This window comes from Ancylobacter sp. (assembly GCF_965229075.1).
Taxonomy (GTDB): Bacteria; Pseudomonadota; Alphaproteobacteria; order Rhizobiales; family Xanthobacteraceae; genus Ancylobacter.
Window position 1 is genome coordinate 2,865,637 of sequence record NZ_CBDDIO010000002.1, and the last position, 108,423, is coordinate 2,974,059.

The following is a 108,423-nucleotide window of genomic DNA, read 5'->3' on the forward strand; positions in this document are numbered from 1 at the left end:
GCCACCCGGGCGGCATTGCTGGACATCTTTTTCTCTCCCTTGGTCGGCGCTGATGCGCGCGCCTCTTCACGGCTGCGAGCGGGCGGCTGGTGACGACCCGCTTCCACGCCCCATCTTGCATAAATGAATTATGAATGCAAAATGCGTTTCAGTCCATGGCGGCGCGCCGGCGTCGCGAAAAAGGACATGAGGGAGCGAGACCATCATGGCGGCACGGCTGACGCCCGGACTGGAGCGGCGTCTGAAGGCGGAAGTTTCGGGAGATGTGTGGTTCGACCGCTTCAACCGCGGGCGCTACGCCACTGATGCGTCGTTCTACCAGATCATGCCGCTGGGCGTCGTCGTGCCGCGCACGACGGAGGAGGCGGAACGCGCCATTGCACTCGCACGCGCCGAGGGTATTCCTGTCACGCCGCGCGGCGGCGGCACCTCGCAATGCGGCCAGACGATCAACGATTCGCTCGTCATCGACGGGTCGAAGCATCTCAACCGCATTCTCGAACTCGATGTGGCGAACCAGCGCTGCGTGGTCGAGCCGGGCATCGTGCTCGACGACCTCAACCGGGCGCTGAAGCAGCACGGGCTGTGGTTTCCGGTGGACGTGTCCACCGCGTCGCGCGCTACCATTGGCGGCATGGCCGGCAACAACAGCTGCGGCGGGCGCTCGCTGCGCTACGGCACGATGCGCGACAATGTGCTGTCCATCGACGCCATGCTGGCGGATGGGGCCAAGGCGCATTTCGGGCCGGTGGACCACAACCTCTCCACCCTGCCGCCGGACGCGCCGCTGGCGCCGCTCGCCCGCGACCTGTTCGACCTCGGCGCGCGCGAGGCGGACGAGGTGGCGGCGCGGTTCCCCGCCGTGCAGCGGCGCGTCGGCGGCTATAATCTCGACGCGCTGGTGCCGAAGCCAAGCGGCGCCAACCTCGCCCATATCCTTGTCGGCTCCGAGGGCACGCTTGCCTATTCCACGCGGATCGAGCTGAAGCTGTGGCCGCTGATCGGCAAGAAGGTGATCGGGGCCTGCCATTTCGGCAGCTTCTACCAGGCGATGGACGCCGCCCAGCATCTGGTGAAGCTGAAGCCCATCGCGGTCGAGCTGGTGGATTCGACGCTGCTGGCGCTCGCCAGCGAAATCCCGATGTTCCAGGCGACGCTGAAGCAGTTCGTGCGCGGCGCGCCGGACGCCATCCTTTTGGTCGAGTTTGCCGAGGACGAGGCGGAGAATGAGCGCCGGCTGAGGCTGCTGGACGATACGATGGGCGATCTCGGCTTCGGCTGGGACCGGGACGGCGCGCGCTGGGGCGGCGTCGTGCCGGTGCGCGAGGCCGGTCTGCAGGCGGCGATTGCCGATGTGCGCACCTCCGGCCTCAACATCATGATGTCGATGAAGCAGGCAGGCAAACCCGTTTCTTTCGTCGAGGACTGCGCCGTGCCGTTGCCGCACCTCGCCGACTACACGGCGCGGCTGACGCAAGTGTTCGAGAAGAACGGCACCAAGGGCACCTGGTACGCTCACGCCTCCGAGGGATGCCTGCATGTGCGCCCGGTGCTCAATCTGCGGCTGGAGAAGGATGTGAAGGCGATGCGCGCCATCGCCGAGGAAGCCTTCGCCATGGTGCGCGAGTACAAGGGCTCGCATTCCGGCGAGCATGGCGACGGCATCGTGCGCTCGGAATTCCACGAGACCATGTTCGGCACCCGGCTGGTCCGTGCCTTCGAGGAGGTGAAGGACCGTTTCGACCCGAACGGGCTCTACAATCCCGGCAAGATCGTCCGCGCGCCGAAATTCGACGACCGCAGCCTGTTCCGCTACGCCCCGGACTACAAGGTGGCGCCGATGACTGCGGCGCTCGACTGGTCCGGTTATTCCGGCGAGGGCGGCGGGCTGCAGGGCGCCATCGAGATGTGCAACAACAACGGTGCCTGCCGCAAGGCGGTGGGCGGCGTGATGTGCCCGAGCTACCGCGTCACCCGCGACGAAAAGGATGTAACGCGCGGGCGCGCCAACACGCTGCGCCTCGCCCTTTCCGGCCGTCTCGGTCCCGACGCGCTGGCCTCGGACGAGATGATGGAGACGCTGAAGCTCTGCGTCTCCTGCAAGGGTTGCCGGCGCGAATGCCCGACCGGCGTCCACATGGCCAAGATGAAGATCGAGGCATTGGCGGCGCGGGCGAAGGCGAAGGGCATCGGCCTGCACCAGCGGCTCGTCGCCTATCTGCCGCACTATGCCGGCCTCGCCGCGCGCGTGCCGTGGCTGCTCAACCTGCGCGACCGGCTGCCGGGGGCGGCGAAACTGTCGGAGCGCATCGCCCAGTTCAGCGCCCGCCGCACGCTGCCGCGCTGGCGCGCGGATGCCTTCCGCGAGGACGCCGTGGCCTTCGGGCCGGAGGGCGGGCGCGAGGTGGTGCTGTTCGCCGACACCTTCAACCGCTGGTTCGAGAAGGAGAACATCGTCGCCGCGCTCGACGTGCTGACCGCGGCGGGCTACCGCGTGCACATGCCGCGCCCGGTGGACGGGCAGAAGCGCGCGCTGTGCTGCGGGCGCACCTTCCTCTCCGCCGGGCTCGTGGACCAGGCGAAAGCCGAGGCGCAGCGGGTGGTCGCCACCTACGCCCCCTTCGTGGTGCGCGGCGTGCCGGTGGTGGGGCTGGAGCCGAGTTGCCTGCTCGCCTTCCGCGACGAACTCCCGTCGATGCTGCCGGGGGAGGGGACGCAGACGCTTTCCGCCCATGCGCTGCTGATCGAGGAATTCATCGCCCGCGAGATCGACGCCGGCCGCTTCGACCTGCCGCTCGCGCCGCTGGCGGAGAAGGCGCTGCTGCACGGCCATTGCCACCAGAAGAGCTTCGGCGCGATGGGCGCGGTGGAGAAGGCGCTGCGGCTGGTGCCGGGGCTGCAGGTCGAGACGGTGGAGTCGAGCTGCTGCGGCATGGCGGGCGCGTTCGGCTATCACAGCGAGACCATCGATACGTCGCTCGCCATGGCTGAGCTCTCGCTGCTGCCGGCGGTGCGCAAGGCGGAGGCGGGAACGCTCATCGTCGCCGACGGCACATCCTGCCGCCACCAGATCCATGACGGTGCCTCGCGCGAGGCGGTGCATGTGGTGCAGGTGCTCGCGCAAAGCCTTGCGGCGGCACGGGCGGGAACGCCGGCGCGCCAACTGGAGGCAGCGGAGTAGCCACCCACTGCGCCGGCCTGTCGTTTTCAAAGCCCCCGCGCCCCGGCGCGGGGGCTTTTTCATGGCCACGGCCATCCCGGCGCGTTGGGCAAAGAAAAACCTCCCCGGTGGGCACCGGGGAGGTTGGGGTATTCAGCGCAATCGGCGGTCAGTTGGTCGGCATGACGCCGATCGAGGGGTCGCCATAGAACCACTGTGTCGGCGCCAGGGCGAACCACGGCACATAGGTGCAGATCATCAGCACCACGAGCAGCACGAACAGGAACCCCAGATTGGCCTTGGTCGTCTGCCAGATATCCGATTTGGCGATCGAGCAGGCGGCGATAAGCACCGAGGCGACCGGCGGCGTCTGTTGGCCGATGGCGAGATTGAGCGTCAGCACCAGCCCAAAATGCACCGGGTCGATGCCGACCTGCTGGATCAGCGGCAGGACGATGGGCACGGTCAGGATGATCGCCGCGGCCGAGTGCAGGAACATCCCGAGGATAAGGAACAGGATGTTGAGCAGCAGCAGCACGAGATAGGGGTTGGTGGTGAAATCGGCGATGGAGCTGGCCAGCGCCTGCGGCACCCGGCTCTCGGTCAGGAACACGCCCACCAGCGCCGAAGAGGCGACCAGGAGCATTACCACCGCCGTCTGCAGCGCGCCGTCGACGAGGGCGCGGTAAAGCGCCGTCAGGCTCAGCTCGCGGTAGACCACGATCGAGATGAACAGCGCCGCGACCACCGCAACCGCCGCGCCCTCGGTAGCGGTGACGAAGCCGCCGAAGATGCCGCCGAGGATGATGACCGGCAGCATCAGCGCCCACAGGGCTTCGCGGAACGCCGTCACCAGCCGACTCCAGGCGAAGCGCTGCTCGACGGGGAAGTCGTTCTTTACCGCATAATACCAGCTCGCCAAAGCGAGACCGGCGCCGCCGAGCAGGCCGGGCAGCAGGCCGGAGATGAACATCTTCACCACGGAGACCTGCGCCATCACCGCGTAGAGGATCATCGGGATGGAGGGGGGCAGGATGATCGCCAGGCTGGCCGAGGAAGACGAGATCGCGGCCGCGAACTCCTTGCTGTAGCCCCGGCTCTTCATCGCCGGGATCAGCAGTGAGCCGAGCGCGGCGACACCCGCGACGGCCGAGCCGGAAATCTCGGCGAAGAACATGGACGAGCCGATCGTCACCATGGCGAGGCCGCCACGGATGAAGCCTAGCATCGCCGAGGCGAGATTGATCAGCCGCCGCGAGATCGACGACGAATTCATGATGCCGCCCGCCAGGATGAATAGCGGGATGGCCAGCAGCGGGAAGTTGGTGGCGCCCTCGAACATGACCAGCGCCACATTCGGCAGCATGTCGGCGCCCTGGGTGGCCCATATGGCGACCACCGCCACCATGCCGAGAGCGACGGCGATCGGAACGTTCAGCAGCACCATGCCGAACAGGCCGAGGAACATCAGGCCCATCGTGCTGGTCATCGGGGGGTGCCTCCGCTTGCCGGGGTCTCTTGGACGGTGTCGAGCGCTTCCTTCAGTTCGTGATCCTCGAAGCCGGCACCGCGCGCCGCCGCCAGGACCTCGGGAAAGCGCATCAGCTCGGCGATGATGAACAGCACCGCCGTGATCGGGATCACCGACTGGGTGACGACCAGCGACACGTTCGGCAGGGAGACCAGCGTGCTGCCCTGGAGGATGTCGAGCACCTCAAGGCCGGTAACGGTGAGGATGACGAAGAACACCAGCACGATGATCTCCGCCACGACGGTGCTGGCGACGCGCAGCGAGGGCGGGAAGGCGTTGACGATGCCGGGAAAGCCGATATGGGCGCCGCGCAGCGCGGCCAGGGCGCTGCCGTAATAGGTGAGCCAACACAGTCCGATCGAGGCAATCTCGTCATACCAGACCAGCGAGAGGCCGACGGCGCGGAACACGAAGCCGATGACGATGATCCCGGTGAGGGCCGCCATCAGCAGCGCAGCGATGACTTCCAAGATCCGGTCGTAGGATCTTCTTATTGCGAGCATGGGTCCTATTCCACGGGCGCGGGCGCTCGGCCGCGCATTCATTAGTGAGCGGGGGGGCTTTTCCGTCAGGTCCGGCGGGGGTGGGCCGGCGACCTTGAGGTGCGCCGGCCGGAAGGGGGCTCAGGAGCCCTTGCCGAGGGCGAGGGAGTCGTCGACCAGCTTCTGGCCACCCGGCACTTCCTTCGCGAACTCCTCATAGACCGGCTTCGACGCCTCGATGAAGGCGGCCTTGTCGACCTCGTTCACCTGCATACCGGCTTCCTTGAGCTTGCCGAGCAGTTCGTCATCGAGCTTGGCCGCGATTTCAAGCGCGACGGGCTGCATCTCGACGGCGGTTTCGGCGAGCGCCTTCTGCACGTCCGGCGGCAGCTTGGACCAGCTGCGCCCGGCGGTGACATAGGCCGGCGTGTAGACGTGGCCGGTCAGCGACAGGTACTTCTGCACTTCCTGGAAGCGTGAGGGGTAGATCTGAGCCAGCGGGTTTTCCTGGCCGTCCATAACCCCGGTCTGCAGCGCGACGAAGACTTCCGACAGCGCCATCGGGCTCGGCGTGGCGCCATAGGCCTGGAACATGCGCACGCGCCACACGCCCTGCGGCACGCGCAGCTTGATGCCCTTGAGGTCCTCGGGCTTGTTGATCGGCCGGGTGTTGTTCGTGACGTGGCGGATGCCGTTCTCCCACACGCCGATGATCTCGTAGCCTTTTTCCTTGGCGATCGGGACCAGGACGGGGGTGATGACGGCGTCGCGGATCTTCGCCGCGTGATCGCGGTCCTTGACCAGATAGGGCATCTCGAAGACGCCGAACTCCGGTGCGACCGTCGTCATCACGGTCGAGGGGAGGGCGAGGTCGACGGTGCCGAGCTTGAGCTTCTTCAGCAGTTCGGTGTCGCCGCCGAGCTGGCTGGAGCCGTAGACGGCGACATGGGCCTTGTCGCCGAGCTTGGCGTTGGCGCGCTTGGCGAATTCCTGCGAGGTCTGGTCGAACAGCGAACCAGGCTCGCCCACATGGCCCAGCTTGATCTCGATGGGCGCGGCCGCCGCCGTGGCGGCAAGCAAGAGTGTGCCGGCAATCGCCGACACGATTCGCGTGATGCGGATCATGGCATGCTCCTTTGGGTTTCCTCGTGCCCGGTTTTCCGGTGCTTTTCTGTTGTGCGGAATGGCCAGGGGCCGGCGCCGGATGGCGTCGGCTATCCCTAGCAAAACCGAACTATGAATTATGAATGCAAAAATTAGCCGCCATGGCAAGGCGAGACTTGACGGTCCGGCCGCGAAAGGCACAGTCGGGCGCCGAAAAACACACCCAATGCAGGGGAAACGCATGTCCGATCTCACCCTCGACGCCGCCCAGACCATCCTCTCCACCGCGCTCGGCCATTGCCGCGCCAGCAATTTCAAGCCGATGGCCGTGGTCGTGCTCGACGCACGCGGCGCCGTGAAGGTGTCGGCGGCGGAGGACGGCACCAGCCTCAAGCGCTTCGAGGTTGCCCATGGCAAGGCCTATGGCGCGCTGGCGCTCGGCATGGGCTCGCGCTCGATCTTCAAGCGGGCGAAGGAGCAGGCCTTCTTCGTCGCCTCGGTGACGGACGTGGTGGGCGGCGCGCTGGTGCCGGTGCCCGGCGGCGTGCTGATCCGCGATGCGGCCGGCGCGGTGATCGGCGCGGTCGGCATTTCCGGCGACACCTCAGAGAATGACGAAGCGGCGGCGAGCGCCGGCATTGCGGCGGCGGGTTTTGTCGCCGACCCCGGCGCGGACTGACCCTCGCTCACGATCTTGATACCGCCAGTTGAGGGCGCGCGGGAACTCCGCGCGCCCTCGGGCGTTTGGGCTTCTGGAATGCCGTGTCTGACTATTCTGAACGCAGGTTCAGAAATCTGAAATCTTGCTGCAGATTTCGTTCAGGGAGCATTCATGGAACAGCCGTTACATCCTGTGTAATGGTTGTAATTCGGAGGAAGCTACTATGAAGAAGCTCTCTATTGCTATCGCGACGGCGGCGATGGTCATCACCTCAAGCGTGATGCCGGCGATGTCCGCACCCTTTATCCCGCAGCCGGTGGCCCAGTCGACCTCGAATATCGAGCCGGTGCAGTACCGTCCGGGCTATCGCCAGGGCAACCGGCAGGGCTATCGCCAGGGTTACCGCCAGGGGCAGCGTCAGGGGTATCGCCAGGGCGCGCGCCGCGGTTACTGGAACAGCGGTCGCAACCACTATTACAATGGCTATCGCGGCTACAATTACTACCGCCCCGGCTATCGCCAGTATAATGGCTGGTGGTTCCCGGCCGGTGCCTTCGCGGCCGGCGCGATCATCGGCGGTGCCCTGGGCGCGGCCGCGAACCAGCCGACCTATTCCGGCGGCGGCAATGCCCATGTCCAGTGGTGCGCCAGCCAGTACCGCTCGTACCGCGCTTCGGACAACACGTTCCAGCCTTATAACGGCCCGCGCCAGCAGTGCGTCTCGCCCTACTGAGCCACGCTGGCACCAAAACGAAAAGCCCGGCTTCGGCCGGGCTTTTTTGTGGGATTGATGGCCCGTCCGTCAATGGCCCGAGAGGAAGGTTTCCATCGCCACACCGCGGCAGGCGTGGAACATGCCGATAAAGACCCCCTCGCGGGCGGAGAGATCGGTTCGACCCCACTCGGCATAGGTGACCCGGCGCTCGGGGGAGGGGACGGCGCGCAGAGCGGCGGGCAACGTTTGGGCTAGGCAGGAAAGGACCAGAGCGCGAACTGCTTCCAGTCCGCATTGGCGACCGGCGGCGTTCAGCGATTCCGGGCGGATCTCCTGGACCCGCCGTGCCGCTCCGTCGAGCAAAAACGTCTGCTCCTTATTCGGTGCACCACTTTCTTCAAGAAGGCGCCGCAGCTTGACCTGCACGGCGCTCACGCTGGCTTGGCCGCAAGCCGCTGGCGTCGCCGCGCAGTTCAGGGCCGTCCCGAGGATCGAGCAGAACAGGAAAAACCGTATCGCGAACGGCGGCATCGTCGGGTCGTCTCCCGGGAGGCGCCATTCGGCAGCCAGCGCGAGGCTCACCTGATTTTTGTGGTAGCGGGAGAGGGACTTGAACCCCCGACCCCAGGATTATGATTCCCGTGCTCTAACCAGCTGAGCTACCCCGCCACAGCGAACCGGCGAACCGATGCGCGAAGTGGCGCGATATAAGGAAGCGGGCCGGACGGTGTCAAGGCGGGAAAGCGCATTGCCCCCGACAGTGTCACCAGTGTGCGGCGGCGGGCCGGCTCTCCAGCACTTCCGCAAGGCGACGCCGGGTCGCCGGGGAGGTGTCCGGCGGCAGGGCAGAGACGGGGAAGAAGCCGATTTCGGCGATTTCGCGGTTCGGCCGCCACTCGGCGCGGCGCTCGAAACGCTCGACAATATAAACCGCGACATGGTCGCGCGCGCCGAGGTGGCGGTTGAGCAGCAGGCCATGGAGACGGGGCGCGGCGGTGACGGTGATCGCCGCTTCTTCCAGCAGTTCCCGCACTACGGCATCGGCGGCACTTTCGCCGCGATCGACGCCGCCGCCCGGCAGGTGCCAGCCCGGCACATAGGTGTGGCGCAGTAGAAGAAAGGCGCCGTCTTCGTCCCTCACCACGGCGCGCACACCGAGGGTGACGCTGCGGGTCAGGCGGGTCCAGCGGTGGGCGAGCCGGACGAAAAGCCGTTGGAAGGGCGTCATTCGCGTGGGCGGACTGCCGAAAGCGTGACCGTCGGCGCTTTCCTTTCCCTGCTCCGGGCTGATAAGGATGCCCGCGTGTTTGTTCTCGCCCATGTCACCGACGCCCATCTGGGACCGCTGCCGCGCGCTCGCTTCGCCGAGCTGGCGGGAAAGCGGGCGCTTGGCGTGCTCAACTGGCGGCGCGGCCGCCAGCACCGTTTTTCCGTCGCCACGATCGACCTGCTGGTCGACGACATCAAGGCGATGGCGCCCGATCATATCGCGGTGACCGGCGATCTCGTGAATGTCGGCCTCGCGGCCGAATTCGCCACCGGGCTGAACTTCCTCAAATCGCTGGGTGACGGCCTCGATGTGACGGTCGTGCCCGGCAATCACGACGCCTATGTCCGCTCCACCGCTCACCATTCGCTCCTCAACTGGGGCGACTATATGCGTGGTGACGGGGCGAATGGCGATGTGACCGATGAAAGCGCCTTTCCCTTCGTGCGCCGGCGCGGCGAGGTGGCGCTGATCGGCGTGTCTTCCGCGATTCCCACCCGTCCCTTCATGGCGACCGGCAAGGTGGGCCGGGCGCAGTGCGAGCGGCTGGGGGCGGTGCTGGACCAGCTTGGCGCCGAGGGGCTGTTCCGGGTGGTGATGATCCACCATCCGCCCGCCGGCCTGCGCGCCGGGCACAAGCGGCTGATCGACGAGGAGCGCGTGCGCGAGGTTCTCGCCCGCTACGGGGCCGAGCTCGTCATTTGCGGCCATGACCATGTGCCGATGGTGGAGATGATTCCCGGCCCGCATTCGGGCCTGATTCCGGTCGTCGAGGCGCCGTCCTTCGCCGCCGGTCCGGAGGACCGCCACTGGCCGGGCGGCTACCACCTCTACCGCATCGAGCGCGTGTCGGACGGCGGCTTTCCCTGGCGCTGCACGCTGGAGGCGCGCGGCTTCCAGCAGGGCGAGACCACCGTGGCCTCGCGCGGGACACGGGTGATCACGGAAGCGATAAGCGGGCGGTGATCTCGGGGTAGAGGCTCGTCAGCGCGAACATGACCAGCGCGCCGAGAACAAGGCCCAGCAGGAAGGGCAGGGCGCGTCCGCCACCTTCGGCCCGTGGGGCTGGCGCAGCTTCCGGAGGCACGGGCACGGAATGGTGCGGCGCCGGGTGCGGTTCGACCGCCGCGATCTCCGGCGGAGCGCCGACGCTGACCATCGCCTGCTCGCGGGCGATCAGCCGGCGGGCAATGTAGCGCGTCACCGCGTCGACGATGTCATTGGCATTGGCGCTCTCGGCCAGCACGTGGCGGCCTGAGCGCGTATCCTGCAGGAAGCGGTAGGTGCGCCGGTCGCGCGCCAGCGTCACATGCGCGACCATGTCGATGAACAGACGCGGGATTTCGCCCGGCATCAGGCCGCGGTCGAACAGGTCGACATGCTCGAGCGGGACCTGGGCGAAGACCGGATCGAGCAGTTCGTTCAGCATGGACAGGCGGGCGAGGGTGGCGTCGCGCAGCTCGACGATGACGCCGGAACGCTCCGCCGCCTCCATCCGCGCGGCGCGGATGGCGTCGCGCAGCGAGAGGCCGGGCGTCTCGCCCCGCAGGCGCTCGTCGTCCATCGCGCTTTCGTCCCCGTTTCCCGTGCGCCCCATCATGGCGACATCGGGTTAATGGGCCGTTGGCGGGGGCGCCGCCACGTGCGGCCGCGGCCTCAGTACAGCGTGGCGCGGTAGCGCTCCAGCATCTCCGCCTGCGTTTCGGCGCTGGCCATGCCGAGCTGGTCGCGCATCATCTCGCCCATGCTGGGCAGGCGGTCGCGCGGCAGGAAGCTGTCCGGGTTCCACGCACCCGACCGCATGAAGGCCTTGGCGCAGTGCAGGTAGACCTCTTCCACCGCGATACGCAGCACCGTCGTCGGCGCCTTGCCGTTGACGATGAAACGCCCCAGCAGATCCGCATCGTCGCGGATCTCGGCGCGGCCATTCACCCGCAGCGTCTCGTCGACGCCGGGAATGAGAAAGAGCAGCCCCACTGCCGGGTTGGCGATGAGATTGGTGAGCGTGTCCAGCCGGTTATTGCCCGGCCGGTCCGGCAGCAGCAGGGTGGAGGGGTCCTCGACCACGACGAAGCCGGGCGCGTCGCCGCGCGGGGTGACATCGGCGCGGCCATCCGCGCCCATGGACGACAACATGACCAGCGGCGAAAAGCCGATGAAGTTGCGCGCGTGCGGATCAATGGCCGGCAGCACCTTGCGGCGGCTGCGCTCGCGCACCTCGCCATAGAGCGCACGGAGGTCCTCAAGGCGTGTGAGGGCGGCCATGATCTGTCCTTTCAGTTCTTCACCACAAGCTGCACCCGGTCGGCGCAGAAGCGGGCACGCGAATATTGGATTGGGCGGCGCTGGGCGTCGCCATTGATGGCATCCAGTACCATGACGGTGCGCCCGGCGGGGAGGGCGAGCAGGCGGCAATCCTCCTCATCGGCGGGGCGGGCGGTGATGCGAGTTTCCAGCCGGCGATAATCGCCGAGGCCGAGCGTCTCCAACGCCCGCGTCACCGAGCCGGTGGCGGCGACCAGGAGATCGAGATCGCGGCAGAGGTCGGCCTCGTACCAGTGCGAGGCGACGGTGATCGGCACGCCGTCGGCCTCGCGGATCATGTCCACCCGCAACACCTCGGCGCCGGGGGCGAGCCCCAGAGCCTGCGCGATCTCGGCGGAGGCCGGCTCGACGCGCGAGCCGATGAGCCGGCCGCCGGGGGCGCGGCCTTCGCGCGAGACGATCTCGGAAAAGCGGGTACGCGGGCCGATGGGGTAGCGGATCGGCGGTTCCTTGACGAAGGTGCCGCGCCCTGGCGTCGCCTCGATCAGTCGCCGCTCTGTGAGGTGGGCCAGCGCCCGGCGCAGCGTGTGGCGATTGACGCCAAAGCGTTCCGCCAGATCGTTTTCCGTCGGCAGGCGGGCGCCAGAGGCGATGCGGCCTTCGACGATGTCGGTCTCGATCCGCTCAGCGATCTGCTTCCACAGTGCGACGCCCGTGCCGCGCGCCACGTCTTCCGCCGGGGAGGGGGGCGTCGTCACGGCGCTGTCGTTTGTCGGGTCCATATTTCTACCGCGCTGCAAAAACTGCCCTTGCCTATTTGTATAGATGAATATACAAATCCGCCGAAATGTAAACGGCCTTGACGTCAGGTCAGCGGATTTTTCCCATGCAGCCTTCCCCTTCAAAATCCAATGATGGCGCGGCTTCCCGCTCGCCGCGGCAGGACGCGATGGCGTTGATGGCGCGGGCCGAGGCGGGCGAGCTTGAGGCCGTTCTGGCCGGTTTCGCCCCGCTGCCGGCGGCCTCCGATCTCAAGCCGCCCGAGGTCGGGCTGGTGATGCTGCGCGGCCGCACCGGCGGCGACGGCGCCCCGTTCAATCTCGGCGAGGCGACGGTTTCCCGGGCGGCGGTGCGGCTGGAAGGGGGCGCCAGCGGCTTCGCCTATCGCCTCGGGCGCGATGTGAAGGCGGCCCGCGCGGCCGCTATCCTCGACGCGCTGTGGCAGGACGGTGCCCGTCGGGCCGAGGTCGAGGCCGCGCTGGCGCCGGTGCGGGCGCGGCTGGCGGCGGAAGCGGCGCAGGTGCGGGCCGAGACGGCGGCCACCAAGGTCGATTTCTTCACCCTGGTGCGCGGGGAAGATTGATATGTCTCAGACACTTATGGCCACGGGCTTTGCCGATCCCGTCTTCGACCAGCAGGCGACCTTCCGCGCCGCCATGTGGGCGCTGTCGCGCCCCGGGCGGGTGGAGCCGATCCGCGCCGGGCTCACCCCGCCAGCGCCGCTCAATGCGGAAGCGGCGGCGCTGGCGCTGGCGCTGTGCGACTATGAGACCCCGCTCTGGCTCGACCCCGTGCTCGCGGGCACGCCGGCCGTGGCCGATTTCCTGCGCTTCCACACCGGCGCGCCGATCGTCGCGGAGGCGCGCGAGGCGCGCTTCGCGCTGATCGCCGAACCCGCTGAAATGCCTGACTTTTACGACTTCGCGCAAGGCTCGCCCGAGTTCCCCGACGCCTCCGCAACGCTGATCCTGCAGGTCGACTCCTTCACCGCCGGGCTGGTGCTGGAAGGGCCGGGAATCAATGGCCGGACCGCTTTCGGCGCGGCGCCTTTGCCGGCGGACTTTATCGAGCGGATGGCGGCGAATCGGGCGGGCTTTCCGCTTGGGGTCGACCTTCTGCTGGCGGGGGCTGGCGGGGTTGCCGGCCTGCCGCGTTCCGTCACCGTGAAGGAGGGTTGAGCCATGTATGTGGCGGCCAAAGGCGGCGAAAAAGCCATCCGCAACGCGCACGCGCTTCTCGCTAAGCGTCGGCGCGGCAAAAGGAATTTGCCCTCCGTCAGCCTCGCCCAGATCGCGCAGCAATTGACGCTGGCGGTGGACCGGGTGATGGCGGAGGGGTCGCTTTACGATGTGGAACTGGCGGCGCTGGCGGTGAAGCAGGCGCGCGGCGATCTGATCGAGGCGATCTTCCTCATCCGCGCCTTCCGCACCACCCTGCCGCGCTTCGGCTACGCACAAGCCCTTGATACGTCTGAGATGCTCGTGCGCCGGCGGGTGTCGGCGACCTATAAAGACCTGCCGGGCGGCCAGCTTCTCGGTCCCACCTTCGACTATACTCACCGGCTTCTGGATACCTCTCTCGGCGTGACCGATGAGTCCGGTGAGGTGGACGATGAGACCGATCCGGCCGATCCGGCCGCCGACGCCCCCGTCGCCATGCCGCGCGTCACCGATCTGCTCGGGCAGGAGGGGCTGATCGAGGCCGCCCCCGCCGATGAGGGCGCCGAACCCTTCGACATCACCCGCGCGCCGGTCTCCTTCCCCGTCGACCGTCCCACCCGGCTGCAGACGCTGGCGCGCGGCGATGAGGGCTATCTGCTCGCGCTCGGCTATTCCACCCAGCGTGGCTATGCCCGCTCGCACCCCTTTGTCGGCGAGATCCGCTTCGGCGATGTCGAGGTGATCTTCGAGGCGCCGGAACTCGGCTTCGAACTCTCGCTCGGCACCGTGCAGGTGACAGAGTGCCAGAGCGTGAACCAGTTCAAGGGCTCGGCGACCACGCCGCCGCAGTTCACCCGCGGCTACGGGCTGGTGTTCGGGCAATGCGAGCGCAAGGCGCTGTCCATGGCGCTGGTGGAGCGGGCGCTGCGCTGGAAGGAACTGGGCGAGGAGCCGGGCGCCCCGGCGCAGGACGAGGAATTCGTGCTCTCGCATTGCGACAATGTGCAGGCGACCGGCTTCGTCGAGCATCTCAAGCTGCCGCATTACGTCGACTTCCAGGCGGAACTCGACCTCGTGCGCCGCATGCGCGCCGAGCAGGCGGCCGAGCGGCCGGCGGACGGGATCAAGGAGGCGGCGGAATGAACGCCCACGCGACCGGGGCCATGCCCGAAATCACCTATAATTTCGCCTATCTCGACGAACAGACGAAGCGGATGATCCGCCGGGCGATCCTCAAGGCGATCGCCGTGCCGGGCTATCAGGTGCCGTTCGCCGCCCGCGAAATGCCGATGCCCTATGGCTGGGGCACGGGCGGTGTGCAGGTCACCGCCGCCGTGCTCGGGCCGGACGATGTTCTGAAAGTCATCGACCAGGGCGCCGACGACACCACCAATGCCGTGGCCATTCGCGGCTTCTTCGAGAAGACGGCGCGGGTCGCCACCACCACCTCGGCACGCGAGGCGACGGTCATCCAGACCCGCCACCGCATTCCCGAAACGCCGCTGGCCGAGCACCAGATCCTCGTCTATCAGGTGCCGATTCCCGAGCCGCTGCGCTTTCTGGAGCCGCGCGAGACCGAGACGCGGCAGCTGCACGCGCTGGCGGAATATGGCCTCATGCATGTGAAGCTGTATGAGGACATCGCCCGCCACGGCCATATCGCCACCACCTATGCCTACCCGGTGGAGGTGGCGGGGCGCTATGTGATGGACCCGTCCCCCATCCCGAAATTCGACAACCCCAAGCTCGACGATTGCCCGGCGCTGCAATTGTTCGGTGCCGGGCGCGAGAAGCGCATCTACGCCATTCCGCCTTACACAAAGGTGCGCTCGCTCGATTTCGAGGACCATCCCTTCCGGGTGCAGCGCTTCGCCCAGCCCTGCGCGCTGTGCGCGGCCACGGGCGTCTATCTCGACGAGGTGATCCTCGACGACAGGGGCGGGCGGATGTTCGTCTGCTCCGACACCGATTACTGCAACGGGCGGCAGGAAGCGGGCCATCGCGGCGAGATGGCCGGGGAGTCGGGCCGCGCTTCCCCCTCACCCCAGCCCTCTCCCCCGCGGGGAGAGGGAGCAGACGGCGCACTTAACCTCTCCCCGACGGGGAGAGGTCGGCCCGAAGGGCCGGGTGAGGGGACTTCGGGCGTGCCTGCCACGCCGTCTTCCCGGCCGGAATCGCGCGGCCGGGAGGAAGGGCATCGGGGGAAGAAGTCGACCCCGGTGGGAGAGGGGGCATGAGGGCGCTCTCCACCGACCATCCTTCGAGGCCGGGCTTTGCCCGGCACCTCAGGATGACGGCGTACCCGTCATCCGGGGATGACGGAAGCTCTCCGTCTTCGGGGGATGCTGTCCCGCCAACCGAACAACGTCATCCTGAGGTGCGAGCGCAGCGAGCCTCGAAGGATGCAGCCTTGCCGCGCGCTCTCCGCGAAGGGTGACCAGCCATGACCGAACAGCCGCTCCTCATCGCCGAGGGTCTTTCCAAGAATTACGGCGCCCGCCTCGGCTGCCGCGACGTGTCGCTGGAGGTCTATCCCGGCGAAGTGCTGGCCGTGGTCGGGGAATCCGGCTCGGGCAAGTCGACCCTGCTCGGCCTGCTCTCCACCGAGCTGGAAGCCAGCGCCGGAAGCGTCTCCTACCGGCTGCGTGACGGGCGGATGGCCGACCTCGCCAGCCTCGGCGCCGCCGAGAAGCGGCTGTTGATGCGCACCGATTGGGGCTTCGTGCGGCAGAACCCGGCGGACGGGCTGCGCATGGCGGTCTCCGCCGGCGGCAATGTCGGCGAGCGGCTGATGGCGGTCGGCTGGCGGCACTATGGCAACATCCGCAATGAGGCGATCGACTGGCTGGCCAAGGTCGAAATCGCCGCTGACCGGGTGGATGACGACCCGCGCGCCTTTTCCGGCGGCATGCGCCAGCGGCTGCAGATCGCCCGCAACCTCGTCACCCGCCCGCGCCTCGTGTTCATGGACGAGCCGACCGGCGGGCTCGATGTCTCGGTGCAGGCGCGGCTGCTCGACCTCATCCGCCAGCTGGTGGCGGAGCTGGGGCTGGCGGTGATCATCGTTACCCACGACCTCGCCGTCGCCCGGCTGCTCTCGCACCGCATGGTGGTGATGCGGCACGGGCGGGTGATCGAGACCGGCATCACCGACCAGGTGCTGGACGACCCGCGCGAGCCGTACACGCAGCTGCTCGTCTCTTCGGTGCTGGCGGCGTGAGCATGGCGACCCCCTCTTCACCGTCATCCCGGACGGCGCGGCACGCGCCGAGCCGGGATCGTCTGCCGACGGGAGCGCGCGGTCGGCCCGCGATCCCGGCTCTCCGCTTCGCTTCGGCCGGGATGACAAGGAAGACACGACATGGCGACTGACCCCATCCTTTCCGTTTCCGGCGTCGCCAAGACCTTCATCCTGCATCTGCGCGAAGGGGCCAGGCTGCCGGTCGTGAACGGCGCCGGCTTCGAGCTCTATGCCGGCGAGTGCGTGGCGCTGGGCGGGCCTTCGGGCGCGGGCAAAAGCTCGCTGCTGAAGATGGTCTACGGCAATTACCGCGTCGATGCGGGCGCGATCCGCGTGCGCGATGGCGATGAGGTGGTGGATGTCGCCACCGCGCCGCCCCGCCGGCTGATAAAACTGCGCGACACCACCATGGGCTATGTCAGCCAGTTCCTGCGGGTGATCCCCCGCGTCGGCGCCCGCGACGTGGTGGCCGAGCCGCTGATCCATGACGGCGTGGCGCCCGAGGAGGCGGTGGCGCGGGCGGGGGAGCTGCTGGCGCGGCTGAACCTGCCGGAGCGGCTGTGGAGCCTGCCGCCCGCCACCTTCTCCGGCGGTGAGCAGCAGCGGGTGAACATCGCCCGCGGCCTCATCGCCTATCGCCCGCTGCTGTTGATGGACGAGCCGACGGCGTCGCTGGACGCGGCCAACCGCGCCGTGGTGGTGCAGCTGATCGAGGAGAAGAAGCGGGCCGGCGTCGCCATTCTCGGCATTTTCCACGATGCGGAAGTGCGCGAGGCGGTGTGCGACCGGGTGATCGACGTGACCAGCTTCGGCCAGATGGCGGCGTGAGCGGCGCAGGCGTGACGGGCGCGGGCGTGACGGGCGGCAGCGTGAGGGAATGATGAACGAGACGGTCTATGCCAACGCCCTGCTGGTGCTGGAAGACGAGGTGCGCCCCGGCCATCTCGTGGTGCGCGACGGGATCATCACTGAGATCGGCGAGGGCACGGCGCCGCGCGGGGCCGTCGACATGGGCGGCGACCATGTGCTGCCCGGCTTTGTCGAACTGCACACCGACCATGTGGAGGGCCATCTCTACCCACGCCCGCGCGTGACCTGGAACGCCTTCGCCGCCGTGACCGCCTATGACGCGCAGATCGCCGCTTCCGGCATCACCACCGTGTTCGACTCGCTGCGCGTCTGGCCGGACAAGCGCGCCGCCGGCATGGATGGCGACGCGGCGCTGCTCGCCGCCACGGTGCGCGAGGCGGGTGCCGCCGGCGTGCTGCGGGCGGAACATTTCGTGCATCTGCGCTGCGAGGTGACCGCCGACGGCGTGGTGGAGGAAGCGGGCGCGCTGCTCGACGATGCCGGCGTGCGGCTGATCTCGCTGATGGATCACACGCCGGGGCAGCGCCAGTTCATGACCGAGGCGCAGTTCCGCAGCTATTACAAGAAGAAGAGCGGCATGAGCGACGCCGAGCTGGACCTCATCGTTTCCGAGCGGCAGGAGGCGCATGCCCGCTACGCCCGGCCCAACCGCGCCCGGCTGGTGGAGATGGCGCGCGCGCAGGGCATCGTGCTGGCGAGCCATGACGACGCCACCGACGACCATGTCACGGAGGCGATCGGGGATGGGGTAGCCATCGCCGAATTCCCCACCACCGACCGCGCGGCGGACGCCTCGCACAAGGCCGGCATCCGCGTGCTGATGGGCGCGCCCAATATCGTGCGCGGCGGCTCGCACACCGGCAATGTCGCCGCCGAGAGCCTGGCGCGGCGCGGCGTGCTCGACATTCTCTCCTCCGACTATGTGCCCGGCAGCCTGCTGCTGGCGGCGTTCGAGCTGCCGGCGCGCACGGAAGGCGTCATCACCCTGCCGCAGGCGGTGGCGATGGTGAGCGCCAACCCGGCGCAAGCGGCGGGGCTGAAGGATCGCGGCCGGCTGGCGCCGGGGCTGCGGGCGGATTTCATCCGCGTCTCGGCGGCCGGGGCCGGCCCGGCGGCGCGGGCGGTGTGGCGGCAGGGGGAGCGCGTGGCGTGAACGGCGAGGCGGTGGTGGCGCAGGCTTTGGACGCGGGCGAAAAGCTCGGCCCCGGCCTGCTGGTGCTGGTGGTCGGCCCCTCGGGCGCCGGCAAGGACACGCTGCTCGCCTATGCCCGCGCGCGGCTGGCCGAGCGCACCGACCTCCGCTTCGCCCGCCGGCGCATCACCCGGCCGGCGGATGCCACCGAGAACCATATCCCGCTGGACGAGCGCGATTTCGCCCAAGGGGTCGCGCTCGGCAGCTTCCCGCTCTACTGGCGGGCCAACGGGCTCAGCTACGCCTTAGGGGCGGAGGTGGCGGAGGATATTCTCGCCGGCTGCACCGTCGTCGCCAATGGCTCGCGCGCGGCGGTGAGCGAGGCGCGGCGCCGCTTCGCCCGGGTGAAGACGGTGCATGTCACCGCACCGGTGGAGATGCTGGCCGCGCGCATCGCCGCAAGGGGACGCGAGAGCGCGCAGGACGTGCTGGCCCGGCTGAAGCGCGAGCCTGCGCTCGACGCCCCGCCGGACCTCACCGTGCTGAATGTCGGGACGGTGGAGACCGCCGGCGCGGCGCTGGCGGATTTTCTCGGCGGGCTCGGCTGAGGGGGCGACTAGACGTCGGGTGCGAGCACGGTCGGCAGAGGATTGGTGCGCTCGCCCCTGCGGTGGCGGCGCTTGAACTTGCTCTGATACTCCCGCCGCTGTTTCGTGATCTCGTAGAGAACGATGCCGGAACTCGTTCCCAGGTTCAGGCTCTCGATCATGCCGAACATCGGAACGGAGACGCACATCGCGCTGCGCGCGACGGCCAGATCGCTGATGCCCGTCGCTTCACTGCCGAACCAGACGGCGAGTTTCGTGTGCGCCGTGTAATCGCCCTCGTGGAGAAAAAGGCTTGTCTTCCCCTTCACGTGCGGCGAGGTCACGATCGAGACGAAACCCTTCTTTTCCAGATGGTCGAAGCACTCCTCCGTGCTGTCGAAACGCTTGACGAAGGTCCACTTCACCGCCGAGACCGACGTGCTGGATATCGCGCGCCGTTCGCGCAGCTCCTGCCAGTCGTCCGGCAACGAACGACGCGGGTCGACGACATAGACCTTCTCGACGCCCAGTGCGTTGACGTTGCGGATGACGGTGCCGATGTTCTTTATGTCGGATGGATTTTCCAGGACGGCGATCAGATTCTTGCAGCGAAACGGCTTGATGGCCTCGGCGCGCTTGCGGACTGATGGCCTCGACTGAGCTTTTTCTTCCATGGCGACCTTGGAGCGAGTTCGGTTCGTCTCTGACGTGCGCTGTCTGCCGCGCAACGCTACCATAGGCCATGATCCGCGCGTCGCTCGTCGATTTTCTCAACACCGGCTGCCTCGGGCCTGTCCGGCCGGGCGTTTCGATGGAGGAGATCGTCGCCCTACTGGGGGAGCCGATCGAGACGATCGGTGAGCCGGCGCCGCATGCGACGCAGCGTCCCTATTGGGGCTACGGCGATCTTGAAATCAGCTTAGCGCAGCCAGAGGGAGCGGCGCCCTTTGTCGAGTTCCTGCAGATCGACAGGCCGGAGCGCCTGCGCGGGGCGGCGCGGCGCGTGGCGCCGCGTCTCATGCTCGACCTTCACGAGTTCAATGCACGCTCACGTCCCTCCGCGTTCATTCGTGCGGTGGATGAGATCGACCGGGTGAGCGTGTGTCTGGTCGACATCGCCCAGTATCCCGCCGTGACGGTGTATGTCGGGGAAGAAATTGAGATCAATTTCGACCTTGGCGCCGAAGATCCTGTCGAGACCTTGCCGCCGCTTGCCAGCTATGTACGCCAGCTAGATGAGGAGGCGAGGTGGCAGGACCTCTATGCCTATGATCCCCGCTGCCGAACCAGCCGGCGCGCGCGGGAAGAGACCTGGCCGGGCCGCTATGCACCGTTCATGCTGACGGGGCGCGATTATCTCGCGGCGCTGGAGGGCTGAGGCCGAGGGGGTGAAGCCGGCTTCCGGGCTTCCGGGGGGACGGCGTCGGCGGCAGCACCGGGATATGTCCGGCGCCGTCGCCGCTTTACTGCCGGTATTGCTGGATGCGCGTGGTGCGCAGGCCGGCGAGGCCGTGGCGGTCGATGGAGGCCTGCCAGGACAAGAACTCTTCCGTGGTCAACGTATAGCGGCTGCAGGCTTCCTCCAGGCTGAGGAGCCCGCCGCGGACGGCGGCAACAACTTCCGCCTTGCGGCGGATGACCCAGCGCCGGGTGTTCGGCGGGGGCAGATCGGCAATGGTCAACGGACTTCCGTCCGGCCCGATTACATACTTCACCCTCGGGCGATAGGGTTCTGTCATGTTTCACTCACTCAATACACACGACCAATGAAAGTGAGCATAGCGATGGAGATTTAAATATTCTCCTAAGCGAATCACCACCCCGTGAGCGCTAAGTGATTGCTGCTTCGTTAATAGTTGCGAAGGAGTTTGTTTACTTTTCGTGCCGCAACGGCAACGCTTCCGGTGTCTGCGCCAGGGCAAAATGTTACCGCAGGCGCCCGGGCGCGCCGCGCAGGGTTCATGAAATCGCCGAGGTGCCCTATATAGTGCGTCGCACGCGTCCTTTTTTCTCCCGGTTTCCGCCCCGCCATGATCCGTCTCGACGACACCGACCGAGCCCCCAGCCAGACGCGCGTCGTGGTCGCGATGTCGGGCGGCGTGGATTCCTCCGTCGTCGCCGCGCTTTACGCGCAGGCGGGCTATGATGTGGTGGGGGTGACGCTGCAGCTCTACGACCATGGCGAGGCGATGCACCACCGCCCCGGTGCCTGCTGCGCCGGGCAGGACATCTATGACGCGCGCACCGTGGCCGAGAAGCTCGGCATTCCGCATTATGTGCTCGACTATGAAAGCCGCTTCCGCCACGCGGTGATCGAGCGCTTCGCCGACGCCTATGCGGCCGGCGAGACGCCCATTCCCTGCGTCGACTGCAACCGCACGGTGAAGTTCCGCGACCTCTTGGAGACCGCGCGCGACCTCGGCGCCGACATTCTCGCCACCGGCCATTATGTCGCCAGCCGGACGATGGAAGGCGGGCGGCGCGGCCTGTTCCGCCCGCTGGATGAGAACCGCGACCAGAGCTATTTCCTCTACGCCACCACGCAGGCGCAGATCGACATGCTGCGCTTTCCGCTCGGCGAGACGACCAAGCCGGAAGTGCGTGCGCTGGCCGAGAGTTTTGGGCTGAAGGTGGCGGACAAGCCGGACAGCCAGGACATCTGCTTCGTGCCCAATGGCCATTACACCGCCATTGTCGAGAAGCTGCGCCCGGAGGCGGCCGAGCCGGGCGAGATCGTGCATCTCGACGGGCGGGTGCTGGGCCGGCATGCCGGGGTGATGCGCTTCACCATCGGCCAGCGCAAGGGGCTGGGCATTGCCGCGTCCGAGCCGCTCTATGTGGTGGGTATCGACGCCGCCCGTCGGCAGGTGGTGGTGGGGCCGCGCGCGGCGCTCGGCGTTTCCGCCATCCGCATCGACGAGGTGAACTGGCTCGGCGAAGAGACGCTTGACGAGGCCGCCGCGCGCGAGCGCGAGCTTTATGTGAAGGTGCGTTCCTCCCGCGCGCCGGTGCCCGGCCATCTCGCCCCCGCCGAGGGCGGCGGGGTGGAGGTGCGGCTGCACGGCACCGAGGAAGGCGTGGCGCCGGGGCAGGCCTGCGTGTTCTACGAGGATGGCGAGGCCGGCACCCGCATGCTCGGCGGCGGCGTGATCCGCCGCAAGCTGGCGCCGTTCACCACACTGACACGTGACGCGGAGATGATGGCACGTTCGGCCTGAGTTGACGTTACGTTAGAGCCCTTTCCGGTCCGGTGAATTCACCGGATCGATAAGAAAGTGCTCCAAGATCAGGAAACTGCAGCCGCGTCGCGTCGCGAGAAGGCTGCAGGAATGGGCGCGCCGGCCCGGCAAGTGCAAGGGGAACCGCATGAAGACCGATCTCGATCACGCCACCGTTCAAGAGGCCTATGCCGGCTGGGCGCCGATTTACGATATCGTCTTCGGCGCGGTGTTCGAGCCCGGCCGCAAGGCGGCGCTGCAGGCGGCAGAGAAGATCGGCGGGCGGATCCTCGATTTCGGTGTCGGCACCGGCTTCGCGCTGCCGGCCTATAAGCGCAGCAACCGCGTGGTCGGCGTCGACATTTCCGAGCCCATGCTGCGCAAGGCGCATGAGAAGGTGGCGAAGGAAAACCTCACCCATGTCGAGGGCCTGTGCCTGATGGACGGCGCCCATATGGGCTTCGCCGACCATTCCTTCGATGTGGTGATGGCGCAGTTCGTCATCACCGTGGTGCCGCACCCCGAAGAGACGCTGGACGAAATGGCCCGCGTGCTCAAGCCCGGCGGCGAGATCATTCTGGTGAACCATCTCGGCGCCGAGGATGGCCCGCGCGCCGCCTTCGAGCGCTGGTTCGCCCGCCGCGCCCGCAAGCTCGGCTGGCGCCCGGAATTCCAGTTCGCCCGGCTGCACAATTGGGCGGTGCGCAACGGCACGGTGGATTTGCCGGTCAAGCGCGACGTGGCGCTCGGCATGTACACGCTGGTGCGCTTCCGCAAGCGCACCGAGGCGGAGATGGCCACGGCGAGCGAGAGCGTGGCGCTGGTCGGCTGAGGGTGGTATTTGGCGGGGGCGTGCCGGCGCCTCGCCGGTGCGCGGCCCGCCACCCCCCAGCTTCCGGCAGATCATGGCCCTGTTCTCCCGCCGTCGCGGCATCGCCGCGCCTTTCGCCCTTCTCCTCAGCCTGCTCGCGCTTGCCATCGCCGCCCCGGCGCGGGCGCAGGAGGCTGGTGCCGTCACGGTGGCCGGCGGCGTGCGCTATGAATTTCTCGAACGCTGGGATGTCGCGCGCCTGAACGAGGTGCTGACCAAGGAAATCCCGGCCTTTGCCGGCATTAGCGTCAGCTACACGCCGGCGAAGAACGCGGTGAAGCTCTACCGCGTCACCTATCCCAGCCTCATTCCCGAACGCGGCAACCGGCCGACCGTGGCTACGGGGCTGATCGCCATTCCCGATGTCGAGGGCCGCAGCTTCCCGCTGGTGTCCTACCAGCACGGCACGGTGTACGGGAAACAGGAGGTGCCGTCCTTCATCGCCCAGTCGCCGGAGACGGCGCTGATGGTCGCCCAGTTCGCCGGGCAGGGCTATGTGGTGATCGGCGCCGATTATTTCGGCCTCGGCCTCTCAACCGAGCCGGAAGGCTATATGGTGAAGGCGAGCCACCAGCAGGCCACCGCCGACATGCTGGCCGCCAGCCGCCAGGTGCTGGCGGCGCTGAAGATCGACACGCCGAAGCTCTTTCTCGCTGGCTGGTCGCAGGGCGGCTTCGTCACCATGGCGCTGCTGGAAAAGCTGGAGGCGGAGGGCGTGAAGGTGGACGCCGCCGCCACCGCCAGCGCGCCGGTGGACATCTATGTCGCGCTGAGCGGCTTTCTCGACTTTCCCCGCCCGAACGATGCCAGCTGGGTGACCTCGCTGTTCATCCTCTCGTCCTTCTCGTTCGAGAATTACTATGGCGTGCCGGGGCTGGCGCGGGCGCTGCTGACCGAGGAGAGCTATGAGATCGCCCGCAAGGCCTATGCGCGCGAGCCCTATGACCCCGCCGCCATTCCCACCGACCTCACGAAGCTGATCCGCCCGGCCTATTTCGACCCGCGCTTCTTCGCGGAGTCGGCCTATGGGCGGCTGGTTCTGGCCACCACCGCCTATCGCTGGGTGATCCAATCGCCGGTGCGGAACTATTATGGCGAGGCGGATGAGGTGATTACCCCCGGCCTCGGCCAGCTGGCGCAGACCTATCAGCAGGCGATGGGCACGGGTAATCCGGCGGTGGAGGCGGTCTCGACCGGCAAGACCACCCACCGCGGCACCTTCGCCACCGCCGTGCCGCAGTGGAAGGCGTGGTTCGACGGGAGGTGAGGGGGGCTAGGGGCGCTTTTCGCTGGCGCACCATTGCTTCATCGCCACTAACAGTTCAGCGGTCGGGTAATCCCTGATGTCGCGCTCGGAGAACCCTGCCGCCAGTTGCTGCTCGTAGTACCACATTTGGAAGTCTTCATAGGCAGCGAGAATGCGCGTGGCGCCGTCAGCGCGGATGTCGGCCTCGCTCACCAGCCAGTTGCGGACCTTGCGGACCGCGGTTGCGAATTGTCCCGCATGGGCCTGGATATCGCAGCCGGCGAGATCCGAAATGGCGGCCTGATAGCGATAGGGCTTTTCTTCCAGGATGAGGATTCTCTTGGCGCGGTGCTCGCCACCCGAGAACTGCCGGCAGCCGTAGTCGAGGCCAAGCTCGAACGGCATGTTGAGCCGAAAATGCTCGCCCCGGCGCCGCGCCTGAATGCGGCTGAGATCGTGGATTGAGTATTTCGACTCGGCGATGAGCGTCTTGATCTTCTCAAGCCGCATCGCGCCCGAGTCGCCACTCTCCGTGGCGATGCGAGGCGTGAAGCCAAGATAGACGGTGCAGAACAGCACGGCCTGAAGAATGGGCTCGAATTCTTCGTCGAACGGGCAGTTGATGAAGACGCTTCTGGCGAAGTCCGGCAAGGATCACCCCTTGGGCGGTAAGGGATCCTTGCCGTAGGACAACCGCTCGCGAATGCGGCCGTCGGTGCCGTGAATGTAAAGCTCGGTGCCGCGCTCCTTGGCGATCGAGCGTGCGCGCGCCACGGCTTCCTGCTGCGTGGCGAACGTCGCACTGGCGCGGCCGGCACCCGTCGTCCGGACGATCCACTTGTCGCCACGCGGCGCGACATGTTGCGATTTCGTCGACATGACTATGACCGATCTGCTCAATGTCTCCCGCCAAATATATAAGCGCCGGCCCGCCCCCTACAATCGAATTCCCATTGGGACGTGGCTGCAGCGGGGCTCACCCCCACCACACCTCCGGCCCCACCGGCACCACGCCCGTCGGGTTGATGGTCTTGTGGCTCTCGTAATAGTGCCGCTTGATGTGGGTGAGGTTCACCGTGCCGGCGACACCGGGCAGGGCGTAGAACGCCCGCACATAGCGCGACAGGTTCTTGTAGTCGAAGATCCGGCGGATATTGCACTTGAAGTGGCCGACATAGACCGGATCGAAGCGGATCAGCGTGGTGAACAGGCGGATATCGGCTTCGGTCAGCGCCTCGCCCAGCAGCCAGTCGCGGCCCTCAAGCTTTGCTTCCAGCGCGTCCAGCTCCTTGAACAGGGCGGTGACCGCCTCCTCATAGGCGTCTTGCGCGGTGGCGAAGCCGGCTTTGTAGACGCCATTGTTCACCGCGTCATAGACGCGGGCGTTCAGCGCATCGATCTCCTCGGCGAGGGCGGCGGGGTAATAATCGTGCCGGTCCTCGGTGAAGGCGGCGAAGGCGGTGTTGAGCATGCGGATGATTTCCGCCGATTCGTTGCTGACGATGGTGCCGCGCGTCTTGTCCCACAGCACCGGCACGGTGACGCGGCCGGAATAGGCGGGATCGGCGGCGAGATAGACCTCGTAGAGCCGCTGCTTGCCGAGCACGGCATCGGTGGTGGCGCCCTCGCTGCGGCGGGCGGCGTGGTCGGCGAACACCCAGCCTTCCTCGCCCATGAAGGGATCGACCACCGAGACGGAGATGATGTCTTCCAGCCCTTTCAGCGCCCGCATGATGAGAGTGCGGTGCGCCCAGGGGCAGGCGAGCGAGACATAGAGATGGTAACGCCCGGCCTCGGCGGGAAAGCCGCCTTCACCGGTCGGGCCGGGGCTGCCGTCCGCCGTGATCCAGTTGCGGAAGCTCGTGGTGGTGCGCACGAAGCGCCCGCCCGTGCTCTTGGTGTCGTACCATTTGTCGACCCACTTGCCTTCGACCAGCAGTCCCATGCGCACTCTCCCTGTGTGCGGCAGACAATAGGGCGCGCGGCGGAGGAGGCCAGCTTTCCCGTTTGCACGCAGGAGAGGGCGGTCTTGCGCGGATGCCGGTGACGTCGTCAGCCGGCGGGGGCGAGGCGCTTCACATAGAGCAGCGTCGCGGTCAGCCCGCCATGCGGCTTCAGCGCGAAATCCGGGATGGCGCCGACGCGGATGAACCCGGCTTTCTCATAGAGCCCGGCGGCGCCTTCCTGCTCGGCGGTGTCGAGCACCAGCAGTGTGCGGCCGCGCAGGGCGGCCTGCCGCTCGGCCTCCAGTAGCAGCGCGCGGGCCAGGCCCCGGCCGCGAAAGCCGGGCGCGGTCATCATCTTGGCGATCTCGGCCCGGTGCGGCTGGTTCTCCGGCAGAGCGAGCAGCAGCGTCACGGTGCTCGCGAGCGTGCCGTCGACAAAGGCGCCGAACACGATGCGCTCGCCCCGCGCCGCCGCTTCCAGGCTGGCGCGGGCGAAGCCGGCCGCCTTTTCCGGCGCCACGGGATGCATGAAGCCGACCGAGCCGCCCCCCGCCACCGTCTCGATGAGCAGGGCGGCGAGGGCGTCGATGGTGGCGGCGTCGGGGCCGAGCGGGCGGATATCGGGCGCGGTCATGCGCATGAGCCTATTCCATGCGCTCCGTGCCCGGCAACGGCTCGACCTCGCGCGCGGTCCGTGCTATCGGGCGCGTCCGATCGAGGAAAGCCCGATGTTCCGGTTGCCGGCCCAGCGACGACGAGACGAGCGAGCCCGCCGCGCCTTTGCGCGCGTGTGCCTGCCCGTTCGCGCCCGCCGGCGGCCGTGATCCACGGCCGCTCGGTGCGGCGAACCGCCGATCCTGAGCGCCGAGACACCCGATGACCGAGCTTTCCATTTCCCTGCTCTCTGAGACCCCCGCCGACGATGCCGCCATCGAGCGGCTGATCGCCCGCACTTTCGGCCCCGGCCGCTATGCCCGCACCGCCTTCCGGCTGCGCGAGGGCAACCCGCACCGGCGCGACCTTTCCTTCACCGCCTCCATCGGCACCATGCTGGTCGGCTCGGTGCGGCTGACGCCGATCGTCATCGGCGACCTGCCAGCGCTGCTGCTCGGCCCGCTGACGGTGGAGCCGCCGTTCCGCTCGCATGGCATCGGCCGGCGGCTGGTGGAACGGGCGCTGGAGGCGGCGAAGGCAGTGCTGGCGCAGGGCGATGGCGCGGCGCGCCTGGTGCTGCTGGTGGGCGACGAGCCCTATTATGGCCGCATGGGCTTCCAGCGCGTGCCGCGCGGGCAGGTGAGCCTGCCCGGCCCGGTGGACCCCGCCCGCGTGCTGGTGTGCCCGCTCGACGCCACGCCGCTGGACGAGGTGCGCGGCGCGGTGCGCAAGGCCTTTGCCCCCGCAGCGCTTCAGGAAAGCGCGTAGCGCAGCCGCGCCATGCCATTGGCATAGCGCTCGGTGTCTTCAAGCTGCAGCCGCCGGGCCGGCGTTGCGCCCGGCGGGAACAGCGGAATGCCGCCGCCGAGCAGCACGGGGATCACGAACAGGTCCAGCCGGTCGAAGGCGCCGGCGGCGATGAAAGCCGCCTGCAGCCCGCCGCCGCCGACCACCCAGGCCGCACCCTCGCTGTCGTTGCCGCCACGCACATGGGCGATCAGCGCCGGCACGCCTTCCGTCCAAGCGGCAACGCCAGGAGGGGCGTCGGGCAGCGGGCGCGAGGTGACGATCAGGCCGCGCCGTCCGGCATAGGGCCAGCCGCCCGGCATGGCCATGATCGCCTCATAGGTCGCGCGGCCCATCACCACCGTGCCGATCTCGGCAATGAAGGCGTCATAGCCGGAATCGACATCGTCGAACGGGGTGAGCCAGTCGAGGCAGCCGTCGTTGTCGGCAATGTAGCCATCAAGGCTGGCGGCGATGAAGCCATAGATGCGGGTCATGGGCGCTCCGAGTCGTTGGCGCACGAACATGACCGGTCGCAAGCGCGGGGGCCAGCCCCGGCGCCCCGCTTATGCAGAGGCCACGCGCAGGGGTGGCCCTACCGTCCCTCGCGCGCCCAGGCGGCGGCGACGCCGGCGAGCAGGATGAGCAGGCCGGACAGGCCGGCAAAGAGCGGGAACAGGCCGAGCCCGCGCACGACGGAGACTTCGCGCATCTGCAGGCCCATCCAGTCCTCGCCGGCGAAGCGCTCGCCCGAGCGCACGGCGACGACGCGCGGCACCAGGCCGGCCAGGTCCGCCATGCGCCACACGCCGCCGCCGGTCGCTTCGAGGATCGGGCGCAGCGTCTGCGTGGTCGAGGTCACCTCGGCGAATTCGCGCGGGTTGAGCGGGCCGATATTCACCAGCGCCGTGTGGGTGCCGTCGCTGGCGCGCCACAGGCCGAGCATGTCGGCGGGGAAGGTGACGCGGAACAGGCCGGGCGCGGCAGGCTCCAGCGTCACCTGCCGGGTAGCGCCGGTGGGCGTGGTGATGGTGACGGGCGGGGCGCTGTCGCCCATGGTCTGGCGCTCGACCATGATGTCGCCGCCGCTGGCCACCATGCGCAGCCGCTCCTCCTCCAGATCCGGCTCCTTCATCAGCCAGTGCGAGAGCCGGCGCAGCAGGTCGATATGCGGGCCGCCGCCCTCATAGCCGCGTGCCCACAGCCAGAAATGATCGGACAGCAGCAAGGCGACGCGGCCTTCGCCGACGCGGTCGAGCAGCACCACGGGCTTGCCGTTCGGCCCGTCCATCACGCTGGTGCCGCGCGCGGCGTCGGTGTCGACCAGGCGGAAGAAGCGCGACCAGGCCGGCGGCGTGCTTTCCGAGCCCGGCAGGGCGCGGGTGACGGGGTGGCGCTGGCCGGCCTGCGTCAGTTGCGGGCGGTAGGGCGTCTCGGTCATCTGCCCCGTCGGGCCGGCGGGCAGGATGGCGTCGAGCGGGGTGTAATAGACCGAGCCGTCGGAGATGTAGTCGGTGCCGGCGGAGACCAGCAGCGCGCCGCCCTCCTGCACATAGCGCACGATATTGTCGAAATAGATCATCGGCAGCACGCCCTGCTGGGCGTAGCGGTCGAAGATGATGAGATCGAAATCCTTGATCTTCTGCTGGAACAGCTCGCGCGTCGGGAAGGCGATCAGCGAGAGTTCGTTGATCGGCGTGCCGTCCTGCTTCTCCGGCGGGCGCAGGATGGTGAAGTGGACGAGATCGACATTCGCGTCGGATTTCAACAGGTTGCGCCAGGTGCGCTCGCCGACATGCGGCTCGCCGGAGACGAGCAGCACGCGCAGCTTGTCGCGCACGCCGTCGATGGAGACGGCGGCGCGGTTGTTGACCGGGGTGAGCTCGCCCTCCAGCCCCGCCGCCTCGATCTCGATGATGTTGGCCCCGGCATGGGTGATCTCGACATCAACCTGCGCCGGCTGGCCTGAGGTGACGATGGGGCGGGCCACCACCTCGCCATCGCGGCGCACGGTGACGGCGACGCGCGCCCCGGCCGGGGCGCCCTCATCCTCGACGCGGTAGCCGATGGTCTGGTTCTGCCCGACAATGCCGAAGCGCGGGGTGGAGGTGAGCGCCACGCGGCGGTCGCGCTCGCCCTCATGGCCGGAGATGATGGCGTGCACCGGTGCGCGGAAGCCGAGCGCGGCAACGGTGGCGGGAATATCATGCACACGGCCGTCGGTGAGGAGGATGGCGCCGGCCACCCGCTCGGGCGGCACATCGGCGAGGCCGGCGGAAAGCGCGGTGAACAGGCGCGTGCCGTCCACCTCGCCGGCGCCGCCGCCGGCATCAATGAAGCGGATTTCGGCGCCCTGCTCCTTCAGCCGGGCGAGGCGGCTGTCGAGCTCGGTGCGGGCTGCCTGCGTCATCTGCGTGCGCTCGCCGAAATCCTGGCTGGCGCTCTGGTCGACGACGACGGCGACCACGGTGGAAAGCGGCTCGCGCTCCTCGCGGGTCAGCGAGGGGTTGGCGAGCGCCAGCACCGCGAGGGCGATGGCGAGCGCGCGCAGCAGCGAGCCGCGGGTGCGCGAGACAATGACCAGCAGCGCCACCGCGCTGGCGATCACCGCCGCGGCGATGAGCCAGGGCAGCGGGATCAGCGGATCGAAGGCGAGGCCGAGATTCATGCGGCGGCTCCGTGCCCGTCGGGCAACGTCATCCTGAGGCGCCCGGCGGAGCCGGGCCTCGAAGGATGCTCATTGGCGATGGTGGCCTGTGTCGGCATCCTTCGAGGCTCGCTGCGCTCGCACCTCAGGATGACGGCGTGATCGAAAGCGGGATTCATCCTCACTGCCCCAGCCTTTCCAGCAGCGCCGGCACATGCACCTGATCGGCCTTGTAGTTGCCGGTGAGCACATACATGACGAGGTTGGCGCCGGCGCGGAAGGCGAGCTCGCGCTGGCGCGGGCCGCCATCGGAGACCGGGAGCAGGGGCTGGCCGTAGTCATCCACCGCCCAGGCGCCGGCGAGGTCGTTCGAGGTGATGACGACGGGCGACACGCCGTCGCCGGCGCGGGCCGGGCGTTCCTCCGCCTCGTCGGCGGCGGGCAGCGCCTCCACCCAGGTGGTGCCGCCGGTGAAGCGGCCGGGGAAATCGCGCAGCAGATAAAACGCCTTGGTCAGCACATGGTCGCGCGGCACCGGCTCCAGCTCGGGAATGTCGAGCCCTTCGAGGATGGCGCGCAGCGTCGTGTTGGCGGGCGAACCGGCGCCGTTGGAGCCGGGCAGCGTGGTCTCGGCGTCGCGCGTGTCGAAAATGACGGTGCCGCCCTGCTTCATGAACGCATCGACGCGGGCGAGCGTCTGCGGGCTCGGGCGCTCGCTGCCGGGCACGATCGGCCAGTAGATCAGCGGGAAGAAGGAGAGTTCGTCGCGGGCGAGGTCGACGCCCATAGGCTCGCCGGCTTCCAGCGCGGTGCGCTCGCCGAGGAAATCGGTGAGCCCCTTCAGGCCGGCGCGGCTGACCGCGTCGGTCTCGGCGTCGCCGGTGACGACATAGGCGAGACGGGTGGAATTGGTCGCCTGCAGCGCGAAGTCGATCTCGCCCGGCGTCATCGGCTTTTCCGGAGCGGCAGCCGGCGCAGGAGCCTGCGCGCTCTGGGCCGGCGCGCTCTGGGCGAGCGGCGGGGTCACGGGCTTGGGCTGGGCATGGGCCTCGCCCGGCGCGCCGGTGGCGAGGCCGAGCGCCAGTAGAAGTGCGGCCGCACCCCCGGCGGTCCGGCGGGTGGTGAGGCGGGAGGCGCCGCCGGCGAGCAGGAACACGATCATAGCGTCGACCAGAAGGAGGGCCAGCAGCGCCACCAGCAGCGGCGCGCGCAAATCGCGCGGAGCGGCGTCGCGGTAGGGCTCCAGCCGGCCGAGGCTTGAGAGGTCCAGCGCCACCAGCCGGTCGCGCGGCAACAGGGCGTTGACCGCCACCAGCCCGTCCGGCGGGCCGTAGAAGCCCGGGGGATGGTCGGCGCTGGCGCGGCCGCGATATCCGACGGGAATCGCCTTGGCGGTGGGCAGCGTCGGGCGGAAGGCGCCGAAGCCGTCGAGCAGCCGGGTGGGGGCGAGCGTTTCGCCATTCAGCACCGGCCCGCCGGTGGCGTCCGTCGAGGCTTCGCTGGCGCTGGCACCGCCGAGCGCCACCACCCGGCGCAGCATCTCGACGAAGGCGCCCGAGATCGGCAGGTTCGACCACGAGGTGTCGGCGGTGACGTGGAACAGCACCAGCGTGCCGGCGCCGCGCCGCTCGCCGGTGACGAGAGGCGTGCCATCGGTGAGGGTCGCCCAGGTGCGCGCGGCGAGCAGCCCGTCCGGTTCGGCCAGAACCTGGCGGTTCACGGTGATGTCGTTCGGCACCGCCACGTCGCGGAACGGGCCGTCAGCCGAAAAGCCGCCGAGCGCCTGCGGCTGTTCCCAGGACAGCGAGCCGCCGAGCACGCGCCCGCCGCGCCGCAGCGTCACCGGCACCAGCTCGTCCGAGCCATTGGCGAGGCGCGGGCCGGCGAAGCGGATGAGCACGCCGCCACCTTCCACCCAGCGGGCGAGGCGGGCCTGCGTCTGCGCCGGCAGGGTGCCGACATCGGAGAGGATGATGACCGGCAGCTTCTGCTCGATGAAGCGGTCCACCGCTTCCGCGGTAGAGGTGCCCTCAGCGGTGCGGATATCGGCGAAGGGGGCGAGCGCCCGCGTGAGATAATAGGACGGCGCGAGCAAGGGCTGGCGCTGGTCGGCGGCGACGCCGGAGACGACGCCCACCGCCCGGCGGCGCCAGCGCTTGTCGAGCAGCTGCACCGCGCCGGCGGACGCCTCGTCGCGAATGTCGAGCCGCGCCACCTCGTTGCGGATTTCCACCGGCAGATCGAAGCGGGCCTCGCTCTCCCCGGCGCCGGCGGTGAAGGCGAAGGGCGCCTCGCCCAGCGGCAGGCCGCGCATTTCGAAGGCGCGCACCACGCCGGCACGGGGCGTGCTATCGCGGCCGGCGCGCAGCACCTTCACGGTCAGCGCGTCCACCGCATTGTCGGCGGCCGCCAGCGCCAGCGGCTCGCCCGCGCCATCGGCCAGCGTGGTCAGCGGCCGGTTGCCGACAAGGGCGGCGAGATCGGCCGGGGCGGTGCCGGCGCTGTCGAGAGCGACGCCGTCGGAGAGATAGATCACGCTCGCCTCCGGCGCGGCGGCCAGCGCCTTGGCGAGGCTGGCGAAGGCGGGGGCGCGGTCGGGCACGAAGGCCGCGGGGCCGAGCGTGCGTAGCCGCTCGCGCGCCTCGCGCGGGGAGATGACGCGCGGCTCCAGCGGCGGCTCGCCGGTGGGAATGAGAATGACGCCGCGCCCTTCGAGATCGGCATCGGCCACCACGCCCTCGGCGCTGGCGAGGCGCGCGGACCAGCCGGCGGCGGCGGGCCAGCCGGAATCGATGAGCAGCACCACCGGGCCGGACGAGGCCGGGCCGGCGACCGGCGGATTCCAGATCGGCCCGGCGGCGGCGAGGATGATGAGCGCGGCCAGCAGGAGCCGCAGCACGGTGAGCCACCACGGCGTGCGGGCCGGGGTCTCTTCCTTCGGCGGAATGTCGAGCAGCAGGCGCATCGGCGCGAAGGCGAGCTTGCGCGGGCGCGGCGGCACGAGGCGCAGCAGGAACCACAACAGCGGCAGGGCGGCGAGCGCGGTCAGCAGCAGCGGGGTGGCGAAAGCGAGCGGCAGCCCGAACAGTCCGGTCATGCCAGATGCCCCGAAATATGCCCCGTCTCGTCAGCGGCACCCTCGCGCGGCGGCACGGCGCCAAGGCCGCCGCTCATGCGCGCATGCAGCGCCAGCAGCACCTCGCTCGCCGGCCGGTCGGTGCGGTGGACGAGGAAGCTCCAGCGATGGCGCTCCGCCTCGCGGCGAATGGCGTCGCGATGGGCGGCGACGCGGGCGACATATTCCGCCCGCACCGTCTCCGCCCGGCCGATGGTCAGCGTGGCGCCGCTTTCCGGCTCGCGGAACTCGACGCGGCCGGAATAGGGGAAGGTCTCTTCCGCCGGATCGCACACCTGCACCACATGGCCATTGGCGCCGGAGGAGGAGAGGCCGCCAAGGCTCGCCACCACCTCCCGCGTCGGGCTCCACAGATCGCCGAGCAGCACCACCTCCGCCAGCGGGGAGGGGGCGAAGGCGGGCGGCAGGCTCTGCGGCAGGCTGGCGGCGTGGATCAGCGATTCCGCCATCTTCTCGACGATACGGCGCGAGGCGGAAGGACGCATGACCCCGGGAATGCCGACACGCTCGCCGCCACGCACCAGCAGGTCCGCCAGGGCGAAGGCGAGCACGAGCGCGCGGTCGCGCTTGGTCTCCCACACCAGCGGCGAGGCAAACACCATGGAGGCGGAGAGGTCCGGCCAGATCCACACCGTGTGCGCGGCTTCCCATTCGCGCTCGCGGACATAGAGATGGTCGTCGCGGGCCGAGCGGCGCCAGTCGACGCGGGCCGAGGGCTCGCCATCGTTGAAGCGGCGATACTGCCAGAAATTCTCGCCCGTGCCGGCGCGGCGGCGCCCGTGCAGGCCGTGATAGACACTGGCGGCGATGCGGCGCGCTTCCAGCACCAGCCGGGGCATGGCCGCGACAAGGCCGGCCGCGTCCTGCGCGGCACTTCGCACGGCGGTATCGGCGTCGAATTCCACCCGGTCAGGTCTCCGTCACACGGTTGGCGGCTCGCGCCGCCGTTACAAACAGCCTCAGCCGATCCGCTTGGCCAGCTTGGCGATCACGCCCGGCACCGTCTCGCCATCGGCGCGGGCGGCGAAGGTGAGCGCCATGCGGTGCTTGAGCACGGGTTCGGCCAGCGCCACCACATCGTCCACGGAAGGGGCGTAGCGCCCGTCCAGCAGCGCGCGGGCGCGCACCGCCAGCATCAGCGATTGCGAGGCGCGCGGGCCGGGGCCCCAGGCGATGAACTTCGAGAGGTCGCCCGCTTCCGACCCCGGACGGGCCGAGCGGACCAGAGTGAGGATGGCCTCGACCACGGATTCGCCCACGGGGAGGCGGCGCACCAGCCGCTGGGCGGCGGCGAGTTCGTCCGCCGTCATCACCGCGCGCGGCTTGGTCTCTTCCGCGCTGGTGGTGTCGAACAGGATTTTCCGCTCGGACTCGCGGTCGGGATAATCGACGTCGATTTCCATGAGGAAGCGGTCGAGCTGGGCTTCGGGCAGGGGATAGGTACCCTCCTGTTCCAGCGGGTTCTGCGTCGCCAGCACATGGAAGGGCTTGGGCAGGTCATGGCGCACGCCGGCGACCGTGACATGGCCTTCCTGCATGGATTGCAGCAGCGCCGACTGCGTGCGCGGCGAGGCGCGGTTGATCTCGTCCGCCATCAGGAGCTGGGCGAAGACCGGGCCGGGAATGAAGCGGAAGGAACGCCGCCCGCCGGCGCTTTCCTCCAGCACCTCGGCGCCGAGAATGTCGGAGGGCATGAGGTCGGGGGTGAACTGCACGCGCCGGGCGTCGAGCCCCAGCACCACGCCGAGCGTTTCCACCAGCTTGGTCTTGGCAAGGCCGGGCACGCCGACCAGCAGGCCGTGGCCGCCGGAGAGCAGGGTGATGAGCGTGCGCTCGACCACCGCCTCCTGGCCGAAAATCACCGCGCCGATGCCGGCCCGGGCGGCGCGGACATTGGCGGCGGTGGATTCCGCCGTGCGGATGATCATGTCATCGAGGGATTCGAAATTCTCGCCGGTGGCGGATGTCATGGCGTGCTCCTGCAATTCCAAATCCCGTCCCCGCCCGGCCGGAAGGCCGCACCGCAAGACGCCCTGTCGCTTCCGACCCATTCCGATTGTGCGCTGCAACACGAATGACTGCAACGCACGCCGCGCACATCCCCGCGAGGGACTCGCGCGCCGGCTTGGGCTTCCGCACGGCTGAGCTTACGCTATCCTGCAACCGCGTCGACTATCGGGCGGGGGATCACGACTGCGCGATTGCATGCGTGTGACAGGGATTTCCCCATGAACTCAGAAACTTCCGCGCGGATTGACGATTTGGTGCGCGCGCTCGGAAACAGCCCCGCGCAAGCCCTGCCGCCGGTGGAGCGGTGGAATCCGCCCGATTGTGGCGAGATCGACATCGTGATCGACCGCGAGGGCGGGTGGTATCATGAAGGCCGGCCGATCCGCCGGCCGGCGCTGGTGCGCCTGTTCGCCTCTGTGCTGCGGCGCGAGGGGGAGCGCCATGTGCTGGTGACGCCGGTGGAGAAGCTCGGCATCCGGGTGGAGGACGCGCCCTTCCTCGCCGTCGCGATGGCGGTGGAGCCGGAAGGGGCGGGGGAGGGAGCGCCGCGCCTCGTCTTCCGCACCAATCTCGACGATGTCGTCGCCTGCGACCGCGACCATCCGCTGCGGGTCGATATACGGGCGGATGGCGAGCCGCGACCCTATGTGTATATCCGTCGCGGCCTGTGGGCGCGGCTGACCCGCGCCGTGTTCCTCGATCTCGCCGAGCGGGCGGAGGCGCGCGTGGTCGACGGGCGGCGCGTCTTCGGCGTCGCCTCGGGCGGGGCGTTCTTCGCGCTGGCGCCCGCCGAAGAGCTGAACGAGGAGGGATGAACGCTTGCCTGTAAACGTGCTGACCCTGCCGGAGACGACCGACACGGCGCCGCTCGACCTCGGCGACTTTCTCGCCCGCGCCCGCGCCCGCCTGCTCGCCGTGCCGGACCTTGATGGCGACCCGGTGCGCGGCGATCATGAACTGGCGCCGGAATTCCGCGCGCTGGTCGACGCCCGCCCCGTGCGCGGGGCGGCGGTGCTGGTGCCAATCATCGCCCGCGAGCGGCCGACCGTGCTGCTCACCTTGCGCTCCGCGCATCTTTCCAGCCATGCGGCGCAGATCGCCTTTCCCGGCGGCAAGATCGACCCTGAGGACGATGGCCCGCTCGGCGCGGCGCTGCGCGAGGCGCAGGAAGAGGTCGGGCTGGCGCCTGATCTGGTGGACCCGCTCGGCTATCTCGACCCCTATCTCGCCCGCACCGGCTATCGCATCGTGCCGGTGGTCGGCCTCGTGCAGCCGGATTTCGGCCTGACGCTGAATCCCGGCGAGGTGGACGAAGCCTTTGAGGTGCCGCTGGATTTTCTGATGAATGACGGTAACCACCAGCGCGAAAGCCGCGAATGGCTCGGCATGGTGCGCACCTTTCACGCCATGACCTATGAGAAGCGCCGCATCTGGGGCATCACCGCCGGCATTCTGCGCAGCCTTTACGAGAGGATCTACGCCTGATGGCCCGCATCCTCGCCCAGCTGGCGCTGTTCATCCTGCCCTTTCTCGCCTTCGCGCTTTATCTGCGCTACGGCCGAAAGGTCGATTCCTGGCTCGCCGGCTGGTCGCTGCGGGCGATGATCGTCTGCTCGGTCATCGCCGTGGCTCTGGTGGCGGGCAGCCTTTATGTGCTCGAATCCTCCTCGCGCGGGCCGACCACCGGCCGCTATGTACCGCCGACCTGGAAGGACGGGGTGATGGTGCCGGGGCATATCGAATGAACCCTCTCGTCGAAGGGCGCCCGGGCCTCGCCCGCGTGCTCGCCGCGCTCGATGGCGCGGGCGAGGAGGCGCGCATCGTCGGCGGCGCGGTGCGCGACTGGCTGATCGGGCGCGGGCTGCGCTCGGATATCGACATCGCCACCACCGCCTTGCCGGACGAGATCACGCGCCGCGCCCACGCCGCCGGGCTGAAGCCGGTGCCGACCGGCATCGAGCACGGCACGATCACGGTCATCGCCGAGGGCGAGCCCTATGAGGTGACCACGCTGCGCGAGGATGTGGAGACCGACGGGCGGCGGGCCCGCGTCGTCTTCGGCCGCAGCTGGGACCACGACGCGCAGCGGCGCGACTTCACCATGAACGCGCTCTACCTCACCCGCACCGGCGAGGTCGTCGATCTCGTCGGCGGCGTGGAAGATGCCAGGGCCGGGCGCGTGCGCTTCATCGGCGATGCCGATACGCGCATTCGCGAGGATTATCTGCGCATCTTGCGGCTGTTCCGCTTCCACGCCTCGTTCGGCCGGGGACCGCTCGATGCGGACGCGCTGGCGGCGGCGGCGCGCCACCGCGCCGGGCTGGACCAGCTCTCGCGCGAGCGGGTCCGGGCGGAGCTGATGAAGCTGCTCGTCGCCCCCCGCGCCGCCGAGACGCTGGCGCAGATGCAGGCGGCCGAGCTGCTGGCGCCGGTGCTGGGACGGGAGGGCGAGGTCGCCACCTTCGCCCGCCTCGCCGAGGTGGAGGCGGCGCTGGGGCTGCCGCCCGACGCGGTGCGCCGGCTCGGCGCGCTCGCCGTGCGCGAGCCGGCCGACGCGGAGGCGCTGCGCGAGGGGCTGCGGCTGTCCAACACGGAGGCCGCGCGGCTCATCGCGCTCGCCGGCCCGGCGCCGACGCCCGGCATGTGCGAGAAGGGCCAGAAGGCGTTTTTGTACCGCATGGGCCGGGAGGCGTTTCAGGACCGGGCGCTGATCGCCTTCGCCCGCGCCGGCGCGCCGCTGGCGGATGAAGGCTGGCGCGCTCTGGCCGCGATCGCCGCCGACTGGCCGCTGCCGGTGTTCCCGCTCAAGGCGGCGGATTTCCTCACGCGCGGCATGACCCCCGGCCCGGCGCTCGGCGCGGCGTTGAAGCGGGCGGAGGAGGCATGGGTCGAGGCCGGCTTCCCCAAGGGCGAGGCGGCGCTGGCGGACATCGTCGCGGGCGCGGTGGGGTGAACGCCGGCCCGGTGGCGGCGGCTGGCACCCTCATGCCCGGGCTCGACCCGGCCACCCAGAGACGGGCCCGGCCGGGTCTGAGATGGGAGTGGTGAGCGGCGGCAAGGCTGGGTCCCCGGGTCAAGTCCGGGGATGAGGGTGTGCGGGTGGGACGGGTCGTGCTCCGACTTCTCGAAGGTCGCCCATACTCCCTCATGCCCGGGCTCGACCCGGGCACCCAGAGACGGGCCCGGTCGAGCGCGAGACGTGGGCGGTGGAGCGGCGGGAAGGCTGGGTCCCCGGGTCAAGCCCGGGGATGAGGGTGTGCGGGTGGGGCCGGAGGCGCATCAGGATTCAGCGGAGTGGCGCGGCGGCAGATGCCCCCAACGCAAAAGGGCCCCTCTCGGGGCCCTTCGCGTGTCGGTGTCTGGCGGGAGACGGTTCGCTTTAGTGCGCGACGTCCTTCCACACCTTCTTCTTGGTGAAGTAGAGCAGGCCGGCGAAGATGATGAGGAAGATCATCACCTGGAAGCCGATGCGCTTGCGCGCTTCCAGATGCGGTTCCGCCATCCACATCATGAAGGCGGTCACGTCGCGCGAATACTGGTCGAGCGTCTCCGGCGAGCCGTCGGAATAGGTCACCTGCCCGTCGGAAATGGGCTGCGGCATCTTGATGGCGTGGCCGGGGAAGTACTTGTTGTAATGCGCGCCTTCCGGCAGCGTGAAGCCCTCCGGCGGCTCCTCATAGCCCACCAGCAGGGCGTGGATATAGTCCGGGCCCTGCTCCTGATACTGGGTGAAGATATCGATCAGGAAGCCGGGGAAGCCGACCTCATAGGTGCGCGCCTTGGCGAGCGTCGAGAAGTCCGGCGGGTAGGCGCCGCCATTGGAGGCGCGCGCCGCCTGCTCGTTCGGGAAGGGCGAGGGCCAGCGGTCGGACAGCCGGCCGGGGCGGTCGAACATGTCGCCCGCATCGTTCGGCCCATCCTGCACCTGGTAGCTCTCCGCCACCGCCTTGGCCTGCGCCTCGCTGAAGGAGGGGCCGCCGGGCTGGGCGAGGTTGCGGAACGAGAACAGATGCGCGGCGTGGCAGGAGGCGCAGACTTCCTTGAACACCTGGAAGCCGCGCTGAACCTGCGCCTGATCGAACGTGCCGAACGGCCCGGCGAAGCTCCATTCCTCGCGGGGGGGCTTCGGCGTGCCCTCGGCGGCAAGCGCCGGGGCGGCCAGGCCGAACGCCAGCGCGGCGACGGCGAGCGGACGGAGAAGAGTGGAACGGAAGGACATGGTGGTGCTCATGATGATCCGCTCAACCCTTGGTCTGTGGCGCCGAGACGCCCGCCGAGGCCGGTGCCGCGCCCTTGTTCTTGCCCAGCACGGCCTCGGTGATGGAGGCCGGCACCGCCTTCGGCTTCTCGAACAGGCCGAGCAGCGGAAGGATGATGAGGAAATGGGCGAAGTAGTAGATGGTCAGGATGCGGCCGGCGATGACATAGCCGCCTTCCGCCGGCTTGGAGCCGAGCCAGCCGAGACCGATGCACACCGCGATCCAGATCCAGAAGAACTGCTTGAACAGCGGACGGTACACGCCCGAGCGCACCTTCGACGTGTCGAGCCACGGCACGAAGAACAGCACGATGATCGCGCCGAACATGGTGAGCACGCCGCCGAGCTTGTCCGGCACCGCGCGCAGCATGGCGTAGAACGGCAGGTAGTACCATTCGGGCACGATGTGCGCCGGCGTCACCAGCGGGTTGGCCGGGATGTAGTTGTCGGCGTGGCCGAGATAGTTCGGGATGTAGAACAGGAACCAGGCGAAGAAGATGAGGAAGCACACCATGCCGAACGCGTCCTTGATGGTCGCGTAGGGGGTGAAGGGCACGGTGTCCTTGGCGCTCTTCGGCTCGACGCCGGTCGGGTTGTTCTGGCCGACCACATGCAGCGCCCAGACGTGCAGGACGACGACGCCCGCGATCATGAAGGGCAGCAGGTAGTGCAGCGAGAAGAAGCGGTTGAGCGTCGCGTTATCGACCGAGAAGCCGCCCCATAGCCATTCCACGATGGTCGGGCCGACGACCGGGAAGGCGGAGAACAGGTTGGTGATGACGGTGGCGCCCCAGAAGCTCATCTGGCCCCACGGCAGCACATAGCCCATGAAGGCGGTGGCCATCATCAGCAGGTAGATGATGCAGCCGAGGATCCACAGCACCTCGCGCGGGGCCTTGTAGGACCCGTAATAGAGGCCGCGGAACATGTGGATGTACACCGCGATGAAGAACATCGAGGCGCCGTTCGAGTGGATGTAGCGGATCAGCCAGCCATAGCTGACGTCGCGCATGATGTGCTCGACGGAATCGAACGCCAGCGTGATGTGCGGCGTGTAGTGCATCACCAGCACCACGCCCGACAGGATCTGGCAGACGAGCATCAGCGACAGGATGCCGCCGAAGGTCCACCAGTAGTTCAGGTTGCGCGGCGTCGGATAGGCGACGAAGGAGGAATGGATCAGGCCGACCAGGGGCAGCCGGCTCTCGAACCACTTGAGCGCCGGGTGCTTCGGCTCGAACGTGGAATGTCCGCTCATCTTTGAATATCCCTGAACGCCGGCTCAGCCGATGGAGATCTTCGTGTCGGACACGAACTTGTAGGGCGGGATTTCGAGATTGGTCGGCGCCGGCCCGCGACGGACCCGGCCGGCCGTGTCGTATTCCGACCCGTGGCAGGGGCAGAACCAGCCGTCATATTCGCCGGAATGGCCGATCGGCACGCAGCCGAGATGGGTGCAGATGCCGATGACGACCAGCCACTTCTCGTGGCCCTCGCCGGCGCGGTTCTCGTCGGTCGCCGGGGCGTCCGCCGCGAGATTGGCGTTGCGGGCGATCGGATCGAGCAGCGCGGTGAGCTGCACGCCCTTGGCCTCGGCAATGTCCTTCTCCGTGCGGTTCCACACGAAGACCGGCTTGCCGCGCCACTTCACCGTGACCATCTGGCCTTCGGCGACCTGCGACAGGTCCACCTCGGTGGAGGACAGCGCGAGGACCGAAGCGTCGGGCTGAAGCTGGGAGATGAAGGGCCACACGAGTGCGGCGGCGCCGACCGCGCCCATGGCGCCGGTGGCGATGTAGAGAAAGTCGCGGCGCGTGGTACCCGCCGTCTCAGTTGCTGCCACGATGGTTTCCTTTCCCCTCGAACCCGTCACCGCTGCCTCGGCCCGCCGTCCGTCGCGGCGCCCAGCGCTCGCACGAAACAGGCAGGCGTCCGCGTGGCACGCGGTCGACCCTACCTTCGATTGCCTCTAATTGCATCCGGGCCGTCCCTTGTCCAGATGAACCCAGTGCGGCAACCCGTCCTGCCCCCAGCGCGCGAGGGTTCTTGGCGCTCAGTGGGGCGTGCCGGCCGGTCGCCTCGGGCGCCGCCTGACGCCCGGCGTGCGCCGATTTCGCCGCGTCCGCCTTGCCGGCGGGCCGGCGCCTGGCCTAGGTCGACGCGCTCCGGCCGCTTTCACGGCCGGGCGAGGGAGGGATTTTTCATGACGCTGGCGCTGGCGCTCTACCAGCCGGATATCGCGCCGAATGCCGGCACGCTGGCGCGCATGAGCGCCTGTTTCGGCCTGTCGCTGCACATTATCGAACCGGCGGGCTTTCCCGTCGGCGATGCCGGCTTCCGCCGGGCGGGGATGGACTATCTCGACCGCGCCGCCATCACCCGCCATGCGAGCTTCGCGGCGTTCGAGGCCTGGCGGGCCGGGGAGGGGCGGCGCCTCGTTCTGTGCACCACGCGCGGCGCGGTGGCCTACACCGCCTTCGCCTTCGCGCCCGACGACGTGCTGCTGCTCGGCCGCGAGAGCGCCGGCGTGCCGGAGGAGGTGCATCAGGCGGCCGATGCGCGAATCGTCATTCCGCTAGTGCCGGGCGCCCGCTCGCTCAATATCGCGCTGGCGGGGGCGATGATTCTCGGCGAGGCGCTGCGGCAGACGGGGGGATTCCCAAGGGACCCCCCTCATGCCCGGGCTTGACCCGGGCACCCAGCGGCCGGGCTCGGAGTTTCAAGCCCAGGGGGTGCGCTAGCGGGAAGGCTAGGTCCCCGGGTCAAGCCCGGGGACGAGGGGTGGTGATTGGTCGGGCGCGCGTCGCGCGCCTTCGTCTGGCGCTAGGCACTTGTCCTCATCCCTCGCTCGACCCCGGGAAGCGGCCGCCGACGAGCACACCAGAGGTAGCCCGCCCGCCCCGCGCGGTGCTAGCTGTGGGCGCGGACATGGTGAAACCCTGACAGGAGCCCGGCGACGTGAGCGTTGCGTTTGCGAAGGAAGAAAGCGCCGAGGCGGCGTCCGAGACCATTCTGCCGCCGCGCCCGATCTCCGGCCGAATCAATCTGGTGACGCAGGCGGGGCTTGCGAGGCTGCAGGCGGAACTCGCCGCCGCCCAGCAGGCGCTGGCGGCTGCCAACGCGCTGGACGATGTCAATGAGCGGCGCCGGCAGGCGGCGATTCCCCTGCGCGATGTCGCCTATTATTCCCAGCGCGTGGAGACGGCGCAGCTGTCGCCGCCGCCCGCCTCGCACGAGGTCGTCGCCTTCGGCCACACGGTGAGTTTCGAGCGCGAGGATGGCCGGGTGCAGACCTACCGCATCGTCGGCGAGGATGAGGCCGACCCGTCGCGGGCGACGATCTCGCATGGCTCCCCCGTCGCGCTGGCCCTGATGGGCAAAGCCGTGGGCGACGTGGTCGAGTTCGGGGGCCGCAGCCTCGAAATCCTTTCCATCACCTGGGTCGACGAGGCGGTCGGCTAGGCTGCCAGCCTGCTAACGTCTCCTCATGCCCGGGCTTGGCCCGGGCACCAGTGGCTGGGCGCGCGCCGCACGATCAGCGGGTGCGGCGGCGGCAAGGCTGGGTCCCCGGGTCAATCCCCGGATCAGGTCCGGGGACGGGGATGAGGGCGTGCACGCGGGGCGAGGCCGCTTAACGCCTACTCCGCCGCCGCTTCGACCTCGTCCGCGTCGATGAAGCCGCCGGACTGGCGGTGCCAGAGGCGGGCGTAGAGGCCGCCCTTCGCCACCAGCTCGGCATGGGTGCCGCTCTCGACGATGCGCCCGTGCTCCATCACCACCAGCCGATCCATGCGGGCGATGGTGGAGAGGCGGTGGGCGATGGCGATCACCGTCTTGCCGGTCATCAGCTCGTCGAGATTGGCCTGGATCGCCGCTTCCACCTCCGAATCGAGCGCCGAGGTCGCCTCATCAAGGATGAGGATCGGCGCGTCCTTCAGCAGCACCCGGGCGATGGCGATGCGCTGGCGCTGGCCGCCGGAGAGCTTCACCCCGCGCTCGCCGACATGGGCGTCGAGCCCGATGCGCCCCTGCGGGTCGGACAACGTGTCGATGAAGCTGTCCGTGTGCGCCCGGCGGGCGGCGGTGCGGATGGCGTCCTCGCTGGCGTCCGGGCGGCCATAGGCGATGTTGTCGCGCACCGAGCGGTGCATCAGCGACGTGTCCTGCGTCACCACGCCGATCTGCGCGTGCAGCGAATCCTGCGTCACGCCGCGCACATCCTGCCCGTCGATCAGCACGCGGCCCGACTCGGGATCGTAGAAGCGCAGCAGCAGGCTCATCAGCGTCGACTTGCCGGCGCCGGAGGGGCCGACCAGCCCCACCCGCTCGCCGGGGCGGATGGTGAGGGAGAGGTCGTCAATGACCCCGCCGCCCTTGCCATAGTGGAACGACACACGCTCGAAGCGGATCGCGCCTTCGCTCACGCGCAGCGCCGGGGCGGCGGGGGCGTCCGCCACCTCGCGCGGGCGCGACAGGGTGGTGATGGCCTCCTGCACCGTGCCGACATTCTCGAACACGCCGGTGACCACCCACATGATCCAGCCGGACATGTTGACGATGCGGATCGACAGGCCGGTGGACAGGGCGATGGCGCCGAGATTGATCGCGCCCACCGACCACAGCCAGATGCCGAGCGCGCCGACCGCGCCCAGCATGAGGCTGTTCAGCACGCTGATGGTGAAGGCCATGCGCGAAATGTGCCGCTGCTGGCGGCTATTGTCGTCGACATTGCGTGCCAGCGCGGCGCGGACATAGCTGTCCTCGCGGTCGGAATGGGCGAACAGCTTCACGGTGAGGATGTTGGTGTAGCTATCCACCACCCGCCCGGTGAGCGCCGAATTGCTCTCGGCGGTGCGCTTGGACAGATGCCGGATGCGCGGCACGAAGACGGCGAGCGCCAGCACATAGAAGCTGATCCACGCCACCATCGGCAAAGCGAGCCGCCAGTCGGCCTCGGCGAACAGCAGCACCGCGCTCACCGCGTAGATGCCGGCGTACCACAGCGCGTCGATCACCTCGACCACCGAGCCGCGCAGGGCTGGCCCGGCCTGCAGCACCCGCGTGGCGATGCGGCCGGCGAAATCGTTGCTGAAGAAGCCGACGCTCTGGCGGATCACCCAGCGATAGGACTGCCAGCGGATCATCGGCCCGACCTTGGCGGTGATCGTCTGCCGCACCAGCAAATCGTGCAGCAGATTGGCCAAGGGGCGCGCGACGACGACGACGAAGACCATCCAAAGCAGCAGCCGGCCATGGTCGGTGAAGAAGGTCTGGGGGCTGGAGGCCTGCAAAAGGTCGACGATCTGGCCGATATAGCGGAACAGCGAGACCTCGATCAGCGCCACCACGAAGGCCGCGCCGAGCGCCGCGACATAGACCCAGCCGGTCTGGCGCACGAAGTGCCAGTAAAACGCCATCAACCCCTCCGGCGGCTGCCGGATGGGCGCGGGATGGAAGGGGTCGACCAGCTTCTCGAACAGGGTGAAGATGCGCGTCAGCATGCGCCGCCTTCTGCGCTCGCGATGCGGCACCTTTGTGTCGCCCGGCGCGGGACGGTTTCCCATGGGCGTCGGCGGTATCATAAGAATGTAATGGTTCCGGCGCAGCCTCCCGCGCCTTGCCGCTTGTGCCTTTGCCGATTGCGCCTTGCCGATGGAGAACCCGCATGCGCCCGCGCCACGCCGAGAATCACTATGTCGACCGTGCCGGCTGGCTGCGCGCCGCCGTGCTCGGGGCCAATGACGGCATCCTCTCCACCGCCAGCCTCATCGTCGGCGTCGCCGCCGCCAATGCCGAGCGCGACGCCGTGCTGCTCGCCGGCATTGCCGGGCTGGTGGCGGGCGCCATGTCGATGGCGGCGGGCGAATATGTCTCCGTCTCCTCGCAATCCGACACCGAGCGCGCCGACCTCGCCCGTGAAACCGCGGAACTCGCCGCCGATCCCGCCGGCGAGGAGGAGGAACTGGCGCAGATCTATGTCGGGCGCGGGCTCGACCCGGCGCTCGCCCGCCAGGTGGCGCACCAGCTGATGGCGAAGGACGCGCTTGAGGCGCATGCCCGCGACGAACTCGGCATGAACGAGGTCACCGCCGCCCGCCCGGTGCAGGCGGCGCTGGCCTCCGCCGCCAGCTTCGCCGCCGGCGCGGCGCTGCCGCTGGCGACCGCGCTGCTGATGCCGCTCTCCGGTCTGCCGCTGACAGTGTCGGGCGCCGCGCTGGCGTTCCTCGCCCTGCTCGGCGTCGCCGGGGCGAAGGCGGGCGGGGCCGATCCGATGAAGGCGGCGCTGCGCGTCACCTTCTGGGGCGCGCTGGCCATGGCCGCCACCGCCGCCATCGGCGCGGTCTCCGGCACGATGGTGTAGCCCGCCCTTCCGGCGCGCGGCGGGAGAGGCTAGAAGCGGGCCTGCGTCCATCCGCAGGAAGAGCCGCCATATGACTGCCGAGACCGCCGCCGCCATCGAGGCCCGCAAGGCCGCCGCCCGCGCCTGGTTCGAGGAATTGCGCGACCGCATCTGCGCCGCCTTCGAGACGCTGGAGATTGAGGCCCCGGAGGCGCTCTATCCCGGCGCGCCCGGCCGCTTCGAGCGCACGCCGTGGCAGCGCACCGACCATTCCGGCGCGCCGGGCGGGGGCGGTGTGATGTCGCTGATGCGCGGGCGGCTGTTCGAGAAGGTGGGCGTTCACTGTTCCACCGTGCATGGCGAATTCGCCCCCGAGTTCCGCAAGCAGATTCCCGGCGCGGAGGAAGACCCGCGCTTCCACGCGACCGGCATCTCGCTCATCGCCCATATGGCGAACCCGCATGTGCCGGCGGTGCACATGAACACGCGCTTCGTCGTCACCACCAAGGCGTGGTTCGGCGGCGGCGCGGACCTGACCCCGGTGCTCGACGCCCGCCGCACCCAGGACGACCCGGATTCACTCGCCTTCCACGCGGCGATGCGCGGCGCCTGCGAGGGCCGCCCGCACATCGACTATCCCCGCTACAAAGAGTGGTGCGACGAGTATTTCTATCTGCCGCACCGCAAGGAAATGCGCGGCATTGGCGGCATTTTCTACGACTGGCTGGACTCGGGCGATTGGAACGCGGATTTTCACTTCACCAAGGCGGTGGGCCTCGCCTTCCTCGATGTCTATCCGCGCTTGGTGCGGGCGAACATGGCGACGCCGTGGAACGAGGCCGCGCGCGAGGAGCAGCTGATCCGCCGCGGCCGCTATGTCGAGTTCAACCTGCTTTATGACCGCGGCACGCTGTTCGGCCTGAAGACCGGGGGCAATGTGGATTCGATCCTCTCCTCCATGCCGCCGGTGGTGAAGTGGCCGTGAGCTGAGGCGCCTTCATCCCCTTACACCGCCTCATCCCCGCCCCACGCACCCTCATCCCCGGGCTCGACCCGGGGATCCAGCTTTCCGCCTCCGCATGGCGTGTTCGAGGGCTTGGCAAGCGGAGCCGTCTCTGGGTGCCCGGGTCAAGCCCGGGCATGAGGGAAGGGGAAGCATGGCCCCCTCACGCCTTCATCCCCGGGCTTGACCCGGGGATCCAGCTTTCCGCCTCCGCATGGCGTGTTCGAGGGCTTGGCAAGCGGAGCCGTCTCTGGGTGCCCGGGTCAACCCCGGGCATGAGGGAAGGGGAGCATGGCCACCTCACGCCTTCATCCCCGGGCTTGACCCGGGGATCCAGCCTTTCGGCTGTCACAGCAGGTCGTCGTAAAGGTCCCGCCAGTCGGGGTTGTCGCGCTCGATCAGGGCAAGCTTCCAGCGGCGCGGCCAGTGCTTGAGGTTCTTTTCGCGCTGGATCGCGGCCATGGCGGTGTCGTGCGGCTCGGCAAACACAAGCGTCTTCACCCCATACTGCTCGGTAAACCCGCCGAACAGGCCTGTCCGATGCTCGTGCATGCGCTTGGGAAGATCTCGGGTCACGCCGACATAGAGCGTTCCGTTGCGTTGGCTGGCGAGGATATAGACCCAGTGCGGCTTCATGGCCTGTCACGCCCCGCCGGTCAGACTGTGAAGTCTGGGTGCCCGGGTCAAGCCCGGGCATGAGGAAAGGGCAAGGATGTCCGGGTCAAGCCCGGGCATGAGGAGTGCCACGGTCAGGTCCGCTCACCCCTCCAGCCGTTCCACGAACAGGCTGTTGGTGAACTCCAGCACCCGCGTTCCGGCGGGGTCGGTGGCGGTTTCGCGGGTGAAGACCAGGCCCCATTCCGGGCGGCTGGCGCTCGGCTTCTTCGCCGTCACCTCGCTGAGGAAGGTCAGCGTGTCGCCGGGGCGCACCGGGCGCAGCCAGCGCAGATCCTTGAAGCCGGGGGAGGGGCCGAGGCGGGGCACCGGCTGTCCTTCGCGCCGCAGAAGCTCATGCTCGCGCGCCCAGGCCTGCGCCCGCAGCCGGGCGGAAATCGCCACCACATGCCAGCCGGACGCCACCAGCCCGCCGAAATGGGTGCGCGCGCCCGCCGCCGCGTCGAGATGGAAGGGCTGCGGATCGAAGGCGCGGGCGAAGGCGACGATCTCGTCTTCGGTGAAGCTGTGCGAGCCAAGCCGCGTGCGGGCGCCGATCTCGATATCCTCAAAGAACCGCATGACACCCCCTCAGGCCGGCCGGAAGCCGGGATTGCGCCGGCCGAACAGCACCGTGCCGACGAAATCCGCCATCACCGCGCCGGCGGCGTCCAGCAGTTCGAAGCGAAACTTCACCAGGCCCATTTCCGGCCGGCTTTTCGAGGAGCGGGTCTCCAGCACATGCCGGCGCAGGCTCAGCACCGTGCCGGGATGCACCGGCTTGAGGAAGCGCACCTCGTCGAGGCCGGGCGAGCCGAGGCAGTCGCTGCCGATGATAAAGCCGTCGGCGGCGAGGCGCATGAAGATGCAGCACAGATGCCAGCCGGAGGCGGAGAGCCCGCCGAGCCGCGTCGCCTCGGCGGCGGAATCGTCGAGATGGATCGGTTGCGGGTCGTACTCGCGGGCGAAGGCGAGGATTTCCTCGCGGCCGACCACATAGCGCCCGCAGGTCGCCACATGCCCCTCGTGGAAGTCCTCCCAGAACAGCATCGCGTCCCCCGGCCTCGCGTCCACTGGCCCGTCCATGACAGGCGAGCGGCGCGGCAAGGTCAAGAGCGGCGAGGGGAAGGGGCGCGCTAGAGTTCCATCTTCACGATGGCGATCGGGTCGCCGCCGACGCCGTGGGAGAAGTAGCCGCGTCCGATGGGGCGGAAGCCGTGGCGGCGGTAGAAGCCTTCGGCATTCACGGTCGCTTCCACCTTCACCGGCCCGTCATGGCCGCGTCGGGCGGCTTCGAGGCCGATCTCCAGCAGCCGGCGGCCGAGGCCGGCGCCGGCGGCGTCGGGCAGCAGGAACAGGCGGGTGATCTCGCCGGGCTCGGCATCGACGAAGCCGACCACCACGCCTCCAAGGTCGGCCACCACCACGCCGCCTTTGGCGATGAGCGCCTCGTAATAGGCGGGCGTGCGCTCCCCGATCCAGCCTTCGATCTGCGCATCGGAATAATGCCCGCGCGCGAGGCCGGCGACGGAAAGGCGCGTCACCTCGAACAGCGCCCCGCCCTCGCCGGGGTGGGCGGGGCGGAGCAGGGGCGCGCTGTCGGGGGCGGTCATGGCGCGCCGCGCCGGTTCAGGTGTTGAAGCGGAAATGCAGCACGTCGCCATCGGCGACGACATATTCCTTGCCTTCCAGCCGCAGCCGGCCGGCATCGCGCGCGCCGGCCTCGCCCTTGCCCTTGACATAGTCGTCATAGGCGATGGTTTCGGCGCGGATGAAGCCCTTCTCGAAATCGGAATGGATGACGCCCGCCGCGCCCGGCGCCTTGGTGCCGGCGGTGATGGTCCAGGCGCGGGCTTCCTTGGGTCCGACGGTGAAATAGGTCACCAGCTTCAAAAGCTCATAGCCGGTGCGGATGATACGGTTGAGGCCGGGCTCTTCGAGGTCGATGGCCTCGAGATAGTCCTTCTGCTCCTCCGCCGGCAGCACGGCGATCTCGCTCTCGATCTTGGCGGAAACGACGACGGCCTTGGCGCCTTCCTCCGCCGCGCGGGCGAAGACCTCAGCCGAGAGGGAATTGCCGTTCTTGGCCGAGGCTTCCTCGACATTGCAGACATAGAGCACGGGCTTGGAGGACAGCAGGCCGAGCATGCGGAAGGCCTTTTCCTCCTCCGGCTTCACCTCGACCAGACGCGCCGGCTTGCCGTCGCGCAGCAGCACGAGGGCGCGGGTCATCAGGTCCAGCAGCTCCTTGGCTTCCTTGTCGCCGCCCTTGGCCTTCTTCTCCAGCGCGCCGGCGCGCTTCTCAAGGCTTTCGAGATCGGAGAGCATCAGCTCGGTCTCGATGGTCTCGATGTCGGACACCGGGGCGAGCTTGCCCTCGACATGGGTGACATCGGAATCCTCGAAGCAGCGCACCACATGGGCGATGGCGTCACATTCGCGGATATTGGCGAGGAACTGGTTGCCGAGGCCCTCACCCTTGGAGGCGCCGCGCACCAGGCCGGCAATATCGACGAAGGTGAGGCGGGTGGGGATGATCTGCTGCGAGCCGGCGATCTGCGCCAGCGTTTCCAGCCGCGCATCCGGCACCGCCACGTCGCCGACATTCGGCTCGATAGTGCAGAACGGGTAGTTCGCCGCCTGCGCCGCCGCCGTCTGCGTCAGCGCGTTGAAGAGGGTCGACTTGCCGACGTTGGGCAGGCCGACAATGCCGCATTTGAAGCCCATGATGCGATGCTCGGTCGAGAGGAACAATTGCCGCCGTGGTTAGGCAGAATGGCGGGCGAGTGCAAGTGAGGGAGGCCTCGGCGGGGTTCAGCCCGGCTTCTTGCCGGGCTTTTCCGCCGGGCCGACGCCGCGCGCTTCCAGAAACAGGTGCATGCGGTTCTGAAACTCGTCGAGCCGGTGGGTGGCGAGCAGGCCGGCGAGTTCGGCGCAGCCGTCGCACACCGCCTCCACCCAGTCGCGCTCGGCCTTGGCGAAGTCGCTGAGCACGTAATTGTGCACCAGCGCCTTGTCGCCGGGATGACCGATGCCGAGCCGCACGCGGGCATAGTCATTGCCGCAATGGGCGGTGATGGAGCGCAGGCCATTATGCCCGGCATTGCCGCCCCCGACCTTGTAGCGCACCTTGGCAGGCGGCAGGTCCAGCTCGTCATGGAAGGCGAACACGTCGCGCAGCTCGATCTTGTAGAAGCGCTGGGCTTCCGCGACGGCGCGGCCGGATTCGTTCATGTAGGTTTCGGGCAATAGGGCAATCACCTTCTGGCCCTCGATCTCGCCCTCGCAGGCCGCGCCCTGAAAGCGGCGGCGCCAGGGCGAGAAACGGTGCCGGCGGGCGATGGCATCCACCGCCATGAAGCCGATATTGTGCCGGTTGCCGGCATATTTCGACCCGGGATTGCCGAGCCCGGTGAACAGCAGCACCGCGCGCCTCCTGCAGTTCATGCCTCGCCGCGAAACGACAAGAGCCGGAAGCGGGCTTCCGGCTCTCCTCGCGGGATGGGCGGGCGGCACCGCGAAAGGCCACCCGGATCAGCCGTTTCAGCCGTTCAGGCGTATCAGCCCTTGGCGGCGTCCGCCGCGGCGGCCGCAGCCTCGTCGGCCTCGGCTTCCTTCAGGCCCGACGGGGCGGTGATGGTGGCCAGCGTGTCGTCGCCATGGCCGGCCCAGGTCACGCCCGCCGGCAGCTTGATCGCCGAGAGGTGGATCGAGTCACCGAACGCGTAATTGGCGACATCGACCTCGATCGCGTCGGGGATCGAGTCCGCCGGCACGTTGAGGGAAACGGTGTGGCTGACGATGTTCAGCGTGCCGCCTTCCTTGATCGCCGGCGCCGTCTCGGTGTTGAGGAAGTGCACCGGCACGTCGACCGACAGGGTGGCGCCGACGGCGACGCGCAGGAAGTCGATGTGCAGCGGGAAATCCTTGACCGGATCGAGCTGGTAGTCGCGCGGGATAACCCGGTGCTTCTCGCCCTCGACCTCGACGTTGAACAGCGTGGTCAGGAAGTGGCCGGCATAGATGATCTTGTTGATCTCGATATGATCGAGCGTGATGCCGACGGGGGCCTTGCCGTCGCCATAGATGACGGCGGGTACGCGACCGGCGCGGCGTTCTGCACGAGCGGCCCCCTTGCCGACCTTCGTGCGCGCCTGCGCCTTCAGTTCCTTGATGGCGGTCATGATTGTCCTCAAATGGTTGCAAAAGGAGAAGGCCGCTTGCGCGGCCCGTTCCTTCAGGCTTGGTACGGTGAGCCCCGGCGCGCCTCCAGGGGTGCGGAAAGGCCGGGACCGGGCGGGCTCATAGCAGCAAAAGCCTTGGCCGGCAATGCGCCGCCGGCGCGCGGGCTTCAGAACTTGCCGAGCACGCCCGCCTTGACGAGGCCGCTCGCCTCCGAACCGGGCGCCTGCGAGCGCTCCACCGAGATGTAGCGCTCGGCGCGGCCGGCCGGCGCGCGCAGCTCCACCCCGGTGCGCACCGTCTGCCCCTTGTCCACCTCGACCTTCGTGCCGAGCTGTTCCGCCCCGAGGCCGAGCGGCGCCAGCGGCACCGACACGGTGCTGCCGACGGCGATATTGTCATAGAGCGAGGCGGAGGCCGGGTTCGGTCCGGCGGAGGCGCCGACCGTGCCGGTGCTGTAGACGGTGAGATTGTCCTGCTCCAGCCCGAGCCGGCCTTTCAGCTCGCCCGAGCCGCTGGTGCTGGTGGTGGCGAGCGCGCCCGAGGACGGGGCGGTGGCGTTGGCGCTGGAGGAAACCGACATGATCGCCGCGCCCTGGCGCAGTTCCATCTGCGTCGGCAACTGGTTCCGCGCCCGCTGCACGGGGGCGCTGCGCTGTTCGATGAGCTGATAGGGCGTCGGCGCTTCCGGCTCCGGCTCTTCCGGCGGGCCGCCGAGGCCGAGCTCGATGCTCTCCCACAGCGAGGGCATGACGGCGGTTTCCTGCGCGGGATCGAAGGTCACGGGCGCGTCCGCGACGGCCGGCGCGGGCGGGGCGGGTTGTGCCGCTTCCGACGCCGCATCGGCGGCATCGTGGGCCGCCTCATAGGCCGAGCCCTCGGCGGCGGCCTCGTCATAGGGCGAGATCATGATTACGCCGAACCACGGGTCCGGCAGGCCGGGAGCCGGCACCGTGCGGAGCGACTGGGCACTGGCGGGGACGGTGAGGGCGAGGGCAAGTCCTGCCGCCGGGGCGGCCAGACGGGCGAGGGGCGCGAGGCGGATCCCGAAGGAGCGCGGCAAGGAGAGACGCGGCAAGGGGGTACGCGGCATCAGAACAGTCCGGGTCGATTTCAGCGAGCGGACAGGGTGCAGCCGAACTGTGGACGCAAGATGGCGCAGCGCAGCATTTCGCCGCCATGCGTTCAACATCAAGGGGTTAGGCGGTATTCCGCACCCGTTCAGTCGAACAGGCTGGAGACGCTTTCCTCATGCGCCGTGCGGCCGATGGCCTCCGCCAGCAGGCTGGCGATGGAGATGACGCGGATGTTGCGCGCCACCCGGACCGCCTCGGTCGGCTGGATCGAATCGGTGATCACCAGTTCCTTGAGGTTCGAGGCGGTGACGCGCGAGACCGCGCCGCCCGAGAGCACGCCATGGGTGATGTAGGCGTAGACCTCGGTGGCGCCGCGCGCCAGCAGCGCATCCGCCGCGTTCACCAGCGTGCCGCCGGAATCGATGATGTCGTCGACGAGGATGCAGCGCTTGCCCTCGACATCGCCGATGACGTTCATCACCTCGCTCTCGCCGGGGCGCTCGCGGCGCTTGTCGACGATGGCGAGCTGGGCGTCGATGCGCTTGGCCAGCGCGCGGGCGCGCACCACGCCGCCCACGTCGGGCGAGACGACGGTGATGTCGGACAGTTCGAACCGGGACTTGATGTCGGCCACCATGACTGGGGCGGAGAACAGGTTGTCGGTCGGAATGTCGAAGAAGCCCTGGATCTGGCCGGCATGCAGGTCGACGGTGAGCACGCGGTCGGCGCCGGCATGGGTGATGAGGTTGGCCACCAGCTTGGCGGAGATCGGCGTGCGGCCGGAGGAGCGGCGGTCCTGGCGGGCATAGCCGAAATAGGGCAGCACGGCGGTGATGCGGCGGGCGGAGGAGCGGCGCAGCGCATCGGTGATGATGAGCAGCTCCATCAGATGGTCATTGGTCGGGAAGGAGGTGGACTGCAGGACGAACACGTCCTTGCCGCGCACATTCTCCTGGATCTCGACGAAGATCTCCATGTCGGCGAAGCGGCGGACCACGGCCTTGGTCATCGAGGTGCGCAGATAGGCCCCGATCGCTTCCGCCAGCGGGCGGTTGGCATTGCCGGCGACGAGTTTGATCGAACCGTTATTGTCAGACATTCCCGGCGCGCTCCCAGCCGTCAACCTTCCGCCGGCCGTCTTATGGCCGTCGCGCAGACCTGATAGGCGGGCCGGCCCGGCCTGTAAAGCTTCCAGAGCCGCGTCGCGCCCGCTTGTCCCATGCGTTGCCGCATAGGTGCCACGCGGGTTCAGGGATGGGAGGCGAAGGTGAGGGCGCTGCTCGCCCCTTCGGTCGCGGAAGGTGCCGTTACGACATCGGCGGGGATGTCGTCCGGCACCGCGCTGGCGACGACGGGACCCTCGCCGGGGTTGACCGGCGGGGCGTCCGCCGGGTCGAGTTCGGGCGCGGCGGCCGGGGCGGTGGAGGTGGTCGCGGGCGTGCCGCCGGCGAGGCGGGTCGAGATTTCGCTGAGGCTCTGGGCGGCGATGCGCTGCACCGTGGCGTCGTCGAGATTGTTCCAGACATCCTTGCCGGGGCCGAGCTTCTCGCGGCCGGCGACGCGCAGCACGCGGTCGCTGTCGGCGTCGAACACGTCCCACACCCAGTCGACCTCGCCCTTGCCATTGGCGACGGTGGCGGCGAGATAGCCGCGCACCCGGTAGGCCGCCTGCGACCCGCGCGAGACGACGGGCATCTGCCGCGCCTTGGCCTGATCGGAGAGATCGGCCACCAGCCGGTTGAACACCGGCTCCGGCGGGCCGTCGATGGATTCGAACGCGATGGTCTTGTTGCCCGAGGAGACGGCGGTCGCCGCCACCGGCTTGTTGCCACCGCCATTGGTCTGGCAGGCGCCGAGGGCGAGGGCGGCAAGGAGAACCGCGGTCGTCGTAAGGCGTCGGCCCAGAGGGCGGAAGCGAGCGAGCATGAACCATTCCCTGTGGGCCGGTCGCGCCGCGTGTCCCTGCCGAAGCAGAGCCGCGAACGTCGCCAGCGGACGGGAAAGGGTTAAAACTAATTAACGATCAGGTCCAGAGGGGCGGGCGTTAAGCCCTCGTTAGCGTTAACGCCGACGAGATAGGTGCGCCCCAGGCACATGGCGGTGCCGGTGTCGCTGTCCATCAGAATCATGTGCGCGAACAACACCATGCCGGCTTCCAGCACCCAGGGATTGTTCTCGTAGAACATCGGCGGGTCCATCCAGGAAGGGGTGAACTTGGCGCCCAGCGAATAGCCGCAGGCGGCCAGCCGGTGCTTTTCCAGCCCGTGCCCGTCCATCACATGCGCATGGGCGGCGAACACCTCGCCGGCGGTGCGGCCAGGCACCATGGCATGGGCGCAGGCTTCCAGCGCCTGCTTCGCCGCCGCGAAGAGTTCCAGATGCCGGTCGCGCGGCGGGCCGATCACCACCGTCTCCATCATCGCCGCGTGGTAGTGGCGATAGGCGCCGGCCCATTCCAGGGTGAGCTGGTCTTCGTCGCCGAGCACGCGCCGGCCGCTCTTGTAGCGGCAGAGCAGCGCGTCGGCCCCGGAGCCGATGATGAACTCATTGGCCGGATAATCGCCGCCACCCCTAAAGATGGCGCCCTGCATCGCCGCCAGCACCTCGCCCTCGTCGACGCCCGGCGCGATGATGTCGAGCGCCGCCTCGCGCGCCGCCAGCGCCAGCTTGCCGGCCTGCCGGACATAAAGGATTTCCGCCGCCGACTTCACCGCCCGCAGCCGGTCCACCAGACGCGAGGCGTCGATGAGCGTGGCGATGCCGTCGAAAGCCGCGTCAAGCTTCTTGCCATTGGCGGCGGTGAGACCGTAGCTCTCATATTCCACGCCGATGCGCCCGCCCGCGCCGCCCAGCTCCGTCACCATGGCGCACAGCTGCTGCTGCGGCGTGGCGTCGGCCCGGTCGGTCCACACGCGGATGTCCTCAATCAGCGAGGTGTGCTGCGCCTGCCGCAGATCGGCCGAGCGGGTGAGCAAAGCCAGCCGCCCATCGGCGCCGAGCCACAGAGCCTGGAAGAAGCAGAAGCCGAACGTGTCATAGCCGGTGAGCCAATACATGGACTCCTGCTGGAACATCAGCAGCCCGTCGAGCCGCTGTTCCGCCAGAACGGTGAGCAAGCGCTGGCGGCGACGCTCGAATTCCGGGCCGGTGAAATGCAGGGTCATGGCGAAGCTCACACCAGAGTAATGGCGGCGATCAGGCGTCCATAGTCGGGCTCGCCGCGGTGGGTGGCGCGGCGATAGGAGAAGAAGCGCGCCTCGTCCGCATAGGTGTCGAGGCCGAGATCATCGATCGTGCCGACGCCGAGCGCGGTGAGCCGGGCGGCGATGTAGCCGGGCAGGTCGAACAGCGCATGGTCCGGCCGCGCTGCCGGGATCAGAAAGCGCGCATTGCCGGCGTCGAGGCCGGTCAGGGTGGCGATGAAATCGGGTCCGACCTCGTAGCTCTCCTGCCGGATGAGCGGACCGATGGCGGCGACGATATTACCGCGCCGGGCGCCGAGTTCTTCCATGCGGGCGAGTGTGGCGTCGAGCACTCCGCCCACCGCGCCCTTCCAGCCGGCATGGGCGGCGCCGACGACGCGGGCGATGGGGTCGGCGAACAGCACCGGCCCGCAATCCGCGATGGTTACGGCGGCGGCGATGCCCGGCGTGGCGGTGGCGACCGCATCGGCCTTCGGCCGCTCGTCCCACAGCCGGTCCACGATCACGCAATCGGGCGAGTGGATCTGCCAGGCGGTGAGCAGGTGACCGGACGGCACGCCGAGCGCGGCTTCCATGCGGGCACGGTTCTCCGCGACATGGGCGGGTTCGTCGCGCGAGCCGGTGCCGCCATTGAGCCCGGCATAGAGGCCTTCGGAGACCCCGCCCTCGCGGGTGAAGAAGGCGTGGCGGATGCCGGGCAGGGCGCTCAGTGCGGGGGATTCGACCTTCATGCGGGATTGTCCTCGAACAGCTCGGAAGGGGCGAATCCGGCCACCATGTCGAGGGCAGGATGCACCAGGGCGAGCGCCTTGAAGAGGGCGCCCATCTGTCCCTCGTCCGTTCCGGCGAGGCGCAGGCGCGCCGCCTCCACCATTTCCCGGTCGGCCTCGCTCGCCGCGCGCTTCAGCCGGAAGGCGCGCTCATCGAGGCCCAGCCGCTCCAGCAGCAGGCCCTGGCCGATGGGGCCGAAGACGCGGGCGCCAGCAGCCGTGGCGGCATGGGCGAGAGCGGCGAAATCGACATGGGCCGTGAGGTCCGCTTCGCCGGGATGCGCCAGCACATCGTCGAAGGCCCGGCGATAAAGCGCCTGCAGCGTGTCGCCGAAGCCGCCGCCTCGCTCCCGCTCGCCGGCATGGCCGTAATCGACCAACAGCGCCGCGCCGCCGCTCGCGGCAATGCGGGCACCGAGGGTGGCTGCGATGGAGAGGCCGAGCGGGCAGGTTTCCAGCACCGCGCCCAGCGGCGCGGCGGCGAGGCGGGCGTCGCCGTGCGCATCGAGCCGGGCGCCGGGGCGCAGGCCGAAGGCGAGGGCTCCGGCGGAATCGAGGCCGACCATGCGCTCGGCGATGCCGTCCGGCGTGCGGACGAACTGGCGGATCGGCAGCGCGTCGATGAACTCGTTGCCGAGCGCGATCAGCGGGCCGGGCGGCAGAGCCTCGATCCTCTCCACCCATTCGACGGCATGGCCGCGCAGGGTTTCCGCCTGCCGGGCGCGCAGGCGCGGCGAGGCTTCCACCAGCACCACGCGGGCGGCCTCATGCAGGCCGGGCACGCGGGCGGTGGCGCGCAGCATGTCGGCCATCATCGTGCCACGGCCGGGGCCGAACTCGGCGAGGACGAAGGGCGCGGGCGAGCCGAGGCGCAGCCAGGTTTCCGCCGCCCACAGGCCGATGAGCTCGCCGAACATCTGGCTGATTTCGGGCGCGGTGATGAAATCGCCTGATGTGCCGAAGGGCTCGCGCGTGGTGTAGTAGCCGAGCGTGGGGTGGAACAGGCACTGTTCCATATAGTCGGCGACGGTGATCGGGCCGGTGAGGGCGATCTGCCGGGCGAGCTGTTCCGCCAGCGCGTTCATGCGGCACCTGCGCGGAGCGCCGGGCGCTGGCGGGCGCGCCAGACGAGCCAGCTCCCCAGCGCCAGCATCGGCAGGGAGAGCAGCATGCCCATGGTCAGCCAGCCGCCGAATAGATAGCCGAGCTGCGGGTCCGGCTCGCGGAAGAACTCCACGAAGATGCGGGCGCAGCCATAGAGGAACACGAACATTCCGGCCACCGTGCCCGGCCGGGCCAGCGCGCCGGCGCGGATGGCAAGCTGCAGGATCAGGAAGATCGCCAGCCCCTCCAGCCCCGCCTCATAGAGCTGGCTGGGATGGCGCGGCTCCGGTCCGCCATGCGGGAAGACGAAGGCCCAGGCGACATCGGTCGGCCGGCCCCACAATTCGCCATTGATGAAGTTCGCCAGCCGCCCGAGGAACAGGCCGACCGGCACCACCGACGCGGCGATATCCAGCATGGAGACGAAGGGCAGGCCCCGGCGCCGGCAGAACAGGTACATGGCAAGGATGGAGCCGAGAAAGCCGCCATGGAACGCCATGCCGCCATGCCATAGGGTGAAGGCCTGCAACGGATTTTCGGCATAGAAGGGCAGGTTGTAGAACAGCACATAACCGATGCGCCCGCCGAGGATGACGCCGACCGCGATCCACACCACCGCGTCGTCGAACTCCTCCGGCTTGATCGGCGCCTGCCCGCCCCACAGCGCCGGGCTGGAACACAGCCGCTTGGCCATCCACCAGCCGAACAGCAGTCCGCCAATATAGGCCAGCGCATACCAGCGTATGGCGAAGGGGCCGAGCTCGATCAGCACCGGGTCGATGTTCGGGAAGGGCAAAGCGAGCAGCGGCGGGGTGAGCAGCATCGGACCTCTCGGCGGAAGGGCGCGCGGCCGGCGGCGGACGTGCGGAAGGCGGCATCTTCGCTTTGCCCCCGTTGCGTGACGGGATCAAGGCGCCTGTGGCCGCCGCGCACCGCGCAACGGCCGCTCCCCTTGCGATCACCGCCCCGCCGCCCCATTGTTTCTGCAAAGGCACGGCATTGGTCCGGCCTCATCCCGGGAGATGACCATGACCCAGACCACCGGCCGGATCTTCGACGATTTTGCCAAGCTGATGAACGACGCGGCCGGCGTCGCCACCGGCGTGCGCCGCGAGGCGGAAGGCGTGATGCGCGCCCAGGCCGAGCGCATCCTGCGCGAGCTCGATGTCGTCACCCGCGAGGAATTCGAGACGGTGAAGGAACTCGCCGCCGCCGCGCGCGAGGAGAATGAGCGGCTCGCCGCCCGCATCGCCGCGCTGGAGGCCAAGCTTGAGGCGACGATCGATCCGCCCGATTCGCTTGGCTGAGCCTTTCACCCGCCTGGCTTGTGGACGCTTCGACACGGCGCTTGCCGCGCCGGGCCGAATCCCGCGACAAGTCAATAGTGCCAATTTTCGCCATGGCCCGTTTTTATACGGACCATGGTACAACGGTCGTAGCGAGGTACGGATTCAGCGCGATATAGTTGGGACGACGGCGATTCGTTCGATTCTTGAACGGCTTGCCGCAACCGTCGCGTTGCGTGCGTTCGACCCCCTCCGCGTCCCACCCTCGCGAGGTCGAGCATGACCCATACTAGTGACTTCGAGACCGACATCAGCCTCAACCCGCTGGATCTCGTCGAGCGCATGGCCGCGCTTAACGAATGGGCGTTCGAGCGCTCGGCCGAGGACGAGATCACCATCTCCCTCGAAGGGCGCTGGACGGATTGCCATGTCTCGTTCCAGTGGATGGACGAGGTCGAGGCCCTGCACATCGCCTGCGCCTTCGATCTCAAGGTGCCGGAGAAGCGCAAGACCGAGGTGCTGCGCCTGCTCTCGCTCATCAATGAGCAGATGTGGGTCGGCCATTTCGACCTCTGGTCGAAGGAGGGCGTGATCATGTTCCGCCACGCGCTGCTGCTGGCCGGGGCGGAAGCCACCGACCGCCAGTGCGAGGTGCTGATGGAATGCGCCATCGAGGCGGTGGAACGCTATTTCCCCGCCTTCCAGTTCGTCGTCTGGGCCGGCAAGAGCGCCCGCGAGGCGATGGACGCCACCCTGTTCGAGACGGTCGGCGAGGCCTGACGCACAGGCCTGCCGGTCCGGCGCACACTCCCATTGCCAAAGCGACGCGACGGCGGCACTAAGACCGCCGAGGACGCGCGCTCGCGCGGGCAGGGGAGTTCCACGATGGCCACACTTTCCGACATTCCCGGGCGGGTGCTGCTTGTCGGCGCCGGCAAGATGGGCGGCGCCATGCTGGAAGGCTGGCTCGATCTCGGGCTCGATCCGGCGCGGGCGGCGGTGATCGACCCGGCGCCGCCGGCGGAAGTCGCCGCGCTCATCGAGGCGCGCGGCGTGGCGCTGAACCCGCTCAATGGCGGCCCGCCGGCGGTGATGCTGCTGGCGGTGAAGCCGCAGGTGGCCCCCGACGTGCTCGCCCGGGTGGCCGGGCTGGCCGATGCCGGGACGCTCATCGTCTCGGTCATGGCGGGGCGCACGCTCGGTTTTCTCGAATCCTACTTTCCCGTCGGGGCGGCCGTGGTCCGCTCCATTCCCAACACGCCGGCGGCGATCGGGCGCGGGGTGACGGTGGCGGTCGCCAATGGCGCCGTGAGCCCGGACCAGATGAACATCGCCGACGCGCTGCTGCGCGCCACGGGCGGGGTGGAATGGGTGGAGGACGAGGCGCTGATCGACGTCGCCACCGCCGTTTCCGGCTCCGGCCCGGCCTATGTGTTCCTGCTGGCGGAAGCGCTGGCGGCGGCGGGGGCGCAGGCGGGCCTGCCCGCCGACATGGCCGACCGGCTGGCGCGCGCCACGGTGGCGGGGGCGGGCGAGCTGATGGTTCGCACCGGCATCGACCCGGCGCAGCTACGCCGCAATGTCACCTCGCCCAACGGTACCACGGCGGCGGCGCTCGCCGTGCTGATGGACGAGGACAAGGGCTTCGGCCCGCTGCTCGCCGAGGCGGTGGCGGCGGCGGCGCGGCGCTCGCGCGAACTCGCGGGCTGAGCGCTCCCGCTTTCGTGCGCGGACCCTGCCTTGATTTGCCGCGCGGGGGCTTCTCCCGCGCCGTGGCGCGCCTTACATCTGGGTGAGGCAACGTTCAGGACTGGAGGTCATCATGACAGGCTCCGCGGGAACGAAAGCGACCACCGAGAAGGTCAGCGAAGGGCGTGCCCTCGCCCTCGACAGCTTCATGCGGCTGCTGGCGCGCAAGCCTTTCGAGCGTATCAGCCTCGGCGAGGTGGCGGACGAGGCGAAGATGCCGCTCGCCGAATTGCGCGCCGCCTTCGGTTCCACCTTCGACATGCTGTCCGGCTTCCTGCGCGAAGTCGATTCCAAGGTGCTGGCCGCGCCCACCGACGACATGGAAGACGAGCCGGCCCGCGACCGGCTGGTCGATGTGCTGATGCGCCGGCTCGATGTGCTGGCGCCGCACAAGGCGGCGCTGCGCTCGCTGATGGATTCGGCGCGGCGCAACCCGTTCTTCGCCCTGGCGCTGAACAAGCTCTCCGTGCGCTCGCAGCAATGGATGCTGGCGGCGGCGCGCATCGACACCGCCGGCCTCAAGGGTGCGGTGCGGGCGCAGGGGCTGGCGCTGGTGTTCGGCCGTGTGCTGCAGACCTTCCTCAGCGACGACGACCCGGCGCTCGCCCGCACCATGGCGGCGCTGGACCGCGAGCTGGCGCGCGGCGAGCGGGCGCTCGGCCTGATCGAGGGCGCGGTGTGCCTCGCCACCGGACGGCGCGGGCGTCGAGGCACGGCCTCCCTCGCCGCGCCGGAGACCCCGGTTCCGCCGGACGCGCCGGTCATGGCGTGACAGCGACGCCGGCCTTTCGCGTAGACTGACCGCCGGAATCACCCCGCGCCGTGTATGCGCGGGAGTGCGGCGTTCAGCTTGAGGCGTTCATCATGAGTCTTGCCCCCACCGAACAGATCACGATCGCGGACTTCCTCAAGGTCGATATCCGCGTCGGCACCATCATCCAGGCCGAGCCCTTCCCGGAGGCGCGCAAGCCGGCGATCAAGCTGGTGATCGATTTCGGCCCGCATATCGGCTGCAAGAAATCCTCGGCGCAGATCACCGTGCATTACGCCCCGGAGGACCTCATCGGGCGGCAGGTGGCGGCGGTGGTGAACTTCCCGCCGCGCCAGATCGGCCCGATCATGTCCGAGGTGCTGACCCTCGGCTTTCCCGACGCCGACGGCGCGGTGGTGCTGTTCAAGCCGGATCAGGATGTGCCGAACGGCGCGCGGCTGTTCTGAACGGGGCTTCTACACCGGAATCCGGATCGTCGCGCGCAGGCCGCCGAGCGGGCTCTCGCCGAGGATGACATCGCCGCCATGGGCGCGGGCGGCGTCGCGGGCGATGGTGAGGCCGAGGCCGGAGCCGCCGGCATCCTGGTTGCGCGCCTCGTCCAGCCGGAAGAAGGGACGGAACACATCCTCACGCAGATCGGGCGCGATGCCGGGCCCGTCATCGTCGACGGTGATGGTGAGCCAGCGCTCGTCGCGCGTGCCTGTGATATCGATGCGCGCGGCATGCCGGCCGGCATTGCCGACGAGATTGGCGAGGCAGCGGCGGAAGGCGTCGACGCGCACCATCACCAGCGGGTCGCCGCTATAGCTGGCGCTGACGCGTGCCCCCTGCCGCTCGGCGTTGAAGCGCGCCTCCTCGATCAGCCGCGCCATGTCGGCCAGCGCCGGGGTTTCCGCCACATCCTCGCGGGCAAAGGCGAGATAGGCCTCCAGCATGCTCTGGAGATCGTCGACATCCTTGCGCAGCGCCTCGGTGTCGGCGCTGTCGCCGAGCAACGCCAGTTCCAGCTTGAAGCGGGTGAGGATGGTGCGCATGTCGTGGCTGACGCCGGCGAGCATGGTGGTGCGCTGCTCGATCTGCCGCTCGATGCGCCGCTTCATTTCCAGAAAGGCCAGCGCCGCGCCGCGCACCTCGCGCGCGCCGCGCGGGCGGAAGCCGGGCACGTCGCGCCCCTTGCCGAAGGCGATGGCGGCATCGGCCAGCGCCTCGATCGGCTTGATCTGGTTGCGCAGGAACAGGATGGCCACCGCCATCAGCACCAGCGCGGTGCCCACCATCCACAACAGGAAGATGTGCGAATTGGAGAGATAGGCCTGGCTGCGGCGGGCGAACACCCGCAGCACCATGTCGTCCAGCTGCACCCGCACCTCGATGAGGTTGGAATTGCCGACCGTGTCGGTCCAGAACGGCCGGTGCAGGCGTTTGGCGAGTTCGCTGGTGAAGGCGGAATCGAGGGTGGAGAAGAAGGGCTTCGGGCCGGGCGGCGGCAGGCGTTCCCCGGGCAGGAAATCCACTGTCAGCCCTAATGTGAGCTGGGCGATGCGCTTGATCTTGTCCTGGTCGGCCTCGGTCGGGAAGGCCACGGCGAGCTGGGTGACGGCGGTGATGTCCTGCGACACCGCTGCGGAGAGGCGGCGCGTCACCGTGTTGTAGTGCCGCTCCATGAACACGAAGGCGAGCACCGACTGCAGGATCACGACAGGGGTGACGATGATGATCAGCGAGCGGGCGAACAGGCCCTTCGGCATGACGCGGTTGAACCACGCACCGAAGCGGGCATTGTTCTCCCGCATGCGGCGCTGGGTGAGGCGCAGGCGCGCCCGCGCGGCGCCCACCACGCTGGTGTCGCGGCGGCTCAAGGAGCGACGACCAGCCGGTAGCCGACGCCGCGCACCGTCTGCACATAGGCGGGATTGGCCGGGTCGCGCTCGATCTTGCGGCGCAGCCGGTTGACCTGCACGTCCACCGCCCGGTCGCCGGCGGCGACGCCGGGGGCGACGAGGTCCTGGCGCGGCACGGTCTGCCCCGGTGCTTCGCCCAGCACCCGCAGCATGTCGCGCTCGCGGTCGGTGAGGCGTACCAGCTCGCCGTCGCGCGTGAGCTCGCCGCGCGCAAGATGGAAGGTGAAGGGCCCGAAGCGCACCGCCTCGATCGCCTGCGCCGGCGGCGGGGCGGCGCGCTTGATGATGTTGCCGATGCGCAGCAGCAATTCGCGCGGCTCGAACGGCTTGGCGAGATAGTCGTCGGCGCCGATCTCCAGCCCCTCGATGCGGTCTCCCGGCTCGGAGCGGGCGGTGAGCATGAGGATGGGCACGGCGGAATCGGCGCGCACCGAGCGGGCGAGGTCGAAGCCGTTCTCGCCTGGCATCATCACGTCGAGGATCAGCAGGTCGAAGGCGAGGCCGCCGAGCCGGGCGCGGGCGTCGGCGGCGGATTCCGCCGTGGTGACGCGGTAGCCGTGCTCGGTGAGGAAGCGCGACAGCAGGTCGCGAATGCGGCGGTCGTCATCGACGATGAGCAGGTGGAAGGCGTCGTCGGCAGGCATGGTGCGGGATTCCCTTGCCGCTTCGGCCGGGCTCAGGCGGGCGTCGAGCATGGCGGTCCTCCCGTCAGCCGGCCGTCCGGCCGCGGGCGGCGCTGCGCGCCTCCACGGCCTGGTCGGCGCGGGCGATCAGCTTCTCGGTCGAGCTGCGATCTTCCGGGTCGATCATGGCGACAAGAAAGCGGCGCACCAGCTCGCGCGACTCGCCGCCGCTCTCCTCCAGCGCGCGGCGGATGCGGCGCGACTGGATGGCGACGAATTCCTGCGTCAGCGCCTCGCCCTTGGGGGTGAGGTAGAGCAGGCGCTGGCGACGGTCGGAGGCGCCGGCGCGGCTGTCGATGAAGCCCTGGTCCACCAGCTCGCGCAGCACCCGGCCGAGGCTCTGCTTGGTGATGCGCAGAATGTCCAAGAGGTCGGTGACGCGCATGCCGGGATGGCGGTTGACGAAATGCAGCACCCGGTGATGCGCCCGGCCGAAGCCGAAGCCCTGCAGGATCTCGTCGGGATCGCTGACGAAATTGCGATAGGCGAAGAACAACAGCTCGATCAGGTCGAGCATCGGCTCGCCCTCGGAGGACGACGAGCCACGCGCCGCCCCCGGCTCGCTCTTGCCGGTGCGCGCTGTCAGCGAGACATTTATGTCAGCCATGTTGACTTTTTTCGTTATGATCGTTACCCAGATGTCCCGTTCAACGAAAGGATTGTTCGGCACGCCGCCCGATCCGCCTCGGAACAGGACAAAGTCGTACCCGCTCGTGCCGAGCGGCGACGATAACGGGACTTCGGCCGCGAGGCAAAGCGTTGCGCTCTCGCCGGGCAGGCCGTAGCCACCATGCCGAAGGAAAGAAGGGCTCCGGCGCCTCCCCATGGCGCGCCGGCGCACCGGTTGGGAGACTTAACCATGGCGAGCGAACCTTTCGACAAACGCAGCGGCTGGATCTGGTATGACGGCGCCTTCGTGCCCTGGCAGGACGCGCAGGTCCATGTACTGACCCACGGGCTGCACTATGGCAGCTGCGTGTTCGAGGGCGAGCGCGCCTATGGCGGCGAGATCTTCAAGCTCGACGAGCACACGACGCGTCTGAAGCACAGCGCCGAACTGCTCGACTTCGAGATTCCCTACAGCGAGGACGAGATCAACGCCGCCTGCCGCGAATTGCTGACCCGGCAGAAGCTGGTGGACGCGTATCTCCGCCCCGTCGCCTGGCGCGGCTCGGACATGATGGGCGTTTCCGCCCAGCACAACCAGATCCACCTCGCCATCGCGGCGTGGGAATGGCCGAGCTATTTCGACCCGGCGCAGCGGCTCAAGGGCATCCGCATCGGCATGGCGAAGTACCGCCGTCCCGACCCGCAGACCGCGCCCTCGACCTCCAAGGCCGCCGGCCTCTACATGATCTGCACCATCTCCAAGCACGCCGCCGAGCGCGAGGGCTTCGCCGACGCGCTGATGCTGGACTGGCGCGGCCGCGTCGCCGAATGCACCGGCGCCAATGTGTTCTTCGTCAAGGACGGCGTCGTCCACACGCCGGAGGCCGATGCCTTCCTCAACGGCATCACCCGCCAGACGGTGATCGCGCTCGCCAAGCGGCGCGGCATCGAGGTGGTGGAGCGGGCGATCATGCCGGAAGAGCTGGCGAGCTTCGACGAGTGCTTCATCACCGGCACCGCCGCCGAGGTGACGCCGGTGTCCGAGATCGCCGGCCAGCACTTCCAGCCCGGCCCGGTCACCAAGACGCTGCTGGAGGACTACATGTCCGAAGTGCAGCCGAAGAAGGCGGAAGCGGCCTGAGGGCTGCAGAGATCGCTGAATGGAAATGCCGGCCCTCGGGCCGGCATTTTCGTTTGCCTCACTCCTTCGCCGTCATCCCGGCCGCCGCCCGCAGGGCGGAGAGCCGTGATCGCTGCCCGCTCCCCTTCGTCCGACGATCCCGGATCGGCCTTCGGCCGTCCGGGATGACGCTTGGCGCGGCCTGCTGCCGTCCGGGAGGACGGAGGCAGGAGAGGCGGCTAGTTCCAACGTTCCGCTGCGTCGTCGTCTTCGTCCTTGGCCGCGACCCAGGCGGTGCCTTCGTCGCGCTCTTCCATCTTCCAGAACGGCGCGCTGGTCTTCAGCCAGTCCATCAGGAATTCGGCCGCCTCGAAGGCGGCGGCGCGGTGGGCGGAGGCGGTGACGACGAGCACGATGTTGTCGCCCGGCACCATGCGGCCATAGCGGTGGATGACGGTGGCGCCGATGAGCGGCCAGCGGGCGCGGGCCTGCTCGACCAGCCGGCCGATCTCCTCCTCCGCCATGCCGGGATAATGTTCCAGCGTCAGCGCGATAAGCGGAGCGCCGCCGGGGGCGTCCTGCGCCCGGCACAGGCCGGTGAAGGTGACGACGGCGCCGATATCGCTACGCCCCTTCGACAGGGCGGCGGCCTCCTGCGCGGGGTCGAAATCCTGCGCCTGGATGCGGACGGTGAACATGCTCACCTCGCTCGTTCAGCCGCCCGTCATGGGCGGGAAGAAGGCAATCTCGCGCGCGCCGCCCAGCGGCGTGTCGGGCCGTGCGTGCCGCCGGTCGAGCGCCGCGCGGACGATGCGCGGATTCTCGAAAGCGCGGGCATAGCCCTCGCCGCGGGCGGCGAGATAGGCGGCGAGTTCGGCGACGGTGGCGACGCCTTCCGGCACCGCGACCTCCTCCGCCTCCAGCCCGATGCGCTCGCGCACCCAGGCGAAATACAGCACCTTCACGGCGCGTCCCCGATCAGATGGCGGGCGCCGGCGCGGAAATAATCCCACCCAGTATAGAGCGTCAGCAGCGCCGCGATCCACAACAGGCCGATGCCGAACAAGGTGATGCCGGGCACCACGAGGTCCGCCGCCGGGCCGGCGAGCAGCACGCCGACCGCCACCAGCTGGGCGGTGGTCTTCCATTTGGCGAGGCGGGTGACGGGTACGCTGACCCGCAGCTCGGCGAGAAATTCGCGCAGGCCGGAGACGAGAATCTCGCGGCACAGAATCACCAACGCCGCCCATAACGACCAGCCGCGAATGGTGCCGTCCGAGGCCAGCATCAACAGCGAGGCCGAGACGAGCAGCTTGTCGGCGATGGGGTCGAGCATGCGGCCGATGGCCGATTGCTGCGACCAGGCGCGGGCGAGATAGCCGTCGAAGAAATCCGTGATGGCCGCGACCGCGTATAAAGCCACGGCGACCCAGCGCAGCCACAGGCCGCCTTCGAGAATGTCGGACCAGAACAGGCACGCCGCCACCAGCGGCACCGCCACGCAGCGGCCATAGGTGAGAATGTTGGGCAGCGACATGGCGTGTCCGCGCGTCACCTTGGCCGGCTCCCGATCCGTCTGCGGGTTAGATGCGACATCGACCATACTGTGCCGGCTCCCTCACAGGCAGGTAAACATGCGAGCCGGCCGCGTCAATCGCGTCCCGGTCCCCAGCCATCCCTGCCGCAGGCTTATCACGATGCGTCAGGGCTGTGGCCATCGCATGACGCGCATGGCCGTTCCGGTCCTTCATGTCGCCTTGGCATGAAAGAAGTCGTAAACCGCCCGCGCCGTCGCCGCGTTCACCCCCGGCACGCCTTCGAGATCGGCGAGCGAGGCGCGCTCAATGGCCTTGAGCGTACCGAAATGGTGCAGCAGCGCCCGCTTGCGGGTCGGCCCGATGCCGGGAATTTCCTGCAGCCCGGCCTGGGTCAGGTCCTTCTTGCGCCGCGCGCGGTGCGAGCCGATGGCGAAGCGGTGCGCCTCGTCGCGCAGGCGCTGGACGAAATACAGCACCGGGTCGCGCGGCTCCAGCCGGAAGGGCTCGCGCCCCTCGACATAGAAGGTCTCGCGGCCGGCGTCGCGGTCCGGCCCCTTGGCGACGCCGACCATGGGCACATCGGTGACGCCGAGGCCGGCGAGGGTTTCCTGCGCCGCCTTCAACTGGCCGGGGCCGCCGTCGATGAGCAGAAGGTCCGGCCAGGCGGAGGAGGCGGCGTCCGATTCTTCTCCCTCTCCCCGTGGGGGAGAGGGTTGGGGTGAGGGGGAGGGCGCCATGGTCGAAGGCTGCCCCTCACCCGACGGCTGCGCCGTCGACCTCTCCCCGTCGGGGAGAGGTGAGGCGGTGGCCCGCGGATTCTCCTTCAAGAGGCGGGAGAAGCGCCGGGTCAGCACCTCGCGCATCATGCCGTAATCGTCGCCGGGGGTGAGTTCGGTCGAGCGGATGTTGAACTTGCGGTACTGGCTCTTGGCGAAGCCTTCCGGCCCGGCGACGATCATGCCGCCGACGGCGTTCGAGCCCATGATGTGGCTGTTGTCATAGACCTCGATCCGCTTCGGCGGGCCCTGGAGCGCGAAGGCGCGGGCGAGCTCTTCCAGCAGCCGGGCCTGGCTGGCGCTTTCCGCCAGCTTGCGGCCGAGCGCCTCGCGGGCGTTCTGCAGCGCGTGCTCGACCAGTTCGCGCTTCTCGCCGCGCTTGGGGGCCGCGATCTCGACGCGATGGCCGGCGCGGGTGGAAAGCGCCTCTTCCAGCAGCTCGCGCTCGGCAATGTCGTGGCTGAGCAGGATGAGGCGGGGGCAGGGCTTGTCCTCGTAGAACTGGGCGAGGAACGATTCCAGCACCTCGCCGATCTCCAGCGTCCGGTCGGCGCGGGGATAGAGCGCGTGGTTGCCCCAGTTCTGGCCGGTGCGGAAGAAGAACACCTGTACGCAGGTCGCCCCGCCTTCCTGATGGATGGCGAACACGTCCGCCTCTTCCACCGAGCGCGGGTTGATGCCCTGCGTGCCCTGCACGGCGGAGAGCGCGGCGAGGCGGTCGCGTAGCGCCGCCGCGCGCTCGAATTCCAGCTCCTGCGAGGCGGCTTCCATCTCCCGCGCCAATTGCTCCTTCACCGCCTTGCTGCGGCCGGAGAGGAAATCGCGCGCCTCGCGGACATATTCGGCATAGTCGGTGTGGCTGACCTCGCCGGTGCAGGGGCCGGCGCAGCGCTTGATCTGGAACAGCAGGCAGGGGCGCGTGCGCGCCTCGTAGAAGCTGTCGGAGCAGGAGCGCACCAGAAACGCCTTCTGCAGCGCGTTGATGGTGCGGTTCACCGCCCAGACCGAGGCGAAGGGGCCGTAATAATCGCCCGGCCGGTTGCGGGCGCCGCGATGCTTGGTGATCTGCGGCGAGACGTGGTCCTTGGTGATGAGGATATAGGGAAACGACTTGTCGTCGCGCAGCAGCACGTTGAAGCGCGGGCGCAGCTGCTTGATGAGGTTGGCTTCCAGCAGCAGCGCTTCGGTCTCGGTGCCGGTGGAGACGAATTCCATCTCGGCCGTGGCCGCCACCATGCGCATGATGCGGGCGGTCAGCCCGGTCGGCCTTGTATAGGCGACGATGCGGCGCTTGATGCTCTTGGCCTTGCCGACATAGAGCACCGTGCCGTCCGGCCCGAGCATGCGGTAGACGCCGGGCCCGCTCGGCGCGTGCTTGAGGGCGCGTGCAATGGCGGCGCGGCCCATGGCGACGGAGCCCGGCGCGGGCTCGGCCTCCTCGGCTAGGTCGGCAATGAGGGCCTCGTCCTGGTCGATCTCGGCGATGTCGGCATCGTCGGCGTCGAGGTCGGGCACGTCGCGTGTGGGGCGGGCGATCATGCCCCCTAGATACGCATCTGCGACGCGGGAGAACAGGGGCCGGGTGCGTCTTCCCCGCGCCTGTTCCCGTTCGGCGCGGGGCGGAATATGCGTCGGGCGCCGGGCCGTCCTGCGCTGGCAGTGGGTGCGGGCGCTGGAAAAAGGGCTTAAGGGAGCGTCATGTCCGCACCGAGCCAAGCCGTCTCCTCGCCACCGCTGCCCTGGGCCGGCTATGCCTTTGGCGCCGCCGGGGCGATTTTGTTCGCCTCCAAGGGCATCATCATCAAGCTCGCCTATGCCGAGGGCATCGATCCCGAGACGCTGCTGGCGCTGCGCATGGCGTTCTCCCTGCCGTTCTATCTCGTCATCGGCGCGCTGGCGCTGCTGCGGCTGCGCGGCATGGGCGAGCCGCTGCCGGGCGGAAAGCTGGTGGTGCAGTCCATGCTGGTCGGCGCGCTCGGCTATTGGCTGGCGAGCTATCTCGACTTCGCCGGGCTGCAATATGCCTCGGCCTCGTTCAGCCGGCTGATCCTGTTCACCTACCCGATCTATGTCGCGCTGTTCGGCGCGCTGCTATTCGGCCAGCCTATCCGCCCCAAGGCGATGCTGGCCTTCGCGGTGTGCTATGGCGGGCTGGCGCTGATCTTCCTGCAGAATGTCAGCGTCATGGGCTCGGATGTGGTGAAGGGCGCGGTGCTGGTGACGCTGGCGGCGATCAGCTTCGCGCTTTATCTGCTGTGCGCCCGCTCGCTGCTGCAGAAGGTCGGCTCGGCGCTGTTCACCTGCATCGCCATGATCGCGGCCTCGGTGATGGCGATCGGCCAGTTCGCGCTGGTGCGGCCGGTGGGGGCGCTGATGGTGTCGCCGCACGGGCTGATGCTGGCGGTGATGGTGGCCATCGGCGCCACGGTGCTGCCGACCTTCCTGATGAACGCGGCGCTGAAGCGCATCTCGGCGCAGGCCAATTCGATGATCAGCACGGTCAGCCCGGTGGCGACCATGGTGCTGGCGGTGCTGTTTCTCGGCGAGAGCGCCAGCCCGGCGGAGATTGCCGGCGCGGTGCTGGTCATGACCAGCATCGGCTGGTTCACGCTGAGCGACGCGCGCAAGCGCTGAGCCCAGCCGGCGCCGGGGCTCAGTCCTCTTCCACGTCCGGCGTGCGCCAGGCGAGGTGCTGGCCGCCATCCACCGCGATCATCTGCCCGGTGACGCTGGCGGCACGGGCGAGATAGGCGACGGCGTCGGCGATCTCCTCCGGCTGCGGGCCGCGCCCCAGCAACACCGCGGCGGACTGGCGGGCGAAGGCCTCATCGTTCTGCCGGCCATTGGCCAGCGTCGGGCCGGGGCCGACGGCATTGACCCGCACGCGCGGCGCCAGTGCTTGAGCCATCATGCGGGTGGCGGACCACAGCGCCTCCTTGGCGACGCTGTAGGAGAAATAGGCCGGCGTCGGCTTCAGCACGCGCTGGTCGATGATGTTGACCACGCACCCACGCACGCCCTCCGGCAGCTGCGCGGCGAAGGCGCGGGCCAGCTGCACCGGCGCGCGCAGATTCGCCGCCATGTGGCGTTCCCACAGTGCTAGGTCGAGCGTCTCCAGCGTGTCGGGCTGGAATTCCGAGGCGTTGTTGACCAGCAGGCTGAGCGGCCCCAGCGCCGCCACGGCGGCGGGAACAAGCGCGTCCACCGCCTCCGCCTCCACCAGCTCGGCGGTGAGGATGACCGCGCGGCCCCCAAGCCCCGCGATCCGCGCCGCCGTGGCCTCGGCCGCCGGGCCGGGCCGGCGCACATGCAGGGCGATGTCATAGCCCTCCTGCGCGAGCCGCAGGGAGATGGCGCGGCCGATCCGCACCGCGCCGCCGGTGACGAGGGCGACTGGGCGGCGAGACGTTGGGGCGGAGGCGGGGGAAGGGGACATTCGGTCTCAAGGATGTTTTACGGAGCAGGGGTGGGGGCGACGCTTCGCCCAGCCAACAATACGGGCGAGGCGAGGTGGTGGATGACGGCGCGGGAGGCGGATGGGTAATTTCCTGCCATCCCTTGGTACTTCAATGCCCGAAAGGCGCGCTTCCTTACCGTTGCGCGCGTCGTGAGGCCATAGAGGGCTCGCGCTGCGCTTTTGACCGAGGATCCAAGGCTCGCGTCGTTTGGTGGTAATTTCGTATATATCAAGTATACACTTCGTTAAGCATAATATTGTCTTCCAGAATTCCGCGCAATTTCAGCCGCATCTTTGTCGTCTCTTCGGAATTGTTTCAGTGCAGGCGAGATTTGTTGGCTCGCCGGTGGCTGAGCCAGGTTTTCAGGAGACGACCATGAACAACAGCATCCGTGCCGCTCTCGGGCTTGTGGCCCTGATGGCCGTTCCTGCCGCGGCGGCGGACATGTCCTATCCCGCGCCCGCCCCGGTGGCGTCCTATGCGCCGGCGCCGGTGTTTACCTGGACCGGCTTCTATCTCGGCGCCAATGCCGGCTATGGCTGGGGCGAGGCGGATGCCTCGCCGGATGTGGACGGTTTCCTCGGCGGCCTGCAGGCGGGCTATAATTGGCAGGGCGCCGGGCCCTTGGTGTTCGGCGTGGAGGCCGACATCCAGTATGCGGATGTGTCGAGCTCGGTGTTCACGCTCGATTATTTCGGCACGGTGCGCGCCCGCATCGGCTACGCCTTCGACCAGTTCCTGATCTACGGCACTGGCGGCTTTGCCTATGGCGGCGGCAGCTACCAGCTGCTCGGCCTCTCCAACGACCGCAACCATCTCGGCTGGACGATCGGCGCCGGCGCCGAATATGCGCTGGGCGGGAATTGGAGCGTCAAGGGCGAGTATCTCTATATCGACCTCGGCGACGAGACCTATGCCAGCTTCTTCGGCCCGCGCGATGTCGGCATGAGCGCAAATGTGCTGCGCGCCGGCGTCAATTACCGCTTCTAAGGCCTGGCGGGGCGCGCGAGCGCCCCGATTCCGCGCCGTCGCCCCGCTCTGGCGGTGGCCTAATGGCCGAATTTGTGACATGCGCGACACACCCCTTTTGCGATCGTCAGTCGATCATGGCGGAATTGTTGCGCGGCTCACCGATCTGTGAATGGCCTCCAAGGGCGCGAAAACCGTTGCATGCGAACGGTTTTTCGCCCTTTCCAGCCTCTCACCGGGAGGGTGGGCGCCGGAAATGCGGCGAGACTGCCCCAATCCAGCCCTTGGCCCGCCCATCTGCGCTTCTACTTCATGCTCCGAGACGCAAGCCCAAGGGGTTGCGCACGCCTTTCCTGGTTTCAGGAATCTTTCGGAGAATAGCCATGAAGAAGATTCTCTGCTCGGGCGTCGCTGCGGCCGCCCTCCTCGCCGCCGCCCCCGCCTTCGCGGCCGATCTGGCGCGGCAGCAGCCCTATCCCACCAAGGCGGCGCCGATGATCGTCGAGCCGGCCTTCACCTGGACCGGTTTCTACCTCGGCGCCAACGCTGGCTATGCCTGGGGTTCGGGCGAAGGCGGCGCGGGCATCGTCAATCTCGATCCGTCGGGCTTCCTCGGCGGTGGTCAGATCGGCGTGAACTACCAGTTCGCCAACAATGTCGTCGTGGGCGTCGAAGCCGACTTCCAGGGCTCCGACATCAAGGACACCTATGCCGGCTATGAGTCCAAGATGGACTATTTCGGCACCGTCCGCGCCCGCCTCGGCTATGCCTTCGGCAACATCCTCCCCTACGTGACCGGCGGTCTTGCCTACGGCCACACCGAAGTGCGCGACAACCTGTTCGGCCTCTCGACCGACAAGACCCAGACCGGCTGGACCGTCGGTGGCGGCGTGGAATACGCCCTCACCAACAACTGGACGATCAAGGGCGAGTATCTCTACATGGATCTCGGCGAGGACTATTACGACAGCATCGGCTACAAGACCGGGCTGACCGCGAACATCGTCCGCGCGGGCGTGAACTACAAGTTCTGATGCGCGGCTGACGCTGCCTCAAACAGAAAGGCCCCGGATCGACGATCCGGGGCCTTTTTTATTGCCGGATGGCGCGAACCTTCGCGGCGAACGATCAGGGTAAAAGATCAGCCTTGCGGCGTCGTTGCCTCGAAAGCGGGCACGCGCGCGGCAAAGGCGTCGAGCCAGGCCACCAGTGCGGGATGGCCGGCGCGCCAGGCACCGGCAAAGCGCAGGTCGAGATAGCCGAGCGCGCAGGCGACCGAGATCTCACCGACATGCGCGGCACCGCTGACCGGCAGCTGCTGCGGCGGCGCGGCTTCCAGCGCCGCCAGCCCGCGCGCCACCTTGCCCGCCTGATGGTCGAGCCAGCGGGCGCTGTGGGTGTCGGCGTCGCGGAAGCGGTTCTCATAGATCTGCAGCAGCGCGGCGTCGGAAATGCCGTCGCCGAGCGCGAGCATCGTCAAGGCCGCGATGCGGTCCTCGCCGCGTGCGGGGATCAGCACGCCGCCGCCCGCCACCATGTCGAGATACTCGACGATGACGCGGGAATCGTAGATCGCCGGCCCGTCCTCGCGCAGCAGCACCGGAATCTTGCCGAGCGGGTTCTGCTCCCGCAGGGAGTCGGTGGGGTCGGTCGTGTCCGCCGGCACAACATCGAGATGGATGTCGCACAAAATGGCGCCGATCTTGACCTTGCGTCCGAACGGCGACAGCGGGGAGGAGCGAAGCTTCATCGGGTTCGGCACCTTCTGAGGGGCCAGCCGCCCCCGTTCCGGATGCCCGGTGACGCCTGCGCCCGGCCGCGGCGGCGCCGCAGCTTCGGCCGGCAGGCTTATCAGTCAGCCGGCTGCAGGTCGATGGCCTTCGGCCCCTTGCCGCGCTTGTCCGGCTCGATCTCGAAGCTCACGCGCTGGCCTTCCGTCAGCGCGCCGAGGCCGGAGCGGGTGACGGCCGAGACGTGCACGAACACGTCGCGCCCCCCGTCATCCGGTCGGATGAAGCCATAACCCTTGTCGGTGTTGAAGAATTTGACGGTGCCCATCGTCGCCATGCGCCTGCTCCTTACCCCGGACGGGCGTGCCCATCCGCCGGTTACGTCGGTTCGGGCCAGGGTGAAGCAAGACCGATGCCGGATGATGACGCGGCGGGGCCAGAGCAGTCCCGGTGAATGCAGATTCACCGGAACGGCTCTGGCTCTCTGGCTAAACGCAATTCCTGTCGCAAAACCGCAACGCACTTTTGCGGGAATTGCTCTACAAGGCGCCGGAACCGCGTTCCGGGGTCAGCCAGCCGACGCGCACGCGTCCGGCGCCGTCCGTCGCCAGCACCGGGGCGAGGGCGCCGAGCACGCTGCGCAGTTCCTCGGCGAGGGTGAAGGGCGGGTTGACCACGATGAGGCCGCAACCGGTCATCGTATCGGCCTGCCGCACGGCGCGCAGGTCGAACTGGATGTTCAGCGTCTTCGGGATGCCGGCGCGCTCGATCTCGCGGCGGAAGGCATCGACCGCGCGCACATCCTTGATCGGGTACCACAGGAGATAGATGCCGCCCGCCCAGCGCCGATGCGCCTCGGCGAGCCCGTGGGCGAGGCGGTGGAACTCGCCCGGCTCCTCGAAGGGCGGGTCGACCAGCACCACGCCGCGCCGCTCCTTCGGCGGCACATAGGCGCTGAGCGCCTGCCAGCCATCGGTGGCGAGCACCTTGGCGCGGGCGTCGCGGCCGACCGATTCCTCCAGCGCCGCGCGCACACCGGGCTGCGTCTCGCACAGCAGCAGCCGGTCCTGCGGTCGGGTCAGCGCCTGGGCAATGAGCGGGGAGCCGGGATAGCGCGAAAGCGCGTCCGCAAGCGCGGCATCGTCCGCCGCCGGCGGGTTCACCGCCCGCACCGCGTCGAGCCAGGGGGCGAGCAGTTCGGTCACTGCCGGGGTGAAGCGGGCGCGCAGCACGGCGCCGATGCCGCCCTCCCACTCGCCGGTGCGGCGGGCTTCGTCGCCGGTGAGGTCGTAGAGGCCGGCGCCGGCATGGGTGTCGATGACGCGATAGGCGGCATCCTTGTGCCCGAGATAGGCAAGGATGCGCGCGAGCACGACATGTTTGACGACATCGGCGAAATTGCCGGCATGGAAGGCGTGGCGGTAGTTCATTCGGTCCTCTGTGGCGCGTCCTGACGCTCGCGCTGCGGCGGCATCGCCACCCGCTCCGCCCGGCAGGCGCGGCGGTCGACATCCGGGCAGGGGGCGAATTCCAGCGTCCGGCTGAGGCAGATGCGCACTTCGGTCAGCCGGCGGCCGTCGCAGGCCACCGCGATCATGTCCGGCGCCAGGCCCGGATTGGCGGCGCGGAAGCCGGCTTCGACCTCGCCCGGGGAGACTATGCGGTAGTCGTCGAGCCGGCGGAAGGGCTCGGGGATGGTCACCCGCTCATAAGCACGGCGGACGGTGGCGAAATAGGCGGCCGAATCGGTGCCGTCGCAGGTGCCGTGCTTGCGCCACTGGTGCAGCACCAGCCGGCGGCTCGGCATCACGTCGAGCATGGAGCGCAGCAGCGGCTCCGGGAGGAAGGGGGCGGGGGCGACGCAGTTCTCCGGCCAGCCGCGCTTATATTGCGGCCACAACCCGTGGATGACGAAGGCGAAGGGCCGGGCGGTGGCGCATTGCGCCGGCTCGGCGCGGGCGCCCATCGCCTCGCAATAGGAGGGCGACCAGGACAAGGCGAGGACGTAATGGTCGAACTGGCCGGGTTCGCCCTTGGTCTGGGCGCTGGCGGCGAGCGGCGCGAAAAGCAGCGCGGCGAGGGCGAGCCCCGCCGCCCGCGTTCGCCTCACGGACGGGCCATGCGGCAATTCGGGGCGTAGGTCCAGGAGCGGTCGAAGCCTTCCACGCAGAAATCCACGCCCCAGGAGGCGCCGAGGAAGCCGCCATCCTCGATGATCGAGTACCATACCGTGTGGGTGCGCGGCAGGCCGGGCGCCTTGCCATAGGCCTTGCCCACCGGCTGGGCGGCCGCCTTGCCGGTCATGTGGCCGTCATAAGCGCCGCTGCCATAGGCGCCTTCGCTTTCGAAATGCGGCGTGCCCTCGATGCCGGAAATAACGACTTCGGCGCGGCAGTAGCGGCGGGGAATGTACTGCTCGCCCCACGGGCGGAACGCCACCTCGCGCACATCGTCGATGCGGTCGATGGTGAGCTTGGAGTTCCAGAAGCGCGATTCGGTGGTGGCGAAGTCGCTCCGGATCTTCGACAGCGCGCCGGGCGTGTCGCAGGCCGGCACATTGCCGCTGTAGTTCGGGCCGGACAGCCAGAAGTTCTTCTCGAAGAAGTTCGCGGCCTCGGCGCTGCCGAGCGAGGCGGCGAGCAGGAAGAGCGCGCCAGCGCCGGCAGCCGTTCGCGCCATCGCCCGCGTCATCCGTCCCTTGGCATGCTTCGTGTCGGCCGGCATCGCGCGTCTCCTACAGAGTCTGCGGCGAAGATGCGTCGCGCCTGCCGCGCGGTCAATGACGGCAAGGCCACACTTCGCCGGATTTGCGCACCGGCTTCAGATGAGGCGGATGACATAGTGCTTGCGGGTGGTCTCGACGACTTCCCACACGCCCTTGAAGCCCGGCCGCAGGGCGAAGGTGTCGCCCGCCTTCACCGTCACCGGCGCCTCGCCATCCTCGTGCAGGATGGAGACGCCTTCGAGGATGGAGCAGAACTCCCATTCCTCATAATCCACCCGCCAGGCGCCAGGGGTGGATTCCCAGATGCCGGCGAACAGCGCGCCATCCGGCAGCGTCTCGGCGTTCCAGGTGCGGTGGCGGGGATCGCCGGAGAGGAGGCGGTCGGCGGGCGGGGCGGTTTCCTCCGGCGCGCCGAGTGTGGCCGGGTCGAAGGAAAGCAGGAACGACATGGAGACCTCGCGGACGGCAGGGGCGGGAGCGGCGCGGCGTGCGACCGGGCCGAAAACAAGAGCGGCGCGGGACATCCTGCGGGATGTGCCGCGCCGTCTCAAGCTGCTTCGATACCCCCCAGCATCGAAGCGAAGGTCTATTCCGCCGGTGCCGGCTGCGGCCCTGCCGCCGTCTGTGCGGCGGGCGCCCCCTCCAGCGCCGCGTATTTGGCGCAGGCGAAGAGGAAGCCGGCAACCAGAAGGTAAGCAAATGCTACCCCCGGTGTCACGCCGAATCCGACACTTTCCCCGTGCATGAAGCCGAAAAAGGTGAGGACGGCGCCGGCGAGCGCGAAGGCGGCGGCATTGACGAACTGCCGTTCGACCACGAACACGCCGATGGCGCCCAGCACCAGGCCGACCAGAATGGCGCCGCCGCCCATCACTTCCAGCCCGTGATAGAGCACGCCGACCGCGCCGAGCTTCTCCAGCCCCAGCGTCGCGGCGGAGGTGCCGGCGACGGCCAGCGAATTGTCGATCAGCAGCTTGGCCCAGGCGGCGAGGTGGGGCGTGAGCGCCAGCACCACGGCGGGGGCGTGTTTGGCCGGCGTGGTCTGGAACGCCTGCGCCCCGATGAGCATGCCGATGTACAGAAGGATCGGCGAGATGGCGACGACGGGGATCAGCGCCAGCAGCAGCGCGATGATGCCGAACCAGGACAGGATGATGACCATCAGCCCGGTGGCGGCGGAATAGCCGATGCGCCCGCCCATCGACTTCCAGCCGGGATGGCCGATATAGACCGCGTTGATGAAGGGGTTGCCCATCAGGCAGCCGATGAGGCTGACCACGCCATCGGCGGTGAGCACGCGGGTGGTGGGGTAATGATCGCCCGCCGCCTCCGCGCTCTCCACATTGTCCATCGCCTCGACGAGATCATAGATGCCGAAGGGGATGGCGGTGACGAGGATGACGCCGAGATAGCTGAAGCCGTGAAACACATGGTCGAACGCCGGCAGCGGCACCGCGAAGCCGAAAGTGGTGAAGGCGGCGCCGACATTGGCGAGGCTCATGCCGCCATAGTTCAGCCCGACGAGATTCGACCCCCAGGCGATGGCCATGCCCACGGCGATGGCGATGAGGCCGGCGGGGATGCCGCGCGGGTATTTCACCCCGCCGAACCAGCTGACCATGATGATGGCGAAGCAGGTGAGGCCGATCACCGGGGTGGCGAAGATCTCGAAGGCGGGGCGCATCGAGATGAAGGCGATGGACACGCCCGCCAGCGTGCCGAGCAGCGCCGCGCGGGGGGTGATCTTGCGGATATAGGGCGCGACGAAGCCGCCGATCATCAGGATGAAGCTCTGGAAGAACACCCAGACCAGCCCCGCCTCCCAGCCCTGGATCGGATCGCCGGTCGCCGCGCCGATCGGCAGCATGATGACGAAGGTGACGACGAACATGTGCGGCACGGAAATGCCGGACGGCAGCGCACAGACATCGTCGCGCCCGGTCTGCTTGGCGAGCTGGTAGCCAAGCCAGGCGTAATAGGCGGTGGAGAGGAACATCATCAGCCCCACCGCCGGCAGGATGCGGCCGAAGACGATGTCGGGCGGCATTTTCAGCACGAACTGCAGCAGGCCGGTCAGCACCAGCATGTTGACGAGAATGTTGGTGCCGAAGCCGAACAGGGCATTCCAGTCGCCGCGCGTCCACAGGGTCGGGCGCATGCCGACGCGGGCGGGTGAGATCGGGGTCATTTCAGTCGCGGACATGCTCGGTATCCCTCGAAGAACGAATGACGGGGACGCGGTGAAAGCGGCGCCGGGCGCCGGAGGCGGCAGGCGGGTTCAGGCGGCGCTGGCGGAGGCCGCCATCGCGGGTGAGGTGTCGAGCGCGGCGAGCAGGGCGGCGGAATCCGACACCCAGCCGAAAATGCCGCCCTGCGCCTTGATCATCTCCAGGCCGACGCGATGGAATTCGGGGATGTAGGAGGCGCAGCAATCGGCCAGCGCCACGCAGCGATAGCCTCGGTCATTGCCCTCGCGAATGGTGGTGTGGACGCAAACCTCGGTGGTGACGCCGGCCACCAGCAGCGTGTCGATGCCCCGGTTCTTCAGCATCAGTTCGAGGTCGGTCTGGTAGAAGGCGCCCTTGCCGGGCTTGTCGAGCACCGGTTCGCCCGGCGCGGGGGCGAGTTCGGCGATGATGTCGTGGCCGGGCTCGCCGCGAATGAGGATGCGCCCCATCGGCCCGGCGCAGCCGATGCGGGCCGTGGGGGAGCCGCGCTCCACCTTGGCCGGCGGCGCGTCCATCATGTCGGGGCGGTGGCCCTCGCGGGTGTGGATGACGAGCAGGCCGGCGGCGCGGGCAGCAGTGAGCACGGCCTTGCACGGCTCCACCGCCGCCTGCAGCCGCGACACGTCATTGCCCAGCGTCTCGCCGAAGCCGCCCGGCTCCAGAAAGTCGCGCTGCATGTCGATGATGATGAGTGCCGCGCGGGCCGGGGCGAAAGCGAGCGGCGCCGGCTCGGCGGCGAAGAGGGGCAGGGGCATCGGCATCTCCGCGATGGAGGAGGGGGTCCGACGGTGCCATGGCGCCGTCACATGCATACATTGAGGTATGCATGTGACGTGCCAATGCTCTTAAATTAATCATTCTGTTCTAACGCATTGAAATAGTGCGGAGTATTTCGAGCTCACTCGGTAGAGCCGAAGATGCCCGCACATGTTTCCGGCATTGCTCCCACGCGGTGCCGAGACCACAGGCACCCGTGCCTCCGTCCGGGGGGCTCGGGCCAGCTGAGGGGAGCGGATGATTGACCTCTAAGGTTGTTAAATTGATACGTTGACAACCTTAAATGGTGTTCTAGTAATTGTCTGTCTTTGGTCGTGGGGGGCGGGCATGCGATACGGGGTATGGACGGCGGCTCTGGTGTGCATCGCCTTGGCCGGGTGCAAACCTACCGGATTGGCGCCGGAGCTGGGAGCGCGGGAAATTCGGCCGCCGCAGACCGGAATCTATGTCGGTTCGCTTTATTACGCGGACGAAGAGCCGACCGGGGAGCTTGGCCGGCCGGTTTCTATTGAGTCCCTGTGCCAGGTCGTCGACCTGAGACCCTTCGAGGTCAGTAACCCGACCGAGGGGCGGGTCGATGCGATCAATATCGCCGACCGGCTGTCGATCGACGCCTCGGCCTCGGGCATTTCCAACGCACTTGCCAGTGTCGGGCTAACCGGTGCCTTCACCAGCTATTTCGACTACAAGATGGTCAATGTGACCAAGTACAGCATCCCTGCGACCGACGCCGACGTCGTGTTCGAGGGGCTCATGGGCCAGAAGCGCTGCCGCGCGTCCGTCGCCTCACGCACCGGGAGCCTCGCCATCTATCAGGTCAAGGCGGTCTATGTCGGTGATATCGTGTTCGAGCGAAAGCGTGGCGCCAGCCTTTCGGCCGATGTCGAGATGAAGCTGAAGGCGGTCCAGCCCAAGATCGCGGCCGCGCTGAAGCGGGAGTACAGCGTCGGCGTCACAGGCCGGGGTGTCGTGTTCTCCTTCGTGCCGATCCCGCGTAACCTGGCCGGCTCCTGATCTTTCCATCCGGGCGAGGCGGCCCCATATTGCGGCCATGGCCAAAGCAGCACGTCCCGGCGGGTTCTCCGAGCGCTCCCAGCGCGCTTTCGAGCCCGCGCAATCCGCCACGCTCGATCCCGCCCTTGCCGAAAAGCTCGGCGTGGCGCCGACCTCGGGCGCCTCCGCCACCGTCGCCGCGCTCTCGGCGCTGATCGAGAGCGGCCGGCCCGAAGTGGACGGCCAGATCTGGGTGCCGCATCGCCCGGCCCGGCCGGAGAAATCCGAAGGCGGCGTCAAATTCGTGCTGAAGTCCGAGTACACGCCCAATGGCGACCAGCCGCAGGCGATCGAGGAACTGTGCGCGGCGGCGCAGCAGGGCGAGCGCGACCAGGTGCTCCTTGGCGTCACCGGCTCGGGCAAGACCTTCACCATGGCCAATGTCATCCAGCGCCTGCAGCGCCCGGCGCTGGTGCTGGCGCCGAACAAGACGCTGGCGGCGCAGCTCTATGGCGAGTTCAAGAGCTTCTTCCCCGACAATGCGGTGGAGTATTTCGTCTCCTATTACGACTACTACCAGCCCGAAGCCTATGTGCCGCGCACCGACACCTTCATCGAGAAGGAATCGTCGATCAACGAACAGATCGACCGCATGCGCCACTCCGCCACGCGCTCGCTGCTGGAGCGCGACGATGTCATCATCGTCGCCTCGGTCTCCTGCATTTACGGTATCGGCTCGGTCGAGACCTATGCCTCGATGACCTTCAAGATCGAGGTGGGGGAGCGCATCGACCAGCGCGCCCTGCTCGCCGATCTCGTGGCGCTGCAATACAAGCGCACCCAGGGCGATTTCGGCCGCGGCACCTTCCGGGTGCGCGGCGACGTGATCGAGATTTTCCCGGCGCATTATGAAGACCGGGCCTGGCGCGTCTCGCTGTTCGGCGACGAGGTGGAGAGCATCCAGGAGTTCGACCCGCTGACGGGTCAGAAGTCGCAGGACCTCAAATTCGTCAAGCTCTACGCCAATTCGCATTATGTGACGCCGCGCCCGACGCTGATTCAGGCGATCCACGGCATCAAGGCCGAGCTGAAAATGCGGCTGGACGAGCTCAACGCCATGGGCCGGCTGCTGGAAGCGCAGCGGCTGGAACAGCGCTGCACCTTCGACATCGAGATGATGGAGGCGACGGGAAGCTGCGCCGGCATCGAGAACTATTCGCGCTGGCTCACCGGCCGCCAGCCGGGCGAGCCGCCGCCGACCCTGTTCGAATATGTGCCCGACAACGCGCTGATCTTCTGCGACGAAAGCCATGTCACCGTGCCGCAGATCGGCGCCATGTATCGCGGCGACTTCCGCCGCAAGGCGACGCTGGCAGAATACGGTTTTCGCCTGCCGAGCTGCATGGACAACCGGCCGCTGCGCTTCGAGGAATGGGAGGCGATGCGCCCGCAGACCGTGCATGTCTCCGCCACCCCCGGCAAATGGGAGATGGAGCGCACGGGCGGCGTGTTCGTGGAACAGGTGATCCGCCCCACCGGCCTGGTCGACCCGGAAGTGGAGGTGCGCCCGGCCCGCACCCAGGTCGACGACCTGCTCGGCGAGGTGCGCGCCACGGCGGCGAAGGGCTACCGCACGCTGGTGACGGTGCTGACCAAGCGCATGGCCGAGGACCTGACGGAATATCTGCACGAGAACGGCATCCGGGTGCGTTACATGCATTCGGACATCGACACCATCGAGCGCATCGAGATCCTGCGCGATCTGCGCCTCGGTGCCTTCGACGTGCTGATCGGCATCAACCTGCTGCGCGAGGGCCTCGACATTCCCGAATGCGGGCTGGTGGCGATCCTCGATGCCGACAAGGAAGGCTTCCTGCGCTCTGAAACCTCGCTGATCCAGACCATCGGCCGCGCGGCGCGAAACGTCGACGGGCGGGTGCTGCTCTATGCCGACAACATCACCGGCTCGATGGAGCGGGCGATGGCGGAAACGCAGCGCCGCCGCGAGAAGCAGATCGCCTGGAACACCGAGAACGGCATCACGCCGGAGACGGTGCGCAAGGCGATCGGCGACATTCTCAACAGCGTCTATGAGCGCGATCATGTGACGGTCGACACCGGCCTCGCCGAGGGCGCGGCCACCTATGGCAACAACCTCGCCACCGTGATCGCCGACATGGAAAAGCGCATGCGCAAGGCGGCGGCCGATCTCGATTTCGAGCAGGCGGCGCGGCTGCGCGACGAGATCAAGCGGCTGCAGGCGACGGAATTGGTGCTCTCCGACGATCCGCTGGCGCGGCAGGACAGCGTGGACGAGCGCACCGGCGGCTATCGCGGCGAGCGCAAATATGGCCGCGCCGCCAATCTGCCGGAGAAGAAGGGCAAAGGCGGCGCGTCCGGCCGGCGCTCCTCGCCGGGCCATGTCTCCTCCGGCCATGAGGCGCGGGCCGACGAGGCGCAGGCGGCCTATGAGCCGGGCGAGCCTTCCATCTTCGGGCCGTCGGGCACGTCGCGCATCGTCAAGCCGTCGCTCGACGATATGGGTCCCGGCACCGACCGGGTGGAACCGCTGCGCGTGGAAGACTGGGTGCGGCCGGAACGGCCGGACCCGATGACCAAGGGCTATCGCAAGGGCGGACGGCGCGCGCCGAAGCGGTGAGGGCGGGCGCTCAGAAGCGCTTCTTCAACCAGATATTGGAATGGCCGGGCGGGTAATCGTCGATCTGTCCGAAGCGCTGATAGCCGTGCCGCGCGTAGAAATCCGGTGCCTGGAAACTATAGGTTTCCAGATGAACCCCGGAGCAGCCGCGCGCGCGGGCCTCTGCCTCGGCGGCGTTCAAAAGGGCGCTGCCGATCCCGCCGCCGCGCGCCTCGGGCGACACCCAGAGCCAGGCGATGTGCATCCAGCCGAAATAGGTGCTGGCCTTGAGGCCGCCTGCCGTAACCCCGGCGTCTTCGCGGGCGATGACCCAAAGCTGCGACGCCCCCAAAGGGCCGCCCCTGGCCTCGTTGAAGATATCGAGGCCACGGTCGATGAGGTCGCGGATCTCGGCGCCCGGATCGGTTTCAAGGGTGATGTTCAACCAGGTCTCCCACTAAAGTCGGCGCTACGGCGCGAGGTGCGGGGGATGGCGTTCCGCCGCTTTCATGCCAACAATACCCCGCACCGCTCATGGGGCACGGGGGAAGACATGAGTTTCACGCAGGCGATTTCCAGCGTTCTCGGCAAGTACGCCACTTTTTCCGGGCGCGCGCCGCGCTCGGAATATTGGTGGTTCGTCGTTTTCCAGATTCTCGTCAACATCGCCACCGGCGTGCTCGACACTGCCTTGTTCGGGGCGCTCTCACTGCTGACCGTCGGCGAGATCGACGCCTTCACCCCGCTGACCACGCTGGCGACGCTCGCCCTGCTGATCCCGTCCATCGCGGTCAGCGTCCGGCGCTTTCACGACATGGACCGCTCCGGCTGGTGGCTGCTGCTGGTGCTCACCGGCATCGGCGCCATCGTCGTGTTTTTCTGGTTCATGGTGCGCGGCACGCGCGGGCCGAACCGTTTCGGGCCCGATCCGCTGGACTTCTGACGCGCATGAAAAAGGGCGGCTCGCGGGCCGCCCTTTCGCTCGTTTCGGATGTGACGCCGTTCAGCCCTGCTGGATGGCGCTCAGCTTCCATTGGCCGCGCGGCGGACGGGCGAAGGTCCAGAATTCCACCGCCTGTTCCAGCCGGTCCGGATCGCCCTGCACGACGCGGCCGGTGGCCTTGTCGAGGGTCACGTCCTTCAGCTCGTAGCGCATGGCGACGGTGGCGTATTCGGTGTCGCCTTCCGACCAGGCTTCCGACAGGTCGCCCTGCAGCAGCTTCACGTCGGTGACGCGGTTCTCCAGCCCGTCACGCGCCAGCTCGTCCAGCTCCTCGCCCATATAGCCCGCCATTTCCGGCGTCAGCAGCGTGGACAGGGCGGTCTTGTCGGCGCGGCTATAGGCGACCTGCACCTCGGTGAGGGTGCGCTCGAACGTGTCGAAGTCCGTGCCTTCCAGCTTGAGCGGCTTGCCACGCGGCGCGGTGCCGAAGCCGGCGCGCGGCGCGGCCGTGCGGCCGCCCATGGCGCCGGGCTGCGGCGCCTGACCGCCGCCATTCATGGCGTCACGGTTCATGGCGTCACGGTTCATGGCCTCGCGGTTCATCGGGTCGGGCCGCGCGCCGCCGGCATAGGAAGGCTGGTTGCGCGAGCGCAGCCAGCCCATGACCAGCCGGACGACGATGAAGATGAGCGCCACCTGCAGCAGCAGGCCGAGAATGCCGGAGAGGCTGCCAAGGCCGGAGAAGAAGCCCGAGCCCATCAGCAGGCCGAAAAGGCCGGCGCCGAGCAGGCCGCCCATCAGCCCGCCCATGAAGCCGCCACGCATGAAGCCACCCGGCTGCGCGCCGGGAGCGCGGGCCGCGGTCGCGGCCTGGTTCTGCGGCGCGGCGGAACGCTGCAGCGGCTGGGCGGTGGGCGCGGTCGGGGTGGGGGCGGGCGTCGAATAGCTGCGCGTGCCACGGCTGCCGAAGCTGCCGCTGCGGCCGGCGCGGGCCTCGGCGAAGTCGGTGGCCACCAGAACGCCGGCGGCGACAAACAGCGCGCCGATCATCAGGCGCAGGGCGAAGGGACGCGAACGCGGGAAAAGCAAGGGCTTGGCCTCTCTCGAAGGGTTTGGTGCGGAGTTGCCGCAACGTCACCCATATGGGAAGAGGCCGCCCGGAATCCAGTCCCTTGGAGCTGCGCCGCTGCCGCGAAGGGCCGTCGGGGCGGAGCGAGCCAGCGCAAAACCGCGCTTTGCGGGCGACACACAATCCTGTGATGAGGCGCCACGGCCGAGGGGCAGGGGCTCATCCGGGATCGAAGCGCGGCGCCGGGGACGGCGTCGCGCGTGGCGGGGTCCGCAAGAAGCGCGGCGTCAGAAGCCGAGCTGCGATTCGATCGCGGCGATCGAACCCACGGGCACGTTCACGGCCTTCTTCTCGCGCGCGTCGGCCGGACGCAGCGGCGAGACGGCGCCGGTGTAGGAAGCCTTGGATTGGGGGGAAGCGAGGGGAGCCTGAACCTCGTTGCGGTTCATGACGGGGGGCATTGTCGTCGTCCTTCCTGATACGCGTTACGCTGTGAATTAAACCCGGCCTCGCGGCCGGCCTTGTCGGGTCAACACGGCTTTTGGCCGGTTGTTTCGAAAAGCACCGCCGCAGGTCGGCGCTTCATGTGCTCTTTATGAACCCTCAACCATGAAGCTTTCCTGAGCATGGCGTTCATCCTGGCGGGGGATTCGTTCACAATCGCGGCGGCTCTGGGGCGAGGCTGAGAAACCTGTGGGTGTGTGGCCCGCAGGCCTCACCTTCCCGTGCGCCCCGGCAGCCGCAGGTAACGCGATCCCGCCCGTGACGGTCTGCCGCCGCGCTGCGCCCCGCCTTGCCGGGGATAAGCGCGCCCGCACGGGTGTCATCGACGGCATGCTAATTGCTAAGTTGTCTACGCCTTAAGGAGTATCGCCATGTCCGTTGCCCTGACCATCGCCCTTTCCGATGCCGAGCCTGAAGCCGATGGCGAACTCGACCTGTCGCTGCGCGAAGACATCCGTATGCTCGGCCGCGTGCTGGGTGACACGCTGCGCGACCAGGAGGGCGAGGCGATCTATGAGCTGGTCGAGCATATCCGCCGCGTCTCCACCCGCTTTCACCGCGAGGAGGATGAGGGCGCAAGGCATGAGCTGGAAGCGATCCTGAGCGATCTCGGCCCGGACCAGACCATCTCCATCGTCCGCGCCTTCTCCTATTTCTCGCATCTCGCCAACATCGCCGAAGACCAGAACGTCATCCGCCGCATGCGCGCGGCGGCGGCCAATGGCAGCGCGGCCGGCCCCGCCACGGTGGCACGGGCGCTGGAGCGGGCGCGCGAGGCCGGCATTTCCACCGACGATCTGCGCGCCTTCTTCACCACCGCGCTGGCGAGCCCCGTGCTGACCGCCCACCCGACCGAGGTGCGCCGCCGCTCTACCCTGACGCATGAGATGAAGGTGGCGGAGCTGCTCGCCGACCGCGCCCGCCGCGACCCGACGCCGGAAGAGCAGGAGATGGCGGCGGCGGAACTGCGCCGGCGCGTGCTGATGCTGTGGCAGACCAACCTGCTGCGCCGCACCAAGCTGACCGTGCTGGACGAGGTGGCGAACGGGCTTTCCTATTACGACTATACCTTCCTGCGTCAGCTGCCGACGCTCTATGCCGCGCTGGAGGACCGGCTGGCGGCGATGGAGGGGCGCACCGGGGAGGCGCCCGAAATTGCCTCCTTCCTGCGCATGGGCAGCTGGATCGGCGGCGACCGCGACGGCAATCCCTTCGTCACCGCCGAGGTGACGCGCGAGACGATGCGTATGCAGTCCGCCCAGGCGGTGCGCTTCTATCTGGAAGAGCTGGACAGCCTCGGCGCCGAACTTTCCATCAGCACCATCCGGGTGAGCGTGTCGAGCGACCTGCTGGCACTGGTCGACGCGTCGCCCGATCTCTCGCCGCACCGGCGCAACGAGCCCTACCGCCTCGCGGTGACCGCCATCGCCTCGCGCCTGCGCGCCACCGCGTTCCGGCTGGAAGTTGCCGATCTCTTGGGCATTACCCAGATGCCGGCGGCCCGGCCCTATGGTTCGGCGGCGGAGTTGCGCGCCGATCTCGACATCATCGACGCCTCGCTCAAGGCGCATAAGTCGGGCGCCATCGCCGGCGGCAAGCTGCGGGCGCTGCGGCGGGCGGTGGATGCGTTCGGCTTCCACCTTGCGGTGCTCGATTCCCGGCAGAACTCCGATGTGCATGAGCGCTGCGTCGCCGAACTGTTCGAAGTCGCCGCGCCCGGCACGAACTACAAGGCGCTGCCGGAGGGCACCCGCGTCGCGCTGCTGCTGCGCGAATTGACCACGGCGCGCCCGCTGACCTCGCCCTTCGCCGCCTATTCCGACGAGACGGTGGGCGAACTCGCCATGCTGCGCACCTGCGCGCGCATCCACGCGATTTACGGGCCGGAGGCGATCCAGACCTGCATCATCTCCAAGGCGGAGAGCGTCTCCGACATGCTGGAGCTGGCGCTGCTGCTGAAGGAGGTCGGCCTGGTCGAGCCTGCCGGCGCCTCGGCAGTGCATATCGTGCCGCTGTTCGAGACCATCGGCGATCTGCGCAACGCCGCCAAGGTGATGGAGCAGATGTTCCGCCTGCCGGAATACCGCAAGCTGGTGGACAGCCGCGGCGGCGTGCAGGAGGTGATGCTCGGCTATTCCGACAGCAACAAGGATGGCGGCTTCCTCACCTCCGGCTGGGAGCTCTACAAGGCCGAGATCGAGCTGATCGAGGTATTCAAGCGCCATGGGGTGCGGCTGCGCCTGTTCCATGGGCGCGGCGGCTCGGTCGGGCGCGGCGGCGGGCCGAGCTACGACGCCATCCTCGCCCAGCCGGGCGGGGCGGTGCAGGGGCAGATCCGCATCACCGAACAGGGCGAGATCATCTCGTCGAAGTACTCGAATCCGGCGGTGGGGCGCGGCAATCTCGAAATCCTCGCGGCGGCGACGATGGAGGCGACGCTGCTCTCCGGCGACGCCATGGCGCCGCGCGAGGAATATCTCACCGTGATGGAAGCGCTTTCCGACGCCGCCTTCGCCGCCTATCGGGCGCTGGTTTACGAGACCCCGCGCTTCGAGGATTATTTCTGGGAATCCACCGTCATCAACGAGATCGCGACCCTGAACATCGGCTCGCGTCCGGCCTCGCGCAAGAAGACGCGGCGGATCGAGGATCTGCGCGCCATTCCCTGGGTGTTCTCCTGGGCGCAGTGCCGGCTGATGCTGCCGGGCTGGTACGGCTTCGGCACGGCGGTGCGCCAGTGGCTGGACGCGCACCCGGACGGCCTGCCGCTGCTGCAGGAGATGTACCGGGAATGGCCGTTCTTCCGCACCCAGCTGTCCAACATGGACATGGTGCTGTCGAAGAGCTCCATCGCCATCGCCTCGCGCTACGCGGCGCTGGTGGAGGATGCGGAACTGCGCGAGAGCATTTTCGGCCGCATCCGCACCGAGCACCAGGGCGCCATCGACGCGCTGCTGGCGATCTCGCAGCAGCCGGCCCTGCTCGGCTCCAACCCGCTGCTGGAACGCTCGATCCGCGCCCGCTTCCCCTATATCGACCCGCTGAACCATGTGCAGGTCGGTCTCTTGCGCAAATACCGCGCCAGCGATACCGACGAGAAGGTGCTGCAAGGCATCCAGCTCACCATTAACGGCATCTCCGCCGGGCTGCGGAACTCGGGATAGACCTCATGGCCTTCGCCTGCACCATTCCGGCCGTCGCGACCCAGCTGGCGGACGATGCGCGCGTGCGCATCACCCGCTGGGATTTCGCGCCGGGCGCCACCACAGGCTGGCACGAGCACGCGATGGACTATGCCATCGTGTTCGTCACCGACGGGCTGATGGAAATCGATGTTGACGGGGTGGTGACGCAAATCGCCATGGCGGCTGGGGCCGCCTATTCGCGCCCCGCCGGCATCCGCCACGATGTGCGCAATGCCGGCGAAGCGCCGATGAGCTTCGTCGAAGTGGAGATGAAATAGGCGCGATGAAATAGGCTGCGGGGCGGGCCGGTTGTAGAGTGCCGGCAGCCGCTATCCCTGCCGGGGTCCGCCATGTATACGCCGCCCGCCTTCCGCGAAGACGACCCCACGGTCCTGCACAGCATCATGCGCGAGGCGCGGCTGGCGACGCTGGTTACCGCCACCGCCGAGGGGCTGATGGCGACGCCGCTGCCGCTGTTTCTCGACGCGGGGGAGGGCGAGCACGGCGTGCTCTATGGCCATCTCGCCCGGGCCAATGGCCAATGGAAGGCGGCGCCGATCGGCGAGGCGCTGGTGCTTTTTTCCGGGCTCGACGCCTACATCACGCCCAGCTGGTACGCGGCCAAGGCCGAGCACGGCAAAGTCGTGCCGACCTGGAATTACGAGGCGGTGCACGCCTATGGCGTGCCCGAGTTCTTCGACGATCCCGCGCGACTGCTGGAGGCGGTGACGCGGCTCACCGCGCTGTATGAGCAGCCGCGCGCCGAGCCCTGGGCGGTGAGCGACGCGCCGGAGGCCTTTGTCGCCGCGCAGCTTCGCGGCATTGTCGGGGTGCGGCTGCCGATTTCCCGCATCGAGGGCAAGCGCAAGATGAGCCAGAACCGCTCCGAGGCCGACCGCGCCGGCGTGGCGGCCGGGCTCGCCGGCAGCGAGCGCCCGGACGAGCGGCGCGTGGCGGACATGATCCCGACGCGGCGTGGCTGAGGTATGTCGGCGGCTGAGGCATCTCGGCGGCGGGAATGTTCTCAGCCCGCTAGCGGCGGCACCGCTTCCGGCGGCAGGTTCGGCGGCACGCGGGCGAGGCGGAAGGCGGCCTTGATCAGCGCCGCATTGTCCGCCGCCTCGCTGCCATCGGGCAGGTGCTTGCCGTCTTCCAGCCCGATGCGCCCGTCGAGCCCGCGCATCAGCGCATCCTGATAGAGCGGCCAGACGGTGGCGTCATAGCCGTGCTGCAGCACCGGCACGTCGAGGCTCGCCCGCGCCAGAAGCTTGCGGATGGCGGCGGCGACGGCAAGCCCCTCCTCAACATCCTGCTCGTTGATCTCGATGAGAATGCGCAGGCATTTCTTCGCCTCGGGCAGCGCGATGTAGCGCTCGGTATCCGCCACCGACCACAGCCCCGCCTCGACGCCGATGCCGCGCGACAGCGCGAGCGCGATCATCTCCGGCGCGTCGTCCTCGATGAGGTTGACCGACACATAGTCCGGCTTCACCTGCCAGGCGTTCACCGCCTTCAGCCGACCCGCGCCGCCGGGGGCGATGCCGGCATGGGTGGACAGGCCGATGGGCACATCCGGCACGCGGGCCCGGATGGCCTCAAGCGCGGCGGCGACGAGGGCGGGGTCCAGCGTCTCGGCGCCGGAAGCGTCGCGCGGGTGCAGGTGCAGTTCACTCGCCCCGGCGGCGACCACGGCGGCGGCGTCCGCCGCAAGCTCGGCGGGGGTGAGCGGCGTATAGGCATGGAAGGCGCGGTCGCGCCCTCCGTTGAGGCAGGCCTGCAGCATCGGCGTCTCCTGGTTTCCTGCCCTTCAACCCGCCACAAAGCCCTTTCGTTTCAAACGTTGGATGGCGCGTTCCAGCGATTGCAAAAATTCCGAGCGGTCGCGCGGGGAGAAGGGGCGGGGCCCGCGTGTGATCTCGCCGGCTTCGCGCAGGTCCGCCATCAGATTGCGGGTGGCGAGCTGCATGCCGATGGAGGCGGCGGTGAAGGGTTTCCCCGTCGGGCCGATGGCTTCCGCGCCCTTGGCGACCACCCGGGCGGCGAGCGGCACGTCGGCGGTGATGACGAGATCGCCTTCTTCCACCCGCTCGACGATCCAGTCATCGGCGACATCCGGCCCGGCGGCGACGATGACGCGCTCGACCTCGGCGTCGCGCGGGATGGCGATCCACGAATTGGCGACCAGAAACACCTTCAGCCGGTGGCGGGCGGCGACGCGATAGGTCTCGTCCTTCACCGGGCAGGCATCGGCGTCGATATAGATGAGGATCGGCTTCGGCAAAGTAGTCCTTGCGGTGCGGTGCGGGAATACAAGAAAGAAGGGCTGCCCGCGAGGGCAGCCCTTCCCATGTCAGACCGCGGTTCGGTCCGGTAACTGCCTAGAAGGGCAGCGCGACGTATCGCATCACGCGGAACGAACCTCAGAAGAGGCAAGCGTCCAGGTCACGGATACCGACGACCGCGGATCAAGACGATCAGACACTGGATCACCTCCTTTCGATTGTTGACGACAACTGAAGCTTAGACCGATTCGTGGAAAGGTCACGCGCTTGTTGCAGTGCGGGGCAGGAATCGGCTGTTCACATCGCGTTACGGCGCGCAATCTTGAGTGCACGGCAGACGGGGAGGGTGCTCACATGAAGCTGTGGCAAGGGCTTATCGCGCTGGTGCTGGCGATCAGCCCGCTACAGGCGCAGCAGGCTTCCGACGTGCGGGCGCCGGAGGCGGCGGGTGCGCTCGCGGCCGCGCCCAAATCCGCCACCGGCACGCGCTGGATGGTGACGGCCGCCAACCCTCTGGCGGCGGAGGCCGGCGCGCAGATGCTGCGCGCGGGCGGCAACGCCGTTGACGCCATGGTCGCGGTTCAACTGATGCTCGGCCTTGTCGAGCCGCAATCCTCCGGCCTCGGCGGTGGCGGCTTCCTGGTCTATTGGGACGCCGCGACCGGCACGCTCACCACCTTTGACGGGCGCGAGAACGCCCCGCGCGCGGCGACGCCGACCCTGTTCCAGAACGCGCAGGGCCAGCCGCTCGCCTTCATGGAAGCGGTGGTCGGCGGGCGCTCGGTCGGCACGCCGGGCACGCCCGCGCTGTTGGAGACGGTGCATCGCCGCTATGGCCAGCTCGGCTGGGAGGCGCTGTTCGCTCCGGCGCTGGAGCGGGCGGAGAACGGCTTTTCCGTCTCGCCCCGCCTCGCCGGGCTGATCGCCGGCGATGTCGACACGCTCGCGCGCGATCCCGCGGCAAAGGCCTACTTCCTCGATGCCGCCGGTGTGCCGCTGACGGCGGGCACGCTGCTGAAGAACCCGGCCTATGCGCAGACGCTGCGCCTGCTGCGCAACAGCGGCGCGGCGGCGTTCTATGACGGCGCGCTGGCAACGGCGATTGTCGCGTCGGTGCGCGGCGCGGCCAATCCCGGCCTGCTGGACGAGGAAGACCTCGCCGATTACCGGGTGAAGGAGCGCGCGCCCGTGTGCGGCGCCTATCGCGGCCTGGAGGTCTGCGGCATGGGCCCGCCAGGGTCCGGCGCACTCACCCTAGGCCAGATTCTTGGACTGCTGGAGCCCTATGATCTGAAGGCGCTCGGCCCGACCTCGCCCGAGGCGTGGCGGCTCATCGCCGATGCCTCGCGCCTCGCCTTCGCCGACCGCGAACGCTACATGGCCGACAGCGACTATGTGCCGATGCCGACCAAGGGGCTGCTGGCGCGCGATTATCTCGCCCAGCGGGCCAAGCTGCTGGCCGGCGACGACGCGCTGCCCGAGGTCGCACCGGGCAATCCGACCTGGGACCACGCCTCGGTGGCGCCGGAGCGGGCGGACGGGTTGGCGCCGGAACTGCCCTCCACCACCCAGATCACCATTGTCGACGCGCAGGGCAACATCGTCTGCATGACCTCGACCATCGAGGCGGGGTTCGGGTCGCGGCTGATGGTGGGCGGCTTCCTGCTCAATAATGAGCTGACCGACTTCTCCTTCCGCTCGCACAAGGACGGTGTGCCGGTGGCCAACCGGGTGGAGCCGGGCAAGCGGCCGCGCTCCTCGATGACGCCGACCATCGTGCTGAAGGAGGGGCGCCCGGTGCTGGCGCTGGGCTCGCCCGGCGGCAGCCAGATCATCGGCTATGTCGCCAAGACGCTGATCGCCCATCTCGACTGGGGCATGAGCCTGCCCGACGCCATCGCCGCGCCGAACGTGCTGGCGCGCTTCGACGCGGTGGAGATCGAGGCGGGAACGGCGGCGGAGGCGCTGGCGCCCGGCCTCGCCGCTCTCGGCTTCAGCGTGAAGACCGGGACGATGACCTCAGGCGTGCAGGCGGTGGCGATCACTCCTGAAGGGCTGCTCGGCGCCGCCGACCCCCGCCGCGAGGGCGTGGCGATCGGGGAGTGAGGGGAGCGGGTCTGATCCTGCCGTCATCCCGGCCAAGCGCAGCGAGCACCGGGATCGCTCGCCAATGTCCGCGTGATCCCGGATCGCGCCTTTGGCGCGTCCGGGATGATTGCGGTCCGGCAGGGGCGCTCAGGGCCTCAATGGCTGATCATCCACGGCCGGGCGGAGGGGAAGCTCTTGGCGCCTGACGCGGCGGTGGCGGTCTTGGATTTCTTCGAGCGGCTCTTCATGCCGCCCGAGCAGCAGGAACAGCTCGACGGGTGTTTCTTCGCCGCATATTCGCCCGTGGTCATCGGCGCGTGGCTGGCGCGCTCATTGGTGGCATGGGCGGTGAGGCTCTCACGCGACATGCCGGAGAAATGCGGGGCGGTGAGCATCACGCGCGGGGCCATCGCGCCGCAATCCGGGCAGGGCTGCGGGGCCTGATACTCGCTCATCGGCCGCATCGCGGTGAAATCGCCGCAGCTGTCGCATTCATATTCATAGACGGGCATCGGCGTGTCCCTGTGTACGGGTCTTGAGCGCGACCCCTTGGGCGTTTCCTGAGAGGGAGCGGGGCGACGCGTTGCGTCGCCCCGCATGCACCGGACGTAAGAGGGGGTCAAAGGTCCGGTGACAGCGGCATATCGATGGAGCCGTCGAGGAATTTCGTCGGTCCGGCCGCGGTGGGGTTGATGTCGAAGTCGAAGATCTCGGTCGGCAGCCACAGCGTGGCGCAGGCATTCGGAATATCGACCACGCCGGAGATGTGCCCCTGCACCGGCGCGGTGCCGAGGATGGAATAGGCCTGTGCGCCGGAATAGCCGAACTTCTTGAGATACTCGATGGCGTTGAGGCAGGCCTGGCGATAGGCGATGTGCACATCGAGATAGTGCTGGCCGCCGGCTTCGTCGACCGAGATGCCCTCGAAGATCAGATAGTCCTTGTAGTTCGGCGTCACCGGCGAGGGCTTGAAGATCGGGTTCTTGATCCCGTACTTCGCCATGCCGCCCTTCAGCACCTCGACCTTGAGATGCACCCAGCCGGCCATTTCGATGGCGCCGCAGAAGGTGATCTCGCCGTCGCCCTGCGAGAAGTGCAGGTCGCCCATGGAGAGGCCGCCGCCTTCGACATAGACGGGGAAGTAGATCTTGGAGCCGCGCGACAGGTCCTTGATGTCGCAATTGCCGCCATGCTCGCGCGGCGGCACGGTGCGCGCGCCGGTGGCGGCGGCGGCGTCACGCGCGTCGCCGGTCAGCCGGCCCATATGGGCGGTGGCGGCGAAGGGCGGCACGGCGAGCGCGGGCACGCGGGTCGGGTTGGTGTCGATCAGCGCCTGCTCGCGGGTGTTCCAGGTCTCCAGCAGCTTCGGGTCGGGCAGGCAGCCGATCAGGCCGGGATGGATCAACCCGGCGAAGTTCACCCCCGGCACATGGCGCGAGGAGGTGTACATGCCCTTGAAGTCCCAGATCGACTTCTGCGCCAGCGGGAAATGGTCGGTGAGGAAGCCGCCGCCGTTCTTCTTGGAAAAGAAGCCGTTGAAGCCCCACTGGCTGTCCGGCATGGCGCCGATGTCGAGCAGGTCGACCACCAGGAGGTCGCCCGGCTCGGCGCCCTTCACGCCGATGGGGCCGGAGAGGAAGTGCACGATCGACAGGTCGATGTCGCGCACATCGTCGGCGGAATCGTTGTTCTTGATGAAGCCGCCGGTCCAGTCATAGGTCTCGACGATGAAATCGTCGCCCGGCTTCACCCAGGCCACCATCGGAATGTCCGGGTGCCAGCGGTTGTGAACCATGTCGTTGTCGTAGGCCGACTGGTTCAGATCGACTTTGATAAGCGTCTCGGTCATGCGTCTCACTCCCCGTGGACAAGCTGGGATCTTGGGCAAGCGGTAAAGGCGGGTGGAGCGGTCCGGCGGGGCTCAGACCGACAGGAATCGGGCGACCTTGGCCTCGTCCACATCGGCGCGCCTGTCCTCGTGGACGATCTCGCCGTTCTCGATCACCAGCACGCGGTCGGCGATGTCGAGGGCGAAGGACAGCACCTGCTCCGACACCACGATGGACAGGCCGCGCTCGTCGCGGATGCGCTTCAGCGTGCGGGCCATGTCGCGGATGATGGAGGGCTGGATGCCCTCGGTCGGCTCGTCGAGCAGCAGCACCTTCGGTGCCGTGGCGAGCGCGCGGGCGATGGCGAGCTGCTGCTGCTGGCCGCCGGAGAGGTTGCCGCCGCGCCGGCCCTTCATTTCGAGGAGCACCGGGAACAGCTCGTAGATGTCGGGCGGCACCTTGCTTTCGCCGCGCGGGATGAGGCCGGTCTCGATGTTCTCCTGCACCGTCATGGTGGAGAAGATCATGCGGCCCTGCGGCACATAGGCGACGCCGTTCTTGACGCGCTCATAGCTCTTCAGCCGGGTGATGTCGGTGTCGCCGACGCTCACCGCGCCGCTCTTGGTCGGCACGATGCCCATGAGCGACTTCATGAGCGTGGTCTTGCCCATGCCGTTGCGGCCCATGATGGCGATGATCTCGTTCGGCGCCACGGTGAAGTTGAGGCCGTGCAGAACCTCGCTCTCGCCATAGGAGACGTGCAGCCTGGATACGTTCAGCATGATCCGCCCCTCTCAATGGCCGAGATAGACTTCGATGACCTTCGGGTCCGCCTGGACCTTGGCCATGGAGCCTTCCGAGAGAATCTTGCCCTGGTGCAGCACCGTCACCTTGTGGGCGATGTCCTCGACGAACTTCATGTCGTGCTCGATCACGATCACCGAGCGGTTCTTGATGATGGTGTTGAGCAGTTCGGCGGTCTTCTTGCGCTCGGAGACGCTCATGCCGGCCACCGGCTCGTCGAGCATCAGGAGTTCCGGGTCCTGGATCAGCAGCATGCCGATCTCCAGCCACTGCTTCTGGCCGTGCGAGAGATATTCGGCGCGCTGGTCGAGCTGGTCGGCGAGGAAGATGGTCTCAGCCACTTCCTGCACCCGCTCCTTCACTGCCCGGTCGCGGCGGAAGGTCAGCGCGCCCGGTACCGAGCGGCCCTTGGGGTAGGAGATTTCCAGGTTCTCGAAGACGGTGAGGTCTTCATAGATCGACGGGTTCTGGAACTTGCGCCCGACCCCGGCGCGGACGATCTCGTGCTCCTTCATCCGGGTCAGCTCGCGCTCTTTGAACCGGATCGAGCCCGTGGTGGCCTTGGTGCGGCCGCAGATGAGGTCGAGCACCGTGGTCTTGCCGGCGCCATTGGGGCCGATGATGACGCGGATCTCGTTCTCGTCGACATAGAAGGACAGGTCGTTGACCGCCTTGAACCCGTCGAACGAAACGGTGAGGCCTTCCACCGCCAGGACGAAGTCCTTGTTCATGGAGTCGGTGATGACTTGGCTGTTCATGGCTCCGGCTCCTATTCGGCGGCGGCGGGGGCGGCCGTCCCGGGGGACGGTGCGGCGGGCGGCGTCGCGGCGGGGGGCGTCCGGCGGGTCGCGCCGCCGAAGAGCGGACCGAGGCGCGGGGCGATGTAGCTCTGCCAGAGGCCGGCAATGCCGTTCGGGAAGATCAGCACGACGGCGATGAACAGGCCGCCGAGGCCGAACAGCCAGAGTTCCGGGAAGCTCTCGGAGAACGAGGTCTTGGCCCAGTTCACCAGCAGCGTGCCGTAGATGGCGCCGAGGATGGACAGGCGCCCGCCCACCGCGGTGTAGATCACCATCTCGATCGACGGCACGATGCCGACGAAGGACGGCGACATGAACCCGACCTGCAGCGCGAACATGGCCCCGCCAATGCCCGACAGCGCCGCCGCCAGGCAGAAGACGAAGATCTTGAAGCTGGCGACGTCGTAGCCGGAGAAGCGGACGCGGTCCTCCTTGTCGCGCATGGCGACGAGGATGCGGCCGAGCTTGGACGATTTCACGTAGAAGGCCAGCAGGATGCAGGCGAGCAGCAGGCCGACGCAGACGAAATACAGGATCGTCTTGGCGCTGTCGGTGCGGATGTCCCAGCCGTGCAGGGTGCGCAGATCGGTGATGCCGTTGATGCCGCCGGTATAGCCCTGCTGGCCGATGATCAGGATGGTCATGATCGCGGCGAGCGCCTGGGTGATGATGGCGAAATACACGCCGCCCACACGCCGCTTGAACAGGGCGAAGCCGAGGATGAGGGCGAAGAAGGCCGGCACCAGCACGACGGCGACGGTGGAAAAAGTGAAGCTCTTGAAGGGCTCCCAGAACCAGGGCAGGGCAGTGATCTGGTTCCAGTCCATGAAGTCCGGAATGCCGGGCGTGGTCTGGATCTTGGTGTTCTCCACGCTGGAGGCTTCCAGCTTGAGGAACATGGCCATGCAGTAGCCGCCGAGACCGAAGAACACGCCCTGGCCGAGCGAGAGGATGCCGGCATAGCCCCAGCACAGCACCAGGCCGAGCGCGACGAAGGCGTAGGTGAGGTATTTGCCGACGAATTGCAGGCGGAAATTGTCCAGCGCCAGCGGAAGCACGACGAGGAGGATGAAGGCCAGGATCGCGATCCCGATCATGTCCTGCGGGCGCAGGAAGAAGGTGCGGCCGGATGACTTGCTCATATGCGCCTCCTCAGCGACGGACCTTGATGACGAACAGGCCCTGCGGCCGCAGCATCAGGATGATGACCACGCCGAGCAGCGTGAGGACCTTGGCCATCGAACCGGAGAGGAAGAACTCCATGGTCGACTGGGCCTGCGAGATGGTGAATGCGGAGGCGATGGTGCCGAGCAGGCTCTGCGCGCCGCCGAAGACGACGACCAGGAAGGTGTCGACGATGTAGAGCTGGCCGGAGGTCGGGCCGGTCGAGCCGATCATGGTGAAGGCCGAGCCGGCCACGCCGGCGATGCCGCAGCCGAGGCCGAAGGTGTAGCGGTCGATCTTCTCGGTATTGATGCCGACGGCGCCGGCCATGACGCGGTTCTGCACCACGGCGCGCACCTGCTTGCCCCAGGCCGACTTGTACATCAGCAGGGCGACGGCCACGGTGATGGCGATGGTGAGGCCCATGACGAACAGGCCGTTGATCTGCACTTCGATCGAGTCGGTGAGCGAGATCGAGCCCATCATCCAGTTCGGCAACTCCACGCCCACTTCGCGCGGGCCGAACACGGAGCGGTAGACCTGCTGGAGAATGAGGCTGAGGCCCCAGGTGGCGAGCAGTGTGTCGAGCGGGCGCTTGTACAATCGCCGGATCATCAGCCATTCCACCGCCATGCCGAGCGCGCCGGCGGCGAGGAAGGCGAGCACCATGGCGAGAAAGAAGTAGGCGCCGAACAGGCCGGGCAGATAATTCAGGAAGAATTGCGAGGTGAAATAGGTGACATAGGCGCCGAGAATCATGAACTCGCCATGCGCCATGTTGATGACGCCCATCTGGCCGAAGATGATGGCGAGGCCGAGCGCCATGAGCACGAAGACCGAGAACAGGATGAGGCCGGCAAAGCCCTGCATCACGAAAATCGAGCCAAGCTCGGCCAGCGAATAGTCAGCGAACATTCAGGAATCCCCCGGCGGGCGCGCGAGCGCGCTCTTGGCATCAACGGCATGAAGTCCCGGAGAGGGCGCATGGCCCTCTCCGGGTGGGAGCGTCAGCCGATCACTGGTAGCCCTTGGGGAACGGATCGGGCTCGATCAAGTCCGGGGTCTCGAACACCACCTTGAACTGGCCGTCCGGCTGGGCGAGGCCGACGCGGGTCTTCGACCAGAGGTGATGGTTCGGGTGAATCTTCACATAGCCTTCCGGCGCCTTGGTGAACTCGATGCCGGCCGAGGCCTCGGCGATCTTGTCGATGTCGAAGGAGCCGGCCTTCTCGACGGTGAATTTCCACAGCCACGGGCCGAGATAGGCGGCCTGCGTCACGTCGCCGATCACGGTCTTCTCGCCCCACATCTTCTTGAAGGCGGCGACGAAGTCCTTGTTGTTCGGGTTGTCGAGCGACTGGAAGTACTTCATGCAGCTATAGGCGCCGGCGAAGTTCTCGCCGCCGATGCCGTCGATCTCGTCCTCGGTGACGGAGATGGTCAGCAGCGTCTGCTTGTTGAGGTCGATACCGGCGGCCTTGAGCTGCTTGTAGAAGGCGACGTTGGAACCGCCGACGACGGCGGCGTAGATCACGTCCGGCTTCTTCAGCTTGATCTTGTTGATGACCGAGTTGAACTGGGTGTGGCCGAGCGGGAAGTATTCCTCGCCGACGACCGAGGAGTCCTTGAGATGCCCTTCGATGTGCTTGCGGGCGATCTTCATCGAGGTGCGCGGCCAGATATAGTCCGAGCCGATGAGGTAGAAGGTCTTGCCGCCCTTGGTCTTCTGCACCCAGTCGAGGCCGGCGAGAATCTGCTGCGTGGCCTCCTGGCCGGTGTAGATGACGTTCTTGGACTGCTCCAGACCTTCGTAGAAGGTCGGGTAGTAGAGCATGCCGTTATACTGCTCGACCACCGGCAGCACCGCCTTGCGCGAGGCCGAGGTCCAGCAGCCCATGATGGCCGCGACCTTGTCGTTGACCAGCAGCTTCTTGGCCTTCTCCGCGAAGGTCGGCCAGTCGGAGGCGCCGTCTTCCTGGATGAACTTGATCTTGCGGCCGAGCACACCGCCCATGGCGTTGATCTGCTCGATCGCCAGCTTTTCCGCCTGCACCGAGCCGGTCTCGGAAATCGCCATGGTGCCGGTGACGGAATGCAGGATGCCGACGGTGACTTCCGTGTCGGTCACGGCGAGGCCGGTGGTGTTCACCGCCGATGTCGCCGGGGCCTGGGCCTGTGCCGGGGTTGAAAAAAGGCCGGTGGACGCAAGAACAGGTACGGCCGGGAGCGCGGCAATACCCATCAAGAGCTTGCGCCGCGTCGCTGAAAACGTGTTCGACGGATCATTCTTCGAAAACATACGATTCCCCTCCACGGGTTTGACGTGGCCTCAACAAGCTTCTCTTGTGCTTGCATTGGCCGGATCGTGGCGGTCGATGTCGCGATGCAGCAATACGTCGATTGACGTATAGGGGAATAGCCGCGCTTCCCGCACAGTGAAGGCGAGAATGGGATCATGTTTCCGGCGCGGAGGTTTTTCCCTCGCGCCGAGTAGATTTTTTCGCGCGCGCGCGAGGTATGTGTAGGAAAAGTGGACGGAGCCGACGCTAACTAGCCTGATTATTGGGCATTTAATGCTATGATGACGAAGGTAGGGGTAATCAAATGCAGGATCTATCGCTGCGATAATCTGTCTTCGGCCTCTCCCGCGTGTGGAATGATTTATGCTTGGGGGTGGCGTCGGTGCGGGTGGCAGCCCGCCGCCGTCGCGGTGCAACAAACAAGAAAATCCCTGGGGAGGGTGGGCACGGAAGCATGTCTGGCGTTGGCACGGCGAGGCACACCCCCATGGCGGCGGAGCAGAAGATCGTTCGCGTTCGGCGTCGCTACAATCAGTGGGTCGTCAACGAGACGCTGGAAGATTACGCGCTCCGCTTCACGGCCAAGAGCGCGCGGCGCTGGTCGGCGCTGCGGGTTGCCAATACCGCGCTCGGCGCGGTGTCGTTCCTTGCGCTGGAGGCGATCGGCGGCGCCATCACCTTGGCTTATGGCTTTCCCAATGCGGTGGCGGCGATCCTCGTCGTCTGCGTCGTCATCTTCGCCGCCGGCCTGCCGATCAGCTATTACGCCGCCAAGTTCGGCGTCGATATTGACCTGCTGACCCGCGGCGCGGGCTTTGGCTATATCGGCTCGACGCTGACCTCGCTGATCTACGCCTCCTTCACCTATCTGTTCTTCGCCATCGAGGCGGCGATCATGGCGCTGGCGCTGGAAATGTGCTTCGGCGTCCCGCTGATGGTGGGCTATTTTATCAGCGCCCTGGTGGTGATCCCGCTGGTGACGCACGGCATCACCTTCATCAGCCGGTTCCAGCTCTGGACCCAGCCGGTCTGGCTGGTGCTGAACATCATTCCCTTCGTCTTCATCCTCGCCCTCGACAACGACCCTTTCGCCGGCTGGACCGCCTATACCGGTCGCTTCGGCCATCCCGACGGTTCCTTCGATCTCGTGCTGTTCGGCACGGCGACCACGGTGGTGTTCGCGCTGGTGGCGCAGATCGGCGAGCAGGTCGATTTCCTGCGCTTTCTGCCGCGCCGCGCGCCGGGGCGCACCGAGGCGCGGCGCAATGCGCTGTGGTGGGTGGCGCTGCTGAGCGCGGGGCCGGGCTGGATCATCCCCGGCGGCATCAAGATGCTGGGCGGTTCGTTTCTGGCCTATTTCGCCGTCACGCAGGGCATCCCGTTTCTGCATGCGGCCGAGCCCACTCAGATGTATCTGGTGGCGTTCAAAACCGTGTTTTCGCCCGAGGTGGCGCTGGCCTTCACCGGGGTGTTCGTCATCCTCGCCCAGCTGAAGATCAATGTGACGAACTCCTATGCGGGCTCGATCGCCTGGTCGAACTTCTTCTCCCGCCTGACCCACAGCCATCCGGGCCGGGTGGTGTGGCTGGTGTTCAACGTCACCATCGCGCTGATGCTGATGGCACTCGGCATCTACAAGGTGCTGGAGCAGATCCTCGGCCTCTATGCCATCGTCGCGGTGGCCTGGGTGGCGGCGCTGGTGGCGGATCTCGTGGTCAACAAGCCGATGGGCTGGAGCCCGCCGGGCATCGAGTTCAAGCGGGCGCATCTCTACGACATCAACCCCGTCGGCGTCGGCGCGCTGCTGGCGGGCACGCTGGTGGGCGTCATCGCCTTCGCCGGCTTTCTCGGCCCGACGCTGAAGGCCTTCGCGCCGTTCCTCGCTCTGGTGGTATCCTTCGTCACCGCCGCCGGCATCGCCTATGCCACGGGCGGGCGCTACTACATCGCGCGGCGGACGGCGAAGAACTGGGAAGCGCGCCACACGCTCAAATGCTGCATCTGTGAGCACAAATTCGAGCCGGAGGACATGGCGCACTGCCCGGTCTATGCCGGGCCGATCTGCTCGCTGTGCTGCTCGCTCGATGCGCGCTGCAACGATCGCTGCAAGGAGGAGGCGCGCTTTCCCGACCAGATTCTGGCGGCGCTGCGGGCGACGCTGCCGGGCTGGATGGTGGCGCAGCTCAATTCGCGCCTCGGCCACTATATCGGGGTGATGGCACTGCTGGCGACCGTCATCGGCGGCATATTGGGGGTGATCTATTTCCAGTCGACCTTCGCCCCGCCGGACCAGGCGGAGACGGTCGGCAATGTGCTGTTCACGCTCTACTTCATCCTGCTCATCATCGCCGGCGTCGCCGCCTGGCTGTTCGTGCTGGCGCAGGAAAGCCGGCGGGTGGCGCAGGAGGAGAGCAACCGCCAGACTGCGTTGCTGATGCGCGAGATCGAGGCGCATAAGCGCACCGACGCCAAGCTGCAAAAGGCCAAGGAAGCCGCCGAGGCCGCCAATCTCGCCAAGAGCCGCTATGTCGTCGGCATCAGCCATGAGCTGCGCACCCCGCTCAACGCCATTCTCGGCTATGCCCAGCTGCTGGAGCGCGATGTCGCCATTCCCCCGCACCGGCGCGACGCCATCCGCGTGGTGCGCCGCTCGGCCGAGCATCTCTCCGGCCTGATCGACGGGCTGCTCGACATTTCCAAGATCGAGGCGGGCCGGCTCTATCTCACCCGCGACGAGGTGCGGATCGGCGAGTTTCTCGACCAGCTGGTCGACATGTTCCGGCTGCAGGCCACCGCCAAGGGCATCGATTTCGTCTATGTGCGGCCGGATCGCCTGCCGGCCGTGGTGTTCACCGACGAGAAGCGGCTGCGGCAGATCCTCATCAACCTGCTGTCCAATGCCATCAAGTTCACCGATCGCGGCCGGGTGGCGCTGCGCGTTTCCTATCGCAACCAGGTGGCGGAGTTCGAGATCGAGGACAGCGGCATCGGCATTCCCGCCGCCGACCACAAGCGCATTTTCGAGCCGTTCGAGCGCGGGGAGCGGGCGGGCACCTATTCCACCGCCGGCATCGGCCTCGGCCTCACCATCACCAAGCTGCTCACCGAGATCATGGGAGGGGAGATCGCGCTCAAATCGGCGCCGGGGGAGGGCAGCGTCTTCCGCGTCAAGATGATGCTGTCGGAGGTGACCAATCCCTCGCGCCTCGGCCCGATCCAGCACCGCCATATCGCCGGCTATACCGGCCCGCGCCGCACCGTGCTGGTGGCCGATGACGACATTGCCCATCGCGACCTCATGCATGAATTGCTGGTGCCGCTTGGCTTCACCGTGCTCGCCGCCGCCGATGGGGTGCAGGCGCTGGACATGGTGCGCGAATGGGAGCCGGACCTGCTGCTGCTCGACATCTCCATGCCGGGGCTGAATGGCTGGGAGGTGGTGCGGCAGCTGCGCGACGAGGGCTTCGGCCGGCTGCGCATCATCATGATCTCGGCCAATGCCGGGGAAATCCATGGCGATGGCCTCGCCCAGCATGACGACCATCTGGTCAAGCCGGTGCATCTGCGCACGCTGCTGGAAAAGATGGCGGCGCTGCTCGACCTCGAATGGGTGGGCGATGGCGAACTCGCGGCGCTGGCCGCCGGCGAGGCCGCCAAGCCGGGCGAATTGCGGGCACCGGCCGGGGTGCATCTCGACGATCTGATGAAGCTGGGGGAGATCGGCTATGTGCGCGGCATCCAGGCCAAGCTGCGGGAGATCGAAAGCGCCTCGCCCGACAGCAAGGCCTTCGTCGCCCATATGCGCGAGCTGATGGAAACCTTCGATCTCAAGCAATACATGTCCGTCCTGGAGGCGATGCGCGCCAATGATGCCTAGCGTGGAGCGCCGCGACATCGTCCTTGTGGTGGACGATTCGCCGGAAACACTCAGCCTGCTCACCGATGCGCTGGAGGCGGCGGGGACCACCGTGCTGGTCGCCACCGAGGGCGCCAACGCGCTGGCGCTGGTCGAACGCATCACCCCCGACGTGATCCTGATGGACGCGATCATGCCGGGGATGGATGGATTCGAGGCCTGCCGGCAGCTCAAGCGCAACAAGGCGGTGGCGCATGTGCCGGTGATCTTCATGACCGGCCTGTCGGAAACAGAGCAGATCGTGAAGGGGCTCGAGGCCGGTGGGGTGGATTATGTGACCAAACCGATCGCGCCGGACGAGCTGATCGCCCGCATCCGCGTGCATCTCGCCAATGCGCGGCAGACCCACAGCGCCCGCGCCGCGCTCGATGCCGCCGGGCGCTATCTGCTCTCGGCCAATCGCGCCGGGCGCGTCCTGTGGTCGACGCCGCAGGCGACCACGCTGCTGACCGCGCTCAGCGCCGCCGCGCCGGGCGACAGCTTCACCCTGCCGGAGCCGGTGCGGCGCTGGCTGGAGGGGCGCAACGGGGATGGCACCGACGGCGAGATGGCGGCGGTGGAAGTGTCGGTCGAAGGTTCGCCGCGGCGGCTGAAGCTGTCCTATGTCGGGCAGATCGGGCCGGAGGAGCTGCTGCTGCGCATTGTCGAGGATTCCGGCATTCCGCCGGAGCAGGTGCTGAAATCCAAGCTCAATCTGACGCTGCGCGAGGCGGAGGTGCTGGTGTGGCTGGCGCGCGGCAAGGCCAACCGGGATATCGGCGAGATTCTCGGCCTGTCGCCGCGCACGGTGAACAAGCATCTGGAACAGATCTACGCCAAGATCGGCGTCGAGAACCGGGCGGCGGCCACCGCGCTGGCGGTGACGGCGCTGACGCCGCGCTAGAACCGTTACGGTGACTTCGCATTCACCGGAACGGTTCTAACTGCCTGATCAGACGCAAGTCCTCCCAAAAAACCGCTACGCACTTTTGCGGGACTTGCTGTGGACCCTCCGCGCTCAGGCGTCCGGGCCGTAGGCGAGCGGGGCGAGGCGGTCCAGCTCGTCATCGGTGAACAGCCGCGAGCGGGTGAGGAAGCGCACGTCGCGCCCGTTCTCCAGGCTGAACATGCCGCCGCGCCCCGGCACCACGTCGATGATGAGCTGGGTGTGCTGCCAATATTCGAACTGCGACGGGCTCATATAGAAGGGCGCGCCGCCGATGACGCCCATCCGCACGTCGCGGTCGGCGAGCATGTAGTCGCCCTGGGCGTAGCACATAGGGGAGGACCCATCGCAGCAGCCGCCGGACTGGTGGAACAGCAGCGGCCCATGCTGCGCCTTCAAGGTTTCGATCAGCGCCAGCGCCGCCTCGGTGGCGAGAACGCGGGGGATGGTGGCGTCGGTGGCGGGCGGCGGCGCGGTCTGCGTGTCCATGGGGGCTCCCTTCCTGTCCCTCATCCCGGGGACTGAACATCCGAGTGAGAGGTGGGGCGCCGGCAGGACCGGGTCAACGCCGGAGAAAGCGGTGAAGCGGTGCCGGCTCGGCGGAGGACGGCGTGAGGGGCGCGTTTCCATGCGAAGAGAGAAGCGGAGAGGTGGTGCGTCCTTCGAGGCCCGGCGGGACCGGGCACCTCAGGATGACGAGGTAGTCCGAGACGGCGCCACCCTAAATCCTCGTCATGCTGAGGAGCGGCAGGCCGCGCCGCGTCTCGAAGCACGCAGGCCGGTCCCCCTGGCAGTGAGGGCGAAGTGACATGGCGCGTCACCCCATGGCGGTCCCCGATCCCCGGGACATACCCGGGGACGATGGGGGGGGCGCCCCCGCTTCCTCATCCCCGGGATTGGTCCAGGGACCCTGCCTGCTGCCTGCGGGTCGTTAAGCCTGGGTGGCCGGGTCAAGCCCGGCCATGAGGGACGGCGAGGGCGCCCTGGCCTCAGAAGAAGCCGAGCTTCTTCGGGGAGTAGCTGACCAGCATGTTCTTGGTCTGCTGGTAGTGGTCGAGCATCATCTTGTGGTTCTCGCGGCCGATGCCCGACTGCTTGTAGCCACCGAACGCCGCATGGGCGGGGTAGGCGTGGTAGCAGTTGGTCCACACGCGGCCGGCCTCGATGGCGCGGCCGAAGCGGTAGGCGCGGTTGCCGTCGCGGGTCCACACGCCGGCGCCGAGGCCGTAGAGCGTGTCATTGGCGATGGACAGCGCTTCCGCCTCGTCCTTGAAGGTGGTCACCGAGACGACCGGGCCGAAGATCTCCTCCTGGAAGATCCGCATCTTGTTGTGGCCCTTGAACACGGTGGGCTTCACATAGAAGCCGCCGGCGAAGTCGCCGCCGAGATTGTTGCGCTCGCCACCGATGAGAACCTCGGCGCCTTCCTGCTTGCCGATGTCGATATAGGAGAGGATCTTCTCCAGCTGTTCGGAGGAGGCCTGGGCGCCGATCATCGTCGCCGGGTCGAGCGGCGAGCCCTGGATGATGGCTTCCACCCGCTTCAGCGCCTTCTCCATGAAGCGGTCATAGATGCTTTCCTGGATCAGCGCGCGGCTCGGGCACGTGCAGACCTCGCCCTGGTTGAGCGCGAACATGACGAAGCCTTCGATCGCCTTGTCGAAGAAGTCGTCATCCTCGGCCGCCACATCGTTGAAGAAGATGTTCGGCGACTTGCCGCCCAGTTCCAGCGTGACGGGGATGAGGTTCTGGCTGGCATACTGCATGATCAGCCGACCCGTCGTCGTCTCGCCGGTGAAGGCGATCTTGGCGATGCGGTTGGAGCTGGCGAGCGGCTTGCCGGCCTCAAGGCCAAAGCCGTTGACCACGTTGAGCACGCCCGGGGGCAGCAGGTCGGCGATCAGTTCCACCAGCACCAGGATGCTGGACGGGGTCTGCTCGGCGGGCTTCAGCACCACGCAGTTGCCGGCGGCGAGCGCCGGGGCCAGCTTCCACACCGCCATCAGGATGGGGAAGTTCCACGGGATGATCTGCCCGACCACGCCGAGCGGCTCGTGGAAGTGATAGGCGATGGTGTCGTGGTCGATCTCGCTGATGCCGCCTTCCTGCGCGCGCACCGCGCCGGCGAAATAGCGGAAGTGGTCGATGGCGAGCGGAATGTCGGCCGCCGTCGTCTCGCGGATCGGCTTGCCGTTGTCCCAGGTCTCGGCCAGCGCGAGGAGGTCGAGATTTTCCTCCATGCGGTCAGCGATCTTGTTGAGGATCAACGCCCGTTCGGCGGCCGAGGTCTTGCCCCAGGCGGCCTTGGCGGCATGGGCGGCGTCGAGCGCCTTGTCGATGTCGGCGGCTTCCGAGCGCGCGACTTCGCAGATCTTGCCGCCGGTCACCGGCGAGGTGTTGTCGAAATAGCGGCCGGACACCGGCTCGACGAACTGGCCGCCGATGAAATTGCCGTAGCGGGCCTTGAACGGGGACTGCTTGGTGATGGCGAGTTCTGGCTTGTTCATTGGATCCTCCCTGATAGGGACACTCAAGATTGCACCGCCCGTGCCAGCCTGCTTATCGCAACGCACAAAATCGTCGTTGCGACACGGCAAAATATT

110 protein-coding genes, 1 tRNA gene and 1 pseudogene (1 of these 112 only partly in view) are annotated in these 108,423 nt (G+C 68.2%); 43 read left to right on the forward strand and 69 right to left on the reverse strand.

The window, feature by feature from the left end; all coding sequences use genetic code 11:
• Nucleotides 1-26, reverse strand: the start of a protein-coding gene (locus tag ACO07Z_RS19455) for a pyridoxal-phosphate-dependent aminotransferase family protein (protein WP_421700221.1). It extends 1,180 nt beyond the left edge of the window; only the first 26 of its 1,206 coding nucleotides appear in the window; its start codon is at nucleotides 24-26; its stop codon lies beyond the left edge, outside the window.
• Nucleotides 27-205: 179 nt separating this feature from the next.
• On the opposite strand from ACO07Z_RS19455, the gene ACO07Z_RS19460 reads away from it, so the two are divergent.
• Complete coding sequence (locus tag ACO07Z_RS19460) at nucleotides 206-3,181, forward strand: FAD-binding and (Fe-S)-binding domain-containing protein (protein WP_421700222.1); 2,976 nt, start codon at nucleotides 206-208, stop codon at nucleotides 3,179-3,181.
• 148 nt (nucleotides 3,182-3,329) lie between these two features.
• Here the strand turns inward: ACO07Z_RS19460 and ACO07Z_RS19465 are convergent, their stop codons facing one another.
• The 3 genes from ACO07Z_RS19465 to ACO07Z_RS19475 all read right to left on the reverse strand — a co-directional run bounded on the left by ACO07Z_RS19465 (nucleotide 3,330) and on the right by ACO07Z_RS19475 (nucleotide 6,298).
• Complete coding sequence (locus ACO07Z_RS19465; RefSeq protein ID WP_421700223.1) at nucleotides 3,330-4,649, reverse strand: TRAP transporter large permease; 1,320 nt, start codon at nucleotides 4,647-4,649, stop codon at nucleotides 3,330-3,332.
• The gene (locus tag ACO07Z_RS19470; RefSeq protein WP_421700224.1) at nucleotides 4,646-5,161 is read right to left on the reverse strand and encodes a TRAP transporter small permease; all 516 of its coding nucleotides are present in this window, start codon (nucleotides 5,159-5,161) and stop codon (nucleotides 4,646-4,648) included. The genes ACO07Z_RS19465 and ACO07Z_RS19470 overlap by 4 nt, the downstream gene beginning before the upstream one ends.
• A 153-nt stretch (nucleotides 5,162-5,314) precedes the next feature.
• Nucleotides 5,315-6,298, reverse strand: coding sequence for a TRAP transporter substrate-binding protein (locus ACO07Z_RS19475; protein WP_421700225.1), 984 nt, complete (start codon nucleotides 6,296-6,298; stop codon nucleotides 5,315-5,317).
• Nucleotides 6,299-6,518: 220 nt separating this feature from the next.
• Here ACO07Z_RS19475 and ACO07Z_RS19480 point away from each other — a divergent pair, with 220 nt between their 5' ends.
• Together ACO07Z_RS19480 and ACO07Z_RS19485 are read left to right on the forward strand one after the other, a co-directional pair.
• On the forward strand, nucleotides 6,519-6,956 hold the full coding sequence (locus tag ACO07Z_RS19480) for a GlcG/HbpS family heme-binding protein (RefSeq protein ID WP_421700226.1): 438 nt from the start codon (nucleotides 6,519-6,521) through the stop codon (nucleotides 6,954-6,956).
• Nucleotides 6,957-7,161: 205 nt separating this feature from the next.
• Nucleotides 7,162-7,671: a BA14K family protein gene (locus tag ACO07Z_RS19485; RefSeq protein WP_421700227.1), complete on the forward strand. Its 510-nt coding sequence runs from the start codon at nucleotides 7,162-7,164 to the stop codon at nucleotides 7,669-7,671.
• A 69-nt stretch (nucleotides 7,672-7,740) separates the two neighbouring features.
• On the opposite strand, the gene ACO07Z_RS19490 is transcribed toward ACO07Z_RS19485, so the two are convergent.
• From ACO07Z_RS19490 to ACO07Z_RS19500, 3 genes are all read right to left on the reverse strand, one after another.
• Complete coding sequence (locus tag ACO07Z_RS19490; RefSeq protein ID WP_421700228.1) at nucleotides 7,741-8,235, reverse strand: hypothetical protein; 495 nt, start codon at nucleotides 8,233-8,235, stop codon at nucleotides 7,741-7,743.
• 10 nt (nucleotides 8,236-8,245) lie between these two features.
• Nucleotides 8,246-8,322: transfer RNA gene (locus ACO07Z_RS19495), tRNA-Met, on the reverse strand.
• 94 nt (nucleotides 8,323-8,416) lie between these two features.
• Nucleotides 8,417-8,881: an NUDIX domain-containing protein gene (locus tag ACO07Z_RS19500; RefSeq protein WP_421700229.1), complete on the reverse strand. Its 465-nt coding sequence runs from the start codon at nucleotides 8,879-8,881 to the stop codon at nucleotides 8,417-8,419.
• 75 nt (nucleotides 8,882-8,956) lie between these two features.
• Here ACO07Z_RS19500 and ACO07Z_RS19505 point away from each other — a divergent pair, with 75 nt between their 5' ends.
• Entirely contained in the window at nucleotides 8,957-9,886 is a 930-nt protein-coding gene (locus ACO07Z_RS19505; protein WP_421700230.1) for a metallophosphoesterase family protein, read from the forward strand.
• Here ACO07Z_RS19505 and ACO07Z_RS19510 read toward each other — a convergent pair.
• The 3 genes from ACO07Z_RS19510 to phnF all read right to left on the reverse strand — a co-directional run bounded on the left by ACO07Z_RS19510 (nucleotide 9,861) and on the right by phnF (nucleotide 11,943).
• A complete protein-coding gene (locus ACO07Z_RS19510; RefSeq protein WP_421700231.1) occupies nucleotides 9,861-10,484 on the reverse strand; it encodes a hypothetical protein in 624 nt (207 codons plus the stop codon). The genes ACO07Z_RS19505 and ACO07Z_RS19510 overlap by 26 nt on opposite strands.
• A 92-nt stretch (nucleotides 10,485-10,576) precedes the next feature.
• Nucleotides 10,577-11,185, reverse strand: coding sequence for a pyridoxamine 5'-phosphate oxidase family protein (locus ACO07Z_RS19515; RefSeq protein ID WP_421700232.1), 609 nt, complete (start codon nucleotides 11,183-11,185; stop codon nucleotides 10,577-10,579).
• 11 nt (nucleotides 11,186-11,196) lie between these two features.
• Nucleotides 11,197-11,943, reverse strand: coding sequence for a phosphonate metabolism transcriptional regulator PhnF (phnF, locus tag ACO07Z_RS19520; RefSeq protein WP_421700233.1), 747 nt, complete (start codon nucleotides 11,941-11,943; stop codon nucleotides 11,197-11,199).
• Between the two features lie 128 nt (nucleotides 11,944-12,071).
• Here phnF and phnG point away from each other — a divergent pair, with 128 nt between their 5' ends.
• The 8 genes and pseudogenes from phnG to phnN all read left to right on the forward strand — a co-directional run bounded on the left by phnG (nucleotide 12,072) and on the right by phnN (nucleotide 18,976).
• Nucleotides 12,072-12,548 carry a phosphonate C-P lyase system protein PhnG gene (phnG, locus tag ACO07Z_RS19525; RefSeq protein ID WP_421700234.1) on the forward strand — a complete coding sequence of 159 codons (477 nt, stop codon included), beginning with the start codon at nucleotides 12,072-12,074 and terminating at the stop codon, nucleotides 12,546-12,548.
• Between the two features lies 1 nt (nucleotide 12,549).
• On the forward strand, nucleotides 12,550-13,143 hold the full coding sequence (phnH, locus tag ACO07Z_RS19530; RefSeq protein WP_421700235.1) for a phosphonate C-P lyase system protein PhnH: 594 nt from the start codon (nucleotides 12,550-12,552) through the stop codon (nucleotides 13,141-13,143).
• Between the two features lie 3 nt (nucleotides 13,144-13,146).
• Nucleotides 13,147-14,268, forward strand: coding sequence for a carbon-phosphorus lyase complex subunit PhnI (locus tag ACO07Z_RS19535; RefSeq protein WP_421700236.1), 1,122 nt, complete (start codon nucleotides 13,147-13,149; stop codon nucleotides 14,266-14,268).
• Nucleotides 14,265-15,146: pseudogene (locus ACO07Z_RS19540) on the forward strand (alpha-D-ribose 1-methylphosphonate 5-phosphate C-P-lyase PhnJ); the annotation flags it as partial. The gene ACO07Z_RS19535 and the pseudogene ACO07Z_RS19540, both read left to right, overlap by 4 nt.
• A gap of 422 nt (nucleotides 15,147-15,568) precedes the next feature.
• Nucleotides 15,569-16,345 (forward strand): phosphonate C-P lyase system protein PhnK, encoded by a 777-nt coding sequence (phnK, locus tag ACO07Z_RS19545; protein WP_421700237.1) that lies wholly within the window; start codon nucleotides 15,569-15,571, stop codon nucleotides 16,343-16,345.
• Nucleotides 16,346-16,486: 141 nt separating this feature from the next.
• Nucleotides 16,487-17,194 (forward strand): phosphonate C-P lyase system protein PhnL, encoded by a 708-nt coding sequence (gene phnL / locus ACO07Z_RS19550; protein WP_421700238.1) that lies wholly within the window; start codon nucleotides 16,487-16,489, stop codon nucleotides 17,192-17,194.
• Nucleotides 17,195-17,246: 52 nt separating this feature from the next.
• On the forward strand, nucleotides 17,247-18,389 hold the full coding sequence (locus ACO07Z_RS19555; RefSeq protein ID WP_421700239.1) for an alpha-D-ribose 1-methylphosphonate 5-triphosphate diphosphatase: 1,143 nt from the start codon (nucleotides 17,247-17,249) through the stop codon (nucleotides 18,387-18,389).
• A complete protein-coding gene (gene phnN / locus ACO07Z_RS19560) occupies nucleotides 18,386-18,976 on the forward strand; it encodes a phosphonate metabolism protein/1,5-bisphosphokinase (PRPP-forming) PhnN (RefSeq protein ID WP_421700240.1) in 591 nt (196 codons plus the stop codon). Before ACO07Z_RS19555 ends, phnN begins: the two co-directional genes overlap by 4 nt.
• 8 nt (nucleotides 18,977-18,984) lie before the next feature.
• On the opposite strand, the gene ACO07Z_RS19565 is transcribed toward phnN, so the two are convergent.
• Nucleotides 18,985-19,692: a TrmH family RNA methyltransferase gene (locus tag ACO07Z_RS19565; RefSeq protein ID WP_421700241.1), complete on the reverse strand. Its 708-nt coding sequence runs from the start codon at nucleotides 19,690-19,692 to the stop codon at nucleotides 18,985-18,987.
• A gap of 5 nt (nucleotides 19,693-19,697) precedes the next feature.
• Between ACO07Z_RS19565 and ACO07Z_RS19570 the strand changes: the two genes are divergently transcribed.
• Nucleotides 19,698-20,333: a hypothetical protein gene (locus tag ACO07Z_RS19570; RefSeq protein ID WP_421700242.1), complete on the forward strand. Its 636-nt coding sequence runs from the start codon at nucleotides 19,698-19,700 to the stop codon at nucleotides 20,331-20,333.
• Between the two features lie 85 nt (nucleotides 20,334-20,418).
• Here the strand turns inward: ACO07Z_RS19570 and ACO07Z_RS19575 are convergent, their stop codons facing one another.
• Nucleotides 20,419-20,694: a DUF1153 domain-containing protein gene (locus ACO07Z_RS19575; RefSeq protein ID WP_244375589.1), complete on the reverse strand. Its 276-nt coding sequence runs from the start codon at nucleotides 20,692-20,694 to the stop codon at nucleotides 20,419-20,421.
• Nucleotides 20,695-20,985: 291 nt separating this feature from the next.
• On the opposite strand from ACO07Z_RS19575, the gene mnmA reads away from it, so the two are divergent.
• From mnmA to ACO07Z_RS19590, 3 genes are all read left to right on the forward strand, one after another.
• Nucleotides 20,986-22,173, forward strand: a complete 1,188-nt coding sequence (mnmA, locus tag ACO07Z_RS19580; RefSeq protein WP_421700243.1) for a tRNA 2-thiouridine(34) synthase MnmA — start codon at nucleotides 20,986-20,988, stop codon at nucleotides 22,171-22,173.
• A gap of 148 nt (nucleotides 22,174-22,321) precedes the next feature.
• Nucleotides 22,322-23,005 carry a class I SAM-dependent methyltransferase gene (locus ACO07Z_RS19585; protein ID WP_421700244.1) on the forward strand — a complete coding sequence of 228 codons (684 nt, stop codon included), beginning with the start codon at nucleotides 22,322-22,324 and terminating at the stop codon, nucleotides 23,003-23,005.
• Nucleotides 23,006-23,078: 73 nt separating this feature from the next.
• Nucleotides 23,079-24,311 (forward strand): alpha/beta hydrolase family protein, encoded by a 1,233-nt coding sequence (locus ACO07Z_RS19590; protein WP_421700245.1) that lies wholly within the window; start codon nucleotides 23,079-23,081, stop codon nucleotides 24,309-24,311.
• A 6-nt stretch (nucleotides 24,312-24,317) separates the two neighbouring features.
• Here ACO07Z_RS19590 and ACO07Z_RS19595 read toward each other — a convergent pair whose 3' ends face one another.
• From ACO07Z_RS19595 to ACO07Z_RS19610, 4 genes are all read right to left on the reverse strand, one after another.
• Complete coding sequence (locus tag ACO07Z_RS19595; RefSeq protein WP_421700246.1) at nucleotides 24,318-24,941, reverse strand: hypothetical protein; 624 nt, start codon at nucleotides 24,939-24,941, stop codon at nucleotides 24,318-24,320.
• A gap of 3 nt (nucleotides 24,942-24,944) precedes the next feature.
• Nucleotides 24,945-25,169, reverse strand: coding sequence for a DUF2188 domain-containing protein (locus ACO07Z_RS19600; protein ID WP_421700247.1), 225 nt, complete (start codon nucleotides 25,167-25,169; stop codon nucleotides 24,945-24,947).
• Nucleotides 25,170-25,266: 97 nt separating this feature from the next.
• Nucleotides 25,267-26,235: a glutathione S-transferase family protein gene (locus ACO07Z_RS19605; RefSeq protein WP_421700248.1), complete on the reverse strand. Its 969-nt coding sequence runs from the start codon at nucleotides 26,233-26,235 to the stop codon at nucleotides 25,267-25,269.
• 107 nt (nucleotides 26,236-26,342) lie between these two features.
• Entirely contained in the window at nucleotides 26,343-26,870 is a 528-nt protein-coding gene (locus ACO07Z_RS19610; protein ID WP_421700847.1) for a GNAT family N-acetyltransferase, read from the reverse strand.
• Between the two features lie 242 nt (nucleotides 26,871-27,112).
• Here ACO07Z_RS19610 and ACO07Z_RS19615 point away from each other — a divergent pair, with 242 nt between their 5' ends.
• On the forward strand, nucleotides 27,113-27,658 hold the full coding sequence (locus ACO07Z_RS19615; RefSeq protein WP_421700249.1) for a GNAT family N-acetyltransferase: 546 nt from the start codon (nucleotides 27,113-27,115) through the stop codon (nucleotides 27,656-27,658).
• Here the strand turns inward: ACO07Z_RS19615 and ACO07Z_RS19620 are convergent.
• The 5 genes from ACO07Z_RS19620 to ACO07Z_RS19640 all read right to left on the reverse strand — a co-directional run bounded on the left by ACO07Z_RS19620 (nucleotide 27,643) and on the right by ACO07Z_RS19640 (nucleotide 35,429).
• The gene (locus ACO07Z_RS19620; protein WP_421700250.1) at nucleotides 27,643-28,173 is read right to left on the reverse strand and encodes a dihydrofolate reductase family protein; all 531 of its coding nucleotides are present in this window, start codon (nucleotides 28,171-28,173) and stop codon (nucleotides 27,643-27,645) included. The two genes, ACO07Z_RS19615 and ACO07Z_RS19620, sit on opposite strands and share 16 nt — an antisense overlap.
• Nucleotides 28,174-28,271: 98 nt before the next feature.
• Nucleotides 28,272-30,344: a hypothetical protein gene (locus tag ACO07Z_RS19625; RefSeq protein WP_421700251.1), complete on the reverse strand. Its 2,073-nt coding sequence runs from the start codon at nucleotides 30,342-30,344 to the stop codon at nucleotides 28,272-28,274.
• 160 nt (nucleotides 30,345-30,504) lie between these two features.
• Entirely contained in the window at nucleotides 30,505-33,420 is a 2,916-nt protein-coding gene (locus ACO07Z_RS19630) for a DUF4159 domain-containing protein (RefSeq protein ID WP_421700252.1), read from the reverse strand.
• The gene (locus ACO07Z_RS19635) at nucleotides 33,417-34,364 is read right to left on the reverse strand and encodes a DUF58 domain-containing protein (protein WP_421700253.1); all 948 of its coding nucleotides are present in this window, start codon (nucleotides 34,362-34,364) and stop codon (nucleotides 33,417-33,419) included. The genes ACO07Z_RS19630 and ACO07Z_RS19635 overlap by 4 nt, the downstream gene beginning before the upstream one ends.
• A 54-nt stretch (nucleotides 34,365-34,418) precedes the next feature.
• Entirely contained in the window at nucleotides 34,419-35,429 is a 1,011-nt protein-coding gene (locus tag ACO07Z_RS19640; protein ID WP_244375613.1) for an AAA family ATPase, read from the reverse strand.
• Between the two features lie 258 nt (nucleotides 35,430-35,687).
• On the opposite strand from ACO07Z_RS19640, the gene ACO07Z_RS19645 reads away from it, so the two are divergent.
• Genes ACO07Z_RS19645 through ACO07Z_RS19660 form a run of 4 tightly spaced genes read left to right on the forward strand, consistent with a single transcriptional unit; the run spans nucleotide 35,688 to nucleotide 38,422 of the window.
• Nucleotides 35,688-36,284: a DUF1285 domain-containing protein gene (locus ACO07Z_RS19645; protein WP_421700254.1), complete on the forward strand. Its 597-nt coding sequence runs from the start codon at nucleotides 35,688-35,690 to the stop codon at nucleotides 36,282-36,284.
• A 4-nt stretch (nucleotides 36,285-36,288) separates the two neighbouring features.
• Complete coding sequence (locus tag ACO07Z_RS19650; protein WP_421700255.1) at nucleotides 36,289-36,954, forward strand: CoA pyrophosphatase; 666 nt, start codon at nucleotides 36,289-36,291, stop codon at nucleotides 36,952-36,954.
• Nucleotides 36,954-37,214 carry a DUF6111 family protein gene (locus tag ACO07Z_RS19655; RefSeq protein ID WP_421700256.1) on the forward strand — a complete coding sequence of 87 codons (261 nt, stop codon included), beginning with the start codon at nucleotides 36,954-36,956 and terminating at the stop codon, nucleotides 37,212-37,214. Before ACO07Z_RS19650 ends, ACO07Z_RS19655 begins: the two co-directional genes overlap by 1 nt.
• Nucleotides 37,211-38,422, forward strand: coding sequence for a CCA tRNA nucleotidyltransferase (locus ACO07Z_RS19660; protein WP_421700257.1), 1,212 nt, complete (start codon nucleotides 37,211-37,213; stop codon nucleotides 38,420-38,422). The genes ACO07Z_RS19655 and ACO07Z_RS19660 overlap by 4 nt, the downstream gene beginning before the upstream one ends.
• 426 nt (nucleotides 38,423-38,848) lie before the next feature.
• Here ACO07Z_RS19660 and ACO07Z_RS19665 read toward each other — a convergent pair whose 3' ends face one another.
• The 3 genes from ACO07Z_RS19665 to petA are packed head-to-tail and all read right to left on the reverse strand — an operon-like array spanning nucleotide 38,849 to nucleotide 41,570.
• On the reverse strand, nucleotides 38,849-39,700 hold the full coding sequence (locus ACO07Z_RS19665) for a cytochrome c1 (protein ID WP_421700258.1): 852 nt from the start codon (nucleotides 39,698-39,700) through the stop codon (nucleotides 38,849-38,851).
• Between the two features lie 10 nt (nucleotides 39,701-39,710).
• Nucleotides 39,711-40,985, reverse strand: a complete 1,275-nt coding sequence (locus ACO07Z_RS19670) for a cytochrome b (protein ID WP_244375625.1) — start codon at nucleotides 40,983-40,985, stop codon at nucleotides 39,711-39,713.
• Nucleotides 40,986-41,009: 24 nt separating this feature from the next.
• Entirely contained in the window at nucleotides 41,010-41,570 is a 561-nt protein-coding gene (gene petA, locus ACO07Z_RS19675) for a ubiquinol-cytochrome c reductase iron-sulfur subunit (RefSeq protein WP_421700259.1), read from the reverse strand.
• 360 nt (nucleotides 41,571-41,930) lie between these two features.
• On the opposite strand from petA, the gene ACO07Z_RS19680 reads away from it, so the two are divergent.
• On the forward strand, nucleotides 41,931-42,416 hold the full coding sequence (locus tag ACO07Z_RS19680; RefSeq protein ID WP_421700260.1) for a tRNA (cytidine(34)-2'-O)-methyltransferase: 486 nt from the start codon (nucleotides 41,931-41,933) through the stop codon (nucleotides 42,414-42,416).
• 269 nt (nucleotides 42,417-42,685) lie between these two features.
• Nucleotides 42,686-43,189, forward strand: coding sequence for a transcription elongation factor GreA (greA, locus tag ACO07Z_RS19685; RefSeq protein ID WP_421700261.1), 504 nt, complete (start codon nucleotides 42,686-42,688; stop codon nucleotides 43,187-43,189).
• Nucleotides 43,190-43,365: 176 nt separating this feature from the next.
• Here the strand turns inward: greA and ACO07Z_RS19690 are convergent, their stop codons facing one another.
• Nucleotides 43,366-45,228: an ABC transporter ATP-binding protein gene (locus tag ACO07Z_RS19690; protein ID WP_421700262.1), complete on the reverse strand. Its 1,863-nt coding sequence runs from the start codon at nucleotides 45,226-45,228 to the stop codon at nucleotides 43,366-43,368.
• A 164-nt stretch (nucleotides 45,229-45,392) separates the two neighbouring features.
• On the opposite strand from ACO07Z_RS19690, the gene ACO07Z_RS19695 reads away from it, so the two are divergent.
• A complete protein-coding gene (locus ACO07Z_RS19695; protein ID WP_421700263.1) occupies nucleotides 45,393-46,088 on the forward strand; it encodes a VIT1/CCC1 transporter family protein in 696 nt (231 codons plus the stop codon).
• A gap of 70 nt (nucleotides 46,089-46,158) precedes the next feature.
• On the forward strand, nucleotides 46,159-47,052 hold the full coding sequence (gene hemF, locus ACO07Z_RS19700; RefSeq protein ID WP_421700264.1) for an oxygen-dependent coproporphyrinogen oxidase: 894 nt from the start codon (nucleotides 46,159-46,161) through the stop codon (nucleotides 47,050-47,052).
• Between the two features lie 366 nt (nucleotides 47,053-47,418).
• Here hemF and ACO07Z_RS19705 read toward each other — a convergent pair whose 3' ends face one another.
• The 14 genes from ACO07Z_RS19705 to lgt all read right to left on the reverse strand — a co-directional run bounded on the left by ACO07Z_RS19705 (nucleotide 47,419) and on the right by lgt (nucleotide 58,882).
• On the reverse strand, nucleotides 47,419-47,706 hold the full coding sequence (locus ACO07Z_RS19705; protein WP_307019850.1) for a GIY-YIG nuclease family protein: 288 nt from the start codon (nucleotides 47,704-47,706) through the stop codon (nucleotides 47,419-47,421).
• A gap of 123 nt (nucleotides 47,707-47,829) precedes the next feature.
• On the reverse strand, nucleotides 47,830-48,306 hold the full coding sequence (locus ACO07Z_RS19710; RefSeq protein ID WP_421700265.1) for a MaoC family dehydratase: 477 nt from the start codon (nucleotides 48,304-48,306) through the stop codon (nucleotides 47,830-47,832).
• A 9-nt stretch (nucleotides 48,307-48,315) separates the two neighbouring features.
• Nucleotides 48,316-48,774 carry a MaoC family dehydratase gene (locus tag ACO07Z_RS19715; protein WP_421700266.1) on the reverse strand — a complete coding sequence of 153 codons (459 nt, stop codon included), beginning with the start codon at nucleotides 48,772-48,774 and terminating at the stop codon, nucleotides 48,316-48,318.
• 86 nt (nucleotides 48,775-48,860) lie between these two features.
• Nucleotides 48,861-49,337 carry a GNAT family N-acetyltransferase gene (locus ACO07Z_RS19720; RefSeq protein WP_421700267.1) on the reverse strand — a complete coding sequence of 159 codons (477 nt, stop codon included), beginning with the start codon at nucleotides 49,335-49,337 and terminating at the stop codon, nucleotides 48,861-48,863.
• 16 nt (nucleotides 49,338-49,353) lie between these two features.
• Nucleotides 49,354-50,451, reverse strand: coding sequence for a redox-regulated ATPase YchF (ychF, locus tag ACO07Z_RS19725; RefSeq protein ID WP_421700268.1), 1,098 nt, complete (start codon nucleotides 50,449-50,451; stop codon nucleotides 49,354-49,356).
• Between the two features lie 87 nt (nucleotides 50,452-50,538).
• Nucleotides 50,539-51,150, reverse strand: a complete 612-nt coding sequence (pth, locus tag ACO07Z_RS19730; protein WP_421700269.1) for an aminoacyl-tRNA hydrolase — start codon at nucleotides 51,148-51,150, stop codon at nucleotides 50,539-50,541.
• Between the two features lie 134 nt (nucleotides 51,151-51,284).
• Nucleotides 51,285-51,908, reverse strand: coding sequence for a 50S ribosomal protein L25/general stress protein Ctc (locus tag ACO07Z_RS19735; RefSeq protein WP_421700270.1), 624 nt, complete (start codon nucleotides 51,906-51,908; stop codon nucleotides 51,285-51,287).
• A gap of 167 nt (nucleotides 51,909-52,075) precedes the next feature.
• Nucleotides 52,076-52,999, reverse strand: coding sequence for a hypothetical protein (locus ACO07Z_RS19740; protein WP_421700271.1), 924 nt, complete (start codon nucleotides 52,997-52,999; stop codon nucleotides 52,076-52,078).
• Between the two features lie 128 nt (nucleotides 53,000-53,127).
• Nucleotides 53,128-54,081 (reverse strand): ribose-phosphate pyrophosphokinase, encoded by a 954-nt coding sequence (locus ACO07Z_RS19745; protein WP_244375658.1) that lies wholly within the window; start codon nucleotides 54,079-54,081, stop codon nucleotides 53,128-53,130.
• A gap of 149 nt (nucleotides 54,082-54,230) precedes the next feature.
• Nucleotides 54,231-54,908 (reverse strand): hypothetical protein, encoded by a 678-nt coding sequence (locus tag ACO07Z_RS19750; RefSeq protein WP_421700272.1) that lies wholly within the window; start codon nucleotides 54,906-54,908, stop codon nucleotides 54,231-54,233.
• Between the two features lie 86 nt (nucleotides 54,909-54,994).
• Nucleotides 54,995-56,146, reverse strand: coding sequence for a M24 family metallopeptidase (locus ACO07Z_RS19755; RefSeq protein WP_421700273.1), 1,152 nt, complete (start codon nucleotides 56,144-56,146; stop codon nucleotides 54,995-54,997).
• 8 nt (nucleotides 56,147-56,154) lie between these two features.
• Complete coding sequence (gene pgeF, locus ACO07Z_RS19760; protein ID WP_421700274.1) at nucleotides 56,155-56,916, reverse strand: peptidoglycan editing factor PgeF; 762 nt, start codon at nucleotides 56,914-56,916, stop codon at nucleotides 56,155-56,157.
• Nucleotides 56,913-58,040 (reverse strand): class I SAM-dependent methyltransferase, encoded by a 1,128-nt coding sequence (locus ACO07Z_RS19765; RefSeq protein ID WP_421700275.1) that lies wholly within the window; start codon nucleotides 58,038-58,040, stop codon nucleotides 56,913-56,915. Before ACO07Z_RS19765 ends, pgeF begins: the two co-directional genes overlap by 4 nt.
• Entirely contained in the window at nucleotides 58,037-58,882 is an 846-nt protein-coding gene (gene lgt / locus ACO07Z_RS19770) for a prolipoprotein diacylglyceryl transferase (protein WP_421700276.1), read from the reverse strand. Before lgt ends, ACO07Z_RS19765 begins: the two co-directional genes overlap by 4 nt.
• Nucleotides 58,883-59,087: 205 nt before the next feature.
• Between lgt and ACO07Z_RS19775 the strand changes: the two genes are divergently transcribed.
• The 5 genes from ACO07Z_RS19775 to ACO07Z_RS19795 all read left to right on the forward strand — a co-directional run bounded on the left by ACO07Z_RS19775 (nucleotide 59,088) and on the right by ACO07Z_RS19795 (nucleotide 62,312).
• Nucleotides 59,088-59,366, forward strand: coding sequence for an accessory factor UbiK family protein (locus ACO07Z_RS19775; protein ID WP_421700277.1), 279 nt, complete (start codon nucleotides 59,088-59,090; stop codon nucleotides 59,364-59,366).
• Between the two features lie 258 nt (nucleotides 59,367-59,624).
• Complete coding sequence (locus ACO07Z_RS19780; RefSeq protein WP_371346922.1) at nucleotides 59,625-60,125, forward strand: YbjN domain-containing protein; 501 nt, start codon at nucleotides 59,625-59,627, stop codon at nucleotides 60,123-60,125.
• 105 nt (nucleotides 60,126-60,230) lie between these two features.
• Nucleotides 60,231-61,055, forward strand: coding sequence for a pyrroline-5-carboxylate reductase (proC, locus tag ACO07Z_RS19785; RefSeq protein WP_421700278.1), 825 nt, complete (start codon nucleotides 60,231-60,233; stop codon nucleotides 61,053-61,055).
• A 112-nt stretch (nucleotides 61,056-61,167) separates the two neighbouring features.
• Nucleotides 61,168-61,866 carry a TetR/AcrR family transcriptional regulator gene (locus ACO07Z_RS19790; protein WP_421700279.1) on the forward strand — a complete coding sequence of 233 codons (699 nt, stop codon included), beginning with the start codon at nucleotides 61,168-61,170 and terminating at the stop codon, nucleotides 61,864-61,866.
• 92 nt (nucleotides 61,867-61,958) lie between these two features.
• Nucleotides 61,959-62,312: a tRNA-binding protein gene (locus ACO07Z_RS19795; RefSeq protein WP_421700280.1), complete on the forward strand. Its 354-nt coding sequence runs from the start codon at nucleotides 61,959-61,961 to the stop codon at nucleotides 62,310-62,312.
• A gap of 9 nt (nucleotides 62,313-62,321) precedes the next feature.
• Here ACO07Z_RS19795 and ACO07Z_RS19800 read toward each other — a convergent pair whose 3' ends face one another.
• The 3 genes from ACO07Z_RS19800 to ACO07Z_RS19810 all read right to left on the reverse strand — a co-directional run bounded on the left by ACO07Z_RS19800 (nucleotide 62,322) and on the right by ACO07Z_RS19810 (nucleotide 65,057).
• Nucleotides 62,322-63,659, reverse strand: a complete 1,338-nt coding sequence (locus ACO07Z_RS19800) for an ATP-binding protein (RefSeq protein ID WP_421700848.1) — start codon at nucleotides 63,657-63,659, stop codon at nucleotides 62,322-62,324.
• 62 nt (nucleotides 63,660-63,721) lie between these two features.
• Nucleotides 63,722-64,462, reverse strand: coding sequence for a response regulator (locus ACO07Z_RS19805; protein WP_421700281.1), 741 nt, complete (start codon nucleotides 64,460-64,462; stop codon nucleotides 63,722-63,724).
• 13 nt (nucleotides 64,463-64,475) lie between these two features.
• Entirely contained in the window at nucleotides 64,476-65,057 is a 582-nt protein-coding gene (locus ACO07Z_RS19810; RefSeq protein ID WP_244375682.1) for a MarR family winged helix-turn-helix transcriptional regulator, read from the reverse strand.
• A 252-nt stretch (nucleotides 65,058-65,309) separates the two neighbouring features.
• On the opposite strand from ACO07Z_RS19810, the gene ACO07Z_RS19815 reads away from it, so the two are divergent.
• On the forward strand, nucleotides 65,310-66,200 hold the full coding sequence (locus tag ACO07Z_RS19815; RefSeq protein WP_244375684.1) for a branched-chain amino acid aminotransferase: 891 nt from the start codon (nucleotides 65,310-65,312) through the stop codon (nucleotides 66,198-66,200).
• A gap of 218 nt (nucleotides 66,201-66,418) precedes the next feature.
• On the opposite strand, the gene ACO07Z_RS19820 is transcribed toward ACO07Z_RS19815, so the two are convergent.
• From ACO07Z_RS19820 to uvrC, 4 genes are all read right to left on the reverse strand, one after another.
• Nucleotides 66,419-66,877, reverse strand: a complete 459-nt coding sequence (locus ACO07Z_RS19820; RefSeq protein ID WP_421700282.1) for a molybdenum cofactor biosynthesis protein MoaE — start codon at nucleotides 66,875-66,877, stop codon at nucleotides 66,419-66,421.
• Nucleotides 66,878-66,892: 15 nt separating this feature from the next.
• Nucleotides 66,893-67,144, reverse strand: coding sequence for a molybdopterin converting factor subunit 1 (moaD, locus tag ACO07Z_RS19825; protein WP_421700283.1), 252 nt, complete (start codon nucleotides 67,142-67,144; stop codon nucleotides 66,893-66,895).
• On the reverse strand, nucleotides 67,141-67,734 hold the full coding sequence (pgsA, locus tag ACO07Z_RS19830; protein ID WP_421700849.1) for a CDP-diacylglycerol--glycerol-3-phosphate 3-phosphatidyltransferase: 594 nt from the start codon (nucleotides 67,732-67,734) through the stop codon (nucleotides 67,141-67,143). The genes moaD and pgsA overlap by 4 nt, the downstream gene beginning before the upstream one ends.
• A 192-nt stretch (nucleotides 67,735-67,926) precedes the next feature.
• A complete protein-coding gene (gene uvrC, locus ACO07Z_RS19835) occupies nucleotides 67,927-70,032 on the reverse strand; it encodes an excinuclease ABC subunit UvrC (RefSeq protein WP_421700284.1) in 2,106 nt (701 codons plus the stop codon).
• Nucleotides 70,033-70,191: 159 nt separating this feature from the next.
• Here uvrC and ACO07Z_RS19840 point away from each other — a divergent pair, with 159 nt between their 5' ends.
• Nucleotides 70,192-71,127 (forward strand): DMT family transporter, encoded by a 936-nt coding sequence (locus ACO07Z_RS19840; protein WP_421700285.1) that lies wholly within the window; start codon nucleotides 70,192-70,194, stop codon nucleotides 71,125-71,127.
• Nucleotides 71,128-71,146: 19 nt separating this feature from the next.
• On the opposite strand, the gene ACO07Z_RS19845 is transcribed toward ACO07Z_RS19840, so the two are convergent.
• Nucleotides 71,147-71,929: an SDR family oxidoreductase gene (locus ACO07Z_RS19845; RefSeq protein WP_421700286.1), complete on the reverse strand. Its 783-nt coding sequence runs from the start codon at nucleotides 71,927-71,929 to the stop codon at nucleotides 71,147-71,149.
• A gap of 466 nt (nucleotides 71,930-72,395) precedes the next feature.
• Between ACO07Z_RS19845 and ACO07Z_RS19850 the strand changes: the two genes are divergently transcribed.
• Both ACO07Z_RS19850 and ACO07Z_RS19855 read left to right on the forward strand, forming a co-directional pair.
• Nucleotides 72,396-72,941, forward strand: coding sequence for an outer membrane protein (locus ACO07Z_RS19850; protein WP_421700850.1), 546 nt, complete (start codon nucleotides 72,396-72,398; stop codon nucleotides 72,939-72,941).
• Between the two features lie 362 nt (nucleotides 72,942-73,303).
• A complete protein-coding gene (locus ACO07Z_RS19855; protein ID WP_244375709.1) occupies nucleotides 73,304-73,954 on the forward strand; it encodes an outer membrane protein in 651 nt (216 codons plus the stop codon).
• 107 nt (nucleotides 73,955-74,061) lie between these two features.
• On the opposite strand, the gene ACO07Z_RS19860 is transcribed toward ACO07Z_RS19855, so the two are convergent.
• The 8 genes from ACO07Z_RS19860 to ACO07Z_RS19895 form a co-directional block, all read right to left on the reverse strand.
• On the reverse strand, nucleotides 74,062-74,670 hold the full coding sequence (locus tag ACO07Z_RS19860) for a glutathione S-transferase family protein (RefSeq protein ID WP_421700287.1): 609 nt from the start codon (nucleotides 74,668-74,670) through the stop codon (nucleotides 74,062-74,064).
• 101 nt (nucleotides 74,671-74,771) lie between these two features.
• Nucleotides 74,772-74,987: a cold-shock protein gene (locus tag ACO07Z_RS19865; protein ID WP_421700288.1), complete on the reverse strand. Its 216-nt coding sequence runs from the start codon at nucleotides 74,985-74,987 to the stop codon at nucleotides 74,772-74,774.
• A 202-nt stretch (nucleotides 74,988-75,189) separates the two neighbouring features.
• Nucleotides 75,190-76,080, reverse strand: coding sequence for a 23S rRNA (adenine(2030)-N(6))-methyltransferase RlmJ (locus ACO07Z_RS19870; RefSeq protein WP_421700289.1), 891 nt, complete (start codon nucleotides 76,078-76,080; stop codon nucleotides 75,190-75,192).
• A complete protein-coding gene (locus ACO07Z_RS19875) occupies nucleotides 76,077-76,760 on the reverse strand; it encodes a ribonuclease T2 family protein (protein WP_421700290.1) in 684 nt (227 codons plus the stop codon). The genes ACO07Z_RS19870 and ACO07Z_RS19875 overlap by 4 nt, the downstream gene beginning before the upstream one ends.
• Nucleotides 76,757-77,374, reverse strand: a complete 618-nt coding sequence (locus ACO07Z_RS19880; RefSeq protein WP_421700291.1) for a hypothetical protein — start codon at nucleotides 77,372-77,374, stop codon at nucleotides 76,757-76,759. Before ACO07Z_RS19880 ends, ACO07Z_RS19875 begins: the two co-directional genes overlap by 4 nt.
• Nucleotides 77,375-77,470: 96 nt before the next feature.
• Nucleotides 77,471-77,824, reverse strand: coding sequence for a cupin domain-containing protein (locus ACO07Z_RS19885; RefSeq protein WP_244375718.1), 354 nt, complete (start codon nucleotides 77,822-77,824; stop codon nucleotides 77,471-77,473).
• 137 nt (nucleotides 77,825-77,961) lie between these two features.
• Nucleotides 77,962-79,578, reverse strand: coding sequence for a regulator (locus ACO07Z_RS19890; RefSeq protein WP_421700292.1), 1,617 nt, complete (start codon nucleotides 79,576-79,578; stop codon nucleotides 77,962-77,964).
• A 75-nt stretch (nucleotides 79,579-79,653) separates the two neighbouring features.
• Entirely contained in the window at nucleotides 79,654-80,364 is a 711-nt protein-coding gene (locus ACO07Z_RS19895) for a cysteine hydrolase family protein (RefSeq protein WP_421700293.1), read from the reverse strand.
• 409 nt (nucleotides 80,365-80,773) lie between these two features.
• Between ACO07Z_RS19895 and ACO07Z_RS19900 the strand changes: the two genes are divergently transcribed.
• Nucleotides 80,774-81,394 carry a hypothetical protein gene (locus tag ACO07Z_RS19900; protein WP_421700294.1) on the forward strand — a complete coding sequence of 207 codons (621 nt, stop codon included), beginning with the start codon at nucleotides 80,774-80,776 and terminating at the stop codon, nucleotides 81,392-81,394.
• Between the two features lie 37 nt (nucleotides 81,395-81,431).
• Nucleotides 81,432-84,032 (forward strand): excinuclease ABC subunit UvrB, encoded by a 2,601-nt coding sequence (gene uvrB, locus ACO07Z_RS19905; protein ID WP_421700295.1) that lies wholly within the window; start codon nucleotides 81,432-81,434, stop codon nucleotides 84,030-84,032.
• Nucleotides 84,033-84,042: 10 nt separating this feature from the next.
• Here uvrB and ACO07Z_RS19910 read toward each other — a convergent pair whose 3' ends face one another.
• Nucleotides 84,043-84,456: a GNAT family N-acetyltransferase gene (locus ACO07Z_RS19910; protein WP_421700296.1), complete on the reverse strand. Its 414-nt coding sequence runs from the start codon at nucleotides 84,454-84,456 to the stop codon at nucleotides 84,043-84,045.
• Between the two features lie 108 nt (nucleotides 84,457-84,564).
• Between ACO07Z_RS19910 and ACO07Z_RS19915 the strand changes: the two genes are divergently transcribed.
• Nucleotides 84,565-84,954, forward strand: a complete 390-nt coding sequence (locus ACO07Z_RS19915) for a DUF805 domain-containing protein (RefSeq protein ID WP_421700297.1) — start codon at nucleotides 84,565-84,567, stop codon at nucleotides 84,952-84,954.
• Between the two features lie 60 nt (nucleotides 84,955-85,014).
• Here ACO07Z_RS19915 and ACO07Z_RS19920 read toward each other — a convergent pair whose 3' ends face one another.
• Both ACO07Z_RS19920 and ACO07Z_RS19925 read right to left on the reverse strand, forming a co-directional pair.
• Complete coding sequence (locus tag ACO07Z_RS19920) at nucleotides 85,015-86,043, reverse strand: Tim44 domain-containing protein (RefSeq protein WP_421700298.1); 1,029 nt, start codon at nucleotides 86,041-86,043, stop codon at nucleotides 85,015-85,017.
• Nucleotides 86,044-86,310: 267 nt separating this feature from the next.
• Nucleotides 86,311-86,472, reverse strand: a complete 162-nt coding sequence (locus ACO07Z_RS19925) for a hypothetical protein (RefSeq protein WP_307019887.1) — start codon at nucleotides 86,470-86,472, stop codon at nucleotides 86,311-86,313.
• A gap of 426 nt (nucleotides 86,473-86,898) precedes the next feature.
• Here ACO07Z_RS19925 and ppc point away from each other — a divergent pair, with 426 nt between their 5' ends.
• From ppc to ACO07Z_RS19940, 3 genes are all read left to right on the forward strand, one after another.
• A complete protein-coding gene (gene ppc, locus ACO07Z_RS19930) occupies nucleotides 86,899-89,691 on the forward strand; it encodes a phosphoenolpyruvate carboxylase (RefSeq protein WP_421700299.1) in 2,793 nt (930 codons plus the stop codon).
• Between the two features lie 5 nt (nucleotides 89,692-89,696).
• Nucleotides 89,697-89,990, forward strand: coding sequence for a cupin domain-containing protein (locus ACO07Z_RS19935; RefSeq protein ID WP_421700300.1), 294 nt, complete (start codon nucleotides 89,697-89,699; stop codon nucleotides 89,988-89,990).
• A 72-nt stretch (nucleotides 89,991-90,062) separates the two neighbouring features.
• The gene (locus tag ACO07Z_RS19940) at nucleotides 90,063-90,695 is read left to right on the forward strand and encodes an FMN-binding negative transcriptional regulator (RefSeq protein ID WP_421700301.1); all 633 of its coding nucleotides are present in this window, start codon (nucleotides 90,063-90,065) and stop codon (nucleotides 90,693-90,695) included.
• Between the two features lie 41 nt (nucleotides 90,696-90,736).
• On the opposite strand, the gene ACO07Z_RS19945 is transcribed toward ACO07Z_RS19940, so the two are convergent.
• Nucleotides 90,737-91,495: a 3-keto-5-aminohexanoate cleavage protein gene (locus ACO07Z_RS19945; protein ID WP_421700302.1), complete on the reverse strand. Its 759-nt coding sequence runs from the start codon at nucleotides 91,493-91,495 to the stop codon at nucleotides 90,737-90,739.
• 24 nt (nucleotides 91,496-91,519) lie between these two features.
• Entirely contained in the window at nucleotides 91,520-91,993 is a 474-nt protein-coding gene (locus ACO07Z_RS19950) for a YaiI/YqxD family protein (RefSeq protein WP_421700303.1), read from the reverse strand.
• A gap of 355 nt (nucleotides 91,994-92,348) precedes the next feature.
• On the opposite strand from ACO07Z_RS19950, the gene ggt reads away from it, so the two are divergent.
• Nucleotides 92,349-94,100 carry a gamma-glutamyltransferase gene (gene ggt / locus ACO07Z_RS19955; protein WP_421700304.1) on the forward strand — a complete coding sequence of 584 codons (1,752 nt, stop codon included), beginning with the start codon at nucleotides 92,349-92,351 and terminating at the stop codon, nucleotides 94,098-94,100.
• Between the two features lie 137 nt (nucleotides 94,101-94,237).
• On the opposite strand, the gene ACO07Z_RS19960 is transcribed toward ggt, so the two are convergent.
• From ACO07Z_RS19960 to urtA, 7 genes are all read right to left on the reverse strand, one after another.
• A complete protein-coding gene (locus tag ACO07Z_RS19960; RefSeq protein ID WP_421700305.1) occupies nucleotides 94,238-94,594 on the reverse strand; it encodes an FmdB family zinc ribbon protein in 357 nt (118 codons plus the stop codon).
• Between the two features lie 107 nt (nucleotides 94,595-94,701).
• The gene (fmdA, locus tag ACO07Z_RS19965) at nucleotides 94,702-95,931 is read right to left on the reverse strand and encodes a formamidase (protein WP_371346887.1); all 1,230 of its coding nucleotides are present in this window, start codon (nucleotides 95,929-95,931) and stop codon (nucleotides 94,702-94,704) included.
• Nucleotides 95,932-96,003: 72 nt separating this feature from the next.
• Nucleotides 96,004-96,693, reverse strand: a complete 690-nt coding sequence (gene urtE / locus ACO07Z_RS19970) for an urea ABC transporter ATP-binding subunit UrtE (RefSeq protein ID WP_421700306.1) — start codon at nucleotides 96,691-96,693, stop codon at nucleotides 96,004-96,006.
• Between the two features lie 12 nt (nucleotides 96,694-96,705).
• Nucleotides 96,706-97,473 carry an urea ABC transporter ATP-binding protein UrtD gene (gene urtD / locus ACO07Z_RS19975; protein ID WP_244375752.1) on the reverse strand — a complete coding sequence of 256 codons (768 nt, stop codon included), beginning with the start codon at nucleotides 97,471-97,473 and terminating at the stop codon, nucleotides 96,706-96,708.
• Nucleotides 97,474-97,484: 11 nt separating this feature from the next.
• Nucleotides 97,485-98,657: an urea ABC transporter permease subunit UrtC gene (urtC, locus tag ACO07Z_RS19980; RefSeq protein WP_421700307.1), complete on the reverse strand. Its 1,173-nt coding sequence runs from the start codon at nucleotides 98,655-98,657 to the stop codon at nucleotides 97,485-97,487.
• Between the two features lie 10 nt (nucleotides 98,658-98,667).
• Nucleotides 98,668-99,594: an urea ABC transporter permease subunit UrtB gene (urtB, locus tag ACO07Z_RS19985; protein ID WP_421700308.1), complete on the reverse strand. Its 927-nt coding sequence runs from the start codon at nucleotides 99,592-99,594 to the stop codon at nucleotides 98,668-98,670.
• A 100-nt stretch (nucleotides 99,595-99,694) separates the two neighbouring features.
• Nucleotides 99,695-100,978: an urea ABC transporter substrate-binding protein gene (gene urtA / locus ACO07Z_RS19990; RefSeq protein ID WP_421700309.1), complete on the reverse strand. Its 1,284-nt coding sequence runs from the start codon at nucleotides 100,976-100,978 to the stop codon at nucleotides 99,695-99,697.
• A gap of 488 nt (nucleotides 100,979-101,466) precedes the next feature.
• Here urtA and ACO07Z_RS19995 point away from each other — a divergent pair, with 488 nt between their 5' ends.
• Together ACO07Z_RS19995 and ACO07Z_RS20000 are read left to right on the forward strand one after the other, a co-directional pair.
• Entirely contained in the window at nucleotides 101,467-104,856 is a 3,390-nt protein-coding gene (locus ACO07Z_RS19995; RefSeq protein WP_421700310.1) for an ATP-binding protein, read from the forward strand.
• Nucleotides 104,846-105,778 (forward strand): response regulator, encoded by a 933-nt coding sequence (locus ACO07Z_RS20000; RefSeq protein ID WP_421700311.1) that lies wholly within the window; start codon nucleotides 104,846-104,848, stop codon nucleotides 105,776-105,778. Before ACO07Z_RS19995 ends, ACO07Z_RS20000 begins: the two co-directional genes overlap by 11 nt.
• A gap of 114 nt (nucleotides 105,779-105,892) precedes the next feature.
• Here the strand turns inward: ACO07Z_RS20000 and ACO07Z_RS20005 are convergent, their stop codons facing one another.
• Together ACO07Z_RS20005 and adh are read right to left on the reverse strand one after the other, a co-directional pair.
• Nucleotides 105,893-106,309 carry a DUF779 domain-containing protein gene (locus ACO07Z_RS20005; protein WP_421700312.1) on the reverse strand — a complete coding sequence of 139 codons (417 nt, stop codon included), beginning with the start codon at nucleotides 106,307-106,309 and terminating at the stop codon, nucleotides 105,893-105,895.
• Nucleotides 106,310-106,809: 500 nt separating this feature from the next.
• Nucleotides 106,810-108,327, reverse strand: a complete 1,518-nt coding sequence (gene adh / locus ACO07Z_RS20010; RefSeq protein WP_421700313.1) for an aldehyde dehydrogenase — start codon at nucleotides 108,325-108,327, stop codon at nucleotides 106,810-106,812.
• Between the last annotated feature and the right edge of the window lie 96 nt (nucleotides 108,328-108,423).

What these genes read in the sequence shown, in the direction of transcription:
- ACO07Z_RS19645 (WP_421700254.1), top strand. Translation starts at nt 35,688, where the DNA reads ATGAACTCAGAAACTTCCGCGCGGATTGACGATTTGGTGCGCGCGCTC.
- ACO07Z_RS19720 (WP_421700267.1), bottom strand. Translation starts at nt 49,337, where the DNA reads ATGACCGCCCCCGACAGCGCGCCCCTGCTCCGCCCCGCCCACCCCGGC.
- urtD (WP_244375752.1), bottom strand. Translation starts at nt 97,473, where the DNA reads ATGAACAGCCAAGTCATCACCGACTCCATGAACAAGGACTTCGTCCTG.
- ACO07Z_RS19960 (WP_421700305.1), bottom strand. Translation starts at nt 94,594, where the DNA reads ATGCCCGTCTATGAATATGAATGCGACAGCTGCGGCGATTTCACCGCG.
- adh (WP_421700313.1), bottom strand. Translation starts at nt 108,327, where the DNA reads ATGAACAAGCCAGAACTCGCCATCACCAAGCAGTCCCCGTTCAAGGCC.
- ACO07Z_RS19565 (WP_421700241.1), bottom strand. Translation starts at nt 19,692, where the DNA reads ATGGTAGCGTTGCGCGGCAGACAGCGCACGTCAGAGACGAACCGAACT.
- ggt (WP_421700304.1), top strand. Translation starts at nt 92,349, where the DNA reads ATGAAGCTGTGGCAAGGGCTTATCGCGCTGGTGCTGGCGATCAGCCCG.
- ACO07Z_RS19925 (WP_307019887.1), bottom strand. Translation starts at nt 86,472, where the DNA reads ATGAACCGCAACGAGGTTCAGGCTCCCCTCGCTTCCCCCCAATCCAAG.
- ACO07Z_RS19810 (WP_244375682.1), bottom strand. Translation starts at nt 65,057, where the DNA reads ATGGCTGACATAAATGTCTCGCTGACAGCGCGCACCGGCAAGAGCGAG.
- ACO07Z_RS19945 (WP_421700302.1), bottom strand. Translation starts at nt 91,495, where the DNA reads ATGCTGCAGGCCTGCCTCAACGGAGGGCGCGACCGCGCCTTCCATGCC.
- ACO07Z_RS19885 (WP_244375718.1), bottom strand. Translation starts at nt 77,824, where the DNA reads ATGTCGTTCCTGCTTTCCTTCGACCCGGCCACACTCGGCGCGCCGGAG.
- phnL (WP_421700238.1), top strand. Translation starts at nt 16,487, where the DNA reads ATGGCGACTGACCCCATCCTTTCCGTTTCCGGCGTCGCCAAGACCTTC.
- ACO07Z_RS19915 (WP_421700297.1), top strand. Translation starts at nt 84,565, where the DNA reads ATGAGTTTCACGCAGGCGATTTCCAGCGTTCTCGGCAAGTACGCCACT.
- ACO07Z_RS19745 (WP_244375658.1), bottom strand. Translation starts at nt 54,081, where the DNA reads ATGTCTGACAATAACGGTTCGATCAAACTCGTCGCCGGCAATGCCAAC.
- ACO07Z_RS19795 (WP_421700280.1), top strand. Translation starts at nt 61,959, where the DNA reads ATGAGTCTTGCCCCCACCGAACAGATCACGATCGCGGACTTCCTCAAG.
- ACO07Z_RS19600 (WP_421700247.1), bottom strand. Translation starts at nt 25,169, where the DNA reads ATGTCGACGAAATCGCAACATGTCGCGCCGCGTGGCGACAAGTGGATC.
- ACO07Z_RS19610 (WP_421700847.1), bottom strand. Translation starts at nt 26,870, where the DNA reads ATGACCGCGCCCGATATCCGCCCGCTCGGCCCCGACGCCGCCACCATC.
- ACO07Z_RS19775 (WP_421700277.1), top strand. Translation starts at nt 59,088, where the DNA reads ATGACCCAGACCACCGGCCGGATCTTCGACGATTTTGCCAAGCTGATG.
- ACO07Z_RS19570 (WP_421700242.1), top strand. Translation starts at nt 19,698, where the DNA reads ATGATCCGCGCGTCGCTCGTCGATTTTCTCAACACCGGCTGCCTCGGG.
- urtE (WP_421700306.1), bottom strand. Translation starts at nt 96,693, where the DNA reads ATGCTGAACGTATCCAGGCTGCACGTCTCCTATGGCGAGAGCGAGGTT.
- ACO07Z_RS19750 (WP_421700272.1), bottom strand. Translation starts at nt 54,908, where the DNA reads ATGCTCGCTCGCTTCCGCCCTCTGGGCCGACGCCTTACGACGACCGCG.
- ACO07Z_RS19935 (WP_421700300.1), top strand. Translation starts at nt 89,697, where the DNA reads ATGGCCTTCGCCTGCACCATTCCGGCCGTCGCGACCCAGCTGGCGGAC.
- ACO07Z_RS19820 (WP_421700282.1), bottom strand. Translation starts at nt 66,877, where the DNA reads ATGTTCACCGTCCGCATCCAGGCGCAGGATTTCGACCCCGCGCAGGAG.
- ACO07Z_RS19475 (WP_421700225.1), bottom strand. Translation starts at nt 6,298, where the DNA reads ATGATCCGCATCACGCGAATCGTGTCGGCGATTGCCGGCACACTCTTG.
- ACO07Z_RS19800 (WP_421700848.1), bottom strand. Translation starts at nt 63,659, where the DNA reads ATGCGGGAGAACAATGCCCGCTTCGGTGCGTGGTTCAACCGCGTCATG.
- ACO07Z_RS19755 (WP_421700273.1), bottom strand. Translation starts at nt 56,146, where the DNA reads ATGACCCTGCATTTCACCGGCCCGGAATTCGAGCGTCGCCGCCAGCGC.
- ACO07Z_RS19735 (WP_421700270.1), bottom strand. Translation starts at nt 51,908, where the DNA reads ATGACCGCCATCAAGGAACTGAAGGCGCAGGCGCGCACGAAGGTCGGC.
- ACO07Z_RS19940 (WP_421700301.1), top strand. Translation starts at nt 90,063, where the DNA reads ATGTATACGCCGCCCGCCTTCCGCGAAGACGACCCCACGGTCCTGCAC.
- ACO07Z_RS19765 (WP_421700275.1), bottom strand. Translation starts at nt 58,040, where the DNA reads ATGAACGCGCTGGCGGAACAGCTCGCCCGGCAGATCGCCCTCACCGGC.
- ACO07Z_RS19655 (WP_421700256.1), top strand. Translation starts at nt 36,954, where the DNA reads ATGGCCCGCATCCTCGCCCAGCTGGCGCTGTTCATCCTGCCCTTTCTC.
- phnH (WP_421700235.1), top strand. Translation starts at nt 12,550, where the DNA reads ATGTCTCAGACACTTATGGCCACGGGCTTTGCCGATCCCGTCTTCGAC.
- ACO07Z_RS19485 (WP_421700227.1), top strand. Translation starts at nt 7,162, where the DNA reads ATGAAGAAGCTCTCTATTGCTATCGCGACGGCGGCGATGGTCATCACC.
- ACO07Z_RS19590 (WP_421700245.1), top strand. Translation starts at nt 23,079, where the DNA reads ATGGCCCTGTTCTCCCGCCGTCGCGGCATCGCCGCGCCTTTCGCCCTT.
- ACO07Z_RS19515 (WP_421700232.1), bottom strand. Translation starts at nt 11,185, where the DNA reads ATGGCCGCCCTCACACGCCTTGAGGACCTCCGTGCGCTCTATGGCGAG.
- ACO07Z_RS19480 (WP_421700226.1), top strand. Translation starts at nt 6,519, where the DNA reads ATGTCCGATCTCACCCTCGACGCCGCCCAGACCATCCTCTCCACCGCG.
- ACO07Z_RS19665 (WP_421700258.1), bottom strand. Translation starts at nt 39,700, where the DNA reads ATGAGCACCACCATGTCCTTCCGTTCCACTCTTCTCCGTCCGCTCGCC.
- fmdA (WP_371346887.1), bottom strand. Translation starts at nt 95,931, where the DNA reads ATGACCGAGACGCTTATCAAAGTCGATCTGAACCAGTCGGCCTACGAC.
- ACO07Z_RS19680 (WP_421700260.1), top strand. Translation starts at nt 41,931, where the DNA reads ATGACGCTGGCGCTGGCGCTCTACCAGCCGGATATCGCGCCGAATGCC.
- ACO07Z_RS19500 (WP_421700229.1), bottom strand. Translation starts at nt 8,881, where the DNA reads ATGACGCCCTTCCAACGGCTTTTCGTCCGGCTCGCCCACCGCTGGACC.
- ACO07Z_RS19815 (WP_244375684.1), top strand. Translation starts at nt 65,310, where the DNA reads ATGGCGAGCGAACCTTTCGACAAACGCAGCGGCTGGATCTGGTATGAC.
- ACO07Z_RS19465 (WP_421700223.1), bottom strand. Translation starts at nt 4,649, where the DNA reads ATGACCAGCACGATGGGCCTGATGTTCCTCGGCCTGTTCGGCATGGTG.
- ACO07Z_RS19660 (WP_421700257.1), top strand. Translation starts at nt 37,211, where the DNA reads ATGAACCCTCTCGTCGAAGGGCGCCCGGGCCTCGCCCGCGTGCTCGCC.
- ACO07Z_RS19630 (WP_421700252.1), bottom strand. Translation starts at nt 33,420, where the DNA reads ATGACCGGACTGTTCGGGCTGCCGCTCGCTTTCGCCACCCCGCTGCTG.
- ACO07Z_RS19995 (WP_421700310.1), top strand. Translation starts at nt 101,467, where the DNA reads ATGGCGGCGGAGCAGAAGATCGTTCGCGTTCGGCGTCGCTACAATCAG.
- mnmA (WP_421700243.1), top strand. Translation starts at nt 20,986, where the DNA reads ATGATCCGTCTCGACGACACCGACCGAGCCCCCAGCCAGACGCGCGTC.
- ACO07Z_RS19640 (WP_244375613.1), bottom strand. Translation starts at nt 35,429, where the DNA reads ATGACATCCGCCACCGGCGAGAATTTCGAATCCCTCGATGACATGATC.
- ACO07Z_RS19710 (WP_421700265.1), bottom strand. Translation starts at nt 48,306, where the DNA reads ATGCGGTTCTTTGAGGATATCGAGATCGGCGCCCGCACGCGGCTTGGC.
- ACO07Z_RS20000 (WP_421700311.1), top strand. Translation starts at nt 104,846, where the DNA reads ATGATGCCTAGCGTGGAGCGCCGCGACATCGTCCTTGTGGTGGACGAT.
- ACO07Z_RS19575 (WP_244375589.1), bottom strand. Translation starts at nt 20,694, where the DNA reads ATGACAGAACCCTATCGCCCGAGGGTGAAGTATGTAATCGGGCCGGAC.
- urtA (WP_421700309.1), bottom strand. Translation starts at nt 100,978, where the DNA reads ATGTTTTCGAAGAATGATCCGTCGAACACGTTTTCAGCGACGCGGCGC.
- ACO07Z_RS20005 (WP_421700312.1), bottom strand. Translation starts at nt 106,309, where the DNA reads ATGGACACGCAGACCGCGCCGCCGCCCGCCACCGACGCCACCATCCCC.
- ppc (WP_421700299.1), top strand. Translation starts at nt 86,899, where the DNA reads ATGTCCGTTGCCCTGACCATCGCCCTTTCCGATGCCGAGCCTGAAGCC.
- ACO07Z_RS19695 (WP_421700263.1), top strand. Translation starts at nt 45,393, where the DNA reads ATGCGCCCGCGCCACGCCGAGAATCACTATGTCGACCGTGCCGGCTGG.
- ACO07Z_RS19895 (WP_421700293.1), bottom strand. Translation starts at nt 80,364, where the DNA reads ATGCCGATGCCCCTGCCCCTCTTCGCCGCCGAGCCGGCGCCGCTCGCT.
- pgeF (WP_421700274.1), bottom strand. Translation starts at nt 56,916, where the DNA reads ATGAAGGTCGAATCCCCCGCACTGAGCGCCCTGCCCGGCATCCGCCAC.
- ACO07Z_RS19585 (WP_421700244.1), top strand. Translation starts at nt 22,322, where the DNA reads ATGAAGACCGATCTCGATCACGCCACCGTTCAAGAGGCCTATGCCGGC.
- ACO07Z_RS19845 (WP_421700286.1), bottom strand. Translation starts at nt 71,929, where the DNA reads ATGTCCCCTTCCCCCGCCTCCGCCCCAACGTCTCGCCGCCCAGTCGCC.
- ACO07Z_RS19715 (WP_421700266.1), bottom strand. Translation starts at nt 48,774, where the DNA reads ATGCTGTTCTGGGAGGACTTCCACGAGGGGCATGTGGCGACCTGCGGG.
- ACO07Z_RS19510 (WP_421700231.1), bottom strand. Translation starts at nt 10,484, where the DNA reads ATGGACGACGAGCGCCTGCGGGGCGAGACGCCCGGCCTCTCGCTGCGC.
- proC (WP_421700278.1), top strand. Translation starts at nt 60,231, where the DNA reads ATGGCCACACTTTCCGACATTCCCGGGCGGGTGCTGCTTGTCGGCGCC.
- urtC (WP_421700307.1), bottom strand. Translation starts at nt 98,657, where the DNA reads ATGAGCAAGTCATCCGGCCGCACCTTCTTCCTGCGCCCGCAGGACATG.
- ACO07Z_RS19805 (WP_421700281.1), bottom strand. Translation starts at nt 64,462, where the DNA reads ATGCTCGACGCCCGCCTGAGCCCGGCCGAAGCGGCAAGGGAATCCCGC.
- phnG (WP_421700234.1), top strand. Translation starts at nt 12,072, where the DNA reads ATGCAGCCTTCCCCTTCAAAATCCAATGATGGCGCGGCTTCCCGCTCG.
- phnK (WP_421700237.1), top strand. Translation starts at nt 15,569, where the DNA reads ATGACCGAACAGCCGCTCCTCATCGCCGAGGGTCTTTCCAAGAATTAC.
- urtB (WP_421700308.1), bottom strand. Translation starts at nt 99,594, where the DNA reads ATGTTCGCTGACTATTCGCTGGCCGAGCTTGGCTCGATTTTCGTGATG.
- ACO07Z_RS19460 (WP_421700222.1), top strand. Translation starts at nt 206, where the DNA reads ATGGCGGCACGGCTGACGCCCGGACTGGAGCGGCGTCTGAAGGCGGAA.
- ACO07Z_RS19705 (WP_307019850.1), bottom strand. Translation starts at nt 47,706, where the DNA reads ATGAAGCCGCACTGGGTCTATATCCTCGCCAGCCAACGCAACGGAACG.
- ACO07Z_RS19780 (WP_371346922.1), top strand. Translation starts at nt 59,625, where the DNA reads ATGACCCATACTAGTGACTTCGAGACCGACATCAGCCTCAACCCGCTG.
- uvrB (WP_421700295.1), top strand. Translation starts at nt 81,432, where the DNA reads ATGGCCAAAGCAGCACGTCCCGGCGGGTTCTCCGAGCGCTCCCAGCGC.
- ACO07Z_RS19855 (WP_244375709.1), top strand. Translation starts at nt 73,304, where the DNA reads ATGAAGAAGATTCTCTGCTCGGGCGTCGCTGCGGCCGCCCTCCTCGCC.
- ACO07Z_RS19890 (WP_421700292.1), bottom strand. Translation starts at nt 79,578, where the DNA reads ATGTCCGCGACTGAAATGACCCCGATCTCACCCGCCCGCGTCGGCATG.
- ACO07Z_RS19605 (WP_421700248.1), bottom strand. Translation starts at nt 26,235, where the DNA reads ATGGGACTGCTGGTCGAAGGCAAGTGGGTCGACAAATGGTACGACACC.
- hemF (WP_421700264.1), top strand. Translation starts at nt 46,159, where the DNA reads ATGACTGCCGAGACCGCCGCCGCCATCGAGGCCCGCAAGGCCGCCGCC.
- ACO07Z_RS19790 (WP_421700279.1), top strand. Translation starts at nt 61,168, where the DNA reads ATGACAGGCTCCGCGGGAACGAAAGCGACCACCGAGAAGGTCAGCGAA.
- ACO07Z_RS19625 (WP_421700251.1), bottom strand. Translation starts at nt 30,344, where the DNA reads ATGAATCTCGGCCTCGCCTTCGATCCGCTGATCCCGCTGCCCTGGCTC.
- ACO07Z_RS19860 (WP_421700287.1), bottom strand. Translation starts at nt 74,670, where the DNA reads ATGAAGCTTCGCTCCTCCCCGCTGTCGCCGTTCGGACGCAAGGTCAAG.
- ychF (WP_421700268.1), bottom strand. Translation starts at nt 50,451, where the DNA reads ATGGGCTTCAAATGCGGCATTGTCGGCCTGCCCAACGTCGGCAAGTCG.
- ACO07Z_RS19620 (WP_421700250.1), bottom strand. Translation starts at nt 28,173, where the DNA reads ATGACCCGCATCTATGGCTTCATCGCCGCCAGCCTTGATGGCTACATT.
- ACO07Z_RS19555 (WP_421700239.1), top strand. Translation starts at nt 17,247, where the DNA reads ATGAACGAGACGGTCTATGCCAACGCCCTGCTGGTGCTGGAAGACGAG.
- ACO07Z_RS19840 (WP_421700285.1), top strand. Translation starts at nt 70,192, where the DNA reads ATGTCCGCACCGAGCCAAGCCGTCTCCTCGCCACCGCTGCCCTGGGCC.
- ACO07Z_RS19535 (WP_421700236.1), top strand. Translation starts at nt 13,147, where the DNA reads ATGTATGTGGCGGCCAAAGGCGGCGAAAAAGCCATCCGCAACGCGCAC.
- ACO07Z_RS19615 (WP_421700249.1), top strand. Translation starts at nt 27,113, where the DNA reads ATGACCGAGCTTTCCATTTCCCTGCTCTCTGAGACCCCCGCCGACGAT.
- ACO07Z_RS19865 (WP_421700288.1), bottom strand. Translation starts at nt 74,987, where the DNA reads ATGGCGACGATGGGCACCGTCAAATTCTTCAACACCGACAAGGGTTAT.
- uvrC (WP_421700284.1), bottom strand. Translation starts at nt 70,032, where the DNA reads ATGATCGCCCGCCCCACACGCGACGTGCCCGACCTCGACGCCGACGAT.
- ACO07Z_RS19740 (WP_421700271.1), bottom strand. Translation starts at nt 52,999, where the DNA reads ATGCCGCGTACCCCCTTGCCGCGTCTCTCCTTGCCGCGCTCCTTCGGG.
- ACO07Z_RS19870 (WP_421700289.1), bottom strand. Translation starts at nt 76,080, where the DNA reads ATGAACTACCGCCACGCCTTCCATGCCGGCAATTTCGCCGATGTCGTC.
- ACO07Z_RS19670 (WP_244375625.1), bottom strand. Translation starts at nt 40,985, where the DNA reads ATGAGCGGACATTCCACGTTCGAGCCGAAGCACCCGGCGCTCAAGTGG.
- lgt (WP_421700276.1), bottom strand. Translation starts at nt 58,882, where the DNA reads ATGCTGCTCACCCCGCCGCTGCTCGCTTTGCCCTTCCCGAACATCGAC.
- ACO07Z_RS19690 (WP_421700262.1), bottom strand. Translation starts at nt 45,228, where the DNA reads ATGCTGACGCGCATCTTCACCCTGTTCGAGAAGCTGGTCGACCCCTTC.
- ACO07Z_RS19850 (WP_421700850.1), top strand. Translation starts at nt 72,396, where the DNA reads ATGTCCTATCCCGCGCCCGCCCCGGTGGCGTCCTATGCGCCGGCGCCG.
- ACO07Z_RS19880 (WP_421700291.1), bottom strand. Translation starts at nt 77,374, where the DNA reads ATGCCGGCCGACACGAAGCATGCCAAGGGACGGATGACGCGGGCGATG.